The organism is Agrobacterium radiobacter, from assembly GCF_040801995.1.
In the GTDB taxonomy this organism is placed as follows: Bacteria; Pseudomonadota; Alphaproteobacteria; order Rhizobiales; family Rhizobiaceae; genus Agrobacterium; species Agrobacterium radiobacter.
In genome coordinates, this window is the sequence record NZ_JBEGHX010000001.1 from 1835069 (window position 1) to 1946330 (window position 111262).

Annotated in this window: 108 protein-coding genes (2 of these 108 cut by a window edge); 54 read left to right on the forward strand and 54 right to left on the reverse strand. The window is 60.0% G+C overall.

All coding sequences use genetic code 11. The annotated features are described in order from the left end of the window. On the reverse strand, nucleotides 1–1100 hold the 5' portion of the coding sequence (locus MRBLRC7O_RS09210) for a pyridoxal phosphate-dependent aminotransferase (protein WP_004430390.1). The gene continues 103 nt to the left of window position 1, outside the view; the window shows 1100 of its 1203 coding nt (coding positions 1–1100); the start codon lies at nucleotides 1098–1100; its stop codon lies beyond the left edge, outside the window. 210 nt (nucleotides 1101–1310) lie between these two features. Here MRBLRC7O_RS09210 and MRBLRC7O_RS09215 point away from each other — a divergent pair, with 210 nt between their 5' ends. The 4 genes from MRBLRC7O_RS09215 to MRBLRC7O_RS09230 all read left to right on the forward strand — a co-directional run bounded on the left by MRBLRC7O_RS09215 (nucleotide 1311) and on the right by MRBLRC7O_RS09230 (nucleotide 4410). Next, on the forward strand, nucleotides 1311–2237 hold the full coding sequence (locus MRBLRC7O_RS09215; protein WP_004430387.1) for an EAL domain-containing protein: 927 nt from the start codon (nucleotides 1311–1313) through the stop codon (nucleotides 2235–2237). 146 nt (nucleotides 2238–2383) lie between these two features. Further along, nucleotides 2384–2695 carry a hypothetical protein gene (locus tag MRBLRC7O_RS09220; RefSeq protein WP_077998879.1) on the forward strand — a complete coding sequence of 104 codons (312 nt, stop codon included), beginning with the start codon at nucleotides 2384–2386 and terminating at the stop codon, nucleotides 2693–2695. Between the two features lie 151 nt (nucleotides 2696–2846). Then, nucleotides 2847–3749: a DMT family transporter gene (locus MRBLRC7O_RS09225; RefSeq protein ID WP_004430381.1), complete on the forward strand. Its 903-nt coding sequence runs from the start codon at nucleotides 2847–2849 to the stop codon at nucleotides 3747–3749. Between the two features lie 445 nt (nucleotides 3750–4194). Then, nucleotides 4195–4410, forward strand: coding sequence for a cold-shock protein (locus MRBLRC7O_RS09230; RefSeq protein WP_003494703.1), 216 nt, complete (start codon nucleotides 4195–4197; stop codon nucleotides 4408–4410). A gap of 86 nt (nucleotides 4411–4496) precedes the next feature. On the opposite strand, the gene MRBLRC7O_RS09235 is transcribed toward MRBLRC7O_RS09230, so the two are convergent. Then, complete coding sequence (locus MRBLRC7O_RS09235) at nucleotides 4497–5141, reverse strand: MBL fold metallo-hydrolase (RefSeq protein WP_080866325.1); 645 nt, start codon at nucleotides 5139–5141, stop codon at nucleotides 4497–4499. Nucleotides 5142–5374: 233 nt separating this feature from the next. Here MRBLRC7O_RS09235 and MRBLRC7O_RS09240 point away from each other — a divergent pair, with 233 nt between their 5' ends. The 4 genes from MRBLRC7O_RS09240 (at nucleotide 5375) to MRBLRC7O_RS09255 (ending at nucleotide 8843) form a co-directional block, all read left to right on the forward strand. Beyond that, nucleotides 5375–5974, forward strand: a complete 600-nt coding sequence (locus MRBLRC7O_RS09240) for a DUF1236 domain-containing protein (RefSeq protein WP_060725143.1) — start codon at nucleotides 5375–5377, stop codon at nucleotides 5972–5974. A gap of 214 nt (nucleotides 5975–6188) precedes the next feature. Then, a complete protein-coding gene (locus MRBLRC7O_RS09245; protein WP_020011340.1) occupies nucleotides 6189–6716 on the forward strand; it encodes a MarR family winged helix-turn-helix transcriptional regulator in 528 nt (175 codons plus the stop codon). Between the two features lie 2 nt (nucleotides 6717–6718). Next, the gene (locus tag MRBLRC7O_RS09250; protein WP_020011341.1) at nucleotides 6719–7432 is read left to right on the forward strand and encodes a response regulator; all 714 of its coding nucleotides are present in this window, start codon (nucleotides 6719–6721) and stop codon (nucleotides 7430–7432) included. A 31-nt stretch (nucleotides 7433–7463) separates the two neighbouring features. After that, nucleotides 7464–8843 (forward strand): ATP-binding protein, encoded by a 1380-nt coding sequence (locus MRBLRC7O_RS09255; protein WP_004430353.1) that lies wholly within the window; start codon nucleotides 7464–7466, stop codon nucleotides 8841–8843. Between the two features lie 14 nt (nucleotides 8844–8857). Here the strand turns inward: MRBLRC7O_RS09255 and MRBLRC7O_RS09260 are convergent, their stop codons facing one another. The 4 genes from MRBLRC7O_RS09260 to MRBLRC7O_RS09275 form a co-directional block, all read right to left on the reverse strand. Beyond that, nucleotides 8858–9199: a tRNA-binding protein gene (locus MRBLRC7O_RS09260; RefSeq protein ID WP_004430350.1), complete on the reverse strand. Its 342-nt coding sequence runs from the start codon at nucleotides 9197–9199 to the stop codon at nucleotides 8858–8860. Nucleotides 9200–9210: 11 nt separating this feature from the next. After that, nucleotides 9211–10029, reverse strand: coding sequence for a pyrroline-5-carboxylate reductase (gene proC / locus MRBLRC7O_RS09265; RefSeq protein WP_004430349.1), 819 nt, complete (start codon nucleotides 10027–10029; stop codon nucleotides 9211–9213). Between the two features lies 1 nt (nucleotide 10030). Then, complete coding sequence (locus tag MRBLRC7O_RS09270) at nucleotides 10031–10531, reverse strand: type III secretion system chaperone family protein (RefSeq protein WP_003522870.1); 501 nt, start codon at nucleotides 10529–10531, stop codon at nucleotides 10031–10033. Nucleotides 10532–10959: 428 nt separating this feature from the next. Further along, nucleotides 10960–11223 (reverse strand): accessory factor UbiK family protein, encoded by a 264-nt coding sequence (locus MRBLRC7O_RS09275; RefSeq protein WP_003522871.1) that lies wholly within the window; start codon nucleotides 11221–11223, stop codon nucleotides 10960–10962. A 310-nt stretch (nucleotides 11224–11533) separates the two neighbouring features. Here MRBLRC7O_RS09275 and lgt point away from each other — a divergent pair, with 310 nt between their 5' ends. From lgt to MRBLRC7O_RS09305, 6 genes are all read left to right on the forward strand, one after another. Then, on the forward strand, nucleotides 11534–12346 hold the full coding sequence (lgt, locus tag MRBLRC7O_RS09280) for a prolipoprotein diacylglyceryl transferase (protein ID WP_035212699.1): 813 nt from the start codon (nucleotides 11534–11536) through the stop codon (nucleotides 12344–12346). A 15-nt stretch (nucleotides 12347–12361) separates the two neighbouring features. Beyond that, nucleotides 12362–13462, forward strand: a complete 1101-nt coding sequence (locus MRBLRC7O_RS09285) for a class I SAM-dependent methyltransferase (protein WP_080866327.1) — start codon at nucleotides 12362–12364, stop codon at nucleotides 13460–13462. A gap of 151 nt (nucleotides 13463–13613) precedes the next feature. Continuing rightward, nucleotides 13614–14408: a peptidoglycan editing factor PgeF gene (pgeF, locus tag MRBLRC7O_RS09290; RefSeq protein ID WP_080866328.1), complete on the forward strand. Its 795-nt coding sequence runs from the start codon at nucleotides 13614–13616 to the stop codon at nucleotides 14406–14408. Nucleotide 14409: 1 nt separating this feature from the next. Further along, entirely contained in the window at nucleotides 14410–15561 is a 1152-nt protein-coding gene (locus MRBLRC7O_RS09295; protein ID WP_080866329.1) for a M24 family metallopeptidase, read from the forward strand. 89 nt (nucleotides 15562–15650) lie between these two features. Beyond that, nucleotides 15651–16400, forward strand: coding sequence for a hypothetical protein (locus tag MRBLRC7O_RS09300; protein ID WP_080866330.1), 750 nt, complete (start codon nucleotides 15651–15653; stop codon nucleotides 16398–16400). A gap of 220 nt (nucleotides 16401–16620) precedes the next feature. Continuing rightward, nucleotides 16621–17553: a ribose-phosphate pyrophosphokinase gene (locus MRBLRC7O_RS09305; protein ID WP_003522877.1), complete on the forward strand. Its 933-nt coding sequence runs from the start codon at nucleotides 16621–16623 to the stop codon at nucleotides 17551–17553. A 231-nt stretch (nucleotides 17554–17784) separates the two neighbouring features. On the opposite strand, the gene MRBLRC7O_RS09310 is transcribed toward MRBLRC7O_RS09305, so the two are convergent. The 4 genes from MRBLRC7O_RS09310 to MRBLRC7O_RS09325 are packed head-to-tail and all read right to left on the reverse strand — an operon-like array spanning nucleotide 17785 to nucleotide 21253. Then, the gene (locus MRBLRC7O_RS09310) at nucleotides 17785–18633 is read right to left on the reverse strand and encodes a phosphatase PAP2 family protein (RefSeq protein ID WP_060725148.1); all 849 of its coding nucleotides are present in this window, start codon (nucleotides 18631–18633) and stop codon (nucleotides 17785–17787) included. Next, nucleotides 18623–20131, reverse strand: coding sequence for an ArnT family glycosyltransferase (locus MRBLRC7O_RS09315; protein ID WP_162690746.1), 1509 nt, complete (start codon nucleotides 20129–20131; stop codon nucleotides 18623–18625). The genes MRBLRC7O_RS09310 and MRBLRC7O_RS09315 overlap by 11 nt, the downstream gene beginning before the upstream one ends. Then, nucleotides 20106–20393 carry a lipid-A-disaccharide synthase N-terminal domain-containing protein gene (locus tag MRBLRC7O_RS09320; protein ID WP_020011353.1) on the reverse strand — a complete coding sequence of 96 codons (288 nt, stop codon included), beginning with the start codon at nucleotides 20391–20393 and terminating at the stop codon, nucleotides 20106–20108. Before MRBLRC7O_RS09320 ends, MRBLRC7O_RS09315 begins: the two co-directional genes overlap by 26 nt. Before the next feature lie 20 nt (nucleotides 20394–20413). Next, nucleotides 20414–21253, reverse strand: a complete 840-nt coding sequence (locus MRBLRC7O_RS09325) for a glycosyltransferase family 2 protein (protein ID WP_060727435.1) — start codon at nucleotides 21251–21253, stop codon at nucleotides 20414–20416. A gap of 189 nt (nucleotides 21254–21442) precedes the next feature. Here MRBLRC7O_RS09325 and MRBLRC7O_RS09330 point away from each other — a divergent pair, with 189 nt between their 5' ends. Beyond that, nucleotides 21443–23707 (forward strand): methyl-accepting chemotaxis protein, encoded by a 2265-nt coding sequence (locus MRBLRC7O_RS09330; RefSeq protein ID WP_080866331.1) that lies wholly within the window; start codon nucleotides 21443–21445, stop codon nucleotides 23705–23707. 140 nt (nucleotides 23708–23847) lie between these two features. Here MRBLRC7O_RS09330 and adh read toward each other — a convergent pair whose 3' ends face one another. The 3 genes from adh to MRBLRC7O_RS09345 all read right to left on the reverse strand — a co-directional run bounded on the left by adh (nucleotide 23848) and on the right by MRBLRC7O_RS09345 (nucleotide 28688). Beyond that, nucleotides 23848–25365, reverse strand: coding sequence for an aldehyde dehydrogenase (gene adh, locus MRBLRC7O_RS09335; protein WP_004430297.1), 1518 nt, complete (start codon nucleotides 25363–25365; stop codon nucleotides 23848–23850). A gap of 173 nt (nucleotides 25366–25538) precedes the next feature. Continuing rightward, nucleotides 25539–26498, reverse strand: a complete 960-nt coding sequence (locus tag MRBLRC7O_RS09340; RefSeq protein WP_060725261.1) for a helix-turn-helix domain-containing protein — start codon at nucleotides 26496–26498, stop codon at nucleotides 25539–25541. Between the two features lie 105 nt (nucleotides 26499–26603). Next, nucleotides 26604–28688: a putative bifunctional diguanylate cyclase/phosphodiesterase gene (locus tag MRBLRC7O_RS09345; protein ID WP_111784855.1), complete on the reverse strand. Its 2085-nt coding sequence runs from the start codon at nucleotides 28686–28688 to the stop codon at nucleotides 26604–26606. Between the two features lie 305 nt (nucleotides 28689–28993). On the opposite strand from MRBLRC7O_RS09345, the gene MRBLRC7O_RS09350 reads away from it, so the two are divergent. From MRBLRC7O_RS09350 to MRBLRC7O_RS09370, 5 genes are all read left to right on the forward strand, one after another. Further along, nucleotides 28994–29602 (forward strand): 50S ribosomal protein L25/general stress protein Ctc, encoded by a 609-nt coding sequence (locus tag MRBLRC7O_RS09350; RefSeq protein WP_004430287.1) that lies wholly within the window; start codon nucleotides 28994–28996, stop codon nucleotides 29600–29602. A 298-nt stretch (nucleotides 29603–29900) separates the two neighbouring features. Further along, a complete protein-coding gene (locus MRBLRC7O_RS09355; RefSeq protein WP_080866332.1) occupies nucleotides 29901–32288 on the forward strand; it encodes an EAL domain-containing protein in 2388 nt (795 codons plus the stop codon). A 17-nt stretch (nucleotides 32289–32305) separates the two neighbouring features. Continuing rightward, nucleotides 32306–33019, forward strand: a complete 714-nt coding sequence (locus tag MRBLRC7O_RS09360; RefSeq protein WP_004430279.1) for a substrate-binding periplasmic protein — start codon at nucleotides 32306–32308, stop codon at nucleotides 33017–33019. 105 nt (nucleotides 33020–33124) lie between these two features. Continuing rightward, on the forward strand, nucleotides 33125–33841 hold the full coding sequence (gene pth / locus MRBLRC7O_RS09365; RefSeq protein ID WP_020011362.1) for an aminoacyl-tRNA hydrolase: 717 nt from the start codon (nucleotides 33125–33127) through the stop codon (nucleotides 33839–33841). Between the two features lie 7 nt (nucleotides 33842–33848). Continuing rightward, nucleotides 33849–34301: a GNAT family N-acetyltransferase gene (locus MRBLRC7O_RS09370; protein WP_080866333.1), complete on the forward strand. Its 453-nt coding sequence runs from the start codon at nucleotides 33849–33851 to the stop codon at nucleotides 34299–34301. Nucleotides 34302–34304: 3 nt separating this feature from the next. Here MRBLRC7O_RS09370 and clpS read toward each other — a convergent pair whose 3' ends face one another. Next, entirely contained in the window at nucleotides 34305–34616 is a 312-nt protein-coding gene (gene clpS, locus MRBLRC7O_RS09375; protein ID WP_026363868.1) for an ATP-dependent Clp protease adapter ClpS, read from the reverse strand. Nucleotides 34617–34856: 240 nt separating this feature from the next. Between clpS and ychF the strand changes: the two genes are divergently transcribed. The 4 genes from ychF (at nucleotide 34857) to MRBLRC7O_RS09395 (ending at nucleotide 37884) form a co-directional block, all read left to right on the forward strand. Beyond that, nucleotides 34857–35960, forward strand: a complete 1104-nt coding sequence (gene ychF, locus MRBLRC7O_RS09380) for a redox-regulated ATPase YchF (RefSeq protein ID WP_004430264.1) — start codon at nucleotides 34857–34859, stop codon at nucleotides 35958–35960. Nucleotides 35961–36274: 314 nt separating this feature from the next. After that, complete coding sequence (locus tag MRBLRC7O_RS09385) at nucleotides 36275–36748, forward strand: MaoC family dehydratase (RefSeq protein WP_004430261.1); 474 nt, start codon at nucleotides 36275–36277, stop codon at nucleotides 36746–36748. Next, nucleotides 36745–37212 carry a MaoC family dehydratase gene (locus MRBLRC7O_RS09390; RefSeq protein ID WP_004430258.1) on the forward strand — a complete coding sequence of 156 codons (468 nt, stop codon included), beginning with the start codon at nucleotides 36745–36747 and terminating at the stop codon, nucleotides 37210–37212. The genes MRBLRC7O_RS09385 and MRBLRC7O_RS09390 overlap by 4 nt, the downstream gene beginning before the upstream one ends. Before the next feature lie 63 nt (nucleotides 37213–37275). Next, entirely contained in the window at nucleotides 37276–37884 is a 609-nt protein-coding gene (locus MRBLRC7O_RS09395; RefSeq protein WP_080866334.1) for a class I SAM-dependent methyltransferase, read from the forward strand. 41 nt (nucleotides 37885–37925) lie between these two features. Here the strand turns inward: MRBLRC7O_RS09395 and MRBLRC7O_RS09400 are convergent, their stop codons facing one another. The 5 genes from MRBLRC7O_RS09400 to petA all read right to left on the reverse strand — a co-directional run bounded on the left by MRBLRC7O_RS09400 (nucleotide 37926) and on the right by petA (nucleotide 41825). Next, complete coding sequence (locus MRBLRC7O_RS09400) at nucleotides 37926–38468, reverse strand: adenine phosphoribosyltransferase (protein ID WP_003494623.1); 543 nt, start codon at nucleotides 38466–38468, stop codon at nucleotides 37926–37928. 92 nt (nucleotides 38469–38560) lie between these two features. Continuing rightward, a complete protein-coding gene (locus MRBLRC7O_RS09405) occupies nucleotides 38561–38953 on the reverse strand; it encodes a GFA family protein (RefSeq protein WP_004430250.1) in 393 nt (130 codons plus the stop codon). 85 nt (nucleotides 38954–39038) lie between these two features. Beyond that, nucleotides 39039–39926, reverse strand: coding sequence for a cytochrome c1 (locus MRBLRC7O_RS09410; RefSeq protein ID WP_004430247.1), 888 nt, complete (start codon nucleotides 39924–39926; stop codon nucleotides 39039–39041). 22 nt (nucleotides 39927–39948) lie between these two features. Next, a complete protein-coding gene (locus tag MRBLRC7O_RS09415) occupies nucleotides 39949–41232 on the reverse strand; it encodes a cytochrome b (RefSeq protein WP_004430245.1) in 1284 nt (427 codons plus the stop codon). A 14-nt stretch (nucleotides 41233–41246) separates the two neighbouring features. Further along, nucleotides 41247–41825 (reverse strand): ubiquinol-cytochrome c reductase iron-sulfur subunit, encoded by a 579-nt coding sequence (gene petA, locus MRBLRC7O_RS09420; protein ID WP_035212667.1) that lies wholly within the window; start codon nucleotides 41823–41825, stop codon nucleotides 41247–41249. A gap of 309 nt (nucleotides 41826–42134) precedes the next feature. On the opposite strand from petA, the gene MRBLRC7O_RS09425 reads away from it, so the two are divergent. Next, nucleotides 42135–43067, forward strand: a complete 933-nt coding sequence (locus MRBLRC7O_RS09425; RefSeq protein ID WP_080866335.1) for an endonuclease/exonuclease/phosphatase family protein — start codon at nucleotides 42135–42137, stop codon at nucleotides 43065–43067. A 9-nt stretch (nucleotides 43068–43076) separates the two neighbouring features. Here MRBLRC7O_RS09425 and MRBLRC7O_RS09430 read toward each other — a convergent pair whose 3' ends face one another. The 3 genes from MRBLRC7O_RS09430 to MRBLRC7O_RS09440 form a co-directional block, all read right to left on the reverse strand. Beyond that, complete coding sequence (locus tag MRBLRC7O_RS09430; protein WP_409338803.1) at nucleotides 43077–45095, reverse strand: ABC transporter ATP-binding protein; 2019 nt, start codon at nucleotides 45093–45095, stop codon at nucleotides 43077–43079. Further along, nucleotides 45070–46920, reverse strand: coding sequence for an ABC transporter ATP-binding protein (locus MRBLRC7O_RS09435; RefSeq protein WP_080866336.1), 1851 nt, complete (start codon nucleotides 46918–46920; stop codon nucleotides 45070–45072). The genes MRBLRC7O_RS09430 and MRBLRC7O_RS09435 overlap by 26 nt, the downstream gene beginning before the upstream one ends. Nucleotides 46921–47300: 380 nt before the next feature. After that, a complete protein-coding gene (locus tag MRBLRC7O_RS09440; RefSeq protein ID WP_004430233.1) occupies nucleotides 47301–48176 on the reverse strand; it encodes a phosphodiesterase in 876 nt (291 codons plus the stop codon). A 235-nt stretch (nucleotides 48177–48411) separates the two neighbouring features. On the opposite strand from MRBLRC7O_RS09440, the gene MRBLRC7O_RS09445 reads away from it, so the two are divergent. Continuing rightward, a complete protein-coding gene (locus tag MRBLRC7O_RS09445; protein ID WP_004430229.1) occupies nucleotides 48412–48873 on the forward strand; it encodes a tRNA (cytidine(34)-2'-O)-methyltransferase in 462 nt (153 codons plus the stop codon). 172 nt (nucleotides 48874–49045) lie between these two features. After that, nucleotides 49046–50698, forward strand: a complete 1653-nt coding sequence (locus MRBLRC7O_RS09450) for a Na/Pi cotransporter family protein (protein WP_004430225.1) — start codon at nucleotides 49046–49048, stop codon at nucleotides 50696–50698. A 1-nt stretch (nucleotide 50699) separates the two neighbouring features. On the opposite strand, the gene MRBLRC7O_RS09455 is transcribed toward MRBLRC7O_RS09450, so the two are convergent. Then, a complete protein-coding gene (locus tag MRBLRC7O_RS09455) occupies nucleotides 50700–50975 on the reverse strand; it encodes a hypothetical protein (protein ID WP_004430221.1) in 276 nt (91 codons plus the stop codon). Nucleotides 50976–51105: 130 nt separating this feature from the next. On the opposite strand from MRBLRC7O_RS09455, the gene hemF reads away from it, so the two are divergent. The 3 genes from hemF (at nucleotide 51106) to MRBLRC7O_RS09470 (ending at nucleotide 52727) form a co-directional block, all read left to right on the forward strand. Next, nucleotides 51106–52017 (forward strand): oxygen-dependent coproporphyrinogen oxidase, encoded by a 912-nt coding sequence (hemF, locus tag MRBLRC7O_RS09460; RefSeq protein ID WP_004430216.1) that lies wholly within the window; start codon nucleotides 51106–51108, stop codon nucleotides 52015–52017. Nucleotides 52018–52139: 122 nt separating this feature from the next. Continuing rightward, nucleotides 52140–52409: a hypothetical protein gene (locus tag MRBLRC7O_RS09465; RefSeq protein ID WP_004430213.1), complete on the forward strand. Its 270-nt coding sequence runs from the start codon at nucleotides 52140–52142 to the stop codon at nucleotides 52407–52409. Between the two features lie 132 nt (nucleotides 52410–52541). Further along, nucleotides 52542–52727, forward strand: coding sequence for a DUF1059 domain-containing protein (locus tag MRBLRC7O_RS09470; RefSeq protein WP_080866337.1), 186 nt, complete (start codon nucleotides 52542–52544; stop codon nucleotides 52725–52727). A gap of 26 nt (nucleotides 52728–52753) precedes the next feature. On the opposite strand, the gene MRBLRC7O_RS09475 is transcribed toward MRBLRC7O_RS09470, so the two are convergent. The 3 genes from MRBLRC7O_RS09475 to MRBLRC7O_RS09485 are packed head-to-tail and all read right to left on the reverse strand — an operon-like array spanning nucleotide 52754 to nucleotide 55271. After that, the gene (locus MRBLRC7O_RS09475) at nucleotides 52754–54010 is read right to left on the reverse strand and encodes a CCA tRNA nucleotidyltransferase (protein ID WP_004430203.1); all 1257 of its coding nucleotides are present in this window, start codon (nucleotides 54008–54010) and stop codon (nucleotides 52754–52756) included. Beyond that, nucleotides 54007–54645, reverse strand: a complete 639-nt coding sequence (locus MRBLRC7O_RS09480) for an NUDIX hydrolase (RefSeq protein ID WP_004430201.1) — start codon at nucleotides 54643–54645, stop codon at nucleotides 54007–54009. The genes MRBLRC7O_RS09475 and MRBLRC7O_RS09480 overlap by 4 nt, the downstream gene beginning before the upstream one ends. Continuing rightward, nucleotides 54642–55271, reverse strand: coding sequence for a DUF1285 domain-containing protein (locus tag MRBLRC7O_RS09485; RefSeq protein ID WP_004430198.1), 630 nt, complete (start codon nucleotides 55269–55271; stop codon nucleotides 54642–54644). The genes MRBLRC7O_RS09480 and MRBLRC7O_RS09485 overlap by 4 nt, the downstream gene beginning before the upstream one ends. Nucleotides 55272–55446: 175 nt before the next feature. On the opposite strand from MRBLRC7O_RS09485, the gene MRBLRC7O_RS09490 reads away from it, so the two are divergent. The 5 genes from MRBLRC7O_RS09490 (at nucleotide 55447) to MRBLRC7O_RS09510 (ending at nucleotide 62793) form a co-directional block, all read left to right on the forward strand. After that, nucleotides 55447–56457 carry an AAA family ATPase gene (locus tag MRBLRC7O_RS09490; protein ID WP_004430195.1) on the forward strand — a complete coding sequence of 337 codons (1011 nt, stop codon included), beginning with the start codon at nucleotides 55447–55449 and terminating at the stop codon, nucleotides 56455–56457. 25 nt (nucleotides 56458–56482) lie between these two features. Continuing rightward, nucleotides 56483–57397, forward strand: a complete 915-nt coding sequence (locus tag MRBLRC7O_RS09495) for a DUF58 domain-containing protein (protein ID WP_004430192.1) — start codon at nucleotides 56483–56485, stop codon at nucleotides 57395–57397. After that, nucleotides 57394–60204: a DUF4159 domain-containing protein gene (locus tag MRBLRC7O_RS09500; protein WP_004430189.1), complete on the forward strand. Its 2811-nt coding sequence runs from the start codon at nucleotides 57394–57396 to the stop codon at nucleotides 60202–60204. The genes MRBLRC7O_RS09495 and MRBLRC7O_RS09500 overlap by 4 nt, the downstream gene beginning before the upstream one ends. A 1-nt stretch (nucleotide 60205) precedes the next feature. After that, a complete protein-coding gene (locus MRBLRC7O_RS09505) occupies nucleotides 60206–62290 on the forward strand; it encodes a hypothetical protein (protein WP_004430185.1) in 2085 nt (694 codons plus the stop codon). Between the two features lie 89 nt (nucleotides 62291–62379). Beyond that, nucleotides 62380–62793, forward strand: a complete 414-nt coding sequence (locus tag MRBLRC7O_RS09510; RefSeq protein WP_004430183.1) for a GNAT family N-acetyltransferase — start codon at nucleotides 62380–62382, stop codon at nucleotides 62791–62793. Between the two features lie 14 nt (nucleotides 62794–62807). Here the strand turns inward: MRBLRC7O_RS09510 and MRBLRC7O_RS09515 are convergent, their stop codons facing one another. After that, a complete protein-coding gene (locus MRBLRC7O_RS09515; protein WP_004430180.1) occupies nucleotides 62808–63761 on the reverse strand; it encodes a LysR family transcriptional regulator in 954 nt (317 codons plus the stop codon). Nucleotides 63762–63847: 86 nt separating this feature from the next. On the opposite strand from MRBLRC7O_RS09515, the gene MRBLRC7O_RS09520 reads away from it, so the two are divergent. Then, entirely contained in the window at nucleotides 63848–64813 is a 966-nt protein-coding gene (locus tag MRBLRC7O_RS09520; protein ID WP_004430178.1) for an MBL fold metallo-hydrolase, read from the forward strand. A 54-nt stretch (nucleotides 64814–64867) separates the two neighbouring features. On the opposite strand, the gene MRBLRC7O_RS09525 is transcribed toward MRBLRC7O_RS09520, so the two are convergent. Beyond that, nucleotides 64868–66181, reverse strand: a complete 1314-nt coding sequence (locus MRBLRC7O_RS09525) for an MFS transporter (protein ID WP_080866338.1) — start codon at nucleotides 66179–66181, stop codon at nucleotides 64868–64870. A gap of 303 nt (nucleotides 66182–66484) precedes the next feature. Continuing rightward, nucleotides 66485–67054 carry a GNAT family N-acetyltransferase gene (locus MRBLRC7O_RS09530; RefSeq protein WP_004430175.1) on the reverse strand — a complete coding sequence of 190 codons (570 nt, stop codon included), beginning with the start codon at nucleotides 67052–67054 and terminating at the stop codon, nucleotides 66485–66487. 296 nt (nucleotides 67055–67350) lie between these two features. Between MRBLRC7O_RS09530 and MRBLRC7O_RS09535 the strand changes: the two genes are divergently transcribed. Then, nucleotides 67351–68343: a glutathione S-transferase family protein gene (locus MRBLRC7O_RS09535; RefSeq protein WP_367727455.1), complete on the forward strand. Its 993-nt coding sequence runs from the start codon at nucleotides 67351–67353 to the stop codon at nucleotides 68341–68343. A 12-nt stretch (nucleotides 68344–68355) separates the two neighbouring features. Here MRBLRC7O_RS09535 and MRBLRC7O_RS09540 read toward each other — a convergent pair whose 3' ends face one another. Continuing rightward, nucleotides 68356–68847, reverse strand: coding sequence for an NUDIX domain-containing protein (locus tag MRBLRC7O_RS09540; RefSeq protein ID WP_080864181.1), 492 nt, complete (start codon nucleotides 68845–68847; stop codon nucleotides 68356–68358). A gap of 66 nt (nucleotides 68848–68913) precedes the next feature. Here MRBLRC7O_RS09540 and MRBLRC7O_RS09545 point away from each other — a divergent pair, with 66 nt between their 5' ends. Then, nucleotides 68914–69864 (forward strand): metallophosphoesterase family protein, encoded by a 951-nt coding sequence (locus MRBLRC7O_RS09545; protein WP_004430171.1) that lies wholly within the window; start codon nucleotides 68914–68916, stop codon nucleotides 69862–69864. Nucleotides 69865–70072: 208 nt separating this feature from the next. Here the strand turns inward: MRBLRC7O_RS09545 and leuA are convergent, their stop codons facing one another. Together leuA and MRBLRC7O_RS09555 are read right to left on the reverse strand one after the other, a co-directional pair. After that, nucleotides 70073–71782, reverse strand: coding sequence for a 2-isopropylmalate synthase (gene leuA / locus MRBLRC7O_RS09550; protein ID WP_080866340.1), 1710 nt, complete (start codon nucleotides 71780–71782; stop codon nucleotides 70073–70075). A 354-nt stretch (nucleotides 71783–72136) separates the two neighbouring features. Further along, nucleotides 72137–73315, reverse strand: a complete 1179-nt coding sequence (locus MRBLRC7O_RS09555; RefSeq protein WP_080866341.1) for a benzoate/H(+) symporter BenE family transporter — start codon at nucleotides 73313–73315, stop codon at nucleotides 72137–72139. Nucleotides 73316–73589: 274 nt separating this feature from the next. On the opposite strand from MRBLRC7O_RS09555, the gene MRBLRC7O_RS09560 reads away from it, so the two are divergent. Continuing rightward, complete coding sequence (locus tag MRBLRC7O_RS09560) at nucleotides 73590–74672, forward strand: esterase-like activity of phytase family protein (protein ID WP_367727417.1); 1083 nt, start codon at nucleotides 73590–73592, stop codon at nucleotides 74670–74672. Between the two features lie 72 nt (nucleotides 74673–74744). Here MRBLRC7O_RS09560 and MRBLRC7O_RS09565 read toward each other — a convergent pair whose 3' ends face one another. Next, the gene (locus MRBLRC7O_RS09565) at nucleotides 74745–75389 is read right to left on the reverse strand and encodes an NrsF family protein (protein ID WP_020808578.1); all 645 of its coding nucleotides are present in this window, start codon (nucleotides 75387–75389) and stop codon (nucleotides 74745–74747) included. After that, nucleotides 75386–75901, reverse strand: coding sequence for a sigma-70 family RNA polymerase sigma factor (locus MRBLRC7O_RS09570; RefSeq protein ID WP_004430158.1), 516 nt, complete (start codon nucleotides 75899–75901; stop codon nucleotides 75386–75388). The genes MRBLRC7O_RS09565 and MRBLRC7O_RS09570 overlap by 4 nt, the downstream gene beginning before the upstream one ends. 218 nt (nucleotides 75902–76119) lie before the next feature. On the opposite strand from MRBLRC7O_RS09570, the gene MRBLRC7O_RS09575 reads away from it, so the two are divergent. Then, nucleotides 76120–76377 (forward strand): pentapeptide MXKDX repeat protein, encoded by a 258-nt coding sequence (locus MRBLRC7O_RS09575; protein WP_004430156.1) that lies wholly within the window; start codon nucleotides 76120–76122, stop codon nucleotides 76375–76377. Between the two features lie 71 nt (nucleotides 76378–76448). Here MRBLRC7O_RS09575 and MRBLRC7O_RS09580 read toward each other — a convergent pair whose 3' ends face one another. After that, nucleotides 76449–77030 (reverse strand): ATP-dependent Clp protease proteolytic subunit, encoded by a 582-nt coding sequence (locus MRBLRC7O_RS09580; RefSeq protein ID WP_003523060.1) that lies wholly within the window; start codon nucleotides 77028–77030, stop codon nucleotides 76449–76451. Between the two features lie 235 nt (nucleotides 77031–77265). Between MRBLRC7O_RS09580 and MRBLRC7O_RS09585 the strand changes: the two genes are divergently transcribed. Next, on the forward strand, nucleotides 77266–77856 hold the full coding sequence (locus tag MRBLRC7O_RS09585; protein ID WP_004430153.1) for a HupE/UreJ family protein: 591 nt from the start codon (nucleotides 77266–77268) through the stop codon (nucleotides 77854–77856). A 100-nt stretch (nucleotides 77857–77956) separates the two neighbouring features. Continuing rightward, entirely contained in the window at nucleotides 77957–78703 is a 747-nt protein-coding gene (locus MRBLRC7O_RS09590; RefSeq protein ID WP_080866342.1) for a DUF2076 domain-containing protein, read from the forward strand. A 25-nt stretch (nucleotides 78704–78728) separates the two neighbouring features. Here the strand turns inward: MRBLRC7O_RS09590 and queF are convergent, their stop codons facing one another. The 4 genes from queF to MRBLRC7O_RS09610 form a co-directional block, all read right to left on the reverse strand. Next, nucleotides 78729–79193 carry a preQ(1) synthase gene (gene queF / locus MRBLRC7O_RS09595; protein ID WP_004430149.1) on the reverse strand — a complete coding sequence of 155 codons (465 nt, stop codon included), beginning with the start codon at nucleotides 79191–79193 and terminating at the stop codon, nucleotides 78729–78731. Between the two features lie 17 nt (nucleotides 79194–79210). Further along, complete coding sequence (locus tag MRBLRC7O_RS09600) at nucleotides 79211–80113, reverse strand: cation diffusion facilitator family transporter (RefSeq protein WP_035212697.1); 903 nt, start codon at nucleotides 80111–80113, stop codon at nucleotides 79211–79213. A 155-nt stretch (nucleotides 80114–80268) separates the two neighbouring features. Next, complete coding sequence (locus tag MRBLRC7O_RS09605; protein ID WP_004430143.1) at nucleotides 80269–80670, reverse strand: glyoxalase superfamily protein; 402 nt, start codon at nucleotides 80668–80670, stop codon at nucleotides 80269–80271. Nucleotides 80671–80739: 69 nt separating this feature from the next. Beyond that, nucleotides 80740–81846 carry a branched-chain amino acid ABC transporter substrate-binding protein gene (locus MRBLRC7O_RS09610; RefSeq protein ID WP_004430140.1) on the reverse strand — a complete coding sequence of 369 codons (1107 nt, stop codon included), beginning with the start codon at nucleotides 81844–81846 and terminating at the stop codon, nucleotides 80740–80742. A gap of 283 nt (nucleotides 81847–82129) precedes the next feature. On the opposite strand from MRBLRC7O_RS09610, the gene MRBLRC7O_RS09615 reads away from it, so the two are divergent. Beyond that, a complete protein-coding gene (locus MRBLRC7O_RS09615) occupies nucleotides 82130–83305 on the forward strand; it encodes a DUF3095 domain-containing protein (protein ID WP_004430138.1) in 1176 nt (391 codons plus the stop codon). Nucleotides 83306–83437: 132 nt separating this feature from the next. Here the strand turns inward: MRBLRC7O_RS09615 and MRBLRC7O_RS09620 are convergent, their stop codons facing one another. The 4 genes from MRBLRC7O_RS09620 to MRBLRC7O_RS09635 all read right to left on the reverse strand — a co-directional run bounded on the left by MRBLRC7O_RS09620 (nucleotide 83438) and on the right by MRBLRC7O_RS09635 (nucleotide 87432). Next, nucleotides 83438–83758, reverse strand: coding sequence for an ArsR/SmtB family transcription factor (locus MRBLRC7O_RS09620; protein WP_003524068.1), 321 nt, complete (start codon nucleotides 83756–83758; stop codon nucleotides 83438–83440). A 540-nt stretch (nucleotides 83759–84298) separates the two neighbouring features. Further along, nucleotides 84299–85345, reverse strand: a complete 1047-nt coding sequence (choV, locus tag MRBLRC7O_RS09625) for a choline ABC transporter ATP-binding protein (RefSeq protein WP_004430131.1) — start codon at nucleotides 85343–85345, stop codon at nucleotides 84299–84301. After that, nucleotides 85342–86193, reverse strand: a complete 852-nt coding sequence (gene choW / locus MRBLRC7O_RS09630; RefSeq protein ID WP_035212696.1) for a choline ABC transporter permease subunit — start codon at nucleotides 86191–86193, stop codon at nucleotides 85342–85344. The genes choV and choW overlap by 4 nt, the downstream gene beginning before the upstream one ends. A 285-nt stretch (nucleotides 86194–86478) precedes the next feature. Further along, nucleotides 86479–87432 (reverse strand): choline ABC transporter substrate-binding protein, encoded by a 954-nt coding sequence (locus tag MRBLRC7O_RS09635; RefSeq protein WP_004430127.1) that lies wholly within the window; start codon nucleotides 87430–87432, stop codon nucleotides 86479–86481. On the opposite strand from MRBLRC7O_RS09635, the gene MRBLRC7O_RS09640 reads away from it, so the two are divergent. The 4 genes from MRBLRC7O_RS09640 to MRBLRC7O_RS09655 all read left to right on the forward strand — a co-directional run bounded on the left by MRBLRC7O_RS09640 (nucleotide 87335) and on the right by MRBLRC7O_RS09655 (nucleotide 90292). Further along, nucleotides 87335–87706, forward strand: a complete 372-nt coding sequence (locus MRBLRC7O_RS09640) for a hypothetical protein (RefSeq protein WP_162266791.1) — start codon at nucleotides 87335–87337, stop codon at nucleotides 87704–87706. The genes MRBLRC7O_RS09635 and MRBLRC7O_RS09640 overlap by 98 nt on opposite strands. 42 nt (nucleotides 87707–87748) lie before the next feature. Further along, entirely contained in the window at nucleotides 87749–88330 is a 582-nt protein-coding gene (locus MRBLRC7O_RS09645) for a thymidine kinase (protein ID WP_004430120.1), read from the forward strand. A gap of 113 nt (nucleotides 88331–88443) precedes the next feature. Continuing rightward, nucleotides 88444–88896 (forward strand): pseudoazurin, encoded by a 453-nt coding sequence (locus tag MRBLRC7O_RS09650; RefSeq protein ID WP_004430118.1) that lies wholly within the window; start codon nucleotides 88444–88446, stop codon nucleotides 88894–88896. A 238-nt stretch (nucleotides 88897–89134) separates the two neighbouring features. Further along, nucleotides 89135–90292 carry a DUF2333 family protein gene (locus MRBLRC7O_RS09655; RefSeq protein WP_080866343.1) on the forward strand — a complete coding sequence of 386 codons (1158 nt, stop codon included), beginning with the start codon at nucleotides 89135–89137 and terminating at the stop codon, nucleotides 90290–90292. A 31-nt stretch (nucleotides 90293–90323) separates the two neighbouring features. Here MRBLRC7O_RS09655 and MRBLRC7O_RS09660 read toward each other — a convergent pair whose 3' ends face one another. Together MRBLRC7O_RS09660 and MRBLRC7O_RS09665 are read right to left on the reverse strand one after the other, a co-directional pair. Further along, nucleotides 90324–91040 (reverse strand): helix-turn-helix transcriptional regulator, encoded by a 717-nt coding sequence (locus MRBLRC7O_RS09660; protein ID WP_004430116.1) that lies wholly within the window; start codon nucleotides 91038–91040, stop codon nucleotides 90324–90326. Nucleotides 91041–91140: 100 nt separating this feature from the next. Continuing rightward, nucleotides 91141–91662, reverse strand: a complete 522-nt coding sequence (locus MRBLRC7O_RS09665; RefSeq protein WP_004430114.1) for a TIGR00645 family protein — start codon at nucleotides 91660–91662, stop codon at nucleotides 91141–91143. Nucleotides 91663–92005: 343 nt separating this feature from the next. Here MRBLRC7O_RS09665 and MRBLRC7O_RS09670 point away from each other — a divergent pair, with 343 nt between their 5' ends. Continuing rightward, nucleotides 92006–94246, forward strand: coding sequence for a TonB-dependent hemoglobin/transferrin/lactoferrin family receptor (locus MRBLRC7O_RS09670; RefSeq protein WP_080866344.1), 2241 nt, complete (start codon nucleotides 92006–92008; stop codon nucleotides 94244–94246). 56 nt (nucleotides 94247–94302) lie between these two features. On the opposite strand, the gene MRBLRC7O_RS09675 is transcribed toward MRBLRC7O_RS09670, so the two are convergent. Then, the gene (locus tag MRBLRC7O_RS09675; protein ID WP_080866345.1) at nucleotides 94303–95247 is read right to left on the reverse strand and encodes an extensin-like domain-containing protein; all 945 of its coding nucleotides are present in this window, start codon (nucleotides 95245–95247) and stop codon (nucleotides 94303–94305) included. A gap of 282 nt (nucleotides 95248–95529) precedes the next feature. Between MRBLRC7O_RS09675 and MRBLRC7O_RS09680 the strand changes: the two genes are divergently transcribed. Together MRBLRC7O_RS09680 and MRBLRC7O_RS09685 are read left to right on the forward strand one after the other, a co-directional pair. After that, a complete protein-coding gene (locus tag MRBLRC7O_RS09680) occupies nucleotides 95530–97719 on the forward strand; it encodes an anthranilate synthase (RefSeq protein ID WP_004430102.1) in 2190 nt (729 codons plus the stop codon). Next, the gene (locus MRBLRC7O_RS09685) at nucleotides 97716–98228 is read left to right on the forward strand and encodes a GNAT family N-acetyltransferase (protein ID WP_162687092.1); all 513 of its coding nucleotides are present in this window, start codon (nucleotides 97716–97718) and stop codon (nucleotides 98226–98228) included. Before MRBLRC7O_RS09680 ends, MRBLRC7O_RS09685 begins: the two co-directional genes overlap by 4 nt. On the opposite strand, the gene MRBLRC7O_RS09690 is transcribed toward MRBLRC7O_RS09685, so the two are convergent. Beyond that, a complete protein-coding gene (locus MRBLRC7O_RS09690) occupies nucleotides 98225–99169 on the reverse strand; it encodes an HD-GYP domain-containing protein (protein WP_080866346.1) in 945 nt (314 codons plus the stop codon). The two genes, MRBLRC7O_RS09685 and MRBLRC7O_RS09690, sit on opposite strands and share 4 nt — an antisense overlap. Nucleotides 99170–99447: 278 nt before the next feature. On the opposite strand from MRBLRC7O_RS09690, the gene ade reads away from it, so the two are divergent. Then, nucleotides 99448–101142 (forward strand): adenine deaminase, encoded by a 1695-nt coding sequence (ade, locus tag MRBLRC7O_RS09695; RefSeq protein WP_080866347.1) that lies wholly within the window; start codon nucleotides 99448–99450, stop codon nucleotides 101140–101142. Nucleotides 101143–101333: 191 nt separating this feature from the next. Here ade and aac(6') read toward each other — a convergent pair whose 3' ends face one another. Both aac(6') and bglA read right to left on the reverse strand, forming a co-directional pair. Beyond that, a complete protein-coding gene (gene aac(6') / locus MRBLRC7O_RS09700) occupies nucleotides 101334–101786 on the reverse strand; it encodes an aminoglycoside 6'-N-acetyltransferase (RefSeq protein ID WP_080866349.1) in 453 nt (150 codons plus the stop codon). Next, a complete protein-coding gene (bglA, locus tag MRBLRC7O_RS09705; protein WP_080866350.1) occupies nucleotides 101783–103447 on the reverse strand; it encodes a beta-galactosidase BglA in 1665 nt (554 codons plus the stop codon). Before bglA ends, aac(6') begins: the two co-directional genes overlap by 4 nt. Nucleotides 103448–103600: 153 nt before the next feature. Between bglA and MRBLRC7O_RS09710 the strand changes: the two genes are divergently transcribed. Next, nucleotides 103601–104521, forward strand: coding sequence for a sugar kinase (locus tag MRBLRC7O_RS09710; RefSeq protein WP_162686910.1), 921 nt, complete (start codon nucleotides 103601–103603; stop codon nucleotides 104519–104521). A gap of 197 nt (nucleotides 104522–104718) precedes the next feature. Continuing rightward, nucleotides 104719–105768, forward strand: a complete 1050-nt coding sequence (locus MRBLRC7O_RS09715) for a bifunctional monoglucosyl/glucuronosyl diacylglycerol synthase (protein ID WP_004430079.1) — start codon at nucleotides 104719–104721, stop codon at nucleotides 105766–105768. A gap of 190 nt (nucleotides 105769–105958) precedes the next feature. On the opposite strand, the gene MRBLRC7O_RS09720 is transcribed toward MRBLRC7O_RS09715, so the two are convergent. The 5 genes from MRBLRC7O_RS09720 to MRBLRC7O_RS09740 all read right to left on the reverse strand — a co-directional run bounded on the left by MRBLRC7O_RS09720 (nucleotide 105959) and on the right by MRBLRC7O_RS09740 (nucleotide 110476). Further along, nucleotides 105959–106570, reverse strand: a complete 612-nt coding sequence (locus MRBLRC7O_RS09720) for a hypothetical protein (RefSeq protein ID WP_162686909.1) — start codon at nucleotides 106568–106570, stop codon at nucleotides 105959–105961. Nucleotides 106571–106690: 120 nt separating this feature from the next. Further along, nucleotides 106691–107299 carry a DUF2026 family protein gene (locus MRBLRC7O_RS09725; RefSeq protein ID WP_004430073.1) on the reverse strand — a complete coding sequence of 203 codons (609 nt, stop codon included), beginning with the start codon at nucleotides 107297–107299 and terminating at the stop codon, nucleotides 106691–106693. Between the two features lie 201 nt (nucleotides 107300–107500). Continuing rightward, nucleotides 107501–108931 (reverse strand): ribosome biogenesis GTPase Der, encoded by a 1431-nt coding sequence (gene der, locus MRBLRC7O_RS09730; protein ID WP_080866351.1) that lies wholly within the window; start codon nucleotides 108929–108931, stop codon nucleotides 107501–107503. A 133-nt stretch (nucleotides 108932–109064) separates the two neighbouring features. Next, nucleotides 109065–109736, reverse strand: coding sequence for a tetratricopeptide repeat protein (locus MRBLRC7O_RS09735; RefSeq protein WP_003510369.1), 672 nt, complete (start codon nucleotides 109734–109736; stop codon nucleotides 109065–109067). A gap of 155 nt (nucleotides 109737–109891) precedes the next feature. Beyond that, nucleotides 109892–110476, reverse strand: coding sequence for an NnrU family protein (locus MRBLRC7O_RS09740; protein ID WP_112540343.1), 585 nt, complete (start codon nucleotides 110474–110476; stop codon nucleotides 109892–109894). A gap of 149 nt (nucleotides 110477–110625) precedes the next feature. Here MRBLRC7O_RS09740 and MRBLRC7O_RS09745 point away from each other — a divergent pair, with 149 nt between their 5' ends. Continuing rightward, nucleotides 110626–111262, forward strand: partial view of a polysaccharide deacetylase family protein gene (locus MRBLRC7O_RS09745; protein WP_080866352.1) — the 5' portion only. Its footprint extends 347 nt past the window's final position; 637 of the gene's 984 nt are visible here — the first part of the coding sequence; it begins with the start codon at nucleotides 110626–110628; its stop codon lies beyond the right edge, outside the window.

Genomic DNA, 111262 nt, shown 5'->3' on the forward strand with positions numbered 1-111262 from the left:
GCCGATCCCTGCACGACAGCGACGCCTTCGGCTTCCAGAAGCTCGGAGACGAAATCCACATCCGACTCGATGACCTTGCCCGACGGCGCGGTCTTGCCGATCATGCCGGCGCAGGACGGGTAGACGTAGAACGCGCCTTCCGGTGCCGGGCAATTGATGCCCTTGGCCTGGTTGAGCATGGAAACGACGAGATCACGACGACCTTCGAAGATTTTCTTATTGGTCGGAATGAAATCCTGCGTGCCGTTCAGCGCTTCGACAGCTGCCCACTGTGCGATGGAGCTCGCGCCCGAGGTCTGCTGGCCCTGGATCATGTCCATGGCCTTGATCAGCGGCAGCGGGCCGGCTGCGTAGCCGATACGCCAGCCGGTCATGGCATAGGCCTTGGAGACGCCGTTCATCGTCAGCGTACGGTCATAAAGCGAAGGCTCTACTTCCACCGGGGTGACGAATTTGAAATCGCCATAGGTCAGGTGCTCATACATGTCGTCAGTCAGCACCCAGACATGCGGATGCTTGACCAGCACATCAGTCAGCGCCTTCAGCTCGTCATGCGAATAGGCAGCGCCCGAGGGGTTGGACGGCGAGTTGAAAACGAACCACTTGGTCTTCGGCGTGATCGCCTTTTCCAGCGCTTCCGGCTTCAGCTTGAAATTGTCTTCGAGCGTCGTGTCGACAAAAACCGGCGTACCACCGCAGATCGCCACCATTTCCGGGTAGCTCACCCAGTAAGGCGCTGGAATGACGACTTCATCACCCGGGTTCAGCGTGGCCATGAAGGCGTTGAAAAGGATCTGCTTGCCGCCCGTGCCGACAATCGTCTGCTCCGGCTTGTAGTCCAGCCCGTTTTCACGCTTGAACTTGTCGGCAATGGCCTTGCGCAGTTCCGGAATGCCGGAAACAGGCGTGTATTTCGTTTCACCGCGCTTGATGGCGTCGATGGCCGCTTCCTTGATATTTTCGGGCGTATCGAAATCCGGCTCGCCGGCGCCAAGGCTGATCACATCGCGGCCCTTCGCTTTCAGCTCACGGGCTTTCTGGGTAACAGCGATGGTGGCGGATGGCTTTACGCGGGAGAGAATGTCGGCAAGGAAGGCCATTTTTAATCGGTCCTATTGGGGTTGACATCAGCAGAGGTTGGAAAACTTGTCATCTGCGGCATTTTCTATGTCGAAAGACAGGCCTTCTTTCAAGGTCAAAAGCCGGCTTATGTGCCGCTGCAGAGAATTTAACCTTCCTTAACCCGGAAGTAACGCTTGATACGCTACATTCGCGAGCCTAGAGGTCGTGTCTCTATAGCTGGTTGAAAAATGGCGCTCAAAAGCATCTTTTCCAGTCTTGTCCGCGAGGTCGATGGCACATGGTCCACGGCCTATCGCACCTTTAACCTGAAATCGGCACTGCAGCCCATTTTCCGCCGCACGATGAGCGGGGTGCTCGACATCGATTCCTTCGAGGGTCTGGTGCGTCCCCACCGCAATGGCGAGCCGGTGACGCCGGGCGAATTTTTCTCGCTGGTCGCGCCGGAAGACATCGAAAATATCGACAGCATCCTGCGCACGATCCATATTCTCAACACCGGCAGGCTCAACCGTTCCCGCGCCCGCATCTTCGTCAACTTCCATCCGGGCCTGTTCCAGACGCCGGCCAAGATGCGCCAGGAAGTAGAGCGCATGCGGCTTGCCGCCCACGAGGCCGGCATGACGGCGGATCGCATCGTCTGCGAAATCTCCGAGAAAAAGGCCTCCGACACACAGATGGTCGCGGACTTCGCTTACCACATGCACGATATCGGCTTTCGCGTGGCGCTTGATGACTATGGCGCCGGCGATTCCGACATCGACCGGGTAAAACTCATCAAGCCGGACTATGTGAAATTCGAAGCGGGCTGGGTGCGCGATTTCATGCAGAATTCGGCGGGCGCCGCCCTTCTGCGCGTCATCGTCCGCCAGTTCCGCGACGATGGGATTGAGCCGGTCTTCGAAGGGCTGGAAACAGGCTGGCAAGTCGATCTCTGCGAGGAACTCGGCGTCCTGCTCATGCAGGGTTACGTGCTGGCGAAGCCCGAACTTGCCCCGACCAGTTTCGACGCACGTTTCCCGGAACTCGGCAGTGAATATTTCGCCCCGTCAAGGGCGGAGAGAAACGCTGCACCACCCGCATTTTCAAGGGAAGACCGCCCGGTCGATCCGCATCCTCTGCGCCAGGTCAGGACCTTCGGAAAACGCGGCCTCTGACGCCATATCCGGCCAAAAGGACGCCATATCAGGCTTTGCCACAATATTGCCGCAATAAATGCCGCGGAACGCCAGAATTCGGTCTCCAAGCCGTCCATTTCGAAGCCTCTTTTATCCTTTAAGAACAGGGACAAGAGGCGACAGCCATGTTTACCAACGATCGGACTTCCGTTGAAAGGTTAAGGGCGCAGAGAACGCTGTTTTCCCTCTGGATGGCCGTTGCGGCTTTTCTTGTCATCGTCACCATGGCCGCCGGCATCGCAACCTCGGCCAATGCGGCTGCTCAGGCGATCGACACCCTGCACACATCCGCTATCCCTCAGGTAGCGGCAACCACGAAGGCCGGCCCCCACATCCTGCTCATCGCCCTGTCAGCCGCAGCCTTCATCGGCCTCGGCATTGGCGGCCTGACGCTCACCCGGCGCAGCCTGAAGGACGAGGCCCGCCGCTACAAATAAGCGGCCTTCCCCTCGACTTGCGGCCTCGGCATGTTGCTGCTAAAGCACCCGGGAACAGTCGTCCGCGTCGCCGGATCGACATTCCAAAAATCCCCTGTTTGCCACGGCCGTGACTGAATGATCTCTCGGCCCTGCTCTGCTGGTGCCAACAATGACGCGTATTCAGGCCAATATGCTGCTTCTGCTCGCCGCAGCAATCTGGGGAGGCGGCTTTGTCGCGCAATCCTCCGCCATGGCCTCGATCGGCCCGTTCTGGTTCGTCGGTCTGCGTTTCGCCATTGCCGCCATCGCCGTGCTGCCCTTCGCGCTCATGGAAACACGGTCGCTGAAATCGCCGCCGCGCCGGCGCGAAATCGGCAGCTTCATTCTCGTGGGCCTCGCCCTGTTCGGCGGCGCCACCACCCAGCAGGTCGGGCTCCTGACCACGACCGTCACCAATTCCAGCTTCCTGACCGGGCTCTACGTCATCTTCGTGCCCGTGATTGCCGTCGTGCTTTACCGGCGTCATCCCCACTGGATCGTCTGGCCATGCGCGCTGATGATGCTGGGCGGCATATTCCTGCTCTCCGGCGGCGCCTTCGAGACGCTGACAACGGGTGATATTCTCAGCATCATCTGCGCCTTCTTCTGGGCGATCCAGATCACGCTGGCCGGACGCTTCGTTTCCGAAAGCGGAAGGCCGCTGGCGCTTTCCTGTACCCAGTTCGCCGTTTGCTCCCTTCTTAGTTGCATGATCGGTGTCGTGTTCGAACCGATCAGCATGGCCTCCATCGAGGCTTCGCTCGCGGAAATCCTCTATGTCGGCCTCGTCTCCTCCGGCCTCGCCTTCGTGCTGCAAGTCATCGGCCAGCGTTACACCACGGCCCCGCAGGCTGCGATATTCCTGTCTTCGGAGGCGCTTTTCGGCGCTTTGCTGGCCTCGATTTTCCTCAACGAAACCATTTCGGGCGCCGGCTACATCGGCTGCCTGATCATATTCGTCGCGATCCTGATCGTCGAACTGGTGCCGGAACTGACGCGCAAACGGCAAAAACCCATGGCCGGAGCGGCCTGACGCAAAAAGAACTTATTTTTCTTATTCCGCCATAAATGCGGGGTACGGCATTCAAATTTTGCCGTGAAATCCTGCGGCAAACGGCAATTATTTCATCAATTGTCGCCCCTGCAGAAAAAATATGCGATTGCGCGATGTTATTCTACCGCAGGTTTTTTATCTGACAAAAAGCCCGTGAAAACTTTTGCTTGCCAATTTTTGATAAACGCATCACTCTACCGCGGTTCGGGCAATTTGCGAGCATGGGAAGGCCTATAAATTTGCGCACTGGGGACGCTATAAACCTCGGGCGGTGGGACGAAAAACGTTGGATGAAAACGCCATTACTTCCCGCTGCGAAGGTCCATTTTCTCAATAGTCAAAAACTGCCTGCCAACGCCCACGCGGGGCAAAACTGTAATGCTGCCTGTAGCTGAACGCGGGCAGAGCGAAAAGGACCTGATGCATGGCCGAAACTGGCACCGTAAAATTCTTCAATACAGACAAAGGCTTCGGCTTCATCAAGCCAGACAATGGTGGCGCTGATATCTTTGTTCACATCTCTGCTGTACAGGCTTCCGGCCTGTCCGGACTTTCAGAAAATCAGAAAGTGAGCTTCGACACGGAACCGGATCGTCGCGGCAAGGGCCCGAAGGCAGTCAATCTGCAGATTGCTGGCTGACCCTAAAACGGCTTTCTTTTCTAGTTGAAGCCCGGCAGGAATGCCGGGTTTTTTTGTGCCGTCCATAGGCGTAAATCGCCTGGACCTCAGATACCCTTGAGATAGGGATTGTTGCGCCGCTCGTCGCCCAGCCGCCCACCGGGGCCATGGCCGCAGATGAAGCCGACATCATCGCCGAGCGGCAGCAGCTTGTCGCGAATGGACGCCATCAATTGTTCGTGGTTTCCGCCCGGCAGGTCCGTGCGCCCAACCGATCCCGAAAACAAGACGTCGCCGACATGGGCGAATTGCTGGTCGCGGTTGTAGTAAATGACATGGCCGGGTGCGTGGCCCGGGCAATGATAGACCTCGAAGACGTGGTCTCCGAAGGATACCTTGTCGCCATCCTTCAGCCATTTGTCGGGCACGACATTCTTCAAACCGCTGATACCGTATTTTTCGGCCTGCACCTCGATCCTCTCCAGCAGCGGCCGGTCATCCTCATGCGGCCCGATCACCGGCAAAGAGAGCTTCCCGCGCAGTTCGTCGGCGCCGCCGGCATGGTCGAGATGCCCGTGCGTCAGCCAGATTTCCTTGAGCGTGATGCCGTTTTCAGCAACGACCTGAAGAATGACGTCCACATCCCCGCCGGGATCAACGACGACGCCCTCCTTGGTGTCCTGATCGAACAGGATGGTGCAATTCTGCTCGAATGGCGTGACCGGAATAATGCCCGCCTGCAACTTTCCCATATCCTGCATCTCCTGTCTGAAAGGTTGCGCCTCCTATAGCCCGCGACCGCCTGCGGCACAATGGCGGCGGAAATGACACCCGCTTTCAGCGACCCACCCATTCTAAAAATAACCATGAAATACAGCATGATAACAAGAAGTCCTCCGCATATGGCGGGAATTGCCGGCGAAAAATGTGGAACGCCCTGATGGTTGCGACGTTCTAGCTCCAGTCTTGAAAAGGAGTGAGACACATGGACAAGACGCTTAAAATGCTCATGGCTGGCGGCGCCTTCGCCCTGATGGCTGGTTACGCGAACGCCGCCATGGTCGCCACGACAGCATCGGATATTTCCGTTCGCTCGGGCCCCGGTGAAGACTATCCCGAGGTGGGGCTGGCCACCCGCGGCAGCAATGCGGTTCTGGATGGCTGCATGGAAGGCAGCAGCTGGTGCCGCATCGAAGTCAACGGTCTGCGCGGTTGGGCTCATGCGGATTATCTGAATGTCATGTATGAGGGCTCTCCCGTCATTCTCGAACAGCGCCGCTCGGACCTCAGCGTTCCGGTGGTCACCTATGAAAAGACCTCGAGCGTGCAGGCCGAACCCAATCCCGGCGATCCAAACCTCGGCCGGGTTGGCGAGGTGGACCCGCCGCAATCGGTGATAACCTATATTGACGAACATCCCGCCGACACCGTTACCTATGATGGCGACATAGCCATCGGGAGTGTATTGCCGTCAGATACACGTCTCGTCGAAATCCCCGACTATCAGTATCGTTATGTCCGGGTGAACGATGTGCCGGTTCTCGTCGAACCTTCAACACGGCGGATCGTCTACGTTTACCAGTAGAGGCTTCTGCCGAACAAATCGTCCATCGGGCGACATGAAACAAATGAAGGGCGCGGGCTTTCCGCGCTCTTTTCTATTTCCGGTAAAGGCCACTCAGGATTCCAGTTGCACCGGCACCCGCAGCATATTATCCACCGCAACAGAAAATGATCGCGGCATTCTCCCGAGCGGACGCATTTTCGGCTATGTTTACAGAATATTGGCGCATCGACGTATGTCAGCCGCAGAATATGAAGGAACCGCAGTGCCACCGCAATCGCTCAAAACCGCAGCCGCCAGACAGACACCGGCACTTCCGAAGGTGGACGACGGCAAGATCGACTTCGACACGATCGAGGCGCTGTTTTTCGCCTATCGCGATTTCGTCTCCGATCCCGATGTCATTCTGTCGAAGCTGGAATATGGCCGGGCGCATCATCGGGTGGTCTATTTCGTCAGCCGGCAGCCGGGCATGACGGTGGCGGATTTGCTCGACACGTTACAGATCACCAAGCAGAGCCTTGCCCGCGTGCTCAAACAACTGATCGACGATGGTTACATCCGTCAGATGGCAGGCCCGGAAGACCGTCGCCAGCGCAGGCTTTATCCGACGCTGACGGGCCGCGAACTGGCGCTGGCGCTGAGCGAGCCGCAATCGCGTCGCATTGACCGGGCGCTGGAAGGGCTCGGACCTGACGCCCGCGCCTGCGTGCGCAAGTTTCTGGCGCAGATGCGCAGCCCGACAACCGTGGAAGGCGAGTGACGATGGCGCAAGCTCCGACAAAACGACCGCCAGCGGATGACGATGCCGCCCATCTCCTGATCGTCGACGACGACGCCCGCATTCGCGATCTCCTGCAGCGCTTCCTTGGCGACAAGGGTTACCGCATCTCCGTGGCAGCCGATGCGGCCGAAGCACGGCGTAAAATGATAGGCATCCGCTTCGATCTGCTCATCCTCGATGTGATGATGCCGGGCGAAAACGGGCTTTCGCTGACCCGCTCGCTGAACGAGGATAAATCCGTACCGGTTATTCTTCTGACCGCCCGTTCGGAGGCGGACTCCCGCATTGCCGGGCTGGAAGCGGGCGCGGACGACTATCTCGCCAAGCCCTTCGATCCGCGCGAACTTGTCCTGCGCATCAACAATATCCTGCGGCGCAACACCTCGCCTGACACGCCCAAGATCGAACAGATCATGTTTGGTCCCTACAGTTTCTCCATTCCGAAGAAGGAATTGCGGCGCGGCCCCGAAACGATCCGCCTGACGGATCGCGAACAGGAGATCATGCTGCTTTTCGCACTGCGCGCCGGCGACACCATTCCACGCCACGAACTGGTGGAAGCGGAATCGGAAGTGGGCGAAAGAACCATCGACGTGCAGATCAACCGTCTTCGCCGCAAGATCGAGGACGACCCTGCCAATCCTGTCTATCTGCAAACGGTGCGCGGCATCGGTTACCGCCTGAGCGTGGACTGACGAGCACCAAAGGAAAGGCGAACGCACGGCCATGGCGAGCCTCGATTTTCTGAGCACGGTCAAAAAAAGCGGCGTGGCCAAGGCCTGGCGCCTTTCCGGCAGATGGTTGCGCCACTGGCTGCCCACCGGCCTTTACACCCGATCCCTGCTCATCATCATCCTGCCGATGATTTTGCTTCAGGGCGTGGTCGCGGCAGTCTTCATGGAACGCCATTGGCAATTGGTGACCGAACGCCTCTCCTCTGCCGTGACGCGCGATATCGCCGCAATCATCGAGCTTCTGCAGACGGACCCCGAGGAAGACGACTATCAGCGCGTCATCCGCATTGCGCGCGACAAGCTCGGTCTGAGCGTCTATATCGAACCAAAGGCGGATTTGCCTGCTCCGAGACCTGAGCCGCTGTTTTCGATCCTCGACAGGATTCTGGCGGATCAGTTGACGCAGCAGATCGGCAGGCCGTTCTGGATCGATACCTATGGCAACGGCTCGCTGGTCGAAATCCGCGTCCAGCTGGAAGACAAGACCCTGCGCGTCTTTACCAGCCGCAGCGCGGCCTATGCCTCCAACACGCATATCTTCCTTGTCTGGATGGTGGGCGCATCGCTGGTGCTGATCGCCATCTCCATCCTGTTCCTGCGCGGCCAGATCAAGCCCATCGAAGCGCTTGCCAAGGCGGCCGAGAACTTTGGCAGAGGCCAGAAGATTACCGCCTACTCCCCGCGCGGCGCGGACGAAGTGCGGCGCGCAGGCCTCGCCTTCATATTGATGCGCGAGCGTATCGAGCGACAGATGGAGCAGCGCACCGCCATGCTGAACGGCGTCAGCCATGATCTGCGCACCATCCTCACCCGCTTCAAGCTGCAACTCGCGCTCGCCGGCGACAATCCCGACCTTGAGGGGCTCGACAAGGATGTCGAGGACATGCAGTCAATGCTTGAGGCCTATCTGACCTTTGCCCGTACTGATGTCGAAGAGGATGTCGGCACGCTGGAACTTCCAGCCCTTCTCGAAAAAATCGGCCATGATTTCGAGCTGCACGGCAAGAAATTCAGCTACGAACTCTATAATATCGAGCGGATCATCGCGCGGCCAAATGCGCTTTCACGGCTCGTCGCCAATCTCGCCGAAAATGCGCGGCGCTACGCCAGCAACCTCCACGTCGATATCCGCAAGGCGCCACGCTCCATCATCATGACGTTTGACGATGATGGTCCCGGCATTCCGGAAATCTCACGCGAGGATGTGTTCAAGCCGTTCTTCCGGCTGGACGAGGCGCGCAACCTCAACGCCTCGGGCACGGGCCTTGGCCTCTCCATCGTTCGCGACATCGCCCGCAGCCATGGCGGCGACGTATCTCTGGATGAAAGCCCGATGGGCGGATTGCGGGTAATCGTGAAAATTCCGGCTTAGCGGCATAGCGCCGGTCAGCACATCTTCTCGCCGTTCGGCACCGGCCGCTCAACCGCGGCAAGCACGATATCGCCATTGGCATCGGCAAAACCGAGCGTCAGGACTTCGGACCGGAAAGGACCGATCTGGCGCGGCGGAAAATTCACTACGCCCAGAACCTGCCGCCCGACAAGACTTTCCGGCGTATAATGCACCGTGATCTGCGCCGAGGATTTCCTGATGCCGATGTCCGGCCCGAAATCGATCTTTACCTTGAAGGCCGGCTTGCGCGCTTCGGGAAAAGGTTCTGCTTCGACAATGGTGCCGACGCGGATATCGACCTTCTCGAAATCGGCATAGGAAATTTCACCGCTCATGGCTCGCCCCTTCAGCCCGCCAGCTCTTCGGCGCGCATTTTCGCGGCAGCGACCGCCCTGTCGAACAGGGGCTGCATGCCGTCCTCGGCCATCAGCACGGACAGCGCCGCAGCCGTGGTGCCGCCCGGCGAGGTAACATTCTGGCGCAGGCGCGCCGCCTCGTCGGAAGACTGGTGCAGGAGTTCGCCGGCGCCGGCCACGGTTTCACGCGCCAGACGCATGGCGACATCCGCCGGCAGGCCGGCCTTGCGCCCAGCCTCGGCCATGCATTCCACGAGATAAAAGACATAGGCAGGGCCACTACCCGAAACCGCAGTCACCGCGTCGATATCGCTTTCGGCATCCACCCATTCAACCGGACCGCTGACCTTCAGCAACCCGTCCACAACGGTTTTAAGCTCGGGCGTCACCAGGTCGTTGGCATAGGCCCCCGTCACGCCGCGGCCGACCATGGCCGGCGTGTTGGGCATGGCCCGCACAGCGGCAACCGAACCGAAATGCGAAACGAAGGTGGCAATGGTGGTGCCCGCCGCGATGGAGACCACAACCGTTTCCGGGCCCAGCAGAGGCTTCAGCGACGGCAGCACGGCTTCCATCATCTGCGGCTTCACCGCCACGAAAAGAATGCCGGCCTTCACGCCCCCAGGCACGCTTTCGGCATGGGTGGCGCCGGCTTCCGCAATCGTCGTGCGCATGGCGTCGGAAGGGCGCGGGTCGATGACGATGACCTGCGATCCCGGCACACCCTTTTTCAGCCAGCCTGAAAGCATGGCGCCGCCCATATTGCCGGCGCCAACGAGGACGAGAGGCCCGGAAGCCTTGTACACCATGTTACGCTTCCCCGACGGTCTCGAACATGACCGCTTCAATTGCACTTTTCGCATCCAGCCCCGACCAGACGACGAACTGGAATGCCTGGTAATATTGCTCGCAGGCCTCAAGCGCGCTGGAAAGCAGCACTTCAACCTGCTGGTTGTTCGGTTCGGCGCCGCCGGCCAGAAGCAGGGACTGGCGGAAGATCACCACGTCTTCCTGCCGCCACAGATCGAAATGACCCATCAGCACCTGACCATTGACCTGCGAGAGCAGACGAATGACTTCGTTGACGCGCTGGTCCGGCACCTTGATATCGAAGGCGCAGGCCAGATGCAGCGCCTCGAATTCTTCCATCCATGAAAAGGAGACGTGATAGTCCGCCCAGTGACCAGCGACAGTCATGGCGATCTCGTCTTCACCGGAGCGCTCGAAAGACCAGTCGTTCGAGGCAGCGACAATCTCGATCATGTCCACGGGATTGGACTGACGCTCAATTTCAAATTCTATCAGACTCATGCGGCACCTTCTCAGCCGGTAGGGATGTCCTGTTTTGAACGCCGGGCACAAAACGCACATACAAACCGGGATAAACATTTGAGACGATTGCCCGACACCACCAGAATTACGCATTCACCCTGTCTGGAGCTTACCAGGTCTTTTCGAATCATCATTTAAAATCAGTGTATAATGGCCGAGTCCTGCTGCCACCCCTTCCCCACCATTTTTGCTTTTTGAACAGTGGATATCTTCTCCCCCATCACCTCAGGCGAGATACATAAGCGACTCTGCCGACTGCGTTTTTTGGAAGTGTCCACAGGCCCAAAAAATTCGCGTCCGAGGCCCGTTTTTTAACAACCGGGAGTCATTTCGGGCGCTATGAGCCGCAAATAAAAAGTCCCGGAATCGCAAGCGATCCGGGACCCGTCAGAAAAGGCGCTAAAAAATCAGTCCTTGGCGGCGGAAAGCTTCGCTTCCAGAGCCTCGATACGGGCGCGCAGCGCGTCGTTTTCATCACGCGCCTGAATGGCCATTTCGCGAACCGCATCGAATTCCTCGCGGCGGACAACGTCCAGACTGTTCAGCCAGCGATCCGCCTGGGCATGAAAAGCCGCTTCGGCTTCCTTGCGCACGCCCTGCGCCGCGCCGGCCGCGTCGGTCATCAGCTTGGCGAATTCATCCAGAAAACGATTGGTGCCTGTCGTGCTCATGGCGCTTGTCCTTCGTCGGTTCAGGGGCATCGTCTTGCCCGCTGTTGATAGTCTTCAGGTAGGCACTCCACCGCCGCCTTGCAAGCGAAATCGAAAAATCGCAAGAGCTTGCGTGGCCTTCGGTATCTTAAGCAGCAGCTTGAAGAATCACCTTGACCGCCGCCACCGCAATCGCCATTTTCCTTGGCGTCAGGGAGACCGGTGAGCATCATCGCCCGGCCCCTCTTGAGGCAATGGATCGTTCCGTTGTCCGCCCAGCAACGATGACGGAATATACGGATTGTTAGCCGCTCCCACCCAACTCGCCATCATGCCCTTCCCCAATATCGATCCGGTGGCGCTGTCCCTCGGCCCGCTCTCGATCCACTGGTACGGCATTGCCTATGTTGCCGGCATCATGCTCGGCTGGTTTTACGCCCGCCGCCTCGCCCGCACGGATCGCCTGTGGCCGAACGATGTGTCGCCCGTCTCGGCGCAGCATCTTGATGATTTCATCCTCTGGGCAGCCGGCGGCATCGTACTCGGCGGGCGCATCGGTTACATCCTGTTTTACGATATGGCAGCCGTGGCCGCCAACCCCATCAGGGCGATCGAGATCTGGAACGGCGGCATGTCGTTCCATGGCGGCCTGATCGGCACGACCATCGCCATGATCCTCTTCGCCCGCAAGAACGGCATTCCGGTCTGGAGCATGTTCGACGTCGTCGCCGCCGTCGCGCCCATCGGCCTGCTGTTCGGGCGCATCGCCAATTTCATCAATGGCGAATTGTGGGGACGCATCGCCGATGTGCCATGGGCGGTCGTCTTCCCGACCGGCGGCCCCTTCGCGCGGCATCCGAGCCAGCTTTATGAAGCGGGCCTAGAGGGCCTCGTGCTCGTCATCGTTCTGGCAATCGCCATCTATGCCTTCAGGGCGCTGAAGACGCCTGGCACCGTCACCGGCATTTTCGTCTGCGGTTATGCGCTGTCACGCATCTTCGTGGAATTTTTCCGCGAGCCGGACGCGCAGATCGGATATCTCGCCGGCAACTGGCTGACCATGGGCATGGTGCTCTCCACGCCGATGTTCGCTCTCGGCCTCTGGGCCGTCCTGCGGGCGCGCAGCGCGACAAAAAGCGCCTAAGCGGTATGATCGCCCATGACGACACCGCTTGCGCAACGTATCAAATCACTTATCCGGCTCAATGGTCCGCTCAGCGTTACCGACTATTTTTCGCTCTGCCTCGCCGATCCTGAACACGGTTATTACAAGAGTCGCGAACCCTTCGGCCGTTCGGGTGATTTCATCACCGCGCCAGAGGTCAGCCAGCTTTTCGGCGAAATGCTCGGGGTCTTCGTGGTGCATGCCTGGCAACGGCATGGCGCGCCCGCACAAACGCAACTGGTGGAAATCGGCCCCGGCCGCGGCACCATGATGTCGGATATGCTGCGCGTCATCCGCCGCATCGCGCCGCCGCTTTATGAGACGATGCGGGTGCATCTGGTCGAAACCAGCCCCCGCCTTTCCACCATCCAGAAAGAAACGCTGGCCGAACATGCGGACAGGCTGACATGGCATGACAGTTTCGACGACGTGCCGGATGGTTTCCTGCTGCTTGTCGCCAACGAACTCTTTGATGCCATTCCGATCCGGCAATTCGTCAGGACGCCGCAGGGTTTCCGCGAGCGCGTGGTCAGCCTCGATGCCAATGACGAACTCGTCTTCTCGACGGGTCTTGCCAGCATAGACCCGTCCCTGCTGCCGCCGCAGCCCGAACAGCAGCCGCTCGGCGCCATATTCGAGATTGCACCGGCCCGCGAAGCCGTGATGGCCGCAATCTGCCAGCGCCTGTCCGCCCATGGCGGCACGGCGCTCGCCATTGATTACGGCCATCTGGTCGCCGGTTATGGCGATACGCTGCAGGCCATGCGCAACCACGCCTTCGACCCGGCGCTTGCGCATCCCGGCGAAGCCGATCTCACCAGCCATGTCGATTTCGAAAGCCTTGTGAAAACAGCCGAAGCGACCGGCGTGCATGTCAACGGCGCGCTGCGACAGGGCGATTTTCTGTATGGCCTCGGCCTCAAGGAAAGAGCAGGCGCGCTTGCGGCGAAGGCGACGCCCGACCAGACGCTTGAAATTGCCGAAGCGGTCAATCGCCTCGCCGGTGAAGGCGCCGGCAAGATGGGGGAACTTTTCAAGGTCATCGCCGTTTCAAGTCCCGCGCTTCATCTTCTGCCGTTTCGCGCGGTGGATTGACAGCGCAACAACCTCTGGGCCAACATCGCTGCGACACACGAAGCAGGCACACTGCATCACACGCGCCGCGCAACGCCGCGGCAACCGGAAACATCTCGCTTAACCGTAGCTCACTGGCCAACAGCGATATTCTCCAAGGAACTCCCGCACCATGCAGAACGCAACGCTGCCGCTCCCGCTCCAGTCCCCCCTGCTCGCCGCGTCAGGTGAAAACCGTGTCCGCCACGGTTTCTTCACACGGCAGGGCGGCGTCTCGGAAGGGCTTTATCAGGGCCTCAATGTCGGCCTCGGCTCCCAGGATGAACCCGAAAAGGTGCAGGAAAACCGCCGGCGCGTGACGCAATGGTTCGGCCTGCCCTCAGGCCGCCTCGCCACCGTGCATCAGGTCCATTCCCCCGATGTCCTCGTGGTCGATGGCACCTATGACGGCAGCCGCCCGCAGGCGGACGCCATGGTGACGGCAACGCCGGGTTTCGTGCTGGGCGTGCTGAGCGCCGATTGCGGCCCGATCCTGTTTGCCGACGTGGAAGCGGGTGTCGTGGGTGCCGCCCATGCCGGCTGGAAGGGCGCGCTCTTCGGCGTGCTTGAAAATACCATCGAGACCATGACGAAGCTCGGCGCCAGCCGCGAGCGGATCGCTGCCTCGCTCGGGCCTTCCATCAGCCAGAGCAATTATGAGGTCGGGCCGGAATATGTGGCGCGCTTCACCGATATCGATCCGGCCTATGCGGACTATTTCGCCGAGACGGAGAAACAGGGCCACGCCCTGTTCGACCTCAAGCAATTCACCATCGACCGCCTGACCAACGCCGGCGTGAAGGCGGAAAATCTCGGCCTCTGCACTTATCCGGACGAAGAGCGGTTCTATTCCTATCGCCGCACGACCCACCGCGCCGAACCCGATTATGGCCGGCAGATTTCCGCAATCGCAATTCTGGAGGACTGATATGGCCCTGCATTTCGAGCTTTCGGAATTCGATGCCCGTCGCGAGCGGCTGCTCGCGAAAATGGCCGAAGAGAAGCTGGACGCGCTGCTGCTTTTCGCGCAGGAAAGCATGTATTGGCTGACCGGCTACGACACTTTCGGCTACTGCTTCTTCCAGACGCTGGTGGTCAAGTCGGACGGCTCCATGACGCTGCTGACCCGTTCAGCGGATCTGCGGCAGGCCCGCAATACCTCCATCGTCGAAAATATCCTCATCTGGGTCGATCGGCCAAATGCCGACCCGACACTCGACCTGAAGAACCTGCTGAGCGATCTCGACCTGCTCGGCGCAAAGATCGGGGTGGAGTACGACACCCATGGCATGACCGGCCGTGTCGCCCGGCTGCTGGACAACCAGCTCGCCAGCTTCTGCCAGATGAGCGACGCCTCCTATCTCGTCAGCACGCTCAGGCTCGTCAAAAGCCCCGCCGAGATCGCCTATGCGCGCAAGGCAGGCCAACTGGCCGACGATGCGCTGGACGCGGCTTTACCGCTGATCAAGCCCGGTGCGGACGAAGCCGCGATCCTGGCGGCGATGCAGGGCGCGGTGCTGGCTGGCGGCGGCGATTATCCCGCCAATGAATTCATCATCGGCTCCGGCGCGGATGCGCTGCTGTGCCGTTACAAGGCAGGCCGTCGCAGGCTCGATGACAAGGATCAGCTGACGCTCGAATGGGCTGGCGTCAGCGCCCATTACCATGCCGCCATGATGCGCACGGTGGTGATCGGCGAACAGGATTTCCGCCAGAAGGAGCTTTACAGCGCCTGCTTGCAAAACCTCACCGCCATCGAAGAAGTGCTCCACCCCGGCAAGACTTTTGGCGATGTCTTCGACGTCCATGCCCGCGTCATGGACGAACGCGGATTGACCCGCCACCGGCTGAACTCCTGCGGTTATTCGCTGGGTGCGCGTTTCTCGCCCTCCTGGATGGAGCATCAGATGTTCCACGCCGGCAATCCGCAGGAAATCACCGCCGACATGACGCTGTTCGTGCATATGATCGTGATGGATTCCGATTCCGGCACGGCCATGACACTTGGCCAGACCTATCTGATCACCGACGGCGCGCCGGAGCCACTCTCGCGACACAACCTCGATCTTCTCACAGCTTAAATCGCCACCGGGTTTGACAGAGCGGGAAAACCGCCCTTACATTGCGCCACCTTGGGCAAGAAGGAGCGGAACATGAGAGGGAAAATCGCATGAGCCGGACGGGGTTCACCCCCCTTTGTCTGGCCGTCATTGTTCCAGCGCTTGTCCTGGCCCTGTCAGGCTGCAACACGACGGAAGCGCTGACACCGCAGGTGGATGTCGGCCATAATGGCTCGCAATCGACGCCGGTAACGCAGGGCGATCTCGACCAGATGGCCGCCGCCGCCGACCGGGCACCCACCGGCGCCCCGGCAACCGCGACATCCATCCCCGCCTATGCACCGCAAAACTCGCTGCAGGCGCAGGCACAGGCGCTGTCCAATGGCAGCCAGTATGGCGAACCGCTTCGCCAGAACCAGACTGCAGCCCAGCCCGCCGCAACCGCGCAATCCGCCCCCTCGCAGCAGACGGCGTCACTTGCGCCCGCCTCCTCGGCAAACTCGATCCGCTTCCTGCCCATCATCGGCGCACCCGTTCAGGCGGTGACGCCGCTATCGCGTCAGCTCGGGGCCGAAGCGCGGGCGAAGGGGTTGACCATCCGCGCCTCAAACGACAATTCGGCCGAAAATATCCTGAAAGGATATTTCTCCGCCTTTGCCGATGGCGGCAAGGTCAATATCGTTTACGTCTGGGACATTCTCGACGCCAATGGCGTGCGGCTGCATCGCCTGCAGGGACAGGAGGCGGTGGCGGCAAAAGGCAGCGATCCATGGGCCGCCGTGACCGACAGGGTCATGCAGGATATCGCTGCAAAAACACTCAACGATTATTCATCATGGAAGCAATCTCAACGCGGATGAGGTGAATCGACGGGAGAAGTCACAGAGATTTCACGAAAATCATTGCGAAAGCGCGGAGTCCTCTTGCAATCGGAAGCAACAGCGCTATTAAGGCGCGCATGGCAACAAGGCGTATCCGGCAAAGGCTTTTCAGCCGGATGTTCCTCCCCTTGAACGACGCTTGGTTACGGTGGATTGAGCCCCGTGGCGCAAGGCGATGGCATGGAAACAGGCGGCCGCAATGAAGGTTTTCGCAGGCAATTCGAACCGGCACCTTGCCGAAGCGATCTGCAAGTATCTTAATGTTCCTCTCGGAAATGCCACTGTAAAGCGGTTTGCTGACCAGGAAATATTCGTAGAAATCAGCGAAAATGTGCGTGGTGAGGACGTTTTTATCGTCCAGTCCACCTCTTTCCCGGCAAATGATCACCTGATGGAACTTCTCATCATGATCGATGCCATGCGTCGCTCCTCGGCCAAGCGCATCACGGCGGTGCTACCCTATTTCGGTTACGCCCGCCAGGACCGCAAGGCCGGGCCCCGCACCCCGATTTCCGCCAAGCTCGTTGCCAATCTGATTACCGAAGCCGGCGCCGACCGCGTTCTCACCCTCGATCTTCATGCCGGCCAGATTCAGGGCTTCTTCGATATCCCCACCGACAATCTCTTCGCAGCACCAATTCTCGCCCGCGACGTGAAGGACCATTACGACACCAACAATGTCATGGTCGTTTCACCAGATGTCGGCGGCGTGGTCCGCGCCCGCGCACTCGCCAAACGTCTCGACTGTCTTCTGGCCATCGTTGACAAGCGCCGTGACCGTCCGGGCGAATCCGAAGTCATGAACGTCATCGGCGATGTCTCCGGCAAGGACTGCATTCTCATTGACGATATCGTCGATTCCGGCGGCACGCTCTGCAACGCCGCGGAAGCCCTGCTGAAAAAGGGTGCGACCAGCGTCACCGCCTATATCACCCACGGCGTGCTTTCCGGCGGCGCGGTTGCGCGTGTGGCTTCCTCGAAGCTGCGCGAACTCGTCATCACCGACAGCATCCAGCCGACCACCGGTGTCCAGTCCGCGCATAATATCCGCGTGGTCAGCACCGCAGGCCTGCTCGGCGAGGCAATCAACCGCACCGCACAGGAACAGTCGGTTTCCGGCCTGTTCGACTAAAGAACTTCGCCAATCGCCTTAGCGCTGCCTGCTGCTGTCCGGTTTAATTTCCGGGCAGGCTGCGATCGGGCTGACATTCTCTCGGCGTCATCCTCGGCTCTGCGCCGAGGCTTCAATCACGTTGAATAAAATCATTAGGTTGCAGATCCTCGAGACAAGCCCGAGGATGATGCAGGAGTGTCTGGCGTTCTTCGCCATTCATCGCATTGATGCAGCGCCCCGACCTTCCGCTTAAGACGAGGCCGCACCCGCATCCGGGGGCCGCTGCAGACGGGAGGCGGCGGCCTTGATTTTCGGCCACCAGCGCCGAACCCGGGTCAGGACGGCATGGCGACCGTTACGCCAGATGCTGACCGTATCGGCCGAGACGGCGTCACCGGTGAACAAGTGACGGTGTCGGTTTACCGCCAGTACCCGGTAGAGAAACAGGGTCGTCAGGGCGGAAAAGAGGATGGACATCACCACATCGCTAAGGAAATGCCCACCGGCCGCAATGCGCAAACCGGACATGAGGATGATCATGCCGACGGCAATGCTTCCCATCATGAACCGTCCGGGCCATTGCAGCCGGGGCCAGACGAGCACGCAGAGCGGCAGGAAGAAACTGGCGATCAGGGCGGTTTCACCTGAGGAAAACGAGCAGTTTGAATAACATTGCGTGCTGAACTGGAAAGGCGGCGTGAAAAGCTGCTGCCCGCCGAACTCGGTAACGCTGAACGGGCGGGCGCGACCGATCGTCGCCTTCAGCACGCCATTGACGAAAAGACCGGCACAGAGGATCACGGGCCCGCACAGGAAGGCCCAGACGCGCCATCCGGTTCTCTGTAGAGTACCCAGCCGCAGATTGCCGACAAGGATCACGAAAACCAGAAGAGTGGCAAGCTCCGTACCTTCACGCAGCGTATCCCGCAGCCATTCGGGAAACGGTTCACGGCCGGACCATGGCTGCTCGACGGGAGAGAAAAACAGCGCGGAGAACCTGAGATCGATGGAGGGAAAAGTCGCAAACAGGATGACGATTGCCAATGTGGCGAGTGTCAGCCAGATCGTGATCCGCATATGCGAAAGATCATTGTCCATTGCTGCCCTCCGGCATGCATTTCGGTAGCAGGCGCCAGAGGCCGATTTCCCTGCCCTCGAGGAAACCCGGCCCGGCGATCCAGCGCGCAACCGGCGCTTCGCCGACAAGGCAGGCCGGCAGACCATCCGCGCTTGCCAGGAACAGGGGATTTTTCGCCTCGCCAGCTTTCAGCGGATAAAGAAGAGCATAGTGACTGGAGGGCACGCCGGTTTCGGGCAATGCCCGCGTCAGCACCTGTTTTTCGTCCCGCAATTGATAAAAAAGCTCGGCCAGTATCGAACGATCATTGGCGACGATGGCATCCGCCCCCGCCTCGCGCGCCCGTGACAGGCCGGTCGACACCAGCTCGGCGCGCCCGAGATACCGCGCCATCGCCAGTTCACCTTTGGGCAGGCGCAATTGCGTTCCGGCAATGGTCATCAGCGGCAGCACGACGGCCACGATGCCACCAAGCACGAGGGTGGACACGGTGAGCCAGCGCCGCGACGCCAGCACCGGCACCGCCAGAAGCACGCCGGCCGCATAGGCTCCGACCGCCCAGTTGGCAAGCGCCCGCGACATCAAACCCTGCGCGGTGATCAGCAGAACGATCGGCACCGAAAGCGCGACCAGCGCCCGGGCTTCACCGGTCCTGGCACGAATTGTCGCGACGATCATGCCAGCGAAAACGAATGGTCCGACCACGCCCGCCTGCGAGAAGAAGAACTCCAGCGCGGAGCCGATCTTCAGCTGGACGCCATGCCAGTTCGCATTGTCGGCCGTGTGGCGTGCGGTCATGAAATCATGCGCAGCGTTCCACCACAGATTGGGCGCGATGACGGCAACGCAGACCAGTGCCGCAATCGCCGCGTCACGCAGCCGGATGCGCCATGCCTCGCAAAGCCAGCCGGCGGCGATGAAGCAGGGCAGAAAATAGATCATCGCATATTTCGACATCAGCCCGAGACCGAAGCAGAGACCGAGAGCGATGCTCCAGCCAAACGCCGCCCTGCCCTCGCTACGGGCGAGCGCAAGCTTCCGCACCGAGATCATCGACAGCACGATGAACAGCATCATCGGCGTATCGGTCGAGATCAACAGGCTGCCGAGCGTCACGGCCGGCAAGGTTAGATAGATCACCGCAGCCAGCGAGCCCAGCCTGACATCGTAGATCATACGGCCCAGCACAAGGATCGCCGCCGCCGCCACGCCATGCACCACGGGTGCGGCCAGCCGCACCTGAAACGTGCCCTCGCCGCCGCCCAGAATGGTTGCCGCGCGAATGAGCCAGCCGATCAGCGGCGGCTTGGAATAGGCGCCGAGCGCCATCTCGCGGCCCCACAGCCAATATTGCGCCTCATCGACAAAAAGGTCGGTGCGGTTGAAGGCCAGACCAAGGACGCGCAGGGCGGTTACGAGGACAATCGCTGAAAACGCAAATGTCAGCCATCGGCGCTCATCGCCTGCCTGCGCATAAGGCATCGTCGCCGCCTCATGCATGCTGGCGGCGTTCTGCATGAATCAACCAGAGATTTCGGGCATAGATGAAAAGGCCGGAGGCCTGCCCGATGATAAAGACCGGATCGCGCCGCCAGATGGCGTAGGACAAAAGCACCAAACCGCCAATAACGGAAAAATACCAGAACGCCACGGGAATGACCGAGCGGTTGGCCCGTTCCGAGGAAATCCATTGAACCAGAAAACGCATGGTAAACAGCATCTGGCCCATGAAGCCGGTGCAGACCCACAGAAATTCCTTCCAGCTGTTCACATGCAGCATGGACCATAAAGCCGGTGCATTCACGGCAATGTCTCCGTTTTGAGAGTTTCAGCCCAGCTTGACCGCTTGCGCCGGCGCAAAAGCCAGGCGACACCGATCAGATCGTGGATGCCGACAAGCGCGCGGCCGATATTGGTGTAATGGGAATTTCCATGCAGCCGCGCCCGGTGCGTGACGTCGACATGGGCAACCTGCCAGCCGTCACGACTGAACAGCGCCGGAAAATAGCGGTGGTGATGATCGAAATAGGGCAAGGCGAGATAGGCGTCGCGGCGGAAGGCCTTGAGACCGCAGCCTGTATCGCGCGTGCCATCCTTCAATATCCGCGCCCGAAGCCCGTTGGCGAAGCGGGAGGAAAGGCGTTTTCCAAGCGTATCACGCCGGCCCACACGCTGGCCGGCGACGAGGCCGAGCCGGCTCGGGGCGCTGGCGGACAGAAGCGGCGCAAGAAGTGCCGGCAGATTGTCCGGCGGATTTTGCCCGTCTCCATCAAGCATGCAGATAACAGGCGCACGCGCCGCCTGCACGCCACTGTGGATCGCCGCCGATTGCCCGCCCTGGCGGTCATGCCGCACGAGCCGCAACATCGGATAACGGTCACCGAGCGCAAGCACCGCCTGGACCGTGCCGTCGGCAGATGCGTCGTCCACCACCACGATCTCGAAGTCGCCAACCGGCTGGCAGGCAGCAACGATCTCAGCCACGAGCGTTTCGACGCTCGCTTCCTCATTGTGCATCGGCACGACAACGGCGAAATCCGGCCTCGGTCTCACGCTGGCTCCGTCATATCCGTCTGCATTCAGTCCGCAGACATCATTGATAGTGGCGAGAGAAGGAGCGCGAAAAGCTTGCATGAACATGAACAGCCGTTGAACTTCACCCGATATGCGCCCGTTCTATTGCAGTTTTATTACGGGAAACGCCTCAGTGGCGGCCGGTTATTTTTTCACGGTATGCGGGAAATAATCGTACAATTCGCAGTGCTTTTAACGCGGCCGTAAGCAATTTTTGTCACCGTGCGCTCACGTTTTTTTGGGGGAGGAAACAGGATGCCGGGTGGGAATCCGACTGCTGTAAAAGCTAAATCATTGTCGATAAAAGCCAAATTTGCCGCGCTCGTCACGGGCGCTACGCTGGTTTCATGCCTGTCCGTGGGGTTGTTGTCCTACGAGATGGGCAAGTCGGGCCTGATCGACGCCAGCGAAATCAGGCTCGAAACGGTTGCAAGCAACCAGTCCAAACAGCTTGACGCCTATACTTTGCGTGTCGAACAGAGCATTTCCGAACTGTCGCAAAATGCCGCGGTCGCGCAGGCGCTGGAGACGATGACCACGGTCGTGCCTACGGAAAGGGATGCGATCCTCCAGGCGTTCCGCCGCGAGGGCGTCTCCGAGGAGGAGCGCGCCTCCTTCAACGGCGAAGGTCTGCGACTGCTTTATGCCATTCGCCATGCCACCATCAACTCCACCATCGCCAGCGTCTGGCGCAACACCCGCGTCAGCGACATCTATGTGATCGATAAGAGCGGTCTCATTATATACACCGTGACCAAGGGGAAAAACTTCCTGACCAGCGTGACGGAACCGCAGAACGCCGCGATCAAGGAGCTGTTCGACCGCATCGAGGCCGGCAAGGACGGTGTCGTCAGCACCACCGGCTTCAGCGGTGGGGAAAATGATTCGGCCATGATCGGCATGCCGCTCGCCGTTTCCAACTGGGGCCAGCTGCAGCGCAAGGGCGCCGTCATCATGCGCATCGCCGCCGATCGCATCGGCGCAGTCGTGACGCCCGAGGAAACCGGCAAGACCATCGATGACGCCGTTCTTCTGAACGCCGACGGCAAACGCCGGGCTGGCGTTCTTTCGGGCGGCGCGGATGCCGCCGTTTCCGAAAGCCTCGCGGCTCTTTCCAACGCAAACGAGGCCGGAACGGTGATGGCGCAGACGCCTGCGGGCAACATCTTCTATGCCTATCGCCCGGTCTCCGTCTTCGGACAGAAACATCTTCTGGCCATTGGTCAGCAGGAGAGCAAGGTTCTCGCCGCCGCCAACGATCTCGCCTTCTGGGCGACGCTTGCGACACTGGCCGTGCTTGCGATCATGACGCTGATCGGCATTTTCGTTTCCGCTGGTCTCACAAAACCGCTGACCGGCCTTGCCGGGCTGATGGAGCGCCTGAACGGCGGCGAGAACAATATCGAGATCAAGGCCGTTTCGCGCGGCGATGAGATAGGCACCATGGCGCGCGCGCTGGAATCCTTCCGGCAGGGCATTCTGGACAAGCAGCGCATGGAAACGGAAGCCCATCGCAAAGGCGAGGAACTGGACGAGGAACGCGCCCAGCGGGAGATGGAAAAGGCAAGAAGCGCCAGGGAACTGGAAGAAGCCGTCGATGCCCTTGCCACCGGTCTTGCCAATCTTGCGGCCGGCAGGCTCGATCTTCGCATCGAGAAATCCTTCGTGCCTTCGCTCGATCACCTGCGCGTCGACTTCAACAACTCCATGGCGGGCCTGGAAGCGACGATCTCCAATATTGGCGAAAGCGCAAACGCCATCCGCTCGGGCTCCGGCGAACTGAAAAGCGCATCGGAAGACCTGTCGCGGCGCACGGAACGCCAGGCCGCAGCCCTTGAGGAAGCGGCCGCTGCTCTCGGAGACATGACGCAGGCTGTCAATCTGTCCTTGTCGCGCTGCAATGTCGCCGTCGAGGCGACGGCGGGCACGATGCAGGACGCCCATAAATCCACGGCGGTCGTCAAAGAGGCGATCGTTGCGATGGAACGCATCGAGACCTCGTCGGCCAAGATCCGCCAGATCATCGACGTCATCGACCAGATCGCCTTCCAGACCAATCTGCTGGCGCTGAATGCCGGCGTGGAAGCCGCGCGCGCCGGAGAAGCCGGAAAGGGCTTTGCCGTTGTGGCGCAGGAAGTGCGCGAACTCGCCCAGAAATCGGCAGCCGCCGCCCGTGACATCACGACGCTCATCGCCACCTCTGCGGGTGATGTGGAAAGTGGCGTGGCGTTGGTGCTGAAGACCGGTGAAAGCCTGGAGCAGATCCAGAAGCGCATCCAGTCGGTCAACGACCAGATCGGTGAAATCGCCACCGCATCGCGCGAACAGTCCGGCCGCCTCAGCGAAATCAATGCCTCCGTCAACGAACTCGACCATGTGACGCAACAGAACGCGGCCATGGTGGAGGAAACGACAGCCGCAGCCTTCTCGCTATCCAGCGAGGCGGACGGTCTGACCGAACAGGTGGGGCAATTCTCCGTCGCCGCCGTAAGGCAGCGGGATCAGCGTTACGCGGCATAAGTCGCAACGAAAAAGGCCGGAGGCAAAACCTCCGGCCTTTTATTTTGCCTGAAAACCTGATCCGGGCTCCCAGGAGCCGGAGCCCCTGGGAACACGCCGGCTTGATCGTGATGATCCGTCGCCGGCTTCCGGGGAGGAACTCAGAAGAAGCCGACCTTGTTCGGGCTATAGGACACGAGCAGGTTCTTGGTCTGCTGATAATGATCGAGCATCATCTTGTGGGTCTCGCGACCGATGCCCGACTGCTTGTAACCACCGAAGGCGGCACCTGCCGGATAGACGTGATAGCAGTTCGTCCACACACGGCCCGCCTCGATGCCCCGGCCGGCCCGGTAGGCAATGTTCGTATCGCGGCTCCACACGCCTGCACCCAGACCGTAAACCGTGTCATTGGCGATTTCGAGCGCTTCCTCAACCGTCTTGAAGGTGGTGACGGAAACAACCGGACCGAAGATTTCCTCCTGGAAAATCCGCATCTTGTTGTTGCCTTCAAAGACGGTCGGCTGAATGTAATAACCGTCCTTCAGATCACCCGTGAGCGTCTTGCGGTCACCGCCGGTCAGAACCTTGGCGCCTTCCTTCTTGCCGATCTCCAGATAGCTCATGATCTTGTCGAACTGTTCCTGCGACGCCTGCGCGCCCAGCATGGTCGACGGATTGAGCGGATCGTCCTGGCTGATGGCCTGAACGCGTTTGATCGCCTTTTCCATGAAGCGGTCATAGATCGATTCATGAACCAGCGCGCGTGAGGGGCATGTGCAAACCTCACCCTGGTTAAGCGCGAAGAAAGCGAAACCTTCGAGCGCCTTGTCGAGGAAGGCATCGTCCTCGTTCATCACGTCGGCAAAGAAGATGTTCGGCGACTTGCCGCCCAGTTCCAGCGTGATGTTGGTGACGTTGTCGGCCGCATAACGCATGATTTCCTTACCGACCGAGGTGGAGCCGGTAAACGCGATCTTGGCGATGCGGTTGCTCTGCGCCAGCGGCTTTCCGGCTTCCAGGCCCGTGCCGTTGACGATGTTGAGGACGCCGGGCGGCAACAGATCTTCGATCAGTTCCATCACGACAAGAATGGAGGCCGGCGTCTGTTCGGCCGGCTTCAGCACCACGCAATTGCCGGCGGCAAGCGCCGGCGCAAGTTTCCACGCGGCCATCAGGATCGGGAAGTTCCACGGAATGATCTGGCCGACGACACCGAGCGGTTCATGGAAGTGATAGGCGACCGTGTCATTGTCGATTTCGCCGATCGTGCCTTCCTGTGCACGGATGCAGCCCGCGAAATAACGGAAATGGTCGATCGTCAGCGGAATATCCGCATTGGTCGTCTCGCGCAGTGGCTTGCCGTTATCCCAGGTTTCGGCCCGCGCGATGAGATCGAGATTGTCCTCGATACGCTGGGCGATCCTGAGCAGGATGTTGGAGCGTTCCGTTACGCTGGTCTTGCCCCATTTCTCTCTTGCCTTGTGGGCAGCATCCAGTGCGAACTCGATATCGGCCGCATCCGAGCGAGGAACTTCGCAGATCTTGTGGCCCGTGACCGGCGAAAGATTATCCATGTAGCGGCCGGATTTCGGCTCCACCCATTTGCCGCCGATGTAATTGCCATATTTCAGCTTGAAGGGCGCTTCGCCCGCTTTCTGCTGAACCTGAATATTCATGATTTCATCCTCCCTGATGAAAACGATCCGCGACGGACCGCATGGGAGAAAGGTGAGCCTAGATGGCGCTGTTCGGTAGAGGGGCGGCGCTGTTCCGCAGCGCACATTGTCTCACATCTGCGACAAAGGCGCTTCGATCCGGCATGATTGGCCGGATCGCAACCGCTTGGACCTTAATGCACGTCGAATTTCTTCATCTTGCGATGAAGCGTGGCGCGGCTGATGCCGAGCAGCGAAGCGGCTTGCGTGACGTTGCCGTTGGTGCGAGACAACACACGCCGAAGCGCCGAGCGTTCCGCTTCCGCAAGGTCGGAACCGCTGTCGTGGCGCTGCTCCTGCAGAATATCCGCAGCGGGCAGGCCCTGCGCGATCAGGGTATCATCGAGCTTCAGCGCAAGGCGTGCGGCGCGGGTTGCACCAAGCACAAGATCGTCCTGATCAACCGCAAGCAAAGAAAGCGCCGCGCCAAAACCACTCGGCACCACAACGATGCGCGCGCCCGGAAAGGCGCGACGGAAAAGATTGCCCTCGATGCGCTGCGCCGCATCCTTCACCGCCTGGGTGACGAAGGAAAAGGTCATCTCGTTAATATCGTCGCGGCAGGTGGAAATATCGAGTGCGCCCGTCACCCGGCCGGTATGGTCACGAATGGGCGCCGTGGTGCAGCAGAGTTCGGTATTCGACGTGAAGAAATGCTGGTCGCGATAAACCACCACCGAACGCTCATCGACGAGCGCCGTGCCGATGCCGTTGGTGCCCACACTCGCCTCGCTCCAGACCGCGCCGGACCAGAGACCAAGCGCTCGGAATTCTCGGTCATCGCCGGCCGCACCGCGTCTTTCCAGCGCAACACCCTGCGCATCGGTCAAAAGCAGGCAGCAGCCGGATTTGCCGACACTTTGGAAAATGCGGTCAAGTTCATCCGTGCTTTCGGCAATCAGGCCGGCCGCACTTTCACGGGCGCGGCGGAATTCATACTCGCTGAGAAAGATCGGTTTGCGGTTTTCCTCCGGTGCAAGATGATGTTTGACCATGCAGCGACGCCAGGAGGCGACAATCGGAGAACTTGCGGCGGCGGAACGGTGGCGCGCAGTTTCATACACGCGTTCCGCATGGGCGATGTCTGTCGGCATACGCTCCTCCCAAAGCTTTTCGGCGATGGTGCGCTGGAAGTGTTCACGTTTCAACAAAAAATTTCGCGACCACCATTGCCGGGCGCAACCGCGGGCTGCGCCAGACTATCGGACCGCCTTGAAATAACGCCGGCCGGCGCTCGCTTCCGTTTCATCCTCGGTCGAGAGAAACGTATCGTCCACGAGATTGGCGATGGAGGTCAGCGGTCCGGGCTTGCCGAAGAAGAAGCCCTGCACCTGCAGGCAGCCTTCGCGCCGCAGGAACTCGATATGGGCCTTCGTCTCGACCCCTTCCGCAAGCACCGGAATATTGAGGCTGTGCGCCAGAATGAGCGTCGAGCGAACGATCGCCTCCGACTGCACGTTGGTCGACAGGCCATCAATGAAGGCGCGGTCGATCTTGATCTTGTCGAAGGGGAAACTCTGCAGGGTCGAAAGCGAGGAATAACCCGTGCCGTAGTCGTCCATCGCGATCTTGACGCCGAGCGACTTGAGTTTGCGAATGGTAAGGAGCGCGTGGCGATGGTCGGCAATAATGCTGCCTTCGGTGATTTCCAGCTCGAGCCTTTCCGGCGCAAGCCCTGTCTCGGCGAGAATTTTCTCAACCTTGTCAGGGAAATCATTGTCCGCAAGCTGCTGCGGCGCGACGTTTACGGCGATGGCAAGCGATTTTTTCCACTGAGCGGCCTGCACGCAGGCTTCTCGCAGAACCCATTCGCCCAGTTCGACGATAAAGCCGGTCTGTTCCGCGATCGGAATGAATTCGGTCGGGGAGACCATGCCGCGTTCCGGATGGTTCCAGCGCAAAAGCGCTTCGAAACCAACAATGCTGCCGCTCCTGGTATCGTTCTGCTGCTGGTAATAAAGCTCGAACTCGTTATTGGCGAGGCCGCTGCGCATGGCGACGGCAAGCACGTTACGCTCACGCGCGGCCTCGTCCATGGATTTGTCGTAAAAGCATATGGTGTCCGACGTACCACTTTTTGCCCGGTACATGGCGACGTCCGCCTGGGCCATCAGCGTATCGGCATCGATGGAGCCGGTATTGCGAACCGATATGCCGACACTTGCGCCAACCGAAAATGTCTGCCCGTTCCATTCCACCGGCTTGCTGATCTGCTCGATCAATCGCTGGGCGAATTCCGCGCCATCGGCGCGGGTATAATAGGAATGGGTCATCGCCACGAATTCATCGCCGCCCATGCGCGCCAGGAACTCCCCGGCTTTCAGCACGGAACTCGCGCGGTCGGCGATGGCGCGCAGCACGGCGTCGCCCGCCGCATGGCCATGCACGTCATTGATTTCCTTGAAACGGTCGAGATCGATCGACAGAAGCGCGGTATGCGCGCCCAGCGAGACATGTCGCGTGCGACGATTGAGATGCTCGATGAATGCCGCCCGGTTGGGAATGCCCGTCAGCGGATCGTGCAGCGAAAGATGACGATAGCGGGCAACCGCCTGCTGGGTGGACTGGGCGTCGATGACATAAGTGGAAAGCCCGAGCGCCAGAAGCAGCAGCGTCACCGCAATGGCGCCTCCGCCCATGATGGCCGGCGGCAGCAGATTTTCCGGAATGATGATGCGCGGGTCAAACGCGAAGGACATCGAGGCCATGCCGGTATAATGCATCGAGGCAATGGCGAGGATGAGAAACGCCACCGCGCTATATTGGCAGAAACGGTTGAGAGGCCGGGCAATGCGATTGACCGCAATGGCGCCGAACACCGCCCCTAGCACCAGCGAGGCGATGACATAGGCCTGATCCCAGAAAATCATGCCCTGAACATTATAGGCAGCCATGCCGGTGTAATGCATCGCCGCAATGCCGAGGCCGAGGATCATGCCGCCAGCTTCCACCAGCACGCTGCGCCCGCCATAGGCGGAAATGCCGAAGCCGGCAGTCGTTGTGGTAATGGCGATCAGAAGCGATAGCCCGGTCAGATAGGGATCGTATCCCACGTCACCCGCGGCGACATAGCCCAGCATCGCCACGAAATGGGTGGTCCATATCGCCGCCCCGCCATTGACGCCCGCCAGAAACAGCCAGTTGACCTTCTGCACCCCCGTTGCCAAGCGTGCTTTTGAAAAAAGGCGCATCGAAACGAAACTACCCAGCATGCAGACGAAGACCGCTGCGACGGTGTATCGATAGTCGTGATCGATGGTGAGGCACTGGAGAACTTTGAGCATTGTCATCTACGCAATTGGAATTCTGCGCAGCCATATCATTCGCCAAGTTTTCACCCGGTTTATGTGGATGGATAAGCATATATTAAAAGTTGCAACACACGGATGAATTAGTGAATACTAATAAAATTATAAAGCGGCGCCCGTGAAAACGGGGCCACTCTTGTCTTTGGCTTCCGTTTGTATTATAGCGCCCGCACCCGTGTAGACACCCTTGGAGGCAACGCGGGCGGGATGGCCCTTGGCCTCTCCGGTTCAGGCCGCTTCGTTCGGCATGAACTCTCCATATAACCTCGAAAGGAATTGCCATGAGCAAAGAATCGTATGAGCTCAAGGCCGAGGCGCGCGAACGAGTTGGTAAGGGGTCCTCTCGTGAACTTCGCCGCAACGGTTTGATTCCCGCTGTCATCTATGGTGACAAGCAGGCCCCCATTTCCATCGCCCTGTCGACCAACGAAGTCACCAAGCGTATCCATGCTGGCGGTTTCATGACGACGGTTGCGATCATCGACGTCGACGGCAAGAAGATCAAGGTTCTCCCGAAGGATTACCAGCTTGATCCGGTCCGCGACTTCACCATGCACGTCGACTTCCTGCGCGTTTCGGGCAACACGCTCGTCAACGTTGAAGTTCCGGTTCACTTCGTCAACGAAGAAAAGTCGGACATCAAGATCGGCGGCGTTCTGAACATCGTTCGTCACACGGTGGAATTCCACTGCCCGGCCAACGACATTCCGGAATTCATCACTGTTGATCTCGCTGGTCTGAAGATCGGCGACAACGTTCACATTTCGAATGTGAAGCTGCCGAAGAACATCACGCCGGTTATTGCCGACCGTGACTTCACGATCGCAACGATCGTTGCTCCGGCTGGCGGCGTCGCAGAAGAAACGACTGAAGAAGCTTCCGAGGAATAATCGGCGGCCGCAAGGCCCGATAGCTTTGAAGAATGAGGCCCGTTCCGTTTTCGGAACGGGCCTTTTAGTTTTTATGAACTTTAAAACCAGAAAGCTTGCCGCCCACGCATGATACGGAACCCGTTTCAGCGTCGATTAACACTTCCATGAAACGATACCCTTGCGCTGTCGTGGAACACCGGCCGGGCTGAGGAAATGGGATGGGAAAACAGGCTCTTGCCGAAAACCTTCGCAAAACCTCTCCGGACAGACGAAACGGGCGCAGCAAGTCTGGGGCAAAGGGTAGCTGCAATCGAACATGGCTCATTCCGTCGAAAGTCGCTTTATCGCGATTGTTTCCGGCGCACTTCTTACAGTGGTCGCCCCGCTCTTCACGCTTTTGCTGACGCTTTCCTACCACGAAGCCATTCGCAGCCAGCGTAACCACCTTGAAATTCTGCTGTCGACCAATGCACAGGCGCTTGCCCGCCCCCTGTGGGACCTTGATGACGACACCATAAACCAGATTACCGGCACCCTCGTTTCCGACCCCGTGATCCGCATGGTCGAGGTCAAGGATACGTCCGGCCAGCTCGATATCGTCCAGACCGCCGGCAGCGACATCATTCAGGATGCCGCCTCGACGACGCGTGAGGTGACCTACAAGACCACGAAAGGCTCCGTCACGGTCGGGCAACTCACGGTCTATTATGACGATATCAGCCTTCTGACCTCTCTCAGCCGCAACGAACTGGCCTTCATCACGATTTTTATCCTCGCCGTCCTCGCCATCGTTCTTGCCGCCGTCGCCGGCAATCGCTTCATGGTCATCCGCCCGCTGATGCGGCTGGCGGCCGCGATAGAGGCAACGCGGCGTCTCGGTTCGCGCCATCACGTCGACTGGCGCTCGAAGGACGAAATCGGCCGGCTGGCGAAAAGCTTCAACGAAATGCAGACACAGCTCGAAAAGGAAGAGCTGGAGATCAAGAACGCGCATGAGCGAAAGACGGAAATCTACAACCGCACGCCCGCCATGCTGTTCTCACTCGACAGGCACGACCGCATCGCCGCCGTCAGTGACTATTGGGTGCAGGCGACGGGCTACGACCGTACCCGGATACTCGGGCTGAATTTTGCCGATCTCATCCACCCCGATGACCGGCTTCTGTTTCAGCAGCGCAAGACAGCGCACCCCTTGCCCGATACCTCGCATAGCGGCATCACCGTGCGTTTCCATTGCATGGATGGCAGCGTCATGGACGCACTCATCCTCGAAAAGGCCCTTGATTCCGGCGATGCGGCGCATCAGAGCACATGCCTCTGCGTCATGACCGACGTGACCGAATTGCGCCAGTCGGAAAAGCGCAATCGCCAGCAGGCCATTTCCGACCATCTGACCGGCCTCTTCAACCGTCAGGGCTTCGAGGCCATTCTCGATCTGCAGATCCGCGATGCGGACCGCAACGGCAGCGAACTCGCCTGCCTCTTCATCGACCTCGACCGGTTCAAGGCGATCAATGACAATCTTGGCCATGCCGCAGGCGACGCTGTTCTCAAACAATTCACGCTGAAGCTCGAGCCGCTGCTGACGCCGCTGGACAGCGCATCGCGTCTTGGCGGCGACGAATTTGCCATTCTTCTGGCCGGCGACAAGGTGGAAGAGCGCGCCCTGCAATTCTGCGAGCGTATCTGCACCATGTTGGATACGCCCTTCGAGATCGAGAACAACAGCATACGTCTCAGCGCCAGCATCGGCATGGCGGTCTATCCCCTGCACGCCTCCAGTGCGTCAGAGCTTTTGCAGAATGCCGACATGGCGATGTATACCCGCAAGCGGACGGGCAAGAACGGCTCGCAGGTCTTCGACAGCTCGATCATGGACCGGGCCCGGGAACATGCAGAACTGGAGCGGGATATCGCACAGGCGCTTTCCGAGGACTGGTTCGAGGCCTATTTCCAGCCGATTCAAGATCTTTCAACCGGCCAGACGGCTGGTTTCGAGGCGCTGCTGCGCCTCAACCACCCGGACAAGGGCCTGCTTTCTCCGGCCGCCATTGTCAGCCTCGCGGAAGAAAACGGCACCATCCAGCGCATCGGCAATGTCATTCTCGATCAGTCGATCGCCAATCTCGCCAGACTGTCGCGCCTGCCGGGCATGGAACAGACCTATGTAGCCGTGAATTTTTCGCCGCTGCAGTTCGAGCCGGGATTGCCGACGCGCATCGCCGGTGTTCTGCACCGCCACGGCATTCTTCCCAGACGACTGGTCATCGAGATCACCGAAGCCGTCATCATGAAAGACGATCCGCAAATCCGGGCGATCCTCAATGCCATCCATCAGCTCGGTTGCCGCATCGCGCTGGATGACTTCGGCACGGGTTATTCCTCGCTCAGCTATCTCAGCCGTTTCCCGGTCGATATCGTCAAGATCGACCAGTCCTTCACCCGCTCGATCTGTGATGACACGATGGAAATCAGGCAGCGAAACCGCATGCTGGTCGAAGGCATCGCGGCCATCTCGCACAAGATGAATTGTGTCGTCATTGCAGAGGGCGTCGAGACGGAAGAGCAGAAGGAACTTCTGACCGATATAGGCGCGGATTTCGGGCAGGGTTATTTCTTCGCACGCCCGCAGCCGGTCGAAAGGCTGATCACCTCCCTCGACATCGCGTCCGGGAAAAGCCGCATTGCGGCGCGGCAAGCGTGAACCGGCAGGGGGCCGCAATGGGATTGATCCGCTTTTGTCTGATCTTTCTTGCTCTCGCCGCTCCGGCCAGCGCGGCCAAGCTCTTCCTGACGACCGAGGTCTACCCACCCTATAATCTGCAGGCGAGCGACGGCAGCGTGCGCGGCGTCTATTTCGACCAGCTCAAGATCGTGCTCGAGGATACCGGCACCAGTTACGAGGTCGCCGTCATGCCCTGGGCGCGAGCCATTGCGTTGGCCAGCACACAGGCCATGCATTGCGTCTTTGCCGCTGCGAGAACACCGGAGCGGGAAAAGCAGTTCAAATGGGTCACCCCGATCCATATCGACCGCAATATCCTCGTGGCGCGCCGCAAGGCGAATGTCGAAGCCTCCAGTCTTGATGAGGCCAGGAAATATCGGGTGGGAACCCAGCGTGGCGACTACACTGAAGCGCTGCTGCAAAAGCTCGGTTTCCCGCAGGTGGATGTCGGTGCGGATTTCGAGATCACGCTTCACAAGCTGGAAGCCGGCCGCATCGACCTGATGCCCATGTCTGAAAGCACTTTCAAAAGCCTGCCCGCCGACACGTTCAGGGAGGTGATAACGTTTACGCGGCAACAGCTTGGGCTTGCCTGCAACAAAAGCGTGCCCGACGAGGTCATCGCAAAATTACAGGCCCGGCTGGACCGGCTGATCGCCGATGGAACGCAGCAGCGGATATTCGACCGCTACAATCTCGTCAGCCCCTGACCCATCCAAACTGCATAAAAAGCCCTAAATCCATAAAAAGATTGACAGCCGGCGGATTTCGGGGTGGTGACAACAGCATCATCTGGCAACATGCGGACATGCCCCATGAAGATCATCGCAGGACTCGGCAATCCCGGCGCGCAATATGCGGGAAACCGCCACAATATCGGCTTCATGGCCGTCGATGCGCTGCAGCGCCTGCCTTCTTTTGCGCCCTGGTCGAAGAAATTCAAGGCGGAGATTTCCGAAGGCGAGATCGGCGGCGAAAAGGTCCTGCTGATGAAGCCGCTGACCTACATGAACCTTTCGGGTGAATCCGTCGGCGAAGCCATGCGCTTCTTCAAGCTTGCACCCGCAGACATCATCGCCATTCATGATGAACTTGATTTGCCGGCCGGCCGCGCCCGCATCAAGACTGGCGGCGGTCATGGCGGCCACAACGGCCTGAAATCGCTCGACGCCCATTGCGGCAAGGAATACCGCCGTCTGCGCCTCGGCGTCGGCCATCCCGGCGACAAGGAGCGGGTGCACGGTCACGTCCTCGGGGACTTCGCCAAGGCCGACCGCGTCTGGCTCGATCCGCTTCTGGACGCCATTGCCGACAATGCCGCCATGCTGGTGAAAGCAGAGGATTCACAGCTGATGAACAAGCTGGCGCTGGCCACGGGCAGCAAGCCGGAAGCCGAGAAGCCGGCCAAGGCAGCCAAACCCGCCGCGCAATCCCATATCCATCAGGCACGCAACAGCGCCCAGCCGAAAAAACTGCCGGAAACCGGCCCGATGGCCGAAATGTTGAAGCGTATGTTCGGCAAGAAGGACTAGATCACCAATGTCTTCGGAGACCATCGTCCTGCGCGAAGCCCAAGCCGGCGATCTGGCTGGACTGCTTGAACTTTACCGGGCGCTCAATCCGTCCGATCCGGAAATGACGACAGAAGAAGCAGATACCGCTTTCGCGACCATGCTCGCCCAGCCGGGCCTGACCGTGTTTCTTGCGACCAAAGGCGGAGAAGCGGTCGCCACCGCCACGCTGCAGATTGTTCCGAACCTGACGCGCGCCGCCCGTCCCTATGCCCTTATCGAAAACGTGGTGACGCTGGAAACCCGTCGCGGCCGCGGATATGGCCGGGCGGTCGTGCGCCATGCCGTCGAGGTCGCTTTTGCGGCGAATTGCTACAAGGTGATGCTGCTGACCGGCCGGCAGCGCCCGGAGGTCCATGCATTTTACGAAAGCTGCGGCTTCGTGCAGAACAAGACGGGTTTCCAGATAAGGCAGGATTAACGCTCACTCCTCGGGCTCGGTGGTGAACATCAGCGGAAATCCCGCTTCCTTGCCGAGATCGGTGGCTTCCTTGGCCTTGGTCTCGGCAATATCGCGCTCGCAGACGACGACAACCGCGCTGCCGAAGCGATGCGCCGTCATCATCACCCGGTGGCCGGTCTCCTCGCTCATACGGAAGATCGCCTTCAGGACCACGGTTACGAAATCGCGCGGCGTATAGTCGTCATTCAGCAGAATGACCTTGTAGAGCTTCGGCCGCTCCAGCTTTGGTTTCACTTTCGGTTTTGGCTTGAGATCGACAGGACTGTCACTCATCATGGCCGCTCGTGCCTGTCGCTCATCGCGGTTGTTCATGGGAAACCCCGTTGATGACGAAAGATCGATCGCTTGACCCGCTTATATTGCGCCGCAACCACGCCATCGGCAAGCCTGCCCGAAATTCCTCACCATTAAAGGGGCTTTGCCCACCCAAATCGGCCCGCGGGCTTGACCTTGCCCTGCCCTTTCCGCAAAAGGCTCCTCAACGAATTCTTTCAAACGGACAGGTTTCAAGCCATGGGCTTCAAATGCGGTATCGTTGGATTGCCAAATGTCGGCAAGTCCACTCTCTTCAACGCGCTGACGAAAACGGCAGCGGCACAAGCCGCCAACTATCCCTTCTGCACCATCGAGCCGAATACCGGCGAAGTGGCGGTTCCGGATGCGCGCATGAAAATCCTCGCCGACATTGCCGGCTCGAAGGAAATCATCCCTACCCGCATCTCCTTCGTCGACATCGCCGGCCTGGTACGCGGTGCATCGAAGGGCGAAGGCCTCGGCAACCAGTTCCTCGCCAATATCCGCGAAGTGGACGCCGTGGTTCACGTTCTGCGCTGCTTCGAGGATGATGACATCACCCACGTCGAAGGCCGCATCAACCCCGTGGCCGATGCCGAAACCATCGAGACCGAGCTGATGCTCTCCGATCTCGAAAGCCTTGAGCGCCGCACGGAACAGACCCGCAAGCGCGCCACCGGCAAGGACAAGGAATCGCTGGCGCAGCTGCCGCTGATGGAAGCTTCGCTGAAGCTTCTGAACGAAGGCAAGCCGGTCCGCACCCTGCTCTCCACGCTCGATGCCGAAGAACTGCGCATCCTTCAGGGCCTCAACCTCCTGACTGCGCACCCGGTTCTCTACGTCTGTAACGTCGCGGAAAGCGACGCCGTCGACGGCAACGAACACACCAAGGCCGTTGCCGAAATGGCGAAAGCCCAGGGCGCAGAATCCGTCGTCATCTCCGCGGCGATCGAATCCGAAGTCGCACAGCTTCCCGATGAAGAGTCGAAGGAATTCCTCTCCGCCCTCGGCCTCGAAGAAGCGGGCCTCGACCGTCTGATCCGCGCTGGCTACAAGCTGCTTGACCTCATTACCTATTTCACCGTTGGCCCGAAGGAATGCCGCGCCTGGACCATCGAGCGCGGCACCAAGGCCCCGCAGGCCGCCGGCGTCATCCACTCCGATTTCGAACGCGGCTTCATCCGCGCCAATACCATCGCTTACAACGACTATGTCGCCTTCAAGGGCGAAGTCGGCGCGAAGGAAGCCGGCAAGGCCCGCGATGAAGGCAAGGAATATGTGGTTCAGGATGGCGACGTCATCCACTTCCGCTTTAATACCTGATCCGGCCCGGAGCAGGGAAAGGCCAAGTCGTTTCTTTTAACGTCTAGGGTGGCACCGCGTCGCCACCGTTTCTTCTCCCCGCCGGGGAGAAGGTGGCCCGAAGGGTTGGATTAGGGGCTAGCTCTCCTGATATCACGACCCTTGCCCCCTCTTCCCGCTGCCGCGACCTTCTCCCCCTCGGGGAGAAGGCGAAAGGCGCACCCGCTCGCCCAAACGCCTCTTCACGAATATGATCGCACCCTAGATTTGACCTTTACGTAAAGGGAAAAATCATCTTAGATGCGCCGACCTTGACTGTGCGAAGGGAGGACGCCATGACGCCGGTCGCGACTTATGCCTATGAGGATTTTCCCGTAGGGCAGGAATTTCCCCTTGGACCGCAATCGATTTCCGCAGAGCAGATCGTTGCTTTCGCCAGTGAATTCGATCCCCAACCCATGCACCTGTCCGAAGAGGCCGGGCGCCAGAGCATTCTCGGCGGGCTCGCCGCTTCCGGCTGGCACACCTGCAGCCTGCTGATGCGGATGATGGCCGACAGCTATATCTCGGATTCGACATCGCAGGGCAGCCCCGGCATCGATTATGTCGACTGGAAGAAACCGGTTCTGGCTGGTGATACGCTTTCGGGAAAATCCATCGTGCTGGAGCAGCGCCCTTCCGCTTCGCGCCCCGGCATCGGCCTCGTGAAATTACGCCACGAGCTTTATAACCAGCGCGGCGTTCTGGTGTCGCACGGGGAAAACACCGTCATGTTCCTGATGCGCGGTAATGGAGGCGTTACGGCATGAAACTGGCAGAACTTTCCCCGATCGGCGAACGCGTCACCCTCGATACGCTGCATTTTTCCGCCGAAGACATTATTCGCTTCGCCCGCGATTTCGATCCGCAGCCTTTTCACCTCGATGCCGAAGCAGCCAAGAACAGCGTTTTCGGTGGGCTTTGTGCTTCCGGCTGGCACACCGGTGCAGGCTGGATGAAATGTTTTCTCTCTCACTGGATGAAAGAGGTAAAAAGGTTGAAGCAACAGGGCCTGGAGCCGCCAAAACTCGGCCCCTCCCCCGGCTTTCGCGAACTCAAATGGAAAAAACCGGTCTTCGCCGGAGACGATGTCACCTACTTCGTCACCCTGCTCGACACCCGCCCATTGGAATCAAGGGCCGGCATCTGGTTGAACACGACCTTCAATGAGGGCGTGAACCAGTCTGGAGACACGGTGCTGACCTTCCGCAGCGGCGTGCTGGAGTTCGAATAGGGGCTGGCCCATATCACCCCGCCGCGATAGCTTCAAAGCAGGCATCACGGCGGGCAAGTCAATATGGATGATATTCTCAAGGGTTATGCCGAGGCGGCAACGCCGGAGCTGATTTCCAGATTCGATAATCTGGACTGCCGGGAGATTTACACGCCCGTCATCGACCTGCTGCCGTCGACACCGTGCCGGATCGCAGATATCGGCAGCGGCACCGGCCGCGACGCCGCCTGGTTTGCGGCGCAGGGTCACGATGTTCTGGCAGTCGAGCCCGTCAGCGAGCTTCGCGAACCCGGCATGCAATTACATCCATCGGATAAGATTACGTGGCTGGACGACAGTTTACCCGGCCTCGCGAAAGCCCGTCTGCACGGCGTCTTCGATCTGGTCGTCCTGTGCGGCGTCTGGCACCACGTCGACTACGAGGCAAGGCAAGCCGCGATGGAGAGCCTTGCGGAAATGACGGCGACGGGCGGCTCGCTGATCATGTCGCTGCGCCACGGCCCCGCCCCCGAAGGTCGCCGCGCCTTTGCCGTTTCACCGGCGGAAACGACAGGCGAAGCCGCCCGTCTCGGTTTCACGCTAATCCGGCACGCGGAAGTCGCCTCCATTCAGGCAGGAAATCGCGCTCTGGGCGTCCGCTGGACTTGGATTGCCTTACGGAAGACGGGATGAAAAGAGCGGGCTGCCGCAGCAGCCCTGATCAGTCTTTCACCTTAATGGCCGGAAAATTCCACCAGCGTCCGGACCTCGACACCAAGGTCTTCCAGCTTCTTGCGGCCTCCGAGATCAGGCAGATCAATGACGAAGCAGGCGGAAACGATCTCCGCACCCATCTGCCGCAAAAGCTTGACCGCGCCTTCAGCGGTGCCGCCGGTGGCAATCAGGTCGTCAACCAGAATGACCTTTTCGCCCGGCTGTACCGCGTCCACATGCATTTCCATTTCGTCGACGCCGTATTCAAGGCTGTAGGCGACACGGACGGTGGTGTGCGGCAGCTTGCCCTTCTTGCGGATCGGCACGAAACCGGCCGACAGCTGATGCGCCACCGCCCCGCCCAGAATGAAGCCGCGTGCTTCCATGCCGGCAATCTTGTCGATCTTCGTTCCCGCATAGGGCTGCACGAGTTCGTCCACCGCGCGGCGGAAAGCCCGTGGATTACCGAGCAGTGTCGTGATGTCCCTGAAGATGATGCCCGGCTTCGGATAGTCGGGAATGGAACGGATGGCAGCGGAAAGCTCCGAAGCGATAACGGTCATGGTATTTCCAGTTAAGACAAGGGAAGTGGATCAGAAGGTTCGGATTACCCTATCAACTTGACGGCTGCGGACCAACTAAAAAGGACCGGCGCTCACTCCGCGGGTGACATTCCCTTGATCCGCGCCCAGGCCGGGCAGACATCCTCGAAGGAATACGACAGGGGCCGCAACGCCTCATCATCTCTGTCATCGAAGCTTCCCGAGACCAGCGCGACGGTCGGTGCGTCATCAATGGCGCCGAGCGTGCTGCCGCAGACCGGGCAGAAAGCCCGGCTGGAATAATCGGAGGATCGGAAAGTCGAGGGCGCGCCGCCCTCTCCCGTCCATGTCACCGCATCCCTCTCGAACTCCACCCAGGCAAGGCTGGGGGCGCCGGAATGCCGCTGGCAGATATCGCAGGAGCAGGTGTGTGGATTGCCGGGCTCGCCCGTGACTTCAAAACGGATGGAGCCACACAGGCAACCGCCGCTGCGAATTTTAGTCATGTCCACCATATCTCCCCCTGAACACATGAAAAGGCCCCCGCGGAAGACCGCGGGGGCCGATGATTGGCAGGCATCTGAATACCTATCAATGTTCCTTGTTGGCGTAGACCGATTTCTTGGTGAGATAGATCAGCGCCGTGAAGATGAACAGGAACACCATGACCATGAAACCGGTGCGCTTGCGCTGTTCCAGATGCGGCTCTGCGGCCCACATCAGGAAGGCAGAGACATCCTTGGAATATTGGTCCACGGTCTGCGGCGCGCCATCGTCATAGGTCACCTGATCGGCACTGATCGGCGGCGCCATCTTCAGCGACGCCGCGCTGACGAAATACGGGTTGAAATGCGTGCCTTCCGACACTTCAACACCGGCCGGCGGGTCCTGATATCCGGTCAGCAGCGCGTGGATATAGTCCGGGCCGCCTTCCTGATAACCACCGATGATCGGGATCATGTCGATGACGAATTGCGGGAAGCCGCGCTCCACGCCGCGCGCCTTGGCGAGCAGCGACATGTCGGGCGGCGCAGCGCCACCATTGGCGGCAGCGGCCGCCTCATGGTTCGGGAACGGCGAAGGGAAATGATCTGATGGCACGGCCTTGCGATTATACATTTCGCCGTCGGCGTTCGGACCGTCCTGGACTTCATATTCCGCGGCGAAAGCCTTCACCTGCTCGTCCGAATAACCGAGATCCCCCAGCGTGCGGAAGGAAACGAGGCTCATGGAATGGCAGGCGGAGCAGACTTCCTTATAGACCTTCAGGCCGCGCTGCAGCTGGCCCTTGTCATATTTGCCGAAGGGTCCGGCAAAGGACCAGCTCTGCTCTTCGGGCTTGATCACCGGGAAGTGGCCCCCGGCAATCGCATGTTCCGTCTTGGTGGCGAGATCATGGCTCTCCTCCGCCGCCGAGGCGACGGTGACGGAACAGCCGATGGCGGCGAAAAGCGCGATGCTTGTTACAAGCTTCTTCATTGTCGTCATCCTTCCTTCGCGCTCAGACTTCTGTGGCCGCAGGCGCGGCACCCGTCTTGGCGGCGTTCTTTGCAAGAACGGCCTCGGTAATCGAATTCGGAATACGCCGCGGCGTTTCGACCAGACCGAGGATCGGCATGATGACGAGGAAGAAACCGAAGTAATAAAGCGTGCCGATCTGCGACATGATGACGTAGATGCCTTCCGCCGGGCGCGAGCCCAGCCAGCCGAGCATGATGGCATTCACCACGAACAGCCAGAAGAACATCTTGTACCAGGGACGATAGACGGCGGAACGAACCTTCGACGTATCGAGCCAGGGCAGGAAGAACAGCACGATGATCGCGCCGAACATGACGAGAACGCCGCCGAGCTTGGAATCGATGATCCAAATGTTGAAGGTGATGGCGCGCAGCATGGCGTAGAACGGCAGATAATACCATTCCGGCACGATATGCGCCGGCGTCTTCAGCGGGTCCGCCATGATGTAGTTATCAGGGTGGCCGAGGAAGTTCGGCATATAGAAGATGAACCACGCATAAGCGATGAGGAACACCGAAACGCCGAGCGCATCCTTGAGCGTCGCATAGGGCGTGAAGGGAACCGTGTCGGTCTTGCTCTTCACTTCCACACCGGTCGGGTTGGTCTGGCCGGTCACATGCAGCGCCCAGATGTGCAGGACGACGACACCCGCGATCATGAAGGGCAGCAGGTAATGCAGCGCGAAGAAGCGATTCAGCGTCGGATTATCCACGGCAAAGCCGCCGAGCAGGAACTGCTGGATCCATTCACCCACGAGCGGGAAAGCCGTGAAGAAGCCGGTGATGACGGTCGCGCCCCAGAAGGACATCTGACCCCAGGGCAGAACGTAGCCCATGAAGCCCGTCGCCATCATCAGGAGATAGATCACACAGCCGAGAATCCAGAGGATTTCGCGCGGCGCCTTGTAAGAGCCGTAATAAAGACCGCGGGCAATGTGCAGATAAACCGCGATGAAGAAGAACGACGCGCCATTGGCATGCATGTAACGCAGCAGCCAGCCGTGGTTGACGTCACGCATGATCTTTTCGACGGAATTGAAGGCAACCGTCGTTTCGGCCGCATAATGCATGGCCAGCACGACACCGGTGAGGATCTGAACGATCAGCATCACGGAAAGCATCGCGCCGAAGGTGTAGGCGTAGTTCAGGTTACGCGGGACAGGATAGGCAACGAAGCTGTCATAGATCAAGCGCGGCAAGGGAAGCCGCGAATCGATCCACCTTTCGATGCCGGTGGACGGCTGATAACTGGAATGACCACTCATGAATAACTGTCCCCTTATCCGATCTTGATCACGGTATCGGATGTGAATGCAAATGTCGGGATGGCGAGGTTTTCCGGCGCCGGACCCTTACGTATGCGGCCCGCCGTATCGTAGTGCGAGCCATGGCAGGGACAGAACCACCCGCCGAAATCGCCGGCCTGGCCGAGCGGAACGCAACCGAGATGGGTGCAGGAACCGATCATGACGATCCAGTTTTCCTTACCCTCGCCGGCGGAACGGTCGATATCCGTCGCCTGCGCATCGGGGGCAACATTGGCATTGCGCGCCACGGGATCCTTCAGATCGCCGAGAGCGACGGCCTTGGCTTCCTCGATTTCCTTTTCCGTGCGGTTGCGGATGAAAATCGGCTTGCCGCGCCACTTGACGGTGAGCGACATGCCCGGCTCGACCGCCGTGACATCCACCTCGATGGAGGCGAGCGCCAGCGTCGATGCATCGGGACGCATCTGGTCAATAAAAGGCCATGCAACTGCGGCGGCACCGACGGCGCCCGCCATTCCCGTCACTAGGTAAAGAAAATCGCGACGGGTCGGTTCACCCGAAGCGTCGTGATTGGTTACGTGCTCGCTCACCGCTACACCATCCTCTGCGCTGTTTTTGCCGTAAATCGCATGAGTCCTCCCGCTATGATTTGATCCAGGACAAACTCCGTCCCATCGTCCTGGACACAACTGCGGCATTAAGAAACCGCGTCACTCTGTTTGATCGCAAAATATTGACCGACTTGGCAAGAGCAAAGCACACAAAGCCGCCGTAATTCTGCCGGAGGGGGCCGATTTGGCTCGCATTTTTTCGCCGCCCTTGGCAGGCGGGCAACATTGTGCGCATCCATGCCCCATGTTAGGAGACTTCAAGGGAGAGCTCGGAAAGCAGGGATTCGGATGACGGCGAAGCTCTCTTGCATGGTCTCCACGGCAGTGGCTGCCGTTCTGTTTATCGCCAGCCTGCGCTACATCACCGATTTCTGGCTTCTCGCCTTCGTCACCAGTTTCCAGCTTCACATCGCACTCGCCTGTATCCTGCTGTCATGCCTCGTCTTCTGGCTGACGCGCGATGCGGTTTCGGCTCTGCTTGTGGTCTGGTCGCTGGCACTCGCCATCCATGCCGTGGCGATGCTGACGGAATTTTCCACATCCGCCACCGCTGCGCCTGATGCAAAGCCGTTTCGGCTGCTATCCTTCAACGTCTTGATGGACAATGCCGCCAATGCGGATGCGATTGCCAACAAAATTCTCGAATCGGGCGCGGATGCCGTCTATCTCTTCGAGGCGGCGGCATTGCAATCGGTTCTGCCCCGTCTGCAGCAAACCTACCCGCACAGGCTGGGCTGTTACACAGGCACATCCGGATGCGATCTGGTCATCCTGTCAAAAAGACCATTGCAGGAAGGCCGTTTCCACAGTCTCAGCGATCTGCGTCGCGACCGGTTTGCCATCGCCCATATCGACCTCGACGGCACGGAACTGACGCTCGCCGCAGGCCACATCACCAAGCCCTATTTCGACGATTATCATCGCGATGAACTGGATGAAGTCAGCGAAATCCTCTTTCGCGTCACCGGCCCGCTCATTCTCGCCGGAGATTTCAACTCGTCCAGCATAGCGCCCGATATGCGCGCCTTTCTCGCCGCCAACGACCTGAAGAAAGCCACCTTCGAACCCGCCACATGGCCGACCGAGGCCGGTCGCTTCGGCATCGCCATCGACCACATCTTCGCCCGCGAACCGGCAACGCTCATGAAAATCACCCGCCTGCCCGATAGCCTCGGTTCCAATCATTATGGCCTGATGGCGGATTTCATGATCGGGAAATAGTCGAAGGCCTTACTGCGCCGCCTCGTCCGCAGCGAGAAAACCACCCGACTGCCGCGCCCAGAGTTCCGAATAAAGACCGCCCTGCGCGACCAGATCGGAATGGCTGCCCTGTTCCACGATGCGCCCCTGATCCATCACGATCAGTCGGTCGAGAGCAGCAATGGTCGACAGGCGGTGGGCGATGGCCAGAACCGTCTTGCCCTGCATCAGCTCATCCAGATTGCTCTGGATCGCCGCTTCCACCTCCGAATCGAGGGCCGAAGTCGCCTCGTCGAGCACGAGGATCGGCGCGTCCTTCAGCATCACGCGGGCAATGGCGATGCGCTGGCGCTGGCCGCCGGAAAGTTTCACGCCGCGTTCGCCCACATGCGCGTCGAACCCTTTGCGGCCACGCTGATCCTCAAGCCTTGCGATGAAGTCGTCCGCCTTGGCGCGGCGCGTCGCCTCCTGCAATTGCGCTTCGGTGGCGTCGGTGCGGCCGAACATGATGTTGTCTCTGATAGAACGGTGCAGCAGCGACGTATCCTGCGTGACCATGCCGATATGGGCGCGCAGCGATTCCTGTGTCACCCCGGCGATATCCTGACCGTCGATCAGGATACGCCCTTTTTCGACATCGTAGAAACGCAGGATGAGATTGACGAGGGTGGATTTTCCCGCGCCGGAGCGTCCGACGATGCCCACCTTTTCACCCGCCCTGATATCGAGATTAAGATGGTCGATGACGCCGTTCGCCCGCCCGTAATGGAAACTGACATTTTCGAAACGAATGCTCGGCTTCCTGACCTCCAGCGCCTTCGCGTCAGGCCTATCGACGAGACCGATCGGCTGCGAAATCAGCTCGGCGGCATTCTGAACCGTGCCGAAATTGCGCATGATGCCATTGAACTGCGTCATCAACCGTCCGAGCAGGAAGTTGAGGCGCAGCACCAGCGCCAGCGTGAAGGCGACCGCACCGGAACTGATCCTGCCGGACAGCCACAGATCGATGCAGAGCGCCGCCATGGAGGTGATCATCACGCCAGACAGCAGCGCCATGGAAGCGCGCACGCCGGTAATGAAGCGCGTGAACGTCATGGTCGCATGCTGGAAAATATCAAAGCCCTGCCGCATGTAGCGGTCATTGGCATCATCGCGCCCGAATAGCCGGAGCGTCTGAATATTGCTATAGGCATCCACCATGCGGCCGGAAAGCATGGAGGCGGCTTCCGCCGTTTCTTTGGAATGGTAGCGGATGCGCGGCACGAAATAACGCGCCAGCAGCGAGAAGATCGCCACCCAGACGAGGACGACGACCGCAAGCCGCCAGTCCAGCCCACCGATCAGGAACAGCATGGAGACCGAATAAATGCCGACGAACCAGACGCTTTCCATCAGCGAAGTGACGAGATCGCCCGCCGCCTGCCCGCCCGACCAGACCTTGGTGACGATGCGGCCTGAAAAATCATTCTGGAAGAAGGTCAGCGATTGCCGCGCCACATGCATATAGGATTGCCAGCGCACCAGATTGTAAAAGCCGGGGGTGATGATCTGCTGGTCCACCAGCGCCGTCACCATGGTGACGATAAAACGCACGACGCCGATCAGCACCAGCATGCCGACAAGTTCGCCGCCATGGGCCGCAAGCAGCCCCGCCCAGCCCTCTGACGGCTTCACGGTGGAGAGAATATCGACGAGACGTCCGACGAACCAGAAAAGCGCCGCCTCGATGGCCGCCGTCAGCCCGCCCAGCACCAGCATGGCGAAAAAGGGCGCTTTGGCCTGCGAGATATAGAACCAGATGAAGGCGAACGTGCTTTCAGGCGGCCGCAAATCGTCCTTGCGGGCGAAGGGCTTTATCCAGTTCTCGAAAAACTCGAAGATGCGGGTAATAACCATGATGCGGATATAGGCGGATTCCCGGAGCGGGAACAGCCGCGGAGGCTGCGGGAAGAGATTATATTTCGGTAACATTGCCCAAATGAAAAAGAGCGGGGAATGTTCCCCGCCCTTTCGCTTTTCCTCACTCAGCGGCCACTTCCGCCTCATGGTCGGCGATGAAGCCGCCGGACTGGCGCCGCCACAGGTCGGCATAAATGCCGCCCATTGCCGCCAGTTCCGCATGGCTGCCCGCTTCCACGATCCGGCCCTTGTCGAGAATGATGAGCCGGTCCATCTCGGTCAGCGTCGAAAGGCGGTGGGCGATCGCAATCACCGTCTTGCCTTCCATCAGCGAGAACAGGTTCTCCTGGATCGCCGCCTCGACTTCGGAGTCGAGCGCCGATGTCGCCTCGTCCAGCACCAGGATCGGCGCATTCTTGAGGAAGACGCGGGCGATCGCGATACGCTGGCGCTGACCGCCGGAGAGCTTGACACCACGTTCACCCACCTGGGCATCGAGGCCCTGACGACCGTGCATGTCGACAAGCGTCTCGATGAAGTCCCAGGCATTTGCCCGCTTCGCCGCCGCAATCACCTGTTCGTCGGTGGCCTCGGGGTGGCCGTAGGCGATGTTGTCGCGGATCGAGCGGTGCAGCAGCGAGGTATCCTGCGTCACCACCCCGATCAGCTCGCGCAGGCTGTCCTGCGACACCTTCGAGATGTCCTGGCCGTCGATGGTGATCCTGCCGCCTTCCAGATCGTAGAAGCGCAGAAGCAGGTTCATCAGCGTCGTCTTGCCCGCACCCGAGCGCCCGACCAGACCGACCTTCTCGCCCGGCTTGATATCGAGCGTCAGCCCGTCGATCACGCCCTTGTTCTTGCCGTAGTGGAAGCGGACGTTGTCGTAACGGATGGCGCCCTGCGGGGCGGCAAGCTCAGGCGCCTTGGGAACATCGACGATATCGTGCGGCTTCGTCATCATCGACATGCCGTCATAGACGGTGCCGATATTTTCGAACAGCGAGGTGACTTCCCACATGATCCACTGCGACATGCCGTTGACACGCATGGCAAGGCTGATGGCGATGGCGACAGAACCGGCCGTGACCGAACCCTGCATCCAGAAATAAAGACCGAGCGCCGCCGTGGAAAACAGTACCACGGCATTGTTGAGGTCGATCAGGATGTTGAAGCCGGAAATCTTGCGCATCTGGCGGTGAACGGTTCCAAGAAACACGTTCATGCCCTCACGCGCATATCTTTCCTCGCGGCCCGCATGGGAAAACAGCTTGATCGTCGAGATGTTGGTGTAGCTGTCGACGATCCGGCCCGTCATCATCGAGCGCGCATCGGCCTGCTCCTGCGCCAGCCGGCCGAGCTTCGGCACGAAATAGGTGAGGATGCCCATATAGATGCCGAGCCAGACCAGGAGCGGAATGACCAGCCGCCAGTCGGCCGCTGCAACCATGAACAGCATCGAAACAACGAAGCTGATCGCGTAGACGAAGACGTCGATCACCTTCAGCGCCACTTCGCGGATCGCCAGCGCCGTCTGCATCACCTTGGTCGAAACCCGGCCGGCAAATTCGTTGGCGAAGAAGTTCATGGAGTGGCGCAGCAGGAAACGATGCATCTTCCAGCGCGCGATCATGCCGAAATTGCCGGCAAGCGTCTGGTGCATCGTCATGGTATGGATCGCGCCCATCAGCGGCAGCAGGAATAGCACCAGCCCGGCCATGACGATCAGATGCCAGCCCTCATCGGCAAAAAAAGTCTCGCGATTGGCCGTGGAAAGCCAGTCGACGATATTGCCGAGGAATTTATAGAGCATGGCTTCGGCAATGGCGATGCCCATGGACATCAGGCCAAGCAGCAGCAGCCATGGCCATGCGGGCTTCACATAGTGCCACAGGAACGGCAAAAGCTTCCTTGGCGCCACAGAGGGCGCCGAAGCGGGAAAGGGATCGAGGCGTTTTTCAAACCAGCCAAACATAGGCCAAGCTCCGGCAATCAATCGCTCCATCGTGACATGGTGAGCGGACACAAATATGGCTCACGACGGAACGGAAAAGTCTTTGAACATGGCCGCAACAGCCACATGGTGAGTCGAAATATGGGAAACGCGGCCAAGCCGCAGAGTAACACCTAGGCCAGCAGCGGCACTACTGGGGCCTGGAGGCGAATACGAATGTCATTTGGCATGAGAACCTCCCTTGGCTGGCGTTGAAGACATCGCCTTGTAGCGCAAAAAATAAGCAATGACCAGCCGGAAAGACACCGAATACGCGAGAAAACACGCAAGTGCATCCAATATGGCGAACGGACGGAGATGACCCGCAAGGTCTCCGCCCGTTAAACGATGCCGACGTCGCCTTATTCGGCTGCGTCCTGTGCTTCGCCGCTTTCATAGTCCGCAATCAGCTCGGCCATTCCGGCCTGCGTATGACGCTTCAATTCCCGGCGATCGCTGGGCTGGGGCGCAAAAGTGACGGTGAGGCCCGTATCCCTTATCGTGCCGATGGCGAAAGACGCGCCGGACACCATGCGCACGCCCTCATGCAGCCATAGCGGGTCGGTGGCGAAATGCTGGCCGATGCCGACCACGACGGGAATGCCCTGCCAGTGCGACATGCGGTCGTAATGGATGTGGCCCGCCAGAATACCGACGACATCATGCTCGAACAGCAGCTCGTCCAGAATCTCGGTATCGTCAAAGGAGAGGGATTCCCACTCCGCATCGGGACGGTCAAAATCAAGCGCCGGCGCATGGTGCATCACCAGCAGCTTCGGCAGTTCGGGGTGGTTTTCGAGTTCATCCTCAAGCCATTCGATCTGCCCGGGCTCGAAAGCCCCGCCGACCTTGCCGGGAACGCTGGTGTCCATGACGATGATGTGGATGCCGGCAATGACTTCCGCATGATCGTAAGGTTCATCCAGATTCTCGTGGCGGCCGAGCATGACCGGATAAAACCCATCACGACGATCGTGATTACCGAGCGCGAAGAGCACCGGCACATCCAGTTCGGCTTGCGCCATCAGGCGCTTGAGTTCTTCATAGCTGCCGGCATCGCCTCTATTGGTCAAATCACCGCTGACAACGATGAATTCAGGCGGCGGCACGAGCGCCTTGATCTGCGCGAGCGTCGCGGAAAGCGTGGCCGAGGTCTCGGAATAAAGATCATCATCCTGCACCTGCGGATTACCCACATGCAGATCGGTCAGATGGACGAAATTCACCCGTTCGGACATGGAATCCTCCTGTTATCGCGTGCAGAAAATCCGGCTCGAAATGGCCTGTCCCGACCATTCATGATCGTCCGGACAGACCTGACAATGTGTTGGTGAATGGGTAGCTGCGCTGTGTGTCACGCGAATGAATATCCGCTCGGGAACAACGCCTGGAAGGGCCTTTTCCCCGGCGCACCTGTCGCCCGCCCCGTGCCCGTGATAATCGGACGGACACTCCAACCGCAGTGAGAAGTCCATGCCCGAAATCAGGATCGCCCTTTACCAGCCCGATATTCCCGGCAATACCGGCACCATCCTGCGGCTGGCCGCGTGTCTCGGCCTTGGCGTGGACATCATCGAGCCGGCCGGTTTCGATATTTCCGACCGCAATCTGAAACGGGCGGGCATGGACTACATCGCGGCGGCGGCGCTCACGCGCCATGTCAGCTGGGACCGTTTCGAGGAATGGCGGGCAACCACCGGCCGCCGGCTCGTTCTCGCCTCCACCAAGGCCGCCCTGCCCTATACTGATATCACCTATCGCACGGATGATATCCTGCTTTTCGGCCGTGAAAGTGCAGGCGTACCGGACCATGTGCATGAAAAGGCGGATGAGCGAATCATCATCCCGATGGTGGCGGGACAGCGCTCCATCAACGTCGCCATGTCGGCGGCGATGATCACCGGCGAGGCTTTGCGCCAGACGGCATGGGCGTAAGCGCCATTTTTAACGCCAATTTTTCGGGCAAATACAAAATTTGACCGTTTTTACTTCAAAACTGTCGTAACCCGGCCTGTACCGGGGGCGTTGAGGCTCCTATACTCTTTAGCCGGACAATAAAAATCGCCCTCGCCGGAACCATGCCCCGGCGGGTGTGAGGAGACGTCGCATGCAATCCACCATTGTCATCGTCAACCTTCTCGGCGCAGTCGCACTGCTGCTGTTCGGTCTGTCCCAGGTCAAGGACGGCGTTACCCGCGCTTTCGGCATGAAACTCCGAAGCGTGCTGGCCACCGGCACCCAGAACGGTCCACGTTCCTTCTTTTCCGGATTTTTTGCGACGGTAGCGCTGCAAAGCTCGACGGCGACCGCGCTCACCGTCGCCTCCTTTGCCGAGCGTGACCTCATCAAGCCGCGCATGGCGCAGGTGGTGCTGCTCGGCGCCAATGTCGGCACCGCCGTTACCGCATGGATCGTGGCGGCCGGGGTGGAATGGCTGTCGCCGCTGCTGATCCTTGCCGGCATCGTACTGAAAAAGGGCAGTTCCAACGCCAGACAGGGCGGCGGGACGGCGCTGATCGGCATCGGCCTGATGCTTTTGTCACTGCATCTTTTAAGCGGCGCGACCGAACCGATGCGGGCCTCGCCGGCGCTCGGCGTCTTCATCGGGCTCCTTGATGGAGCATGGCCCGTCGCGCTGATCTTCTCCGCCGTGCTCGCCTTCGTCTCCTCTTCCAGCCTTGCCGTCGTGGTGCTCATTCTGTCGCTGGCCGCCACCGGCACGCTTTCCACCGGCCTCATCATCGTTCTCATTCTCGGCGCCAATCTCGGCGGCGCCATTCCGCCTGTTATCGCCACACTTTCCGGCCCCGCCTCGGCGCGACGCATCACCATCGGCAATCTTGTCGTGCGAACCATCGGCTGCCTCATTGCCATGCCGCTCGCTTCCTATGGCGCGGAACTCCTGCAGCAATTACCGCTTTCGCCCACGAAATTGCCTGTTGATGCCCACCTCATCTTCAACGTCATTCTGGCGGCGCTGGCCTGGCCCTTCTCCGGCCTGATATCCGACCTGATGGCGAAACTGGTGCCGGGCGATCCCAAGGCTGAAGACGGCCCGAATTTCCTCGACCAGCAGGCGCTGGATATGCCGGTTGTCGCGCTTGCCAATGCTACCCGTGAGGTCCTGAGCGTCGGCGACAGCATCGAGCGGATGCTGATCCGCGCCGAAAACGCCTTCAAGCACAATGATCTGGCGCCGCTTCAGGAAGTCTCCCTGCTCGAAAAAAAGGTCGACCGCCGCCAGCAGGAGGTGAAGGTCTATCTGTCGCAACTGGGGCGCAAGGGGCTTTCCGACGAGGAAGCCCGCCGTTCGATCGCCATCATCGATTACGCGATCAATCTCGAACATATCGGCGATATCATCGAAAAGGGCATCTGCGAGCAGATTCGCAAGAAGGTGCTGAACAGCTTCAAATTTTCCGATGACGGTTATGAGGAGCTGAAAACCCTGTTCGACATGACCATCGAGAACCTGCGCGCCGCCCAGAGCATTCTTGTGACCGGCGATTTCGAGCTTGCCCGCCGGTTGATGGAAAGCAAGGTGGATATACGCCGCCTCGAAAAACAGTCCTCCAACCGGCATCTGGAGCGGCTGCGCGACGGGCTGACGGAAAGCATGCAGACCAGCTCGCTGCATCTCGACATGCTGCGCGACCTGAAACGGATCAACGCCCATATCGTTTCGGTGGCGCATCCCATTCTGGATGAAAGCGGTGTGCTGATCGAAAGCCGCCTGCGTTACGCCGAACCCCGCGCCTAACTCAATCGGCCGAGGGAAGCCGCCGCATGGTGAATTCGATGCGGTCGCCTTCAAGCTGCCGCCAGCTTTCCACTTCCGTCCAATAGGCCGCTTTGGGAAAGCTGTCGAACCATTCGCGCGCCTTGGCGCGGGCTTCCTCGCGGCCGAGACAGAAGGTCTGGCGCACGAACATGCCGTCACGCTTTTGTTCACCGCCGGCGCTTTCGCGTTCCTTGCGATGATTGGCGATCCTGCGCTTCAGCCCATCAAGGGGCGGCGGTCCGGCAAATTTCGTCATGATATTCACCTCTGGCACCTACATCGATAAAGATAGTGTCGGCGCGCCGCCTTGGCGAGTCGTATTTGTGCGCGGCGCAAACACCTGCTAGAGGCGGCGGGAACAGACTTCACCGCAGGAGAAAGAAGATATGGAACGGCCAATCTTGCCGAAGGGCTTGCCCGAGGACATCGAAGACAAGAAGGCCACAGCCGAAGCCTGGTTCCAGCATCTGCGCGACACCATCGTCGCCTCCTTCGAAACCCTGGAAAACGATCTTACCGGCCCTCTTTCCGATCAGGAGCCCGGCCGTTTCGTGCAGAAAGACTGGCTGCGCGACAATGGCGAAGGCGGCGGCGGCAAGATGTCGATGATGGAAGGCCGCGTCTTCGAGAAGGTCGGCGTGCACACCTCCACCGTCCATGGCGAGTTTTCGCCCGAGTTCCGCAAGCAGATACCGGGTGCGGAAGAAGACCCGCGCTTCTGGGCCTCCGGCCTTTCGCTCATCGCCCATCCGGTCAATCCCAATGTGCCCGCGGTACATATGAATACCCGCATGGTCGTCACCACCAGCCACTGGTTCGGCGGCGGCGCGGACCTGACGCCGGTTCTCGGTCGTCGGCGGACGGAACAGGACCCGGACACCCAGCTTTTCCATCGCGCCTTCGAAATCACCTGCAACCGCCATCCGGTTGCCGATTACCCGCGATACAAAACGTGGTGCGACGAGTATTTCTTCCTGAAGCACCGCAATGAACCACGCGGCACCGGCGGCATCTTTTTCGACTGGCTGCACCCTGATGAGGAAAAAGGCGGCTGGGACGCCAATTTCACCTTCGTGCAGGATGTCGGCCGCGCCTTCAATCTCGTTTATCCGAAAATCGTCCGCGCCAATTTCAACCAGAACTGGACGGAAGAGGACCGCGACGAGCAGCTTATCCGCCGCGGTCGCTATGTGGAATTCAACCTGCTTTATGACCGCGGCACGATCTTCGGCCTGAAGACGGGCGGCAACGTTGAATCGATTCTGTCCTCGCTGCCGCCGGTGGTGCGCTGGCCTTAAAAAACCTCACGCAAATTTGACGCTCATCAGCCATTTTGTCGCAAATAGCGCAAATTAGGACTTATGGAAAAATCAAGGCAGTGGTAGTCTCCTCCCGCAGACGTACTGGAGGAGCTATCGTCATGATTACTTCGAACAGCATGCCTATCTCTGCTTCCGTCGAGGAAGCGCTGCATTCCATCGATACCCCTGATCTGATCGACCGCCTGGCAGCGGAAATGCGCGCCACGGGTGATCGTGAACTGCCCCATTCCTTTTATGTCGAACAGGTGAAACGCTCCCTTGCCGGACAAAAAACGGCACGGCGGGCAGCCAATGACGAAATGCCTCGTACAAAAATTCCGGCAGCTGGCACATCCTCTGTGTTCCAGTGCTGGGCAATGCCCGAATAGGGGGCCCGAATAGGGCGCCGAACAGGGTTGAAGGACGCCGCTCTGGAACATAAGCGGCGAACTTTCGTTTCATGACCGAAGGACAGCATGTCACTTCAATGCTGTCCTTCGCTGAAACAGGGAGGCAAGACCATGAGACTTTTTGAATGCGGAACGCTCGTGCCCGGCTGTGCCTGGCATACGCGCGCAGATGACGACGCTGAAGTCGTCCGCCGCACGGTGGAGCACATGCGCTCGGCCCACGGCGAAACCGTCATCCGCGAAAACGTGATCGAGAACATCAAATCCCGCATCCGCGACGAAGCGAATGCGGCGTAAGCCGCAACGCCTTCGTTGCTGCGACTTCAATTCTCCAGCATATCCTTCAGCCGGGCGGTCAGCGCTGCCCGGTCAAGGGAGAAATTGACGTCGATCCACTTTTCCTCAAGGCTTTTCAGCACTTCGCCCACCTTCGGGCCAGCCTCGACGCCTGCCGCCATCACATCCACGCCGCTCAGGGGGAATCCGGGCCTGTGGAATTTTTCCGCCCGCGCCAGCAGGGTCGAAAGCCGCGCCACCTTCTGCATGGCCGTGTCGCCAGCAGAAACATCGGCACGGGCGGCGGCAAGCGCAAGCTTCAGCCGTGTCTTCACACCTTCGACACCCTGACGGTAAAGCAGCCGGTCAAGCGCCGTCTCCTTCAGTTCGGGGTCAGCCGCCGCTGCCGAAGCCCAATGGGTAAGATAGGCAGCTTCGGCCTTTGACAGCCGGAGGCGCGCGGCAAGGGCGACCAGCCTGTCCCTATCGGGCGGCAGGATGGCGGAAAGCCGCAGCATCGGGTCCACCGCCCAGCCAAGAGCCTGTTCCGTCGCCACCAGCCCGTGAATGGCGTCGATACCCCATTTCTCGGTCTCGGGAAGAATTTCCGTCAGCACACCCGATTGCCGCATCCATAAAAGAGCGCGGGAGGGATCGTGCGCGGAAAGCAGCTTTTTCAGCTCGCTCCATACCCGTTCGGCCGAAAGGGTACCCAGCTTGTCCTTGGCCCGCGCACTTGCTCTGAGACCGTCCGCATCAGGACGGCCGGAGCCGTAGTGGGCGAAAAAGCGGAAAAAGCGCAGAATCCGCAGGTAATCTTCCGAAATCCGCATCGCCGCATCGCCGATGAAACGCACGGTTCCGGTTTCGATATCTGGCAGCCCATCGATAAGATCGATGATCTCGCCCTTTTCATCGGCATAAAGAGCATTGATGGTGAGATCGCGCCGCTCGGCGTCGGTCTGCCAGTCGGTGCCGAAAGCCACCTGTGCATGACGCCCATTGGTCTCGACATCACGACGCAGCGTCGTTACCTCGAAACCTTCGCCATCGATCACCAGCGTTACCGTGCCGTGCTCGATGCCGGTTGGAACCGCCTTGATGCCCGCAGCCTTCGCCCGCGCCACCACCACGTCAGGGGTGAGCGTCGTCGCCAGATCGACATCGACGACCGGCAGGTCCATCAGCGCATTGCGCACCGCGCCGCCGACGATCCGCACCTCGCCGCCATCGGCATTCAGAAGCGCAAAGATGCGCTTCAGCGCCGGTTTTTCGAACCAGTCCCGCCCGGCAAGGCTGCTCATGAATAAAACCTCTCGTAAATCGTCCTGACGATGCCCGCCGTAATGCCCCAAATGTAGCGTTCGCCATAGGGCATTTCATAGAAAAACCGCTCCTTCCCCTGAAAGATGCGGCTGCCGCGCCCGTGATTGGCCGGGTCCATCAGGAAGGATAGCGGCACCTCGAAAACCTCATCCACTTCCGTTGGATTAAGCGTCAGGTCAAAGCCGGGACGGACGACCGACAGCACCGGCTTGATGCGAAAACCCGTCCCGGAAATATAGTCCGGCAGGCGCCCCACCGTTTCCACGAAAGACCTGGAAAGGCCGATTTCCTCTTCCGTTTCGCGCAGGGCCGCCTCCTCCGGCGTGCGGTCTTCGGCATCGATGCCGCCGCCCGGAAAGGAAATCTGGCCGGAATGTTTGCGCAAAGTGGAGGTGCGCTGGGTGAAGATCACCCGCGCATCGTTGCCGTCATCGATAACGGGCACCAGCACGGCGGCATCCTTCAGCCTGATGCCGTTCCCAGAGAGAACCACGCCCGGATTGAGCACATGGTCGCCATTTTCGCGCTCGGCCACGCCCTCGCCTTCCTGCAGCACCCGGCGGCGGAAATCGCTAGCGGTAAAAGCCTTGAGGCCCGTTGTCGTCATAGTCATTGCGAAAGCCGTTCCAGTTCATTGGCGGGCATCACCGGAAAGACGATCCCGCCCGAGCGTACGGCGAACATGTCGATACCATCAACGTCGATCACTTCACCGAGCGCGACGAGATCATACATCACCGCCCGCGAGATCAGCGCTTCCAGCCGGCCGCGCACCAGAAGATAGGGTTTCAATTCGCGGTTTTCTCCGAAAATTTCAAACCGCAGCGGATACTCCGGCCCCGCCTCCACCACATCACCGACATTGGTGCGGAAGGTGAGCAGCGGCTCGCCATCCTTCTCACCCACGGTCACCTTCATTTCGACGGCGACGAAAGGCGCATCGACGACCCGGATGCCGACTTTTTCCACAGGAGTTACGAGATAGGTTTTGCCGTCCTCATCCTTGCGTAGAACGGTGGAAAACAGCCGCACCAGCGGCGCCCTACCAATGGGCGTGCCGAGGTAGAACCATGTGCCGTCGGCGCGGATTTCCATGTCGAGATCGCCGCAAAAGGGCGGATTCCAGCGTTCCACCGGGGCCGGCCCGCGTTTGGCATCGCCAGTCTGTTCGGCGGCGCGGGAAATCATCGCCGCCAGCCCCGCCGCATCACCTGCCGAATTTATCGTCTCCGCTGCCATATTCGAGTCTCGCTTTGCCGATAAGGAAATACTAAGTCACGACATAGTCATTCGAATGGCGCTTGTCAGCGGCCAAGAGAGCAATAAGCTATATGCAGCGCAAAATCCGTCCCGGCCAGCGGCCAGCAAAACCGGGATGCGACTGTGACAGCGGCGAAGGTATGAGGAGAGCGACATGGGCGTGATGAATACCGGCGAAACCCTCGATGAAAAGGCCATCGTCGCCTCGGCCGAAAAGGCGCTTTCCGACATTGCGGCCATCCGCACGGAAGTCTCCAAGGTCATTTTCGGCCAGGAAAAAGTGGTGCAGAACACGCTTCTCGCCATCCTCTCGGGCGGCCACGCATTGCTCGTCGGTGTTCCCGGCCTTGCCAAGACCAAGCTCGTCACCACGCTCGGCACCGTGCTCGGCCTCGATGCCAACCGCATCCAGTTCACGCCTGATCTCATGCCGTCGGATATTCTCGGCTCCGAAGTCATGGATCAGGACGAAAACGGCCGCCGTTCCTTCCGTTTCATCAAGGGCCCGGTTTTCGCGCAATTGCTGATGGCCGATGAAATCAACCGCGCCAGCCCGCGCACGCAATCCGCTCTTCTGCAGGCCATGCAGGAATATCACATCACCATGGCCGGCCAGACCTATGAGCTGCCGAAGCCGTTCCACGTCCTGGCCACCCAGAACCCGCTGGAACAGGAAGGCACCTATCCGCTGCCCGAAGCCCAGCTCGACCGCTTCCTGCTTCAGGTGGATGTCGGTTATCCCGAACTTGCCGCGGAGCGCCAGATCCTGCTCGATACGACAGGCACCGCCTCTGGCGAAGCACGCGGCGTGATCGATGCCGAACGCCTGATGGAAGTTCAGGCCCTCATCCGCCAGATGCCGGTCAGCGACAAGGTCGTGGACGCGATCCTTTCGCTCGTCCGTTCCGCCCGCCCCGGCCATGGCAACAAATTGACCGACAAACACGTTGTCTGGGGCCCGGGCCCGCGCGCAGGACAGTCGCTGATGCTGACCGCCCGCGCCCGTGCGCTCTATGAAGGCAGGCTCGCACCGTCGCTGGACGATGTCTATGCGCTCGCCGAGCCGGTGCTGGAACACCGCATGGCGCTGACGTTTGCGGCCCGCGCCGAAGGCATGTCGGTGCGCGATGTCATCGCAGCCCTCGTGGAGCAGGCGAAGAACTGAACGCACGTTCGCGAAAGGACTGCATGTGGCATCCATCGGCCAGATCGTAGACAAGACGCCGGGTAGCGAAGTTCTGGCGCGTGCGCGCCAGCGCGCCGCACTGGTGCCGGACTGCATGGTCGAGGCAAAACGCATCGCCAACACCGTCACCGCCGGCTGGCACGGCCGCCGCAAGCGCGGCATCGGTGAGAATTTCTGGCAATTCCGCCCCTATGCCGAAGGCGAGAGCCTGTCGCGCATCGACTGGCGGCGCTCGGCCCGCGACGATCATACCTATGTGCGTGACCGGGAATGGGAAGCCGCCCACACCATCTGGCTCTGGGCCGACATGTCGCCGTCGATGATGTTCAAATCCACCCTCGGCTCCGTTTCCAAGGAAAGCCGGGCGCTGGTGCTGATGCTGGCGCTGGCGGAAATCCTTGCGCGCTCGGGTGAACGGATTGGTTGCCCCGGCATCATGGAACCGGTCTCGGCCAGAAATGCCGCCGAACGGCTGGCCGCCGCCATCATGCATGCGCCGCTGACAACAGGCATGCCGGAAACGGGCATGATCCGCGGCGCGAGCGATATCGTCCTCATCGGCGATTTTCTCGATGATGCGAAAAATGTGATGGAGCGGATTTCGCCGCTCGCGCGGCGGGGCTTACGTGGCCATGTGGTGGAAATCGCCGATCCGGCCGAGGAAACCTTCCCTTATTCCGGCCGCACCGAATTCACTGATCCGGAAACCGGCGAAAAACTCGTGTCCGGCCGCGCCGAAACCATTCGCGAGGACTACACCCGCGCCTATCTCGCAAGGCGCGAGGCCTTGTCCTCATCGCTGCGCCGTCTCGGCTGGAACTTCGTCTTCCACCGCACCGATCACCTCGCTTCCGAGGCGCTCGTCGCTGTTCACATGTATCTTTCCGGCGCGCCCGCGCAAGGCGGTGGCCATCGATGAGCGCATTGCCTTTCGTGTTTACCAGCCCCTACATCCTCTTCGGCCTTCTGGCGCTGCCCGCCATCTGGTGGCTGCTGCGGCTCACGCCGCCGCGCCCCAAGGCGGAAGTCTTTCCGCCGCTGAAGATTCTGGCGACGGTGCTGAAACGCGAGGAAACGCCGTCGAAAAGCCCGTGGTGGCTGACCCTTCTGCGCATGGCGCTCGCCGCCGCCGTGATTTTCGCTCTGGCGGACCCGGTGGTAAACCCGCGCAACAGCAGCATCGCCGGCAGCGGCCCCCTGGTGCTCGTGGTCGATAATAGCTGGGCCTCCGCGCCCGACTGGGAGCGGCGCGTGGCAACCGCGCAAGCTCTGATCGGAGATGCCGAACGGGCCGAGCGCCCGGTTTCCATCGTTTTCACCGCCGACGCCGAACATGACGCCGTGCCGGGAACGACAGCCGTGGCGCTGGACAAGCTCGCCGCAGCAAAACCGAAGCCGCTGGTTCCCGATCGTATCCGCACGGCAGAGGCCATCACCGAAGCGCTGAACGGTACGCCCCCCGGCACGCTCGCCTATATCACCGATGGCGTGCAGAGTGCGCAGGATGAAAGCGCGATGAGAACGCTTGCCAGCCTCTCGCCCGCCGAATTCCGCATCGTGAAGGGCGATGGCAAGGCGATCACCGCCATATCAGGCGCCACCAACAATGCCGACGCCATGAGCGTCACGCTTTCACGGCTGGATACCGCCGAAGCCGCGCGGCTGACCGTGAATGCGCAGGACAGCCAGGGCCGCATCCTCGCCAATGGCACCGCCAGCTTCGCGCCCGGCGAGGCCGAGACGACGGCGACGGTGGAAGCGCCCTTCGAACTGCGCAACGATTTCGCCCGCCTTTCCCTCGAAGGTGTCTCGACGGCGGGTGCGGTGCATCTTCTCGATGACGGCTTCCGCCGCCGCCGCGTGGCGCTGCTGGCCGGCGAAACCGGCAATGATTTCCAGCCGCTGCTGCAGCCGCTTTATTATATCAGCCGCGCCCTGCAGCCTTTTGCCGATCTCATTCCGCAGCGGCAGGCCGATCTGGCGCAGGCGATCCCGGAAATCCTGCAATCCAACCCCTCCGTCATCGTCATGGCTGATATCGGCCGCCTGCCGCAGGAAACCTATGAGCCGATGCAACGGTGGCTGGCCGGCGGCGGCACGCTGATCCGTTTTGCCGGACCGCGCCTTGCCGCGGCCCCAGCCGACGATCCGCTGGTGCCGGTAACACTCAGGCAGGGCGAACGTGCGCTCGGCGGCGCGCTCTCCTGGGCCGAGCCGCAGCCGCTTGCCGATTTCCCGAGTTTTGGCGCCTTCGCCGGCATGCCGAAGGCCGATGGCATTCTCGTCAAACGCCAGGTTCTGGCCGAACCGACACCGGATCTGGCTGAGCGCACCTGGGCCAGCCTTGCCGATGGCACGCCGCTCGTCACCACCCGTAACGTCGAGGCAGGCCGCATCGTGCTCTTCCATGTCAGCGCCGAAGCAAGCTGGTCCGACCTGCCGATCTCAGGCCATTTCGTCGATATGCTGCGCCGTATCGTGCAATTGTCGAAGGCGGGCGGCGCTTCCGCCAACGCCAATGCCCCGGCGGCCGCCCTGCCGCCCTTCCGGCTGCTCACGGCCGAAGGCGCACTGTCGGCCGAAATCGGCACTGCCCGACCGCTGGAAATGCGCGCCGGCCAGCCGCCCCGCACCGGTTTCGACAATCCCCCCGGCCTTTACGGCACAGAGGATGGTTTCGTGGCTCTCAATCTCTTAGCCGCTGGTGCGACGCTGCGCCCCCTCGACACGTCGGCCGCCGGTATCGGCACGTCAAGCGAAGCGCTGATCGGCGAAACGGCAAAATCCCTGCGCCCCGCCCTCTTCATCGCCGCCTTCCTGATGCTGATTGCCGATAGCCTGATCGTGCTCTTCATGAACGGCGCATTCGCCCGCCTGCCAAAAGCCCGCAGCGCCACCGCCGCCACCCTGCTTCTGGCGCTTGGCGCCTTTGCCACCATGTCGCCAACGGACGCGCGCGCCGACGATCCGAAACCCGGCGACGAGCAGATATTCGAGCGGCTGGACACCACGCATCTCGCCTATGTCCGCACCGGTGAAGACGATGTCGACCGCATTTCCGAGCAGGGCCTGCAGGGTCTCAGTGAATTCCTGACCTGGCGCACGACGCTGGAGCCCGGCCAGCCGGTCGGTCTCGATATTTCCAAGGATGAATTGTCCTTCTATCCCATCATCTACTGGCCGGTTTCCGCCACGGCACCGATGCCCTCAAGCGCCGCCATCTCGCGTATCGACGCCTACATGCGCGCCGGCGGCACCGTACTGTTCGATACGCGCGACCAGTTCTCTTCGCTCGACACCGGCGCGACCAGCCCTAACGGCGAACGCCTGCAAGCGATCCTCGCCAATATCGACATTCCGCCCTTGGAGCCCGTGCCGGAAGACCATGTTCTGACGCGCTCTTTCTACCTGCTCACCAATTTCCCCGGTCGTTACAACGGCTCGCCGCTCTGGGTGGAATCGCGGCAGGGCGCGGCCAAGACCACGTCGGGCCTTTCCTCCTCCGGTGATGGCGTGACGCCGATCATGATAACAGGCAATGACTTTGCCGGCGCATGGGCCGTCGATGCGCAGGGCGCGCCGGTTCTGCCCACCGTGCCACCAGACGAGATGCAGCGCGAACACGCCTTCCGCTCCGGCGTCAACATCATGATGTATATGCTGACCGGCAACTACAAGGCCGATCAGGTCCACGTTCCCGCACTTCTCGAACGGTTGGGGCAGTGACATGACATTGACCTTCGCCCCCTTCCTGCCGTGGATCGTAATCGCCGTTCTGGCAGTCGCAGCCCTCGCCCTTTCCTTCATCGGCCTGTGGCGCGGCGTGCGCGGCGCGTGGCTGCGCGGGCTGGCGCTCGCCGCCCTGCTTGCCGCCATCGCCAATCCGCTTCTGACGCAGGAAGAGCGCGAGCCGCTCTCCACCATCGTGCCCGTCATCGTCGACCGCTCGCAGAGCCAGGACGTGCAGGAGCGGCCGCAGATGACCGATACCGCGCTGGAGACGCTGAAAGACCGGCTCTCGCGCTTCCCGCGCATTGAGCCGCGCATCGTGGAAGTCCGCGACAATGGTGAGAGCGATTCCCCCTCGACACAGCTTTTCTCGGCGCTTTCCTCTGCCGTCTCGGATGTCTCACCATCCCGCGTCGGCGGCGCGATCTTCCTCAGCGACGGCCAGATTCACGATATTCCCAACGCTTTGCCCAATGCCGAACAGGCGCTGGGCTTCCGCGCGCCGGTCCATGGGTTAATCACCGGCAAGGCCGATGAGTTCGACCGCCGTATCGAAATAGTCCGCGCTCCGCGCTTCGGCATCGTCAACGAAGAGCAGCAGCTGACACTGCGCGTCTTCGATGACGGCCGCCCCGCCGGCGGCGGTTCCGCGGAAGTGACCGTGAAGATGAATGGCGAAGAAATCGCCACGCTGCAGGCCACGCCCGGCCAGCCGACGCCGTTCAGCTTCAAGGTTCCGCGCGGCGGCAACAATGTCATGGAGTTTTCCGTCGCCGAGCTTCCGGGCGAAGTAACGGCCGCCAATAATCGCGCCGTTCACCTGATCGAAGGCATCCGCCAAAACCTGCGCGTGCTGCTCGTTTCCGGCGAACCCCATGCCGGTGAACGCGCCTGGCGCAACCTCCTGAAATCCGACGCCTCGGTCGATCTGGTGCATTTCACCATTCTGCGCCCGCCCGAAAAACAGGACGGCACGCCCATCAACGAACTCTCGCTGATCGCCTTCCCGACCCGCGAACTGTTCGTTGAGAAGATCAATGATTTCGACCTCATCATCTTCGACCGCTACCAGCATCGCGGCGTGCTGCCGATCCTTTATTACGATTACATCGCCCAATATGTCGAAAAGGGCGGCGCGCTTTTGATCGCCGCCGGGCCGGAACATGCCGGTCAGGATTCGATCGCCATGACGCCTTTGGCCTCCGTGCTGCCGGCGCAGCCGACGGGTCAGGTGCATCAGGCCGCTTTTTACCCCCGTCTTTCGGAAGCGGGCAAGAAACACCCCGTCACCCGCGGGCTGGAAGGCTCGGGCAACGAGCCGCCGCAATGGGGCCGCTGGTTCCGCACCATCAGTGTCGACCCGCCGCAGGGCCAGACCGTGATGCTGGGCGACGGACAGGACCCGCTGCTGGTGCTGAACCGGCAGGGCGAAGGCCGTGTCGCCATGCTGCTGTCGGATCAGGGCTGGCTGTGGGCGCGCGGTTACGAAGGTGGTGGCCCGCATGTGGCGCTTTACCGCCGCATCGCCCACTGGCTGATGAAGGAGCCGGAGCTTGAAGAAGAGGCGCTGACGGCGCGCGCCAACGGCCGCACCCTGCAGATCACCCGCCAGACCATTGGCGACGATCCCGGTCAGGCGAGCGTGCGTTTCCCTTCCGGCAAAACGGAAAGCATGGCCTTCACCAGCGCCGAGCCCGGTCTTTACAGGATCGAGCGCCGCATGGATGAAACCGGCCTGTTCGAAATCAAGAACGGCGATTTCACCACCCTCGTCCATGTCGGCGCGGTGGATGCACCGGAATTCAAGGCGATGATTTCGACGACCGAAACGCTGAAACCGCTGGCAGACGCCACCAAGGGCAGCGTGCACCGTGTCGCCGATAGTTCCGGCCGTATCGCGCTGCCCGATATATTGCCCGTCCGCGGCGATATCAGGGTTGCCGATGAGGATCGCATGCTGATACGCATGACCGACGAGACGGTGCTGAAAGGCGTCAACACCCTGCCGCTCTTTGCCGGTTTTGCCGGGCTTGCCGCCCTGCTGCTCGCCTTCTCCGCGCTCTGGTGGCGTGAGGGCCGGTAAGGGCGTTTCGGCCCGGCGGCAGCGCCGGGCTTTCCCGTCTCCGATTGGAAATCGAAAGCGGTCGCCACCCCGGCGTCTGGAGAGAAACCATGAATTTCATTTTGAGCGACGTCGCGGATCCAGAAGCCGAAAAGGCCATCCGCGATCCGCTGGTGGCCTATAATCTCGCCCGTTTCGGCGAAAGCGACAAACGCGAACTCATCATCACCATCCGTGACGACGAAAACATTGTTACCGGCGGTCTGGTTGGCCATACCGCCCGCGGCTGGCTTTACGTGCAGCTTCTTTTCATACCGGAAACCATGCGCGGTCGGGGCACGGGCCCCAAGCTGCTTGCAATGGCCGAGGAAGAAGCCAGAAAACGCGGCTGCATGGGCGCCTATATAGACACGATGAACCCGGATGCCCTGAGAACCTATGAACGCTACGGCTTCACCAAAATCGGCTCGCTTGGCCCCCTTTCCAGCGGCCAGTCGATCACCTGGCTGGAGAAGCGCTTCTAGATTGCATAAAGCTGCTAAGCCGCGATCACCGATACCTCACCGTCGACCGTCCGACCCATAGCCTCGCGAATCTGCTGGCGAAGCCACACGGCCCCGGCATCCGCATCGGTCTGCAGGGCCCAGACCATGGCGACGGGTGGGAAGTTCAACGCCACCGGCACCGGGCTTATTTCCAGCCCCAGCAGCGGCGCATAACGCAGCGCGATACGCGAGGACACGGTGGCCAGCACCGCCGAAGATCGCGCCGTTGCCAGTACCGAAAGAAAATCCGGCGCCGCGGCAACGACGTCGATTTCCAATCCGCTCAGCTCCAGCGCATCCTTGATGCAGCCGTGCAGGCTGTCCGTCTGCGATATGACCGCATGTTTGGCCGCCACATAGGCGTCCAGTCCCACGGGATTGGGCAGATCGAGTAAAGCCGGGTTGAAACAGCAGAATACGCTGGAAGAATAGAGCGGTTCGCAATGGTGGCGCTGCTCTTTCGAATAGGTGCATCCGACAGCCATGTCGATCACACCCGTATCCAGCATCGCCGTGATTTCCTGCTCCTGCCCGTTGCGGGCGAGAATACGGATACCGGGCGCAATCTCCCGCAGCCGCGCCGTCAAATCCGGCAAAAGCAACAGTTCCACCTCGCTCGACATGCCCAGCCGGAATGTGCGGCGCTCCGTTGCCGGATCGAACACATCCGCCGTCAGCACCGCCGCCTGCGCCTGCCTGAGCGCCTGTCTCACCGGCCCGGCCAGATTGAGCGCCCGCGCCGTCGGCTTCATCTCCTGCCCCACGCGGATGAAAAGCTCGTCTTGAAACAGGGTCCGCAGGGTGGAGAGATTATGGCTCATGGCCGGCTGCTGGATTTTCAGCCGCCGCGCGGCGCGCGTGACATTCATTTCCTCCATCATCGCATCGAAGGCGATGAGAAGGTTGAGGTCGAAAGAACGAAGATTGAAATGATCGATAGTTTGCATAAGTCACATCGATTTGATTGCTGACCTCTCTACACTTAGCTGGAGTACGGAAAGTTTCAAGACGTTCCCCAACCCAGGAGCCCTCAATGCCGTCACGTCGCTCACTTCTCAAAGGCGCCGCCAGCGCCATCATCGCCGCCCCCTTCGTTGCACCCTCCCTCGCCTTCGCCAAGGCGCCGCTCGCCGCCACACAGGCACCCGGCTTTTACCGGCTGATGGTCGGCAAGGTGGAAGTCACCGCGCTTTCGGACGGCGTCATCGCGCTGCCGCTTGCCAAAATCTACACCAACACCACACCGGAACATGCGACAAAGGTGCTGCAGGATGCCTTCCTGCCGGAAGAAACGCCCACCTCGGTCAACGCGTTTCTCGTCAACACCGGCGACAGGCTGGTGCTGATTGATGCCGGCACCGGCACCTATCTCGGCCCAAGCCTCGGCCGGCTCGTCGCCAATATCGAGGCCTCAGGCTACAAGGCGGGGGAGATAGACGATGTTATCCTCACCCATATCCATACCGACCACTCCGGCGGGCTGTCTGCGGATGGCAAACGCGTCTTTGCCAATGCGACCCTGCACGTCAACAAGCGCGAAGCCGCTTTCTGGCTTGATGAGGCAAAGGCCAAGGCGGCGCCCGAAGCGCTGAAGAAGGGTTATGCCGAAGCGAAGGAAAGCATCCAGCCCTATATCGATGCCGGCAAGTTCGAGACATTCGGTGATAGTGCCGCGCCGGTTCCCGGCCTCGGCTCGATCCTTTATGCCGGCCATACGCCGGGCCACAGCGGCATCGTTCTGGAAAGCGACGGCCAGAAAATCGTCTTCTGGGGCGATATCACCCATGGCGATATCCTCCAGTTCGATGAACCTGATGTCGCGATCGAATTCGACGTCGACCAGAAGGCTGCCGTCGCCGCCCGCGATCTGGCATTCCGGCAGGCGGTGGAAGGCAAATATCTGGTGGCAGGCGCCCATATCGCCTTCCCCGGCATAGGCCATGTGCGCACCGACAGCACGAATTACGATTGGCTGCCGGTCAATTACACGACGCTTTAACCGCAAACAGCATGGCCTGATCCTTGACGGTCAGGCCATGCCCCTGAGCGGCAATCAGGTCAGCGCCACCTGCCGCGTTTCCGCATTGATCATCGTCGCGGCGATGGCGGCAAGCACCAGTAGACCGGCAAAAATGCCGATCGCGACACCGAAACCCTGCGCTATGGCATAACCAAGCAATGAGGGCGCCAGCAGGCCACCGAGCCTTGCCATGGCGCCTGCGGCCCCCATGCCGGTCGCCCGCGACTCCGTTGGGTAAAGCTCCGGCGTAAAGGCATAAAGCGCGCCCCAGGTGCCAAGCAGCGCAAAACTCATGATAAGAAGCGAGGCGGCGATCATCGCGCCACCGGTGGCAAGCGTGAAGAGAAGGCATCCGAGCGCGGAGAGCAGACAGAAGCCGATCAGTGTCGGCTTGCGGCCCCATTTTTCAACGCCATAGGCGGCAAGCGCATAACCGGGGATCTGCGCCAGCGCCACCAGCACTAGAAAACCATAACCACGCACGAAGCCGAACCCGTCTCCGGCCAGTTTCGCCGGCATCCAGGTGAAGACACCGTAATAGGAGACGGAGACAAGGAACCAGATGGCAAGGATCATGATGCTGCGCTGCCGGAGTGCGGGTGAAAATATCCCCTGCCCCTTGGCCACGTCAGGCTGGAAAAGCCCGGTTCCGGCATCGAGCGGCGCACGGCCATTCGTCACCAGCATACGGTTGACGACAGTCTTTGCTTCTTCCGACCGACCGCTGCGCAAGAGGTAAAGCGGCGATTCCGGCACCAGAAAGCGCAGGCCAAGGCCGAGGACGGCCGGAAAGGCCGTCACGGCAAAAATGTAACGCCAGGCGTCGGCGACACCGGCAAGGCTGGCGCCCCAGGCCGCAAGCGCCACAATCAGCGTTCCGACAGCCCAGAAGCCTTCCAGAAAGACCAGCCAGCGCCCGCGATTTTTGGCGGGCAGGAATTCCGCCATCATCGCATAATCCACCGGCAGCGTGCCGCCCACGGCAGCCCCGGTAAGAAAGCGCAGAACGAGCAGAATGGTGAAATCAGGCGCGAATATCGAAAGCACACCGAACAGCGCATCACAGGCCACGGTGACGATCAGCACCCGGCGACGCCCGTAACGATCCGCCAGCCGCCCGAAACCGGCAGCGCCGAGAAGCATGCCGAAAAAGAACGCCGTTCCGGTCTGCAGCGCCTGCGGCACCGTCAGGCCAAAGGTTGCGGCAATCGAGGCGGCTGTGAAGCCGACGGCCAGAACCTGCATGGCATCCGCCGCCCAGACGAGACCGAAAATGCCCATCAGCCTGCGCTGATAGGCGCCTGCGCCCGCGCGCTCCAGCGCCTCATTCATGGTGATTGCCGTCATGCCCCGCCCCTCTGCAGAAATCGACTTTCACTTGCTATCGCATGGGGGGAGGAAACGGAATTGAATTCTGTGGAGGGTGCGCACGGTTGGAACGAAATGCTCGGCGCAACGATAGGCGAACCCCTGCGCCTCCGCCCTCATCCCTGTGCTTGTCACAGGGATCCCGCCAGCCCAAGTCCTTGGGCTGAAAAGAGTCCTCTCGCCGCGCAGACGCGCGTCGGCTGGATTCCTGTGACAAGCACAGGAATGAGGGAAGACAGAAGCGCTGGCGAGAAAAGGCAAAGCTGCCTTGCAGAAAGACCCTCAGCCGTAAACCCGAAGAGGCTCCTCAAAACCCTCATCTTCCGCAGCTGCGGCAGGCATCACGGCCTCGCAGTTGCGCCAGCCGATCTTGCCCTTCAGCCGCTGATGAACGTCATTGCCAAGCGGCGCCACCAGCACCCGGTTCGGATCAACCGGCCCCGGAAAATCGAGCGCCGCATAAGCGACCTTTTCGAAACCGAGCGGCATGTAATAGGGCGGATCGCCGATCAGGATGACGGCTTCGGAGCCCTTCCGCCTTGCGGCCGCAATGGCGATGCGGACGAGTTCCCGGCCAATGCCCTTGTTCTTGTGCGAGGGCCGAACCGCAAGCGGGCCAAGCATATGGCCCTTCACCCCGCCGGCCAGGACGGGCGTCATGCGCACCGAAGCGATCGTCTCACCATCATCAGCGCAGACGAAGGACAGCGACCGGTCATGCGGACCCTGCTCACGGATGCGCGCCGCCGCACGGGTGTGCCGGCCGGGACCAAATGCTTCTTCGTTGATGACTTCGATGATGGCGTCGTGCGACGCGTCCTCGGTGAGGTAGACAAGATCGTGCTTGGACATGAAGAGACCGAAACTTCCAGAATGCGGATGCGACAATAGATGACGGCTGCGCCGGTAAGGGCGTTCAGGAGCGTCAGCGTCGTCGGAGCATCCGTGGTTCGATCATAGCCTGCAATTTCCTCAGATTTGTGAAAATCGCAATTATCAGGAAAATCACCCCCCGTCCAGAACAAATCTCGACGCTCCTCCTTTCAGCCTGTGCGGGACCGGAAACGCATTGTTCAATGCCGTGCGGGTTCGCGGGATTGAGCGAAACGGGTAGTATCGCCGTCAAGGAAACAATCAAGGAGATCATCATGGGCATGCTGGTGGAAGGTGTGTGGAAGGACGTCTGGTACGACACCAAGGAAACCAAGGGGCATTTCAAGCGCAGCGCCTCGCAATTCCGCAACTGGATCACAGTGGATGGCGCACCCGGCCCTTCCGGAGAAGGCGGTTTCGAGGCGGAGAAAGATCGTTACCACCTCTATGTCTCCTTCGCCTGCCCCTGGGCGCACCGCACCCTGATCTTTCGCAAGCTGAAAAAGCTGGACGACCTGATCTCGGTCTCCGTCGTTGATCCGCTGATGCTGGAAAACGGCTGGGAATTCAAGCCGCCGGGCGAGCGCACGCCGGGCGCAACCGAGGACCACCTGTTCGGCTCCTCCACGCTCTGGCAAATCTATACCAAAGCGGACCCCAAATATTCCGGGCGCGTCACCGTGCCGGTGCTCTGGGACAAAAAGCGGGGCACCATCGTTTCCAATGAATCGGCGGAAATCATCCGCATGTTCAATACCGCCTTCAACGACCTCACCGGCTCTGAGGCGGATTATTATCCCGAAGCGTTGCGCGCCGAGATCGATGCGCTGAACGACGTGATCTATGACACCGTCAATAACGGCGTCTACAAGGCCGGCTTCGCCACGACACAGGAAGCCTATCAGCAGAATGCCGTGAAGGTCTTCGAAACGCTCGATATGCTGGAAGACCGCCTGAAGGACCGCCGCTTCCTGTTCGGCGCGGAGCAGACGGAAGCGGACTGGCGTCTGTTCACCACTCTGGTGCGGTTCGATCCCGTTTATGTCGGCCATTTCAAGTGCAATATCCGCCGCATCCACGACTATCCGCACCTGACGGGTTACCTGCGCGATCTTTACCAGACGCCGGGCGTGCCTGACACGGTCGACATGCGCCACATCAAGGAACATTATTACCGCAGCCACCGCACCATCAACCCGACCGGCATCGTGCCCGTCGGTCCGGAGCTGGACCTGACCATGGCGCATGGACGCGAGACGCTGGTCTGACGAAATACGCCGCTACCAGTAGTCGGCAATCGCCGCTTCGCCGGCAAGTTCGGCAAGGCGGCGGCGGGTTGCCGCCGTCACCCCTTCGGGCAGATTTGAAAGATCGAAAAAGCCGCTCTCGGCAATCTCATGATCCGGCTTTTTCGGTTTGGTCTGGGTGACATCAAGCCGATAAAGCGCGACATGGTCGCGATTGCTGCCTTCCAGATTAAGGTAAACGTGGAAAAGCTCCGGCTTTGAGGCAGCTTCGAGATTGCCTTCCTCGCGGATTTCCTTGTGCAGCGCCGCGAGCAGGGTTTCGCCGCGCTCCACCCCGCCGCCCGGCAGATACCAGCCCGGAAGATAGGTGTGCCGCACGAGAAAAATCCTGCCCTTTTCATCGTAGCAAGCCGCACGCACACCAAGAGTTGCGCCGCGCGTGAACAGAAAAACGAAATGCAGAAAGCGGGTGAAGACACGCATATGGAACGGACGGGCCTGCCGCCCGGTTGTTTCGTCATTCACCCTGGTTTCTCCCCGCCTGCCGGCTTTTATTGGACGCGCGGCATATCATAGGTTATCTCTGCCGCCATGTTCAAACTTGCCCATATTTCAGACGTCCATTTAGGGCCACTGCCAAAACTCACTTTCCGGGAACTTGCATCGAAACGGATTACCGGTTTCGTCAACTGGCACCGCAACCGCCGCAAGCATCTCTTTACCGATACACTGGAAAAGCTGCTCGACGATCTCGAGGCAAAATCACCCGATCATCTGGCTATTACCGGCGATCTCGTCAATCTTGCGACGGGCATCGAAATCCGCGCCGCCGCCGACTGGCTTGAGGAAGTGGGCGACCCTGAGAGAACCTCGGTGGTGCCAGGCAATCACGACGCCTATGTTTCCGGCGCGCACGACAAGGCCATGCAGGCCTGGTATCCATACGTGCGTGGCGATGGCGACCCAGCGGAATGGGACGACGACCGCAAGATTTTCCCCTATATGCGCGTGCGCGGCCCCGTGGCGCTGATCGGCTGCTCCACCTCGATTGCGACACCACCCTTTTCGGCCACCGGCTATTTCGGCAACCGGCAGGCGCGCGCCACGGCGGAACTCTTAAAAAAAGCCGGTGAACAGGGGCTGTTCCGCGTGGTGATGATCCATCATCCGCCCATCCGGGGCGCTTCCCCCACCCACAAACGCATGATCGGCATTCGCCGTTTCGCGGCCGCACTCGGCGTCGGCGGTGCGGAACTCGTGCTGCACGGTCATACCCATCTCAACACGGTTTACTGGTTGAATACCCACCACGGGGAAGACCACATCCCGGTCGTCGGCATTTCCTCGGCCAGCCAGGGGCCGGGCGGTGAAAAACCGCGCGCGGCCTATAATCTCTTCCATATTTCCGGTGGGCCCGGCACATGGAATGTCGCCTGCGAACGCCATAGCCTCGATGAGACGGCGACGGGTGTGGCGCTGGAAGATGTGCGGGTGTTTTATGAAAACGGGCGACCGCTGGGGTTTTCTCTACCGAGGGAATAAAACCCGCGTGCGTGGAGCGGAGGAGGGCTTTACCCCCCTCTGCCCTGCCGGGCATCTCCCCCTCAAGGGGGGAGATCGACCTGAGGCTAGGTCTTGCCCATATCAAAGCCCGAGAATGAAGCTGCGGGAAAGCGTCTTGCCGATCTCCCCCCTTGAGGGGGAGATGTCCGGCAGGACAGAGGGGGCCTCCCCCACCCTCAAAGCAAGCTTACTTAGCCCGCTCTTCCAGCACCCGGTTGGCCGCCGAAACAATCGCTTCCAGCGACGCACCGACGATATTCGTGTTAACCCCGGCGCCAAACAGCTTGCCGCCCGGATGCTCCATCTCGACATAGGCAATGGCCGAAGCATTCGAGCCATGCTGCAGCGAATGCTCGGAATAATCGTTCACCGACAGGTCGATGCCGAGATAGACCGACAACGCATTGATGAACCCGTCGATCGGACCGGTTCCCTTGCCCTCGATGCGCTTCACCTCGCCATTATCGGTGATCTCGGCGGCCACAATGCGCACGCCCTTGAAATCGCCGGCCGGATAGGTGTGGTGATCAACGAACTTGATGCGCGCATTCGGCTGCGTCACATAACGCTCCATAAAGCGCTCATAGATGCGCTTGGCCGGCAGTTCGACGCCCTCTTCATCGGTGATGCGCTGGATATCCTCGCGGAACTCTACCTGCAGGTTGCGCGGCAGGTTGATGCCGTAATCCTGCTGCAGAATATAGGCGATGCCGCCCTTGCCGGACTGCGAGTTGATGCGGATGATCGCCTCATAGGAGCGGCCGACATCCTTCGGGTCGATCGGCAGATAGGGCACTTCCCAGACGGGGTGATTGGCGACCTTGATCGCCTTCATTCCCTTGTTGATCGCATCCTGATGCGAGCCGGAAAACGCCGTGTAGACCAGTTCGCCGACATAAGGGTGACGCTCGGGGATCGTCATCTCGTTGGAATATTCGTACACGGCCTTGATACGCTCGATATCGCGGCAATCCAGCTCCGGATCAACGCCCTGCGTGTACATGTTCAGCGCCAGCGTCACGACGTCGACGTTACCCGTGCGCTCGCCATTGCCGAACAGCGTGCCTTCGACGCGGTCCGCACCGGCCATCAGGCCCAACTCGGTCGCCGCAATGCCCGTGCCGCGGTCGTTATGCGGATGCAGCGAGATGATGACGTTTTCGCGGTTGTCGATATTGCGGCACATCCATTCGATCTGGTCGGCATAGATGTTCGGCGTCGCCATTTCCACCGTCGAGGGCAGGTTCAGGATCAGCTTGTTGTCCGCCGTCGGCTTCACCACCTCAACAACGGCGTTGCAGATTTCCAGCGCCACTTCCAGCTCGGTGCCGGTAAAGCTCTCAGGCGAATATTCGAAGCGGAAACCGCCGCCGGCCTTGGCGGCCATGTCGGTGATCATCTTGGCGGCATCAACGGCAATCTGCTTGATGCCATGCACATCCTTGCCGAACACCACGCGACGCTGCAATTCCGAGGTGGAATTGTAGAAGTGGATGATCGGCTTGTTGGCGCCCTGCAGCGCCTCGAAGGTACGGGTGATCAGTTCCGGGCGGCACTGTACCAGCACCTGCAAGGAAACATCGTCAGGTACATTGCCTTCTTCCACGCACCAGCGGGCAAAATCGAAGTCCGTCTGCGAGGCGGAAGGAAAACCGATTTCGATTTCCTTGAAGCCCATTTCCAGCAGCAGCTTGAACATGCGGGCCTTGCGGTCGTGACCCATGGGGTTGACCAGCGACTGGTTACCATCGCGCAGGTCCACCGAACACCAGATCGGCGCCTTGTCGATGGTCTTGCCCGGCCAAGTGCGGTCAGGAATATTGATGGTCGGGTAAGGGCGATACTTCACGCTCGCGTCCGACATGCCCTTGGAAATATTGGTGATCTTGCCGTCCATTTCGCTTCCTCCTTGCGCAGTCCGCGGGCGTCTTCAGCCATCGGCGGATGCACGGCCCTTTAGAGCCTAAATCCAGTATAAAATGAGATTTCGAGATGAGGAGCGTTTGCGCCAGCGGGCTTTCGGCCGCCGGGCGCTCCTCACTGGACCCGGCAACCGCGTGTAAGGTCGAGGCTAAGAAGCGAGAGTGCACCGCACGGCGAGGCCTTCGCAGAAATCTGCGCGCTCATGCCGTAAATGGTTGCGATGCTGTTGCTCATGGCGATGTGTATAAACAGCGGCTGGCGGTCTGACAAGTGATCTTGTGCCGTGCGCCGGTTATTTTCCCTGCCTGCCGCTCTCAAGCCTTTCTGCCTAACCACGCTTTACCACCCGCTGCAACGCCATCATCAGCCCGCCGCCGATCAGCCCCCAGAAGGCACCGGAAACGCCGCCGAAGGAGAGGCCGGAGGCCGTGATGAGGAAAGTGATGGCCGCCGCCTCGCGGGTTTCCGGCTCCTTGAAGGCCGCCACTGCGGAACCGGAAAAGGCGCCGACCAGTGCCAGCCCCGCCACCGCCTGAATGAGGATGGGCGGCGCCAGCGCCACGAAGGCCGTGACCACGCCGGCCAGCAGGCCGAAGATGATATAACCGAAGCCGGCGATGATCGCCGCCCAGTAACGCCGCTTCGGATCAGGATGAGCATCCTCGCCCGCGCACATCGCAGCCGTGATTGCGGCAAGATTGACCGCATGGCCGCCAAAGGGCGCGGAAAGCAGCGAGAAAAAGCCGGTCGCTGCAAAAAGTGGTCCGGGCTGCGGGTCGTAGTGATTGACCTTCAGCACCGCGATACCGGGAATATTCTGCGAAGCCATGGTGACGATGAAGAGCGGCAGCGCGATGGAAACGACGGCGTGCAGGCTGAAGACGGGCGTTACCCACTCAATCGGCGGTGTCAGCGATTGCGCCACGCTATCGAGCGCGCCCTCGGGAATATCGACACCGAAGATCATGACAAGCACGAAGGCGGCAAGGGCCGCGGGTACGGCGAACAGCCGCTTGAAGGCTCCAACAACGATCCAGGCGAGAATGATGGGTAATCCAAGCGCCGGGTTGAAGCCGATTGCCTTGATCGGCGCGAAACACAGGCCGATGATGACGCCTGACAGCATGGCATTGGCAAGCGGCGCGGGAATGGAGGCGACCGCCTTTCCAAGTGGCCTGAACAGGCCTGCGATGATGATCAAAATGGCGCAGATGACGAACCCGCCAACGGCTGCCGGGAAGCCACCCTCAATGACGCCGGTGGTGGCAAGCAGCGCGGCGCCCGGCGTCGACCACGCGATGCTGATGGGAAGCCGGGTTGTGACTGAAAGAGCTATGGCGCAAAGCCCCATCGCCACCGAAAGCGCCATCAGCGCCGACGCCGCTTCGAAATCCGTCGCACCGACGGCTTTCAGCCCCTGCAACACAACGGCGAAGGAGCTGGCGAAACCGACAAAGGCGGTAAGGCAGCCCATGAACAGGCTCTGGACGGAAAAATCTTTCAGCATAAAGCACTCTGCGGCCTGCGGCCTGTCGCAAACAACCGCAGCGGTCTGCATTGGCGACAGGCAGAAAAATTGAAGCGTGATGCGCGAATCCGGGGATGGCGACACGCCTTGGATGAAGCGTGGTTATATTCAGGATCAAAAAAGACGCGACTTGGCAAGATGGGCCACCAGACTTCAGGTACGGCGGCAGGGAAAACGTCATCAAAGTTTAGCGGCGGGGCGCTAATCCTGCCCGCATCACAACAGGTCATCCGCCACAAGAGGGACCCTCGCCATGCTCCGCATCGTCACCATTGCCGCCTGCTGTTTTGCGGCTCTTCCCGCCGCTGCCCAGACCCCGCCTGCGCCGGCCTTCCTCGGCCAGATCGTCGTGCCTTCGGGCCTCTCCATCAATGGCGTTACCTTCGGCGGCATTTCCGATCTCGCCTTCGACAGCGAAACGGGCCGTTATTTCGCAATTTCCGATGATCGCGTGGAAAAAGGTCCGGCCCGCTATTACGAGCTGGAGCTGGCCATAACGGAAGGCGCCACCACGCTCAACATCGCCGCCACCCATGAATTGAAAGACGAGACCGGCGCGGCCTTTGCGCCGAAGAGCATCGATGCGGAAGGCATCGCGCTCGACCGCAAGCGCGGCAAGCTCTATTGGTCCTCCGAACGCGACCTGAAGAACCAGCCGGGGCTTTACGTTTCGGATATCGACGGCGGCAATGTGAAGCGGCTGGAACTGCCGGACGCCTATCTCGTCAACGACGCAAAGACCAAGGGCGTTCAGAACAACCTCGCTTTCGAAGGCCTGGCCCTGATGCCCGGCCGGCTGATCGCCGCCACCGAAAATGCTCTCACCCAGGACGGCCCCAAGGCGACGCCGCAGGCGGGCAGCCCGGCCCGTATCCTCGTCATCGACACGGCGACGCTGAAGCCGGTCGCCGAGCACGTCTATGTCACCGAGGCAATCTCGAAGACACCAACAGCCACCGAGCCGAAATATAACGACAACGGCCTTTCCGCCATTGCAGCCCTGCCGGATGGCCGTTTTGTCGCGGTCGAGCGCAATTTTGCCTCCGGCGTCGGCAACCACATCCGCTTCTTCATCGCCGACATGTCCCGCGCCGACAATATTCTCGGCAAGGACAAGATCGATCCGGCTTCCGTGGCTACCGTATCGAAATCACCCTGGTTTGAAATCAACGAAGGCGATTTCGGCCTCGATATCGACAATATCGAGAGCTTCGCCTTCGGCCCTGTGGTGGATGGCAAGCAGCTTTTTGTCATCGCCTCCGACGACAATTTCAACACAGGCAAGCAGTTCACCCAGTTTGCGGCATTCGCAATTCCCGCCAATCTGGGTCAGTGAAATCCACCGAAACAGAATGCCGGCTCTGGACAATGTCCGGGCCGGCATCGGCAACCGAGACGGATGCCTGCCTTACCAGCGGAGCAGACGTGAACCGGCGAAAGCGCCGATGATACCGGTCAAGAGAATGCCCAGGGAATACCAGATCAACACGAAAGCCATGCCGTTTTCGGTGCAGAACCACGAATAGACCCACGCCCCGGCCGCACCTGCGGCGATACCAGCGGCAAAACCCGCAAGCGTGGGATCAGTGGGGGCTGACCGCCTGAGAACCGCGAAATTCGCCAGAAACAGCGGCAGCGCAAAAGCAACGATCAAAAACGGGCAATGCAGCGCCGACGATCCGAGAATGAGGGTGCTGTAGGTGCTGGGCACGGCAAATCCAAGCTGGACGAGCGCGATCAGCGCCATGGCGGCAAAAATCAGCGCAAGCCACACAAACAGGCAACCCCTCTCGCCTTCCGGCCGCGCAAGACGCATGACGGCAAAAAATGCAATGAGGGCCAGTAGGGCATTATAGGCGGATTTGACCCAGAAACCCGGCTCGGTCATGGCCTCGCTCATGTCGACGCGAAGCCCCAGAATGACGACCATCAGCACGAGCGAAAGGCCGAGCGCGGGCAATGCCGCGAATGCCAGCCTGCGCTCCAGCGCGAAAGCGTGGACAGGTTTCAGATCACCCGTCAGTTGTTCGATGATGTCTTCCGTTTTCCTCACCTGTCCCCCCGCAACTTCGCCGCCAGGACTTTCAGCGTTCTGTGAATGCCGACCCTTGCCGCAAGCTCGGTCTGGCCGGATTTTTCCGCCGCTTCGGCAATTGACTGGCCTTCGAGTTTCACTCTTCGAATGAGATCGCGTTGCCGCTCCGGCAGGTCGTCGAGCAGCCGCTCCACATCCATGCGGGCCATGACCGCATCGACGGAGGGTTCCGCCTCCAGCGTCTCATCGAGTTCGACTTGCGCCAGCATTCGGGCGCCCCTGCCCCGATAATGATCGATGAGCTTGTAGCGCGCTATCGAGAAGAACCACGCCGTGAAAGGTCTTGCACGGTCATAGGTCTCCCGCTTGGCGTGAAGCGACAACAGGGTTTCCTGCACAAGATCTTCGACATCGCCTCTGGAGGCGGCCGCCATGCGCCGGCTGAAATAGGCGATCAGCAGCCGCCTCAGGGCATGAAGCAAATGCCGGTAGGCGCCTTCGTCCCCATCGAGGGAACGCAGCATCAGCATTTTTAATGTCTCTTCCGAAGGGCTGCCTGTCATCGTCACTATCGGGTTATTCGCAGTCGGCAGGATATTGTTACATAGTGGCTTTAAAAAAATCTCGCCCGAACTTGTCGTCACAAGCGCGTGAAGATGTAACGGGCGGCGGGTCGCGCCCGAATGGACAATCGTGAGCCCCGGCACAATGCCGGCGGACATGCAACGACGTCCAGAGGAGACCCTTCATGACCCGCATTCTTACCGCCATTGCCGCCGCTTCCCTGTTCTCCGCTCTTTCCTTCGCAGGCATCGCCCATGCCGACAGCATGAAAACCGATACGATGAAGAAGGACACCATGCATAGCGACGCCATGAAGGCCGAGACCATGAAAAAGGATGGCATGTCCATGGCCAGCAAGAAGGACTGCATGGACAAGGCCGGTATGGAAATGGACAAGATGAAAAAGGCCGACATGATGAAGGCCTGCGACACGATGAAGTAAGGCCGGCCTGAACGAAAAAAGCCCGCACCGGTTTTGACCGATGCGGGCTTTCTCAAATGAAAATCGAAAACTCAGAGTTCCGACTGGCTTTCGACGATCTTGCCGACGAGGCCGTAATCCTTGGCCTCTTCCGCTCCGAGCCAGTAATCGCGATCGATGTCCTTGGCGATCTTTTCTTCGCTCTGGCCGGTGGCCTTGGAGAAGATCTTGATCAGGCGCTGGTTCATCTTGATGATTTCGCGGGCCTGGATTTCGATGTCGGATGCCATGCCGCGCGTGCCGCCGGAGGGTTGATGCAGCAGGAAGCGGGTGTTCGGCAGGCAAAGGCGACGTTCCTTCGGCACCGAGACGTAAATCAGCGCACCAGCGGAGGCGACCCAGCCCGTGCCGATGATGTAGACCTTTGGCTTGATGAACTTGATCATGTCGTGGATGGAATCACCCGATTCGACATGGCCGCCCGGCGAATTGACGTAAACGCGAATGTCGTCGTCGCTGGCGGCGGCAAGAGCCACGAGCTGCGTGCAGACCTTCTGCGCCAGTTCCTGCGTGATGCCGCCATAGATGAAGATCGAACGCGACTTGAAAAGATTCGCTTCCGTTTCCTTGCCGATCGGCAGTTCCTTGCTCTTGTCGTCTTCGTCTTCGTTCATCAACGGCTCTCTCCAGCAAAATTCGTGCATGCCCTTCGGACATAGTGCGACTTGTTACGTAAGGCAATGAGAGAAAAAGGCAAGGTTTGCCCGCCAACAATAAACACCACCCCCGGCAGATGACGCATGGACAGCCTCTTGGCCTTCGCGATATCGTCAGCGCCTCATTGCAGCGCCGCCCGCCGCGGGAAGCCCAAGATCCCGCCGCTGACGGCAACAATTTCAAGAGGGAACCATGCTGAAAAGACTAAGCCTCGCCGCCGCCGCGCTCGGCCTCACCACCCTGCCCGCTTTCGCCCATCTGAACCCGGAAGAACACGGTTCCTTCATGGCCGGTGTCTCCCACCCCTTCTTCGGTGCGGACCATATTCTGGCGATGGTGGCCGTCGGCATCTGGGCCTCGCAGATCGCCTTTGCCCGAAACGACCGCAAGGCGCTGTGGATCGTGCCCGCCGCTTTCGTCGGCACCATGGCCGCAGGCTTCCTGATGGCGGTTTACGGCATTGACCTTCCCTTCGTCGAACCCGCCATTCTCGCCTCCGTCATCGGCCTTGGCCTGCTAGTTGCGATGGCGGCAAGGCTTCCCACGGCAGCGGCAGCGGCCGTTGTCGGCGCTTTCGCGCTTTTCCACGGCTATGCCCATGGCGGTGAACTCGGCAGCGCGGGCGCGCTTCAATTCGGCATCGGCTTCATGATCGCCACCGCCATCCTGCATGCGGCCGGCATCGCGCTCGGCCTCGGCATTGCCCGTTTCGGCTCGGCCGCAAGCCGCACCGTCGGCGCGCTGACGGCGATTGCGGGTCTCTCGCTTGCCTTTGGCGGCTGAGGATCATTACCGAAATTTAAAATTTGGACCGCTTTGAAAAGCCTGAATTCTGGCCTACCTCCTTATCGTGGATTTACGCTTCACGGTAAGGAGGCAGCATATGTCACCGGAAGAAAGCCAGCTTCTCAAGGCCCTGTTCGACAGGACCAAAACCGCATCCGCCACCCCGCGTGACCGCGAGGCGGAAACTTTGATCGCAGACGCCGTGCGCGATCAACCCGCAGCCCCCTATTATCTCGCCCAGGCGGTGATCGTTCAGGAAAAAGGTCTGGAAGCGGCAGCAGCCCATATCAAACAGCTCGAAGACCGCATCCACGCACTGGAAAGCGGTAATAGCGCCCCTCAGGCGGCGGCGCAGGGCGGTTTCCTCAGCTCCATCTTCGGCACCGGCCAGCCGCAACCACCCGCACCGGCACCAGCCCCTGCGGCCGCGCCGAGCTCATGGCGCAACGATACCGCCGGCCAGACGGCCGGCCCTTGGGGAGCGGCAGCCAATCAGCAGCAGCTCGGTGGCCCATGGAGCCAGGCCGCCGCAGGTGGACGTTCAGGCGGTGGTTTTCTGCAAGGCGCGCTCGGCACCGCTGCCGGTGTTGCGGGCGGCATGCTGCTGGCCAATTCGCTGAGCGGCATTTTCGGCAGCCACATGTCGTCGCTCGGCCTTGGCTCGCCCTTCAGCGGCGGCAATGCCGCTGGCAACGCACCCGTCGAGGAAACCGTCGTCAACAACTATTACGGCGACAGCGCAAGCCCGCAGAATAACGACGATGACGATATCCAGCAGGCCGATTACGACGACAGCGCCGATGATGCGGATGCTGATTCAGGCGACGACGGTTCGTTCGCCTGAACCTTGCATCACATAAACAGCCGGATCAGCCGCGGCCGCGATAGGTGGCAACGCCCTGATCCGGCAGCCACACGCCTTCAGGCGCCGGTCCGGTCTGCCAGAACACGTCAATCGGAATGCCGCCGCGCGGATACCAGTAAGCACCAATGCGCAGCCATTTCGGCTGCAGCAGTTCTACCAGCCGCTTGGCGATATAGACCGAGCAATCCTCGTGGAATGCGCCGTGGTTGCGGAAGGACTGTAAAAACAGCTTCAGCGACTTCGATTCCACCAGGAAATCGCCCGGAATGTAATCGATGACGATATGGGCGAAATCCGGCTGGCCGGTCATCGGGCAAAGCGAGGTGAATTCGGGTGCGGTGAAGCGCACGACATAATCGGTGCCGGCATTGCCGTTCGGCACTTTTTCGAGAACAGCCTTCTCCGGGCTCTCTGGCGTATCGACCTTCGTGCCCAGCTGCGACAGGCCGGAAACATCCGTCACGGACATGGAAAACTCCTGTTTATTTAAACAATCACTTTGACGCCATGCGCCTTTTCGCCTTCCGGCTCGACGTGAATGGCAAGGCTGGCGCCCGGTATGACGTCCCTTATGGCATCTTCAAGGCGGTCGCAAATATCGTGCGCCTCCCGCACCGTCATGACGGCGGGAACGACGACGTGAAAATCGATGAAAGCGGCCGAACCGGCGCGGCGGGTTCTAAGATCATGCACGCCGATGACGCCGCCGGAATTTTCCGCGATCGCCTTCTTGATCGCCTCGTCCTCCTCCGGCTCCACCGCACGGTCCATCAAGCCGCCAAGCGAATGCAGAATGACTTTCGAGCCCTGGAAGAGGATGTTGACGGCCACCAGAATGGCGAGCAGCGGATCGAGAATGGCGTAACCCGTAAAAAGCGCCAGAACGAGGCCGACGAGAACGCCTGCCGAGGTCACGACGTCAGACATGATGTGATGGCCGTCAGCCGCGAGCGCCGGTGAGGCATATTTCTTGCCGACGCGAATGAGGATCGTAGCCCAGACAGCATTGATCGCACCCGCCGCCGCATTGATGACCAGACCGAGAACCGGCGCTTCCGGCAGCCTCGGATTGAAAAGAGCACCCCAGGCCTCCTGTACGATCAGGAGCGCGGCAACCACGATCAGCACACCCTCCACGACGGCAGAAATATACTCTGCCTTGTGGTGGCCGAACTGGTGGTCGTCATCGGCGGGCTTCTGCGCATAGCGAATGACGAAATAGGCGATGAAGGCCGCGACCACATTGACGGTCGATTCCAGACCGTCAGATAAAAGCGCGACCGAGCCCGTGACCCACCAGGCCACGAGTTTGAGGCCCAGCACACCGAAAGAAAGCGGAATGCTCCAGAATGCGAGCTTCCTTACCAGCGCATTGCCTTCACTGTTCATTTTTGCCCCCGTGCGGATGCGAACGAATTGCATGACCGACTGCCAAAACGCACGAACCGCGCGCACGGGGTCTCCGTGCGCGCGGTTCGCTATTTGAGCGTTCTATCGTTCAAACGGAGCACAAGGTCAAGGGCATTGCGCTCACGCCAAAAGCATCACTCTTCGCTCTTCTGCTCGCAGAAACGAATGCGGTTGCCGAATGGATCGGTCACTTCCATCACATCGCCCCAGGGCAGTTCTTCAACACCCGGTTTCAGGAAGCGATAATCCTTCGCCGCCAGTTCCTGTTGATAGGTGTGAACGCCGCGCATGGTAGCGAAAATGTTGGAGCCCGGCGTCGCATCACCGTGATGACCGCTGAGATGAAGGCCCATTCCGGCCCGTGAAACCTGCATGTAGAGCGGGAAATTATCGCCGAAGCGGTGTTCCCAATCGACCTCGAAACCGAGAAAATCGACATAGAACTCCCGCGCCTTGGCTTCGTCGAATATCCTGACGATCGGGAATATCCGCTCGAAGCTGATGTCTCCAGCGTTTTGTGTCCCGGCATCACCCATGCTGCCTCAACCTCTTTTCGGACCCATAAAATGAAACCGGCCGCAACAGGTGCGGCCGGTACAGTCAGCTTATTCGGCTGCGACGATCTTGCCGTCCTGCCACTTGAACAGCGAGAAGGCCTGCGACGTCAGGTCGCCGTTTTCGCCATAGGTGACCTTGCCGATTGCCGTCGGGAAAGCGTCGCCGCTCTTCAGGGCCGTGGCGACCGCTTCGGAATCCTTGGCGCTTCCGGCTTTCTCGATGCCGGCCTTCAGGACTTCAACGGCAGCGTAAGCGTTGAGCGTGAAGGCTTCCGCCGGAATGTTGGCGGCCTTCAGCGCTTCGGCAGCAGCCTTGGAGTCGTCGTTCTTCAGCGCGTCGGAAGCGTTGGTGAAGATCGTGCCTTCGCCAGCCTGCGAACCGATGTTCCAGAACTCGCTGTTGGACAGGCCGTCACCGCCGATAACGGCAGCCTTGGAACCAATGTCCTTCAGCTGGCGCACCAGAAGACCTGCTTCCGGGTGGTAACCGCCGAAATAGACGATGTCGGCATTGTCGGACTTCAGACGAGCCGTCAGCGCGCCGAGATCCTTTTCGCCTGGTGTCAGCGCATCATAGAGAACTTCGGTCACGCCACCGGCATTCAGCGTCGCCTTGAAGGAGTCTGCCAGACCTTTGCCGTAAGCGCCCTTGTCGTGAATGATGGCGATCTTCTTGTCCTTGAGGTTGGAAAGAACATATTTCGCCGCAACCTCGGCCTGCTGGTCGTCACGGCCGCAGGTGCGGAAGACGTTGGCAAGGCCGCGGTTGGTCAGGCCCGGCGCGGTCGCCGTCGGCGTCACCATCAGGACGCCATTTTCGGCAAAGACATCCGATGCCGGAATGGCGACGCCCGACGTCACCGGACCGACGACGAAGTGGATGCCTTCGGCAACAAGCTGGTTGGCAGCGGAAACGCCCTGCTTGGGCTCGCCGCCATCATCAGCGAGCTTCAGCACGACCTGTTCGCCGAGGATGCCGCCCTTTTTGTTGATTTCATTGACTGCCGTCTGGGCGCCGTTCTTGACCTGGTCGCCATAGGCGGCGACAGGACCGGTGAGCGGCGCAATCAGGCCGATGATGATTTCGGCATGAGCAAGGGGTGCGAATGCGAAGGACGCTGCGAGCGTCACGCTGGTCAATGTCTTCAGTTTCATCCTGGTGTCTCCTTAAAGGGGGTCGCGGACCCGGTGAGCGCCATGGGCGCCGACCGAATGAAACTATCGGACGCCTCCCGGCGAAAACTCGTTCCATTTTTGAATTCCGAGCCTTCCACTCAACTCATACGGAAGGTTTGATGATTTATGCAAGTCACTTTGCTGGATTAGGTCTATTAGCGGTAAATCATTCGCCGGATCGGCCGTGATTGCGCCGTCTGAACGGACAAATCGACCTTCCGTAAACGCTTGGCGTTTGGCCGCCGCTGGAGGATAATACGCCATGATCGCAGCAGATGAAGAATTTCTGGCGGGCCTTCCCGTCTTCCGGCATTTTGAAGACGTGGCCGACCCGGCGCTTTATCGCGCCCTGCCGCCGGGATGGGGGCTGGCCATCGCCGATATCGTTGATTCGACCGCGGCGATCGGTACTGGCCGATACAAGGCCGTCAACATGGCTGGTGCGGCGGTCATTTCAGGCGTTTCGAACAGTCTCGGACGTCACGACCTGCCCTTCGTTTTCGGCGGCGACGGCGCCGCCGTTGCCGTACCGCCCCAGGGGCTGCCTGTGGCGCGTGCAGCACTTTCGAATGTGCAGCGCTGGGTGAAGGATGACCTCGATCTTGCAATGCGCGTGGCCCTGGTCCCCGTCGAAGATATCCGCAAGAATGGTTTCGATATTCGCGTCGCCCGCTTTCAGGCAAGCGAGGATGTTTCCTACGCCATGTTTTCGGGCGGCGGTAACAGCTGGGCGGAAGCCCGGATGAAGGAGGGACAATATGCCCTGCCCGCAGCCGAAGCAGGCGAGCGCCCGGACCTGACGGGACTTTCCTGTCGCTGGAACCCCATTCCCGCCACCCGCGGCAAGGTGGTATCGATCATTGCCGTGCCGGGGCCGTCGCGGGACATGCCTGCATTCCGCCAGCTGGTCATCGATCTCGTCGATCTCGCCGAGCAGGACGCAAGACACGGCCATCCCGTGCCGGAGGATGGCCCAAAACTCGGTTTCGTGGGTGAGGGTCTCGGTCTGGAAGCCCGGGCCGGGGCTGCCTATCACGATGTCTGGGGCAAGATGCGCCGCTCGTTTCGCATTCTCGGCGAGTCCCTGCTCGTCAATCTTCTCAGCGTGACGGGGCTGTCGTTCGGACCGTTCAATGCGGTGCGCTATCGGCGCTCGGTCGCAAGCAATACTGATTTCAGAAAATTTGATGACGGACTGAAGATGACGGTGGATATCGACGCCTCACGGCTCGAAAAAATCCGCACGCGGCTCGAACAGGGTCGCCTATCGGGAAGCTGTTATTACGGCCTGCACGAACAGGATGCCGCCTTGATGACCTGTATCGTGCCGTCCCCGCTTTCCAGGGACCATATGCATTTCGTGGATGGCGCGGACGGCGGATATGCGGCTGCGGCAAGCCGCCTCAAGCAGCAGATACAATCTGCTGCGACGGGCTGAATACCACGCCGATACCAGCCCTCAATCTCTGTGCCTGGATGCACTACAGCGAAAGCCGACGAAAAGAAAAAACCGGCGTCGTGCGCCGGTTTCAATGGAGTGATGCTGCCGGACCTTAACACGGCCGTGGGATCAGGCTGCGGTCTTGCTGCTCTTCTGCGCCTGGCAGTAAATTTCCTCGAGGGAGGCGAGGATTTTTTTCACGGATTCGGAGTTGCTGGAATAGTAGATGGTCTGCGCATCGCGTCGTGTCTTCACTAGTCGCTGGGCACGCAACTTCGAAAGATGCTGCGAGAGAGCGGACTGGCTGAGACCAACCTGTGAAGCGAGAACACCAACCGGCACTTCCGTATCCACCAGCGTGCACAAGATCATCAGGCGCTTTGGATTCGCCATAGCTGAGAGCAAGTCTGCAGCGGCGATGCTATGTTCCGACAGAGATTGGTTATCCATACGCTCAAGTCTCCTGATGACAGTCGAAAAAGACGGTCATGGTGGCTATTATAGGTGTTCCAAAAGGTGTTTTTATAATTCAGTTGATACGTTGTATATACCTAAATCTTGCTTATATCGTGTCCCTTTCAAAGACTATTCTTCATCGGTTATTTACTTAAGATATTGTGATAAAATTATCAGCTTTTTGCTCGTTTTTTCACAGTCTAAGGATAAAAACATGTATTAGCAGCAGTATTTATAAGCAATAAACGATCAAAATTTGAGCGCTTCAATCTTAACACCCGGCGCCGGATTTTGGGGTGACAATCTATTACCACCTTAAATTTAGCAGCGAGCTAAAGAATCTAGATTAACTTTGCGCAATTTTCTCTAAGTTTGCAATATGATTTTTATTAGTAATTATTTTCATGCATAACTTGTGATATCAAAAATATTCTTTGCTACCGTGGGAAGGTATAACTTGCGCTGCAAAGATCTTGTAGAAACAGAAAAAGGGCCCTCCATGAAGGCCCTTTCTTTTTTCAGACGGGCGAATCACTATTTTTTGCGGTGACGCGTCAGCCCTGCCACGACTTCATCTGCGGAAATCGTGCCTATGATCGCGCCATTGTCGACGACGCCGATCGCTCCGGAGTTTTTTGACAGCGCATCGAGAATATCGATCAGCGGCGATGATGGACGGGCGGTGGCGGCGACGTTCATCTGGCCGTTGCGTTCGTCCACGCCCCGCTTCATCACATCGGCAGCAGTCAGCATGGAAATCGGGTTCATGTTCTGCACGAAATCCGCGACATATTGCGTGGCCGGCTGCTTGACGATCTGCTGCGGCGTTCCGCACTGGATGATGCGTCCGCCTTCCATCATGGCGATACGGTTGCCGATACGGAAGGCCTCGTCCAGATCGTGGCTGACGAAGAGGATAGTTTTCTTCAGCCGGCTCTGGAATTCCAGAAGCTCGTCCTGCAGGCGGCTTCTGATGAGGGGGTCAAGCGCCGAGAACGGCTCGTCCATCAACAGGATCGGCGCGCCGGTGGCAAACGCTCTCGCCAGCCCCACACGCTGCTGCATGCCGCCGGAAAGCTCTCCCACCTTGCGGTCGGCCCATGCGGAGAGATTGACCAGTTCCAGCTGCTCGGCCACCATGCGCTTGCGCTCGGCTTCCGGCACGCCGGAAAGCTCAAGCCCGAAGCCGACATTGTCGGCCACATTGCGCCAGGGCAGAAGACCGAACTGCTGGAAGACCATGGAAACCGTGTGCATGCGCAGATCGCGGAGCGATTTCGCCGGGCAGCGATAGGGATCGACATAGCCGGACTTGGTCTTCACGCCGACATTGCCGCGCACCACGGGCGCAAGCCCGTTGACGGCCCTGAGCAGGGTCGATTTGCCGGAGCCGGAAAGCCCCATCAGCACGAGTATCTCGCCTTCGCTGACCGAGAGCGAGGCATTGGCGACACCGAGAACCAGTCCGGTTTCGGTATTGATCTCGTCCCGCGTGCTGCCCTTGTCGATCAGCGGCAGCGCCGCATCGGGCCGGTCGCCGAAAACGATATCGACATTTCCGAAGATGATGGCGTCACTCATAGATCATCCTCCGCGCCGGGAAGGCGGAAAAGCCGGTCGAGAACGATCGCCAGGATGACGATGCACAGTCCCGCTTCGAAGCCCATGGCGATATTGACGGTGTTCAAGGCGCGCACGACAGGCACCCCGAGACCATTGGCGCCCACCAGCGCGGAAATGACCACCATCGACAGCGACAGCATGATCGTCTGGGTGAGGCCGGCCATGATCTGCGGTGCGGCGAAGGGAAGCTCCACCTTGCGCAATACTTGCGAAGGCGTCGCACCAAAGGCGACGGCCGCCTCGACCAGCGACGGCGGCGTCGAGACGATGCCGAGGCGGGTGAGGCGCACGGGAGCCGGAATGGCGAAGATGACGGTGGCGATGAGGCCCGGAACCATGCCGAGACCGAACAGCACCAGCGCCGGAATGAGATAGACGAAAGTGGGGATGGTCTGCATCAGATCCAGCGCCGGGCGCATGCCGGCATAGATCCACTTGCGTCGGGCCGCCAATATGCCGAGCGGTATACCGATGATCATGCACACGGCGCTGGCGGCGATGACCAGCGCCAGCGTTTCCGTCGTCGCTTTCCAGTAGCCGAGATTGATGATGAGCAGCAGCCCGAGCGCGGTAAAGATGGGCATGCCGACGGAGCGGCGCGTCCAGGCCGAAAGCGCCGTCAAGATCACGACGATGACCAGCGGATGCGGCGCCTGCAGCACATAAAGCAGGGCGTTGATGACGCTTTGGAAAATGAAGGAAAGCCAATCGAAGAAAAAAGCGAGATTGCCGGTCAGCCAGTCAATGGCCTCCTTGGCATATCGGCCGACGGGCAGGCGGTTTTCAGGAGCGCTGAGCCATTCCACGGTAAGAAAAGACCTTTCGTGAATTAAAACAATTCCAGCAAAAATGCGTAGCGGTTTTGCGTCCGGAATTGCGCAGACAACAAAGGAATGGAGCATCGTCATCCCGTTTTACCGGAATTGCTCCAATGCAGAAATGACGGCCGGCAATAAAACTGCCGGACGCGGTGCTGGCGCATGACCTTCAATGTCTGAAAATTCACAGGCAAGGTCATGCATGGGCATCGTTATTTCCCGCTGATCCGGCCTGCCATGCAGGCCGGATGCAGTCATGCATAGTCTTGCGGTTTAAAGGCCGAGAGCCTTCTTTACGGTGGGCAGGGCGTCGGCGCTGCCGTCCTTGGTCTTGACGTTGGCGAGCCAGGGTTCGATCGCCGCCGGGTTGGCCTTCAGCCAGGCGGTTGCAGCCGCCTCGCCCTCAAGGCCGTCATTCAGGATCTTGCCCATGATCTCGTTTTCCATGGGCAGGGAAAATTGCAGGTTCTTGAGGAAAGCGCCGACATTCGGGCATTCCTCGACGTAACCCTTGCGGACATTGGTATGGATCGTCGCGCCGCCGAGGTTGGGGCCAAAGACCTCGTCGCCGCCGGTCAGATAGGTCAGCTTGAAATTCGCATTCATCGGATGCGGTTCCCAGCCGAGAAAGACGATCGGCTCGCCGGATTTTTCCGCACGCGCCACCTGGGAGAGCATGCCCTGCTCGGACGACTCGACCACCTCGAATGATTTCAGTCCGAAACTGTCCTTGGCCACCATGTCGAGAATCAGGCGGTTGCCGTCATTGCCGGGTTCGATGCCATAGATCTTGCCGCCGAGATCAGCACTGTGGGCGGCGATATCCTTGAAATCCTTGATGCCGAGTTCGGCGCCCTTGGCGTTGGTCGCCAGCGTGTATTTGGCGCCGGTCAGGTTTTCCCGAAGCGTCTCGACAGACTTGTCTTCGCGATAAGGCGCAATATCGCCTTCCATGGTCGGCATCCAGTTGCCGAGGAAGACGTCGATGTCCTTGTTTTTTAGGGACGTGTAGGTAACGGGGACGGAGAGAAGCTTGACGTCCGTTTCATAGCCAAGGCTTTTCAGAAGGACGGTGGCGGTCGCCGTTGTGGCGGTGATGTCGGTCCAGCCCACATCGGAAAAACGCACTGTGCCGCAACTTGCCGGTTCGGCGGCGCTGGCCGCGCTGAACGTCATGGAGGAGATTGCTGCGGCCAAGACCAGACAGCGACTTCTATTTGCAAACATCGCTTGCTCCCTGTTTTTTCGTTCCCTTGCCATTATCAATATCTGCCGGACACAATCAACTCGCGTGCATTTGCGTGCTTTGGCCCACCGTTTGCGACAAAATGGTGAAAATGTCGGTATTCAGCGGTGCAATGTCGAAAAAGGGCAGGCCGTAGAAATCTGTGTTTTTCCCACGGCCATACTTTTCAATCAGCGTCTTCCTCGTCAAAAGACGCAGGATGCAGCATCGGCTGGAGAACCGGGACCGGTTTGTGAGGCATGGTGTGCCGATTGAAGAGGTTGGGGCATTCATACGCGGGTGCTCCGGGAGTGGATAATGGCAAAACTCTATTTCAATTATTCGACGATGAATGCCGGCAAATCGACCATGCTGCTGCAGGCGTCCTATAATTATCACGAACGCGGCATGCGCACGCTGATCTTCACGGCGGCCTTTGACGACCGGGCGGGTGTCGGCCGCGTTGCCTCGCGCATCGGCCTCTCCTCCGACGCCCTGACCTTCGATGAAAATACCGACCTGTTCGCCGAGGTATCGGCCCACAATGCCGAAGGGCCGGTCGCCTGCGTTTTCGTCGACGAGGCCAATTTCCTCTCCGAACACCATGTCTGGCAGCTTGCCGAGATTGTCGACCAACTGAACATTCCGGTCATGACCTACGGCCTGCGCACGGATTTCCAAGGAAAGCTTTTTCCGGCCTCGAAAGAACTCCTCGCCATTGCCGACGAGCTTCGCGAAATCCGCACCATCTGCCATTGCGGCCGCAAGGCAACGATGGTGGCCCGCTTCGACAATGAAGGAAAGGTCGTGACGGAAGGCGCACAGATCGATGTCGGCGGCAACGAGAAATATGTTTCCTTCTGCCGCCGCCACTGGGTGGAGACGTTCAAGGGCGAGTGAGCATCTGCGTCCGGTTGCCGCATTTGATTTTCCGCAAAGATGGCTGCCCTGCTCCCGGGCTAAGACGACAGCGACACATTCGCGTGGATGTGCTTTCTCTCAGGAGCAAAATTATGCAGAACAGAACTGCCAAATTCGCCGGCCTCGCCATTCTCGCAGGTCTTTTCGCCTTTCCCGCCCTTTCTGCCGAAATCGAAGTGAAGATGCTCAACAAGGGCAGCGATGGCCAGGCGATGGTCTTCGAACCCGCGACCGTCAAGGCCGCCGTCGGCGACGTCATCACCTTCGTCCCGGTCGACAAGGGTCATGATGCGGCAGCCGTGAAGGACATGATCCCTGAGGGTGTCGCCGACTTCAAGGGCAAGATGAACGAGACGGTGAAGGTGACGGTCGAGAAGGAAGGCGCCTACGTCGTCAAATGCACACCGCATCTCGGCATGGGCATGATCGCGCTCGTCGTCGTTGGCGATGCGGCACCGGCCAATCTTGACGCCGTCAAGAACGGCAAACTGCCGAAAAAGGCGCGCGACCGGCTGAATGACGAGATCGCCAAGCTCGGCCTCTAACCGCATATCCCTTCGGTTCCGCGGCGGCCGTTGTTCCACAATCGGTGTGGAAAGCCATAACGGCCGGCGCGGACCGCAGGTTGAGAAAAGTTTCGCAATCATGTTGTATCCCGGTTGACCGGGACATATCTGGAAGACAGTAAATGACCGCGGTTTATACGAAGCGCCGAAGGGTTCGGCCGGACCGAGGTTCTTTCTTCCGGCGTCCAGCCCCACGGGCAGAGGAGACTATGACGACATGATCGACCGGATCACCGCCTGGATTCAGGCAGCCTTCAGCGCCATCGGCAGGGCCGCCGGTCTTCTCGTCGCCTGGCTTTTGTGGCCCTTCATGGCTGCCCATGGCTGGTATCAAGGCCGCAACTGGATCATCAAGGGCCCAATCGCACTGGTTCTCATCCTGCTTGCCGGCTTTTACGGATATTTCGTCTGGCAAACGCAGGTCTGGAGCAATTTCGATCCGGATTACATTTCCCGTTACAAGCTTGCCGAACGTACCGTGCCGCCAGGACAGGAATTGCCGGCCGCCAGCCCGACGTCGCCCGCCGGCGCAACGGGTGCCGCCGCGAACACGTCCGCGCCTGTTTGCCAGCGTTCGGGCATCGTCGACGCCGCCGCCGATCTCACCGATTTCAACGTCAACCAGAACGCCTGGATTTCCTCCATGCTGCTCTATCGTCTCGGCCTCTTCGGCATGGACTGGGACAGCACGCCGTTTCTGGACAACAAGGCCTCGTTCCAGCGCGGTGTAAATCAGGCCGTGCGCCGCACCTCTGTTGAACTGGTGGATACGCTCGGCCGCGTGCGCGGAACCTCCGGCATCAATAACAATCTCCAGGAAGCGCGCGGCAACATGCAGTTCAGCGAATATTCCTGGTATTTCGGTCTCGATCCCTTCGGCCCGAAGACGCCGACCCCCAGCTATTACCGCGCCGCCATCCGCAGCTTCCAGGCCTTCAACGGCGAACTCACGGCCTGCAAGGCGGTTTTTGACACCCGCGCCGACAACCTGATCCAGTTCATCGATCGTATCGCCGGCGACATCGGTTCGACTTCGGCGATCCTTCGCGAGCGTTCGGAAAACTATAATGGCGGCTGGTTCGACACCCGCGCCGATGACCGCTTCTGGTTCGCTTATGGCCAGCTCTACGGTTATTATGGCGTGCTTTCCGCCGCAGGATCGGACTTCGCGCAGGTCATCCGCGAGCGTAACCTGACCAACCTGTGGAACGACACGCTGTTGCAAACCCGCGCGGCGCTGCGCATCCAGCCGGCGATCATTTCCAATGGTGAGGAAAGCGGCTGGATCATGCCGTCGCACCTCGCCACCATGGGATTTTACGTTTTACGGGTGCGCTCGAATCTCGTCGAGCTTCGCTCGGTTCTCGACCGGTAAGGCGCAGGCCTGCCCCGAACGACAGTGCCGATCAGTCGATCAGGCCAAGGCGTATGGCCTTGGCCACGAGCTGGGTGCGGTTGACGCAGTCGAGCTTGCGGATGGCGTTGTTCATATAGGCATTGACGGTATGTTCCGAGATGGAGAGAAGCTCGGCGATCTCCACGGAGGTCTTTCCCTGCGCCGTCCAGCGCACGACGTCGAGTTCCCGTTTCGTCAGTGGCGAGGGACCCCTGGAATTGGCGCGACAAAGGCGGTCATAAACCTCCAGCGCATGCAGCACGATCATGCTCAGCTCGTTCAGCGAGGCTTGCGGCAAGACATCGCGATCGCCTGCGAAATTCATCAGATGCCGGTTGCCGTACATGCCGTGCACCGGCACCATGAGACCGGAGGTAATGCCCATGCTGCTTAGCGAGGCCGCCGCATGCAGCAGCGGTCCACCGGCAATATCCGGGTCCTGCAGCGACCAATATTGCGGCATCATCGATGACGCGCCGCGCTTGATGACGGGACAATCCCCAAGTGCGCCATCCTTGGTCATCGCATTCACAACCCAGATCGGCAGGCTGCTTTCAACGACCGTGGGCAAGGCATAAACATTTTGGCCGCCGGGTAACCGCAGCAGGGTCACATAAGCGTAACCGAAGGCGCGCATCACCTCCCGCAGCGCCTCCAGCCATTGGGATTTGTCGGCCGCAGCCGACAGATCGTCACAAAGTCTGGCCTGGCGCTCCGTCTTCGCCATTCACGCGCCCTCGCCGCGCCGGGACGCGCTGCCCGGAGCGAGAAACATGCGGCATGGCCAAGACGGGGTTGCGACCTTCATATCGGCTGGACCATCCTGATCAAAGCACCGGCTTTTCGGATTTGTCCTTCGGCTTTGCCATCAGTTTTTCGAGGAAACCGAGCATGACCGCCGAGACGACAAAAGCCAGATGAATGATGGTGAACCACATCAGCTGGCTGTCCGTATACTGGCTGGCGTTGAGGAATATCTGCAGCAGGTGGATCGATGAAATCGCCACGATCGACGACGCGACCTTGATTTTGAGGCTGCCCGAGTCGAGCTTGCCCAGAAACGAAACCTCGGCATCCGACTCGTCGAAGCGGCTGACGAAGTTCTCGTAACCGGAGATCATCACCATGACGATCAGGCTGGCGACCAGCGCCGCATCGATCAGCCCGAGCATGGCAAGGATCATATCCGCTTCGTCGTAAGTGAAGACGTTTTTTGCAACCTTCAGAAACTTGAGCATGAAGGAAAAGGCATAGACCGCGAGCGCCGCAACGAGCCCGAGATAAAAGACCACAAGCAGCCAGCGGCTGGAGAGAATGATCCGCTCGACGAGCAGTTCAAGAGACTTCATTTCCGTATCCGATTAATAATCTGTTTATTGTTTCGCCATGTAAACTGGCTGCCAATATCCTAGCAAGCGGCAATGTCGGGACTTTGACCGTATCGCGGCGTTTTCGCACCCATTCGCCGGCCAGACGCCGCTGGGGGATAAGCGTCGTATTTTTGCAACATACCGTTATGCTTTAAAACATGATGTAAAAAGTCATATATAATATGTTGACAGTTATCGTCATGTTTTTTAGTCCTCGATTATCGGCTCGCCCGTAACAATCAAAACAGTTTCAGCCGCGGCGGCAAACGCGGCGTGCTTTCGCACGCCGTGGCCTATTCGCGCGTCTACCTGGGGGTACTTCATGTCCATTTCGCGCACGCAGTCCGCGTTGCTTCTGTGCACTGCCATCTCTCTCCTGCCGCTTGTCGGCCCTGCACGGGCGCAGGATGCCGCTTCGCAGGCGGACGGCACCACGACGCTTGAAAAGATCGTGGTCAAGGGCAAGCGCGTCAAAAGCGCCAATGCCGCCGCCGACACGCCGCTGGCAAGCCAGACCACGGCGGAAGACATCCGCAAGAAGGACATCGGCAGCATCAAGGACCTCGGCAACAGCACGGAGCCGGGCGTCGATTATGTCGATGCCAAGCCCGGCCGGCCCGGCGGCCTGTTCATTCGCGGCCTCGGTGGCGCGCGCGTCGTCACTTTGATCGACAATATTCCCGTTCCCTTCTTCGAAAACTTTGCCCGGCAGGGTCAGGCCACCACCACATTGAGCAATACGAATTCGAGCTTCGATTTTTCCTCGCTTTCGACTGTTGATGTGGTGCGCGGCGCCGATTCCAGCCGCATTGGCTCCGGTGCTCTCGGCGGCGCGCTCGTGCTGCGCACGCTCGAGCCGGAAGACCTGATCGGCGAAGGCAGGGACTGGGGTGGTGTGGCCAAGACCACCTATGACAGCGAAGACAGAAGTGTCGGCGGATCGATCGCCGTCGCCAAAAAGATCGAGAACACCTCGGTCCTGTTCCAGGGTTCCTACAAGCGCGGCAACGAGACGGACAACAAGGGTACGGCCGACGTCTACGGAACGCGCCGCACCAAGCCCAACCCCGCCGATACCTATGAAAGCAACCTAATGTTCAAGATCCGCCAGGATCTTGAAGGCGGTCACCGCATCGGGCTGACGGCCGAGCGTTATTCGCTGAGAGACCGCAGTGACATGAAGACCCTGCAGGGCGTCAGCGTATCGGGATCGACCTACCGGATCGGCGACTACCGGGGTTACGAGGACACCGAGCGTGACCGCGTATCGCTCGATTATGAATACGAGGCGCCCTCGACCGACGGCGTGATCGACGCCGCCAATCTCTCGCTTTACTGGACGCGCCTTTCCAAGGAGTCCGGCGCGGGCGACCGCCTGACCAACAATTCGCTCTATATTCGCGAAGACAGCATGCGCAATAGCGCATTCGGCATCGTCGGCGGCCTCGAATCCGGTTTCGAGCTTGGCGGCGTGCAGCACACAGTCCGCTTCGGCGGCAACGCCATGACGACCGATTTCAGCCAGGAACTATTCGCCAATACGGCCGGATCGACCTCGTCTTCGCAATCGGACATGCCTGACGTGAGCGGCAAGAGCCTCGGCCTTTATCTCGATGACGAAATCGCCTTCGGCAACGGCTTCCGTCTTACCCCCGGCCTGCGCTTCGATTCCTACGATTACGACCCTGACGGTTCGGTTTCCAGCAATGGCGGCTACAGAACCTTCGGCCTGCCGAGCGGCAACAGCGGCTCACGCTTTTCGCCGAAGCTTCTTGCAACTTACGACGTTACCCCGGAACTGCAGCTCTTCGCACAATGGTCGATGGCCTATCGTGCCCCGACGATCAACGAACTGTACCTGAACTTCTCCAACATCAGCTCCGGCTACGCTGTTGTCGGCAATTCCGCCCTCAACCCCGAGACCAGCAATGGTTTCGAAATCGGCGCGAACTATGCCTCCGGCGACCTGACGGGAAGCCTGACGCTGTTCCACAACAAGTACAAGAACTTCATCGAGCAATACACGACCTCGACCACCCTGTTCCCCGGCTTCGGCGGCAGGGGCAACGGATCGCTCTTCACCTATCGCAACCGCAACAATGTCGAAATCTCCGGTGTCGAAGCCAAGGTCCGCAAGGATCTCGCAAACGGCTTCTTCGCCCATGCCTCGCTTGCCTACGCCTATGGCAAGGACACCGATACCAACGAGTTCATTCGCACGGTCGCGCCGTTCAAGTCCGTCCTCGGCGTCGGTTATGCGCAGGATGTCTGGGGTACGGAACTGACCGGCGTCTTCTCGTCCGGCATGCGTGACGACAGGGTGGCCAACACCTTCGATGCCCCCGGCTACGGCGTCTTCAACCTGACCGGCTGGTGGGAGCCGGAACAGACCAAGGGCCTGCGCATCCAGGCCGGTATCTACAATCTGTTCGACAGGAAATACTGGAATGGGGTCGGCGTCCGCGACGTGAACCCGAATTCCGTCAGCACCGTCAACCAGCCCGTCGATTTCTACACGGAAGCAGGCCGCACCTTCAAAATCTCCCTGACCCAGAAATTCTAAATCCGGGCGGAAATATCATCTCCAGTCGGGGCGGCCTTCGGGTCGCCCCTTTTTTGTCAGCGGCAATAGAGATAGCTGCCCTTGCGCTCCAGCACGTCGAGATGCAGGTGATCCTGATGGGTCGCGTCGCTGCCGGGCGAAAGAACCGTGCGGAAGAACAGGCAGGCGGCGGCGGTGATGGTGCGCTGGAAAGCGCCTTCCGGCGTCCCGTCCTCGACCCGCGGCTTCATCACCAGCGGCTCACCCTTGTCGAAGGAAATGGTGGAAATATCCACGGCATTGCCCTTGGCATGTTCGGAAATCTTGCCGTTTTCCGCGCTGTTGCGGTTGCGGCAGATATAGGTCGAGGCGTTGGCGATGGCCGTCACCTTTTTCTCCGGCAAAGCGAGAGCCGCCGCCGGCAACATCATCTCCTTGGTCCAGCGGGAAAGCGCAAGCGCGGTTTCGCAACGCATGGTGCCCGATGGTTCCAGCTTGATACCGGGCAGAACCACGGAAAGCTCGACAGGCGCTTCGATGCCGCACCCCTGCTCGGCATCGCGGATCGGCTCAAGCTGCTTGAACTCAGCGCCGATCTCCTTCAACGCGCCAAGGCATGCCTGAAGTGCGGCCGGATCTTCCGGTTTCACCGGCTCCGGTGGTTTCTCGTCGGGTTTGGCCGCCTCGTCACCGGGCTTCTTACGCTCCCCGTCGTCCTTGCCCTCGCCTTCCTTTCTGGCGTCATCGGAATCTTTATCAGCGGGTGTCTTTTTATCATCCGATTTCTGCTCCTCCGAAGCCTGCGGCTTCGCGTCCGGTTTCTGCTCTTCCGGGCGCTGCGGTTTAGGGGTCGGTTTCGGCGCTTCCGCCGGGCTTTGCGGCGTCTCGTCCGATGGTTTTTCCGAGGGGGTGGAGGATTGCCCCTCGCCCGGTTTTGGCTGCGGCACCGGTACCTGCGCCGGCGGTTCAGAGGCGGAAATCAATGCGAAGGTGGCTACCAGAAGACACAGGCGATGAAGCATTTTTCGGGGCACTCCTGACCGTTTCGGCAGGAGAGCAACGCAGCGGCGGCCGGTAAGGTTCACTCCCTTGCCGAAATCCGCTTGCCAAGGCGGATCGTGCACGCTAACAATTTCCCCATGAATATCGTGTCTAAGAACATTGCTAACTGGTGGTGGGGCAGCTTTTCGCGGCCTTGACCAGTCATGTCTTCAGACAAAGTCCAAGCCGCCCGAATTTTCAGGCGGCTTTTTTGTTATTTTGCCGCCTGTCATCGGGCCTGAACAACAGGAAGTACGAAAGAAATGGTAACGATCATTCAGGATGACGGAGCGGAAACCTACGAGACGAAAGGCGGCATCAAGGTCAGCCGAAAACGCCGGCCCGCCGACTATGCCAACGCCATCGATAATTATATCGAAAAGCTCGATTCCCATCGCGGCGCGGTCTTCTCGTCCAACTATGAATATCCCGGCCGTTACACCCGCTGGGATACGGCCATCATCGATCCGCCGCTCGGTATCTCCTGTTTTGGCCGCAAGATGTGGATCGAGGCCTATAATGGCCGTGGCGAAGTGCTGCTTGGCTTCATCACCGAAAAGCTGAAGGCGACGCCCGATCTCACGCTTGGCGCTTCCACCACACGCCGCCTCGATCTCACCGTCAACGAACCGGACCGCGTCTTCACTGAGGAAGAACGTTCGAAAATCCCGACCGTCTTCACTGCGCTGCGCGCCATCGTCGACCTTTTCTATTCGAATGCGGATTCGGCAATCGGCCTGTTCGGCGCTTTCGGTTACGATCTCGCTTTCCAGTTCGACGCCATCAAGCTGTCGCTGGCGCGGCCGGAAGACCAGCGCGACATGGTGCTGTTCCTGCCCGATGAAATCCTCGTCGTTGACCATTATTCCGCCAAGGCCTGGATCGACCGTTACGATTTCGAAAAGGCCGGCGCGACGACGGACGGCAAGTCCTCCGAAATCACACCCGAGCCGTTCAAGACCACCGACACGATCCCGCCCAAGGGCGATCACCGTCCCGGCGAATATTCCGAACTTGTCGTGAAGGCCAAGGAAAGCTTCCGCCGCGGCGATCTGTTCGAGGTCGTTCCCGGCCAGAAGTTCATGGAGCGCTGCGAAAGCAATCCATCAGCGATTTCGCGCCGCCTGAAGGCGATCAATCCCTCGCCCTATTCCTTCTTCATCAATCTCGGCCACCAGGAATATCTGGTCGGCGCTTCGCCGGAAATGTTCGTGCGCGTCTCCGGCCGCCGCATCGAGACCTGCCCGATCTCAGGCACCATCAAGCGCGGTGACGACCCGATTGCTGATAGCGAGCAGATCCTGAAACTGCTCAACTCGAAAAAGGACGAATCCGAGCTGACCATGTGCTCGGATGTGGACCGTAACGACAAGAGCCGCGTCTGCGAGCCGGGTTCGGTGAAGGTCATCGGTCGTCGCCAGATCGAGATGTATTCGCGCCTCATCCACACGGTCGACCACATCGAGGGTCGCCTGCGCGACGATATGGACGCCTTTGACGGCTTCCTCAGCCACGCATGGGCCGTCACCGTCACCGGTGCGCCAAAGCTGTGGGCCATGCGCTTCATCGAAGGCCATGAAAAGAGCCCGCGCGCCTGGTATGGCGGCGCGATCGGCATGGTCGGCTTCAACGGCGACATGAATACCGGCCTGACGCTGCGCACCATCCGCATCAAGGACGGCATCGCAGAAGTGCGCGCCGGTGCGACGCTGCTCAACGATTCCAATCCGCAGGAAGAAGAAGCAGAAACCGAACTCAAGGCCTCCGCCATGATATCAGCCATTCGCGATGCAAAGGGCACCAACTCGGCCGCCACCAAGCGCGATGCCGCCAAGGTGGGCAACGGCGTCAAGATCCTGCTCGTCGATCACGAGGACAGTTTCGTGCACACGCTGGCGAATTATTTCCGCCAGACGGGTGCCACGGTTTCCACTGTCAGATCGCCGGTCGCAGCTGATGTGTTCGATCGCTTCCAGCCCGATCTGGTCGTGCTCTCGCCCGGACCGGGCAGCCCGACGGATTTCGACTGCAAGGCGACGATCAAGGCCGCCCGCGCCCGTGACCTGCCGATCTTCGGCGTCTGCCTTGGCCTTCAGGCGTTGGCGGAAGCCTATGGCGGCGAACTTCGCCAGCTTGCGGTGCCGATGCACGGCAAGCCCTCGCGCATCCGCGTGCTGGAACCCGGCCTCGTTTTCTCCGGTCTCGGCAAGGAAGTAACCGTCGGCCGTTACCACTCGATCTTCGCCGACCCCGCCACCCTTCCGCGTGATTTCATCATCACGGCGGAAAGCGAGGACGGCACGATCATGGGCATCGAGCACGCCAAGGAACCGGTGGCCGCCGTTCAGTTCCACCCGGAATCGATCATGACGCTCGGCCAGGACGCCGGCATGCGGATGATCGAGAATGTCGTGGTGCATCTGACCCGCAAGGCGAAGACGAAGGCGGCATGATGGTGGCTACCGACGCCATCAGCATCGAACCCATCCGGGCAGAGCACGTTGAAAGCTTTCACCGTGCTCTCGATGCGGTATCGCGCGAGCGGAAATATCTGAGCTTCCTGGAGGCGCCGCCGCTCGATTCGGTTCGCGCCTTCGTTCTCGACATGATCGAAAACGACCATCCGCAATTCGTGGCGATTGCGGATGGCGAGGTGGCCGGCTGGTGCGATATTCGCCGCCAGAGCAGGGCAACCCGCGCCCATTGCGGCACGCTCGGCATGGGCATCCTTCCCTCCTATCGTGACAAGGGACTTGGCGCGCGGCTGATGCGGCGGACACTCGATGCCGCCCGTCAATGCGGGCTGCACCGTGTCGAGCTAAACGTGCATGCGGACAATGCGAGAGCAATTGCGCTTTATGAAAAGATCGGGTTCGTGCATGAAGGCCGGGGCCGTGACGCCGTCCTGATCGACGGGCGTCACATCGACAGCCTCAACATGGCGATCATCTTCGGCAGCTAACCCCTCGGCAGCGACGCCGAAATACACAGGGCGAATTTTTTCAGAAGCTGCATGTCGAAATGCCCTTCCCGGCGCAGCATCCACGTCAGCGCTTCATTCGCCGTCCACGGCTTCTTGTAGGGCCTGACCGAGGTCACGGCGTCATAGACATCGCAGACCGCCGCGATACGGGCGTAAAGGCTGATCTCGCCGCCCGCACGGCCACTCGGATAACCGCCGCCATCCATCCGCTCATGATGATTGAAGCACACATCAAGCACCATTGATGGCATCTGCGCGTTGCGCGACAATATATCCCGGCCGAATGCCGGGTGAAGATTGATGATCTCCCGCTCGCTGGCGCTCAATCCTTCCGCCTTGTTGAGGATCGAAGAGGGGATTTCCACCTTGCCGATATCATGCAGCAACCCGCTGATGCCGAGCAGATTGACCGTTCCCCTGTCGAGCCCGAGATAATTACCGAAAAGAATCATCAGGCCACTGACCGAGACCGAGTGCACAAACGTTGTTTCGTCTTTCGATTTCAGGCGGGTGACGCCGATGAAAATCGCCGGGTTCGACTGCACGGCATCGGAAATCTTGCCCGCCGCCGCAGCCATGCCCTTCAGCGAGACACTGCCGCCGGCTTCAGCGGAGGCAAAGGTTTCGGCAATGGTATCGGCGGCCGAGCGTACGGCATGGGTAACGGCAGCCACGGTTTCCGGGCAATTGCACAATGGCGGTGAAACGGCTGCAGAACGCTTGCTGCCTTCGGTGTCGTGCCCCTTGGCCGTGTTGATGACGATGCTTTCGGCGCCGCTCAATTTCAATTGACGCATTAATTCCTCATGCCGCAAAAGAAAGCGGTGCCGCTTTAAAAATCCCTGGTTCGAAAGCGTTCCTTCGACCGCTTCGATAAACATGCCAAGCGTCAGTTGCTGGGTGGAAATTCGTTTGAGCATCAGATGCTTTTATTTTCCTTCCCGGGAATGATAACCTGAAACCGCAATTCAAAAAAAATGTCGGCGCGCAACCGGCCAAACTATAAAGGTGAAGTCAAGCCTTCCCAACTTGCCTAAACCTGGGCCTTGAAAGATTAGATAACACAAATATGAAAATTTTTTACTCCGGATATATTTAAAACTCAAAGAATCAATCCGGATAGACCAAGAAACAACCTTAGAATGTAAATAGTGAAAACTATCGCATACGACGCAAATCAGGAGCCGAAGAAACCCGCATGAATTCCAGACTTGAAACGCGTATCGACCAGGGTACGGGCCGTGAACCGGCGGACATGGTTCTCAAGGGCGGACGCTTCTTCGACCTCGTTACCGGAGAACTCGTCGCGTCGGATATCGCCATCTGTGGCGACACCATCGTCGGCACCTGCGAGAACTACAAGGGCCGACAGGAAATCGACATTTCCGGAAAAATCGTCGTTCCGGGTTTCATCGATACGCATCTCCACATCGAATCGTCACTGGTGACACCGCACGAATTCGACCGCTGCGTTCTGCCCTATGGCGTTACCACCGCCATCTGCGACCCGCACGAGATCGCCAATGTTCTCGGTGTTGAGGGGCTTCAGTTCTTCCTCGACAGCGCCATGGAAACCATCATGGACATTCGCGTGCAGCTCTCCTCCTGCGTGCCCGCGACCCATCTGGAAACATCAGGCGCCGATCTGCCGATCGAAAAGCTGCTGCCGTTCCGCGATCATCCGAAGGTCATCGGCCTTGCCGAATTCATGAATTTTCCCGGCGTCATCCACAAGGACCCGGTGTGCATGGCAAAGCTCGAGGCCTTCCAGGGCCAGCATATCGACGGGCACGCGCCACTTCTGTCCGGAACGGCGCTGAACGGTTATCTCGCCGCCGGCATCCGCACCGAACATGAATGCACCAGCGCCCCGGAGGCGCTGGAGAAAATCCGCAAGGGCATGCATATTCTGGTGCGCGAAGGCTCGGTCTCGAAGGACCTGCACGCCCTGATGCCAATCATAACCGAGCGACTGTCGCCCTATCTGGCGCTCTGCACCGATGACCGCAACCCGCTCGATATCGCCGAACAGGGCCATCTCGACTATATGATCCGCACGGCGATCGCCAGCGGCGTCGAGCCGCTCGCCATCTACCGCGCCGCCTCGATTTCCGCCGCCAAGGCCTTCGGCCTGCGCGATCGTGGTCTCGTTGCACCGGGCTGGCGCGCCGATCTCGTGGTCGTCGACAGCCTGCAGAACTGCAAGGCCAGCATGGTGCTTTCCGGTGGCCGGATCGTCGATGACGCCCTGTTTGCCACCCGCAAACCGGTTGCACCCGTGGGTCTCGACAGCGTCAAGGCAAGGCCGGTGCTGGCGGCCCATTTCGGCGTGCCGGTCACGGAAGGCGAAAGCCCGGTCATGGGCGTGCTTCCCGGCAAGATCATTACCGAGCACCGCCGCTACAAGCTGCCGACGGATGGCAACCAGACCACCGTCGATCTTGAGAACGACATCATCAAGGTTGCCGTCATCGAACGCCATGGCAGGAACGGCAACCACGCCAATGGTTTCGTTCAGGGCTTCGGCCTGAAGAAGGGCGCGATCGCCTCAACCGTCGGCCATGACAGCCACAATATCTGCGTCGTCGGTGTCAACGAGGACGACATGGCGCTGGCCGCCAACCGGCTCGGCGAAATCAAGGGCGGTTTCGTGGTGGTGGAAGACGGCAGGGTCACCGGCGAGATCTCTTTGCCCGTGGCCGGGCTGATGAGCCTCGAACCCTATGAGACCGTTCGCGATACGCTGCACACACTCAGAAAAGCAGCCTATGCGCTCGGCACGACGCTGGAAGAACCCTTCCTGCAAGTGGCCTTCCTGCCGCTACCCGTCATTCCGCATTTGAAGATTTCGGATATGGGCATGGTGGATGTGGATCGGTTTGCGCTGATCTGATTGGCGGAAAATGCCTCGGCGGAAGACGGGAAACACGCATGAAACGCCAGCCTCATTCCTGTGCTTGTCGCAGGAATCCAGTCGACGCGCGTCTGCGCGGCGAGAGAGTCTTTTCAGCCCAACGACTTGGGCTGGCTAGATTCCTGTGACAAGCACAGGAATGAGGGAAGCATCTGCTGTGCCTCTGCCCCTCAATCCGAAGGCAGAAGCTTGCGGAAATAAACCACCCGCTCCGTTTCCTCAAATCCCAGCGCCGCATGCATGCGATGGGAATCGACATTTGCAATATCGGCATCGGATGCGAATTCGGTGACGCCCTGGCTGATGGCCCAGCGGGTTACTTCGGCCACGAGCGCTGCGGCAACGCCCTGTCTGCGAAACGTCTCCTCGACATAAATTCCCTCGAGAAACGCCACGGGCGACGTGTCGCAGCCGTTGACGTAATCCCGCCGCAGACTGACCTCGGCAAAACCAATGGCCGCTCCCGCCGGATCGTGGACAATAAATCCAGCCCCGGCGTCGGAGACGTCCTGCAACTCCGCCCTATGTTCGTAAGGCGTGGTATCCGGCCACAGGCGGTGTCGCAAAAGACACCAGTCATCCCGATAGTCGGCAGCGTTTCCGATGACGAATGGACCGCTCATACAACTGTCCCGCAAAACACATCCAGCCCATCGAGCTTGACAATCCCCGCATCGAACAGCGGCGCGAAACCCGGCATCGGCAGGATATCCGTGACCCGCATGCCTTTCGGTATCGGAAATTCCAGGGCCTCGCGCGTCAGGTTGAAAACGAACAGCAGTTTTTCGTCGCCCTTCTGGCGCGTGAAGGCCAGCACATCGAGATTGGTCTTGATGAAGTGCATGTCCCCATCGCGCAGCGCGCCGTGACCTTTGCGGAAAGACAAAACCGCACGATAGTGGTTCAGAACCGAATCCGGCTTGCGCTCCTGCGCATCCACGGCCTGCATGGCATGGACATAGGGCACCGGCAACCAGGGCTTTTCAGCGCTTGAAAAGCCGGCATTCGGCTTGCCGGTCTCCCACACCATCGGCGTGCGGCACCCGTCACGGCCCTTAAAGGCGGGCCAGAAGCGGATGCCGTAGGGATCGCGCAAATCCTCGAAGGCAAGTTCGGCCTCGGTCAAACCCAGCTCCTCGCCCTGATAAAGGCAGATGGAGCCGCGCAGGCTGGCGAGGACACAGATGGCGAGCTTCGCAACCCGTGTCTGTTCTTCAGTACCTTCGGAAAACCGGCTGAGGTGTCGCACCACGTCATGGTTGGAAAAGGCCCAGCAGACCCAGCCATCCGTCACCACCTTGCCGAAGGTCTCGACCGAACCGCGCAAGTGTTTCGCGCTGAAATCCGGTCCCAGCAGATCGAAGGTGTAGCACATGTTAAGCTTGTCGTTGCCGGACGTATAGGCCGCAACCGTCTTCAGCGACCGAGCCCCGTCACCCACCTCGCCCACCGTGGCGCGGCCTTCATATTCATCGAGCAGCGCGCGGAAACGCTTCAGGAAAGCCACGTTTTCCGGCCGTGTCTTGTCGTAGAGATGATCCTGCATGCCATAGGGATTGACGTCGGACGCATCGAGACCAAAACTTTCCTCGTCGAAAAGCGGCGGGTTGTCGCGCAAAAGCTTGTCGTGGAAATAGTGGTTGACGGTATCGAGCCGGAAACCGTCCACGCCGCGATCCAGCCAGAAGCGCACGGTTTCGAGAAGAGCATCCTGAACCTCGGGATTGTGAAAATTCAGGTCCGGCTGCGAGGCGAGGAAGCTGTGCATGTAATATTGCTTGCGCACGCCGTCCCATTCCCAGGCCGGTCCGCCGAACACGGAAAGCCAGTTTGTCGGCGCCGTGCCATCCGGCTTGGGATTGGCCCAGACATACCAGTCGGCCTTGCTGTTGGTGCGGCTGGCACGGCTGTCCACGAACCAGGGATGCTGATCTGACGTGTGCGAAATGACCTGATCGATGATGACCTTCAAGCCCAGCCGGTGCGCCTCGGCCATCAGGGCGTCGAAATCGGCAAGCGTGCCGAACATCGGATCGACATTGCAATAATCGGAAACGTCATAACCCATATCGGCCATGGGCGAGGTGAAGAAGGGCGAGAGCCAGATGGCATCGACACCGAGCGAGGCGATATAGGGCAGACGTTTCGTCACCCCGGCAAGATCGCCATATCCGTCACCGGTCGTATCCTGAAACGAGCGCGGATAAACCTGATAGATCACCGCTCCCTTCCACCAGTCCGATTGCGCTTGGGGTTTGTGGACCGGGGCATGGGTTAGCGGCATGGGCGATCTCCTGATGGTTTGAGCGGAGAATATAAAGCCGACGCGGCCGCGTAAACCGGAACTTCGCACATGCACAAACGGCCAAAACCGCCCTTGTCAGCGGCGCGCACTCGTCGTAAGCCGCATGGCTGGAAAAAACGGGAGGATGACAGCGTGGGCGGACGGTTTCTGTCGATTGGCGAATGCATGGTGGAACTGTCGCAGGCCGGCGACGGGCTGCTGCGCAAGGGTTTTGCGGGCGATACGTTCAATACCGCCTGGTATGCCCGCGCCTGCCTGCCGGAAGACTGGTCGGTCGATTATTTCACCGCACTCGGCGACGATCCGCTTTCGGAAGACATGCTGGCCTTCATTGCCGATGCCGGCATCGGCACCGAAAAAATCCGCCGTATCAAGGGCGGCACACCCGGCCTTTACCTCATCAACCTGAAGGATGGCGAGCGCACCTTCAGCTACTGGCGCAACGCCGCCGCGGCAAGACAGCTGGCCGCGGACGCGGATCATCTGCGCAAAACGGTCGAAAGCGCCGATGTTGTCTATTTCTCCGGCATCACGCTCGCCATTCTCGCCTCCGCGCATGATGTCGATACGTTTCTGGCGGAACTGCGCCGCGCCAAGGCGGCGGGCAAGCTGGTGGTGTTCGACCCCAATATCCGCCCGCGCCTGTGGGCGGACAAGGGCAACATGCTCGAGACCATTTCCAACGGTGCGCGCGCCGCCACGCTTGTCATGCCGAGCTTCGATGACGAGGCGAGCCATTTCGGCGATGCTTCCGTTGAAGCGACCATCGACCGCTATCGTTCACTCGGCGTCGAAAACATCGTGGTCAAGGACGGCGCCAAGGGTGCGACGCTCGATTTCGACGGCAGCCGCAGCCACGCCCCGGCGGAAAAGGCCGTGGACGTGGTGGATACGACAAGCGCCGGCGACAGTTTCAACGGCGCTTTTCTCGCCCGTTATGTGACCGGCAGTTCCCCGGAGGAAGCGGCCACCTTCGCCGCAAGGGCGGCGGCAACCGTCATCGGTCACCACGGCGCGCTGATCAGCCCCGAGCTGCTTCCGCTGGTGGGATAGACCCCTCTCTGCCCCTCATTCCTGTGTTTGTCACCGGAAACCGGCCGACGTGCGTCTACGCGGCGGAGAGCCTCCTCTCAGCCGCTTCCCCGCCGTCAAAAGCCCTGACATGATCCTGTAACACGCACGCCGCATATACGGACAGAAGCCGGGCAATGGGGATTCGCCCGCGCGCAGATGAGCAGGATCAGTGTTTCATGACGAGAATCACGATTGTCACAGATGCCTGGCACCCGCAGGTCAACGGCGTGGTTCGCTCGATAGAAAATACCAACACCGAACTGGCGCGGCTGGGTGTGGATGTGCGCATGGTCACGCCGCAGAGTTTTTACAGCATCCCCTGCCCCACCTATCCGGAAATTCGCCTCTCCGTCGCCGGCTATCGCCGTGTGGCGGCGGAGATCGAAAAAAGCCAGCCCTCCTTCGTACATATCGCGACGGAAGGGCCGCTGGGCTTCATGGCGCGGCGCTGGTGCGTGAAGAACCGCATGCGTTTTTCCACCAGCTATCACACACGCTTTCCCGAATATGTGGCGGCGCGTTTCCCCGTCCCGGAAAGCTGGCTTTATGCCTTCGTGCGCTGGTTCCACAATGGCGGCAACACCTGCATGGTGGCCACCCCGAGCCTTGAGACCGAGCTGGAAGCGCGCGGCGTGCGCAACCTGAAGCGCTGGAGCCGCGGTATCGACGCCGAGCTTTTCCATCCCCGCCCGAAGGCAAAGCTGCCTTTCGACCTGCCGAGGCCGATCTTCATGACGGTGGGACGTGTGGCGGTGGAGAAGAACCTGCCGGAATTTCTCGACCTCGACCTGCCGGGTTCGAAGATCGTCATCGGTGACGGCCCGGCCCGCCATGAATTGCAGGAAAAATATCCTGATGTGCTGTTCACCGGCGTCAAGACCGGTGAGGACCTAGCCGACGCCTATGCGCAGGCCGATGTCTTCGTTTTCCCCTCGAAGACCGACACATTCGGCAACACCATTCTGGAAGCGCTGGCAAGCGGCGTGCCCGTGGCCGCCTTCCCCGTTACCGGACCGATCGACATTCTTGGCGGCAACCCCGCCGCCGGCGCGCTGGACGACAATCTTCGCGATGCCTGCCTGGCGGCGCTTCATTGTTCGCCACAGGCGGCGCTGGCGCTCTCCAAAAGCTACAGCTGGGAAAAGGCTTCAAGGCAATTTCTCGACAATGTCATCCACGCCGCCGGGAAATCGCTGCCGCTGTTATCCCGTTCCCAACTGGCGTGAAGGCAATCCCCGAGATTTTCTTTGGGAACAGTGGACGAAACCGAGCGGGAATGTCACAAGGCGATCAGGACGCGACTGCCGTTATCTTTAGAACGGGGTCGGGCTGCTGATTGACGTCAGGCGGCTGCCGCGAGAACACGCTGGCCGTCCTTTTTGCGGAGATCCCCCGCCACATCCTCGAGATGCCGCTTCAGGATAAGGGCAGAAGCTCTTTTTGCTGGGCAGCGCACCAGTGATTGATCTTCTCGACAACATCCTTTGGCGCGATCGGCAAGGCACTGCTGGGTATCACGACCACCGTCCCATGGAAAACCAGCACCAGACTATCCGGTGGCGTGATTGCGAGATGATAGCGCGCCCAGCTCAGCTGCACGGTGTCCAGCCGTGTGACCTGCTTGTAGCCCTGAGGCCCGATCTCGACTTGGGTGTGAGGCGAATACATTCGCTCGTGGGCGATATTCCAGTGAGCGAGAACCTCATAATAGGATTTCGCCTCCCGTCTCGCGCCCTGCCAGATAATAAACCAGATGGCGAGAGCCACGATCGGTGCGGGGGCGAACACCCAATAACCGACCACCGGCCAGACGCCCGGAAACCACGGCAGGCTTATGGAATAGATGAAAGCCGCAGCCAGCCCCGCAAATATCGACAGCTTGACTCGCGCTGAGGAAAAATGGCGAGCCCAGGACTTGTCGAAAATCATGCTGTAATTTTCATAAGCCTGATTTTGATAGCCGTAGACATAAGAAGGGACATGTTTCGGGTCGGGCGTGAAGCTTATTGAAATGGTGTCATCGGCCATAGGAGCACGTCGATCCCGTTCCTGTTGCAGCTCAGTCTGCGTAGCACCGGCACCCTTATAAATCAAAAGGCCTTTCCCTACCAAACCTTCGGGATCGACGCCGTACCGCGTAACCTGCCTTCACCATGCTCCGGCAAGCATTTGGCCGGACAGCGGCACGGTCCGCGCCTTGCCATCCCGATCGGTTACCGAAAGCGACGCCGCCATCTGTTTCGGCGATTTGCGAAACCAGCTGGCGGCAACGCTTGCCATATCGCCGATCATCGCCTGTTTGTGCCAGTCGGCGAAGCGCTTGGCCGTGGCTTCCGGCTCGGAGCGGTAAAAGAAATCGCCGGATTGCCCGAGATCGTTGATGGAGGCCGCCATGGCCGCGAGCGGCCGCTGGAACATCTTTGCCGGTACCGCAAGCGTATCGGCCCCTTGCGAAAAAGCGGGCGCCATGAAATCGATCGCCCATCCATCCGCCTCCACCCAGCAGTGGAAATTCTCGCCCGCGCCCGTCACATAACCGTCTTCGCGATGATCGGCGAACAGCAAAACCGTTCCGCCGAGATTATAGGCCGCGAGCCCGCCTTTCGGCACCGCCTTCACCTTGTAATGCTGCTGCAAAATGAACGCGCCGAAGGTGCTGAAATACATGGAAGCCGAAGCGGGATCGGCATTCTGGCTGAGGAGCAGGCTGTTGATGACCCTGTAAATCCTGAAATAGTCGGTCTGCTTGATCAGCATGGTTTTTACTCTTCAAAACCGGACAGTGAAATTGGAACGAACGGATGCCGCTTGTTTCTTCTCCCCGTCGGGGAGAAGTCCGCGGCAGCGGGATGAGGGGCGACGGTCGGAATATTCGGAGAGCTTGCCCCCTCATCCGACCCTTCGGGCCACCTTCTCCCCCACGGGGAGAAGAAATGCGCCGCGACGCCGCGCGGAAGATTACCGCCTCTTCTTCGCCTTGCTCTCAAACGGATTGTCCGACCCACGATAATGCACCCGGATCGGCACGCCCGGCATGTCGAAATCCTTGCGCAGACCGTTGACGAGGTAACGCGTATAGCTCTCGGGAATGGCTTCCGGCCTCGTGCAGGAAATCATGAAGGCCGGCGGGCGGGCCTTTACCTGCGTCATATATTTCAGCTTCAGGCGACGGCCGGAAACGGCCGGCGGCGGATGCTGCGTCGTCTGCGAATCCAGCCAGCGGTTGAGCTTGGCGGTCGAGATGCGGCGGTTCCAGATCTTGTCGGTATCGATGATATTCTGCATCAGCCGGTCGAGGCCATAGCCCGTCTGGCCGGAAATCGGCACGGCGCGGATGCCGCGCGCCTGCGGCAGAAGCCGCTCGGTCTTTTCGCGCAGATCGGCCAGATAGGCCTGCGGGTCTTCGACCAGATCCCACTTGTTGAAGGCAAGCACAGCGGCGCGGCCTTCGCGGATGACGAGGTCAACCAGCTGCAGATCCTGCTTTTCGAACGGGATGGTGCTGTCGAACACGATGACGACGGTTTCCGCAAAGCGGATGGAACGCAGCGAATCCGCAACCGAGAGCTTTTCCAGCTTCTCCGTCACCTTGGCCTTGCGGCGCATGCCGGCCGTATCGAACATCTTGATGGTGCGGCCGCGCCAGTCCCATTCGACCGAGATGCTGTCGCGGGTGATGCCGGCTTCCGGACCGGTCAACAGGCGGTCTTCACCGAGGAAGCGGTTGATGAGCGTCGACTTGCCCGCATTCGGGCGGCCAATGATGGCGACGCGCAGCGGCTTGGTCTCGTCATAAACCGGCTCTTCGTCTTCTTCGTCTTCGCTGCCCGGCTCGCTGCGCGGCAGAACGATATCCGTCTCCGCCTCATCCACCTCAGGCGGGAAAGCGGCGTCTTCGCCGATTGCCTCGACAATGGCGTCACGCAGGTCGATCATGCCCTGGCCATGTTCGGCGGAGATCGGGCAAGGGTCACCAAGGCCGAGGGTAAAGGCGTCGTAGAAACCGGCATCGGAACCGCGCGCTTCAGACTTGTTGGCCACCAGCACCACCGGCTTGCCGCGACGGCGCAGAATTTCGGCCAGCGTCTCGTCGGCCGGCGTCAGGCCCGCCTTGGCGTCCACGACAAACAGCGTCACATCGGCTTCGTCAATCGCCGCTTCCGTCTGCGCCCACATGCGGCCCTGAAGCGTTTCCGGCCCGGATTGCTCCAGACCGGCGGTATCGATGATGGTGAAACGCAGGTCGACCAGCTTCGCCTCGCCGGGGCGGCGGTCACGGGTGACACCCGGCGTGTCGTCCACCAACGCCAGTTTCTTTCCGACCAGACGGTTGAAAAGTGTGGACTTGCCGACATTGGGGCGCCCGACTATGGCGACGGTGAAGCTCATTGATCTTGGTTCCCTAGAGCAAGTCTGCCCAAAACGTTACCTGTTTTGGGCAAAAGACATGCGTAAAATAAAGAGTTGGATCGCTTTGGCAATGCGAAGAAATGCCGGAGCGATCTTACGTGGCAAAGCGGCTTTAAGCAGCCTTGCCCGAAGCGGTGATGTTGTCGAGCATGATCTGCGCGCGGTTCGTCACGTTGCGCGGCGCCTGCGTGTCGCTGATGATCTGCTCGAACCATTGTTTGGCCTTGGCGAAATCGCCAGCCTTATAGGCGGCAAGACCCAGAGCCTCACGGGCAGACGCCCGCATGGTCTGACCGTCAGTGCTCAAGGGCTCCGCAAGGGCGACGACCTGGTCATAGGTGCCGTTATCCACCAGCAGCCATGCCGCACGCACCTTGGCGGTATCGCGGAAGACCTGCGGTGCGGAGGTGTCGTTGCCGATGGCGGTGAAGGCGGCGATTGCGCCGGCCGCATCGCCCTTCTGCGAAAGCAGCGTGGCCGAGCGAAACTTCGCCAGAACAGGGTAATTGCCGTGACCGGAGGTTTCGAGATCGGCGAAGGCCTTCAGCGCCTCATCCGTCTTGTTTTCCGAGGCAAGTTTCAGCGCCACGAGGAACTGGTCGCCGGAGTTGGAAGCGCGGCTGGTGTTCCAGTATTCGTAGATACCGGCGCCGGCGGCGCCCACAACCACGAGAATGGCGGCGCCGACGACCACGATACCGTAACGGCCCCAGAAGCGCGACAGCTGCTCGGAACGGATCTGCTCGTTCACTTCGCGGATAAAGGTATCATTTTCGTTTGCCATCAAATTCTCCGTTACCCGCGCGGAGATCGTCGCCGATCCATCCGTTCGCGGACATACCAAGCCGCTTACCCGGGTCAGCGAAAGTCAGGCCAACCGGGTCATGGTCGGCCTTCTAGCCTATTTTGCCTGATATGTAAGGGGGAAACGTTGATTTCCTACATGGCGATGGGCTGAACGCCGATCAACCATTCGTGCAGTTTCAGGATGAAAGCACCCCACAGAACGATACCGCCGACAACGGCCACCAGATCATAGCGGCTTGAAACGAAGTCGCGGACCACTTTTTCACCCGCGCGTTCCCGGCGCTTCAGCGAAATCCGCATCACCACGCCCCAGGCGAGAAACGATGCGAAGAGGAGGATCGAAGACGTCTCGCCATTGGCCAGAAGATGGGCGAGCGCCCAGATCTTGACAGAAAGGACCATCGGATGCTTGGTCTTCGTCGCGATGTGGCCAGCCGGTATGAGGCTGGCGATAAGACAGATCATCGCGGGCAGCATCAGGGTGACGGCGATATGGCTCATCCAGACCGGCGGATACCACAACATGCCCGTCTCCTGCCTTGCTTCGCCGAAGGCATAGATGACAAGGCCGAGCGTGACGAGGCTGACAACGGAATAGACGCCCTTGAAAGGGCCTTCGCCCATCGTCGCGATCATGCGGGCGCGAAATTGCGGTGCGACCACCTTCAAAAGATGCGTCAGCAGGAACAAGGCAAGACAGAGTGCGAGAATAAGCATGGAACACGGTCCCCCGGTGGAACGAAGCGGCCCTATCACCGCAAGTGAGAACAGGAATTAGGCCGAAAGTCATGAAAACGCCAGACTATTCAAAGCTTCGCCTTATTCCACCCGCAAAAGGCCACGGTGTTTCATATGACGGATAACTGATGTTTCGCCCATTTACCGCTTTTTCCCTGTCGTTTCTCGCCGCCCTTCCCGCCTTTGCCGAAGAGGCGCAGAAGCCGAAGCAGCTCGTCATCGTGTCCTTCGACGGTGCGGGCGACAATACGCTGTGGGAAAGAAGCCGGGCGACGGCGAAGGAGGTCGGCGCGCATTTCACCTATTTCCTCGCCTGCACGCTGGTGATGGACAGGAAGACCAGCGCCAAGACCTATCAGGGACCCGGCCAGAAGGCCGGCCGTTCCAATGTCGGTTTCGGCCAGTCGCCGGAAGAGGTGGAGACAAGGCTTAGAAACATCTGGGCCGCCTATCGCGAAGGTCACGAGATCGGCAACCACACCTGCGGCCATTTTGATGGCGGCCAGTGGACCGCGGAACAATGGGACGGCGAATTCACCACCTTCACCAGCACGCTGGAAAACGCCTGGCAGATGATCGGCAAGAAGGGGGAGGAGCCCGAAGGCTGGCGCGAGATGGTGAAGAACATCAAAGGTTTCCGTGCGCCCTATCTCTCACAGGGCCCGGCGCTGACCGCCGCGCAGAAAAAACACGGCTTCGTTTATGACGCCACCAGCATCACCAAGGGACCGGAATGGCCGGTGGAGCGCGAAGGCATCGAACATT

What these genes read in the sequence shown, in the direction of transcription:
- MRBLRC7O_RS09215 (WP_004430387.1), top strand. Translation starts at nt 1,311, where the DNA reads ATGGCGCTCAAAAGCATCTTTTCCAGTCTTGTCCGCGAGGTCGATGGC.
- MRBLRC7O_RS09220 (WP_077998879.1), top strand. Translation starts at nt 2,384, where the DNA reads ATGTTTACCAACGATCGGACTTCCGTTGAAAGGTTAAGGGCGCAGAGA.
- MRBLRC7O_RS09225 (WP_004430381.1), top strand. Translation starts at nt 2,847, where the DNA reads ATGACGCGTATTCAGGCCAATATGCTGCTTCTGCTCGCCGCAGCAATC.
- MRBLRC7O_RS09230 (WP_003494703.1), top strand. Translation starts at nt 4,195, where the DNA reads ATGGCCGAAACTGGCACCGTAAAATTCTTCAATACAGACAAAGGCTTC.
- MRBLRC7O_RS09235 (WP_080866325.1), bottom strand. Translation starts at nt 5,141, where the DNA reads ATGGGAAAGTTGCAGGCGGGCATTATTCCGGTCACGCCATTCGAGCAG.
- MRBLRC7O_RS09240 (WP_060725143.1), top strand. Translation starts at nt 5,375, where the DNA reads ATGGACAAGACGCTTAAAATGCTCATGGCTGGCGGCGCCTTCGCCCTG.
- MRBLRC7O_RS09245 (WP_020011340.1), top strand. Translation starts at nt 6,189, where the DNA reads ATGTCAGCCGCAGAATATGAAGGAACCGCAGTGCCACCGCAATCGCTC.
- MRBLRC7O_RS09250 (WP_020011341.1), top strand. Translation starts at nt 6,719, where the DNA reads ATGGCGCAAGCTCCGACAAAACGACCGCCAGCGGATGACGATGCCGCC.
- MRBLRC7O_RS09255 (WP_004430353.1), top strand. Translation starts at nt 7,464, where the DNA reads ATGGCGAGCCTCGATTTTCTGAGCACGGTCAAAAAAAGCGGCGTGGCC.
- MRBLRC7O_RS09260 (WP_004430350.1), bottom strand. Translation starts at nt 9,199, where the DNA reads ATGAGCGGTGAAATTTCCTATGCCGATTTCGAGAAGGTCGATATCCGC.
- proC (WP_004430349.1), bottom strand. Translation starts at nt 10,029, where the DNA reads ATGGTGTACAAGGCTTCCGGGCCTCTCGTCCTCGTTGGCGCCGGCAAT.
- MRBLRC7O_RS09270 (WP_003522870.1), bottom strand. Translation starts at nt 10,531, where the DNA reads ATGAGTCTGATAGAATTTGAAATTGAGCGTCAGTCCAATCCCGTGGAC.
- MRBLRC7O_RS09275 (WP_003522871.1), bottom strand. Translation starts at nt 11,223, where the DNA reads ATGAGCACGACAGGCACCAATCGTTTTCTGGATGAATTCGCCAAGCTG.
- lgt (WP_035212699.1), top strand. Translation starts at nt 11,534, where the DNA reads ATGCCCTTCCCCAATATCGATCCGGTGGCGCTGTCCCTCGGCCCGCTC.
- MRBLRC7O_RS09285 (WP_080866327.1), top strand. Translation starts at nt 12,362, where the DNA reads ATGACGACACCGCTTGCGCAACGTATCAAATCACTTATCCGGCTCAAT.
- pgeF (WP_080866328.1), top strand. Translation starts at nt 13,614, where the DNA reads ATGCAGAACGCAACGCTGCCGCTCCCGCTCCAGTCCCCCCTGCTCGCC.
- MRBLRC7O_RS09295 (WP_080866329.1), top strand. Translation starts at nt 14,410, where the DNA reads ATGGCCCTGCATTTCGAGCTTTCGGAATTCGATGCCCGTCGCGAGCGG.
- MRBLRC7O_RS09300 (WP_080866330.1), top strand. Translation starts at nt 15,651, where the DNA reads ATGAGCCGGACGGGGTTCACCCCCCTTTGTCTGGCCGTCATTGTTCCA.
- MRBLRC7O_RS09305 (WP_003522877.1), top strand. Translation starts at nt 16,621, where the DNA reads ATGAAGGTTTTCGCAGGCAATTCGAACCGGCACCTTGCCGAAGCGATC.
- MRBLRC7O_RS09310 (WP_060725148.1), bottom strand. Translation starts at nt 18,633, where the DNA reads ATGGACAATGATCTTTCGCATATGCGGATCACGATCTGGCTGACACTC.
- MRBLRC7O_RS09315 (WP_162690746.1), bottom strand. Translation starts at nt 20,131, where the DNA reads ATGCAGAACGCCGCCAGCATGCATGAGGCGGCGACGATGCCTTATGCG.
- MRBLRC7O_RS09320 (WP_020011353.1), bottom strand. Translation starts at nt 20,393, where the DNA reads ATGCTGCATGTGAACAGCTGGAAGGAATTTCTGTGGGTCTGCACCGGC.
- MRBLRC7O_RS09325 (WP_060727435.1), bottom strand. Translation starts at nt 21,253, where the DNA reads ATGTTCATGCAAGCTTTTCGCGCTCCTTCTCTCGCCACTATCAATGAT.
- MRBLRC7O_RS09330 (WP_080866331.1), top strand. Translation starts at nt 21,443, where the DNA reads ATGCCGGGTGGGAATCCGACTGCTGTAAAAGCTAAATCATTGTCGATA.
- adh (WP_004430297.1), bottom strand. Translation starts at nt 25,365, where the DNA reads ATGAATATTCAGGTTCAGCAGAAAGCGGGCGAAGCGCCCTTCAAGCTG.
- MRBLRC7O_RS09340 (WP_060725261.1), bottom strand. Translation starts at nt 26,498, where the DNA reads ATGCCGACAGACATCGCCCATGCGGAACGCGTGTATGAAACTGCGCGC.
- MRBLRC7O_RS09345 (WP_111784855.1), bottom strand. Translation starts at nt 28,688, where the DNA reads ATGCTCAAAGTTCTCCAGTGCCTCACCATCGATCACGACTATCGATAC.
- MRBLRC7O_RS09350 (WP_004430287.1), top strand. Translation starts at nt 28,994, where the DNA reads ATGAGCAAAGAATCGTATGAGCTCAAGGCCGAGGCGCGCGAACGAGTT.
- MRBLRC7O_RS09355 (WP_080866332.1), top strand. Translation starts at nt 29,901, where the DNA reads ATGGCTCATTCCGTCGAAAGTCGCTTTATCGCGATTGTTTCCGGCGCA.
- MRBLRC7O_RS09360 (WP_004430279.1), top strand. Translation starts at nt 32,306, where the DNA reads ATGGGATTGATCCGCTTTTGTCTGATCTTTCTTGCTCTCGCCGCTCCG.
- pth (WP_020011362.1), top strand. Translation starts at nt 33,125, where the DNA reads ATGAAGATCATCGCAGGACTCGGCAATCCCGGCGCGCAATATGCGGGA.
- MRBLRC7O_RS09370 (WP_080866333.1), top strand. Translation starts at nt 33,849, where the DNA reads ATGTCTTCGGAGACCATCGTCCTGCGCGAAGCCCAAGCCGGCGATCTG.
- clpS (WP_026363868.1), bottom strand. Translation starts at nt 34,616, where the DNA reads ATGAGTGACAGTCCTGTCGATCTCAAGCCAAAACCGAAAGTGAAACCA.
- ychF (WP_004430264.1), top strand. Translation starts at nt 34,857, where the DNA reads ATGGGCTTCAAATGCGGTATCGTTGGATTGCCAAATGTCGGCAAGTCC.
- MRBLRC7O_RS09385 (WP_004430261.1), top strand. Translation starts at nt 36,275, where the DNA reads ATGACGCCGGTCGCGACTTATGCCTATGAGGATTTTCCCGTAGGGCAG.
- MRBLRC7O_RS09390 (WP_004430258.1), top strand. Translation starts at nt 36,745, where the DNA reads ATGAAACTGGCAGAACTTTCCCCGATCGGCGAACGCGTCACCCTCGAT.
- MRBLRC7O_RS09395 (WP_080866334.1), top strand. Translation starts at nt 37,276, where the DNA reads ATGGATGATATTCTCAAGGGTTATGCCGAGGCGGCAACGCCGGAGCTG.
- MRBLRC7O_RS09400 (WP_003494623.1), bottom strand. Translation starts at nt 38,468, where the DNA reads ATGACCGTTATCGCTTCGGAGCTTTCCGCTGCCATCCGTTCCATTCCC.
- MRBLRC7O_RS09405 (WP_004430250.1), bottom strand. Translation starts at nt 38,953, where the DNA reads ATGACTAAAATTCGCAGCGGCGGTTGCCTGTGTGGCTCCATCCGTTTT.
- MRBLRC7O_RS09410 (WP_004430247.1), bottom strand. Translation starts at nt 39,926, where the DNA reads ATGAAGAAGCTTGTAACAAGCATCGCGCTTTTCGCCGCCATCGGCTGT.
- MRBLRC7O_RS09415 (WP_004430245.1), bottom strand. Translation starts at nt 41,232, where the DNA reads ATGAGTGGTCATTCCAGTTATCAGCCGTCCACCGGCATCGAAAGGTGG.
- MRBLRC7O_RS09425 (WP_080866335.1), top strand. Translation starts at nt 42,135, where the DNA reads ATGACGGCGAAGCTCTCTTGCATGGTCTCCACGGCAGTGGCTGCCGTT.
- MRBLRC7O_RS09430 (WP_409338803.1), bottom strand. Translation starts at nt 45,095, where the DNA reads ATGAGGCGGAAGTGGCCGCTGAGTGAGGAAAAGCGAAAGGGCGGGGAA.
- MRBLRC7O_RS09435 (WP_080866336.1), bottom strand. Translation starts at nt 46,920, where the DNA reads ATGTTTGGCTGGTTTGAAAAACGCCTCGATCCCTTTCCCGCTTCGGCG.
- MRBLRC7O_RS09440 (WP_004430233.1), bottom strand. Translation starts at nt 48,176, where the DNA reads ATGTCCGAACGGGTGAATTTCGTCCATCTGACCGATCTGCATGTGGGT.
- MRBLRC7O_RS09445 (WP_004430229.1), top strand. Translation starts at nt 48,412, where the DNA reads ATGCCCGAAATCAGGATCGCCCTTTACCAGCCCGATATTCCCGGCAAT.
- MRBLRC7O_RS09450 (WP_004430225.1), top strand. Translation starts at nt 49,046, where the DNA reads ATGCAATCCACCATTGTCATCGTCAACCTTCTCGGCGCAGTCGCACTG.
- MRBLRC7O_RS09455 (WP_004430221.1), bottom strand. Translation starts at nt 50,975, where the DNA reads ATGACGAAATTTGCCGGACCGCCGCCCCTTGATGGGCTGAAGCGCAGG.
- hemF (WP_004430216.1), top strand. Translation starts at nt 51,106, where the DNA reads ATGGAACGGCCAATCTTGCCGAAGGGCTTGCCCGAGGACATCGAAGAC.
- MRBLRC7O_RS09465 (WP_004430213.1), top strand. Translation starts at nt 52,140, where the DNA reads ATGATTACTTCGAACAGCATGCCTATCTCTGCTTCCGTCGAGGAAGCG.
- MRBLRC7O_RS09470 (WP_080866337.1), top strand. Translation starts at nt 52,542, where the DNA reads ATGAGACTTTTTGAATGCGGAACGCTCGTGCCCGGCTGTGCCTGGCAT.
- MRBLRC7O_RS09475 (WP_004430203.1), bottom strand. Translation starts at nt 54,010, where the DNA reads ATGAGCAGCCTTGCCGGGCGGGACTGGTTCGAAAAACCGGCGCTGAAG.
- MRBLRC7O_RS09480 (WP_004430201.1), bottom strand. Translation starts at nt 54,645, where the DNA reads ATGACTATGACGACAACGGGCCTCAAGGCTTTTACCGCTAGCGATTTC.
- MRBLRC7O_RS09485 (WP_004430198.1), bottom strand. Translation starts at nt 55,271, where the DNA reads ATGGCAGCGGAGACGATAAATTCGGCAGGTGATGCGGCGGGGCTGGCG.
- MRBLRC7O_RS09490 (WP_004430195.1), top strand. Translation starts at nt 55,447, where the DNA reads ATGGGCGTGATGAATACCGGCGAAACCCTCGATGAAAAGGCCATCGTC.
- MRBLRC7O_RS09500 (WP_004430189.1), top strand. Translation starts at nt 57,394, where the DNA reads ATGAGCGCATTGCCTTTCGTGTTTACCAGCCCCTACATCCTCTTCGGC.
- MRBLRC7O_RS09505 (WP_004430185.1), top strand. Translation starts at nt 60,206, where the DNA reads ATGACATTGACCTTCGCCCCCTTCCTGCCGTGGATCGTAATCGCCGTT.
- MRBLRC7O_RS09510 (WP_004430183.1), top strand. Translation starts at nt 62,380, where the DNA reads ATGAATTTCATTTTGAGCGACGTCGCGGATCCAGAAGCCGAAAAGGCC.
- MRBLRC7O_RS09515 (WP_004430180.1), bottom strand. Translation starts at nt 63,761, where the DNA reads ATGCAAACTATCGATCATTTCAATCTTCGTTCTTTCGACCTCAACCTT.
- MRBLRC7O_RS09520 (WP_004430178.1), top strand. Translation starts at nt 63,848, where the DNA reads ATGCCGTCACGTCGCTCACTTCTCAAAGGCGCCGCCAGCGCCATCATC.
- MRBLRC7O_RS09525 (WP_080866338.1), bottom strand. Translation starts at nt 66,181, where the DNA reads ATGACGGCAATCACCATGAATGAGGCGCTGGAGCGCGCGGGCGCAGGC.
- MRBLRC7O_RS09530 (WP_004430175.1), bottom strand. Translation starts at nt 67,054, where the DNA reads ATGTCCAAGCACGATCTTGTCTACCTCACCGAGGACGCGTCGCACGAC.
- MRBLRC7O_RS09535 (WP_367727455.1), top strand. Translation starts at nt 67,351, where the DNA reads ATGGGCATGCTGGTGGAAGGTGTGTGGAAGGACGTCTGGTACGACACC.
- MRBLRC7O_RS09545 (WP_004430171.1), top strand. Translation starts at nt 68,914, where the DNA reads ATGTTCAAACTTGCCCATATTTCAGACGTCCATTTAGGGCCACTGCCA.
- leuA (WP_080866340.1), bottom strand. Translation starts at nt 71,782, where the DNA reads ATGGACGGCAAGATCACCAATATTTCCAAGGGCATGTCGGACGCGAGC.
- MRBLRC7O_RS09555 (WP_080866341.1), bottom strand. Translation starts at nt 73,315, where the DNA reads ATGCTGAAAGATTTTTCCGTCCAGAGCCTGTTCATGGGCTGCCTTACC.
- MRBLRC7O_RS09560 (WP_367727417.1), top strand. Translation starts at nt 73,590, where the DNA reads ATGCTCCGCATCGTCACCATTGCCGCCTGCTGTTTTGCGGCTCTTCCC.
- MRBLRC7O_RS09570 (WP_004430158.1), bottom strand. Translation starts at nt 75,901, where the DNA reads ATGCTGATGCTGCGTTCCCTCGATGGGGACGAAGGCGCCTACCGGCAT.
- MRBLRC7O_RS09575 (WP_004430156.1), top strand. Translation starts at nt 76,120, where the DNA reads ATGACCCGCATTCTTACCGCCATTGCCGCCGCTTCCCTGTTCTCCGCT.
- MRBLRC7O_RS09580 (WP_003523060.1), bottom strand. Translation starts at nt 77,030, where the DNA reads ATGAACGAAGACGAAGACGACAAGAGCAAGGAACTGCCGATCGGCAAG.
- MRBLRC7O_RS09585 (WP_004430153.1), top strand. Translation starts at nt 77,266, where the DNA reads ATGCTGAAAAGACTAAGCCTCGCCGCCGCCGCGCTCGGCCTCACCACC.
- MRBLRC7O_RS09590 (WP_080866342.1), top strand. Translation starts at nt 77,957, where the DNA reads ATGTCACCGGAAGAAAGCCAGCTTCTCAAGGCCCTGTTCGACAGGACC.
- queF (WP_004430149.1), bottom strand. Translation starts at nt 79,193, where the DNA reads ATGTCCGTGACGGATGTTTCCGGCCTGTCGCAGCTGGGCACGAAGGTC.
- MRBLRC7O_RS09600 (WP_035212697.1), bottom strand. Translation starts at nt 80,113, where the DNA reads ATGAACAGTGAAGGCAATGCGCTGGTAAGGAAGCTCGCATTCTGGAGC.
- MRBLRC7O_RS09605 (WP_004430143.1), bottom strand. Translation starts at nt 80,670, where the DNA reads ATGGGTGATGCCGGGACACAAAACGCTGGAGACATCAGCTTCGAGCGG.
- MRBLRC7O_RS09610 (WP_004430140.1), bottom strand. Translation starts at nt 81,846, where the DNA reads ATGAAACTGAAGACATTGACCAGCGTGACGCTCGCAGCGTCCTTCGCA.
- MRBLRC7O_RS09615 (WP_004430138.1), top strand. Translation starts at nt 82,130, where the DNA reads ATGATCGCAGCAGATGAAGAATTTCTGGCGGGCCTTCCCGTCTTCCGG.
- MRBLRC7O_RS09620 (WP_003524068.1), bottom strand. Translation starts at nt 83,758, where the DNA reads ATGGATAACCAATCTCTGTCGGAACATAGCATCGCCGCTGCAGACTTG.
- choV (WP_004430131.1), bottom strand. Translation starts at nt 85,345, where the DNA reads ATGAGTGACGCCATCATCTTCGGAAATGTCGATATCGTTTTCGGCGAC.
- MRBLRC7O_RS09635 (WP_004430127.1), bottom strand. Translation starts at nt 87,432, where the DNA reads ATGTTTGCAAATAGAAGTCGCTGTCTGGTCTTGGCCGCAGCAATCTCC.
- MRBLRC7O_RS09645 (WP_004430120.1), top strand. Translation starts at nt 87,749, where the DNA reads ATGGCAAAACTCTATTTCAATTATTCGACGATGAATGCCGGCAAATCG.
- MRBLRC7O_RS09650 (WP_004430118.1), top strand. Translation starts at nt 88,444, where the DNA reads ATGCAGAACAGAACTGCCAAATTCGCCGGCCTCGCCATTCTCGCAGGT.
- MRBLRC7O_RS09655 (WP_080866343.1), top strand. Translation starts at nt 89,135, where the DNA reads ATGATCGACCGGATCACCGCCTGGATTCAGGCAGCCTTCAGCGCCATC.
- MRBLRC7O_RS09660 (WP_004430116.1), bottom strand. Translation starts at nt 91,040, where the DNA reads ATGGCGAAGACGGAGCGCCAGGCCAGACTTTGTGACGATCTGTCGGCT.
- MRBLRC7O_RS09665 (WP_004430114.1), bottom strand. Translation starts at nt 91,662, where the DNA reads ATGAAGTCTCTTGAACTGCTCGTCGAGCGGATCATTCTCTCCAGCCGC.
- MRBLRC7O_RS09670 (WP_080866344.1), top strand. Translation starts at nt 92,006, where the DNA reads ATGTCCATTTCGCGCACGCAGTCCGCGTTGCTTCTGTGCACTGCCATC.
- MRBLRC7O_RS09675 (WP_080866345.1), bottom strand. Translation starts at nt 95,247, where the DNA reads ATGCTTCATCGCCTGTGTCTTCTGGTAGCCACCTTCGCATTGATTTCC.
- MRBLRC7O_RS09680 (WP_004430102.1), top strand. Translation starts at nt 95,530, where the DNA reads ATGGTAACGATCATTCAGGATGACGGAGCGGAAACCTACGAGACGAAA.
- MRBLRC7O_RS09685 (WP_162687092.1), top strand. Translation starts at nt 97,716, where the DNA reads ATGATGGTGGCTACCGACGCCATCAGCATCGAACCCATCCGGGCAGAG.
- MRBLRC7O_RS09690 (WP_080866346.1), bottom strand. Translation starts at nt 99,169, where the DNA reads ATGCTCAAACGAATTTCCACCCAGCAACTGACGCTTGGCATGTTTATC.
- ade (WP_080866347.1), top strand. Translation starts at nt 99,448, where the DNA reads ATGAATTCCAGACTTGAAACGCGTATCGACCAGGGTACGGGCCGTGAA.
- bglA (WP_080866350.1), bottom strand. Translation starts at nt 103,447, where the DNA reads ATGCCGCTAACCCATGCCCCGGTCCACAAACCCCAAGCGCAATCGGAC.
- MRBLRC7O_RS09715 (WP_004430079.1), top strand. Translation starts at nt 104,719, where the DNA reads ATGACGAGAATCACGATTGTCACAGATGCCTGGCACCCGCAGGTCAAC.
- MRBLRC7O_RS09720 (WP_162686909.1), bottom strand. Translation starts at nt 106,570, where the DNA reads ATGGCCGATGACACCATTTCAATAAGCTTCACGCCCGACCCGAAACAT.
- MRBLRC7O_RS09725 (WP_004430073.1), bottom strand. Translation starts at nt 107,299, where the DNA reads ATGCTGATCAAGCAGACCGACTATTTCAGGATTTACAGGGTCATCAAC.
- der (WP_080866351.1), bottom strand. Translation starts at nt 108,931, where the DNA reads ATGAGCTTCACCGTCGCCATAGTCGGGCGCCCCAATGTCGGCAAGTCC.
- MRBLRC7O_RS09735 (WP_003510369.1), bottom strand. Translation starts at nt 109,736, where the DNA reads ATGGCAAACGAAAATGATACCTTTATCCGCGAAGTGAACGAGCAGATC.
- MRBLRC7O_RS09740 (WP_112540343.1), bottom strand. Translation starts at nt 110,476, where the DNA reads ATGCTTATTCTCGCACTCTGTCTTGCCTTGTTCCTGCTGACGCATCTT.